The 115343-nt window shown below is 40.1% G+C and carries 101 protein-coding genes and 1 tRNA gene (2 of these 102 running past the window's edge); 26 read left to right on the top strand and 76 right to left on the bottom strand.

Features of this window, described 5'->3' with window-relative positions; genetic code table 11:
• The 9 genes from priA to B9A58_RS16390 all read right to left on the bottom strand — a co-directional run.
• On the bottom strand, positions 1 to 1466 hold the 5' portion of the coding sequence (gene priA / locus B9A58_RS16430) for a replication restart helicase PriA (RefSeq protein WP_084373952.1). It extends 1060 nt beyond the left edge of the window; only the first 1466 of its 2526 coding nucleotides appear in the window; the start codon lies at positions 1464 to 1466; the stop codon falls past the left edge of the window.
• Positions 1467 to 1483: 17 nt separating this feature from the next.
• Positions 1484 to 2779, bottom strand: coding sequence for a glutamate-1-semialdehyde 2,1-aminomutase (hemL, locus tag B9A58_RS16425; RefSeq protein ID WP_084373951.1), 1296 nt, complete (start codon positions 2777 to 2779; stop codon positions 1484 to 1486).
• Positions 2763 to 4592, bottom strand: a complete 1830-nt coding sequence (locus B9A58_RS16420; protein ID WP_139793941.1) for an ABC transporter substrate-binding protein — start codon at positions 4590 to 4592, stop codon at positions 2763 to 2765. Before B9A58_RS16420 ends, hemL begins: the two co-directional genes overlap by 17 nt.
• Positions 4593 to 4675: 83 nt before the next feature.
• Positions 4676 to 6097, bottom strand: coding sequence for a pyruvate kinase (pyk, locus tag B9A58_RS16415; protein ID WP_084373949.1), 1422 nt, complete (start codon positions 6095 to 6097; stop codon positions 4676 to 4678).
• 16 nt (positions 6098 to 6113) lie between these two features.
• Positions 6114 to 6554: an IPExxxVDY family protein gene (locus B9A58_RS16410; RefSeq protein ID WP_084373948.1), complete on the bottom strand. Its 441-nt coding sequence runs from the start codon at positions 6552 to 6554 to the stop codon at positions 6114 to 6116.
• Between the two features lie 160 nt (positions 6555 to 6714).
• Positions 6715 to 7437: a LytR/AlgR family response regulator transcription factor gene (locus B9A58_RS16405; RefSeq protein ID WP_084373947.1), complete on the bottom strand. Its 723-nt coding sequence runs from the start codon at positions 7435 to 7437 to the stop codon at positions 6715 to 6717.
• Positions 7424 to 8491 carry a sensor histidine kinase gene (locus tag B9A58_RS16400; RefSeq protein ID WP_084373946.1) on the bottom strand — a complete coding sequence of 356 codons (1068 nt, stop codon included), beginning with the start codon at positions 8489 to 8491 and terminating at the stop codon, positions 7424 to 7426. Before B9A58_RS16400 ends, B9A58_RS16405 begins: the two co-directional genes overlap by 14 nt.
• Before the next feature lie 113 nt (positions 8492 to 8604).
• On the bottom strand, positions 8605 to 9366 hold the full coding sequence (locus B9A58_RS16395) for a hypothetical protein (RefSeq protein ID WP_084373945.1): 762 nt from the start codon (positions 9364 to 9366) through the stop codon (positions 8605 to 8607).
• Complete coding sequence (locus tag B9A58_RS16390; protein ID WP_084373944.1) at positions 9359 to 9862, bottom strand: paraquat-inducible protein A; 504 nt, start codon at positions 9860 to 9862, stop codon at positions 9359 to 9361. Before B9A58_RS16390 ends, B9A58_RS16395 begins: the two co-directional genes overlap by 8 nt.
• Before the next feature lie 212 nt (positions 9863 to 10074).
• On the opposite strand from B9A58_RS16390, the gene B9A58_RS16385 reads away from it, so the two are divergent.
• Both B9A58_RS16385 and B9A58_RS16380 read left to right on the top strand, forming a co-directional pair.
• Positions 10075 to 11559: a dihydrolipoyl dehydrogenase family protein gene (locus tag B9A58_RS16385; protein WP_084373943.1), complete on the top strand. Its 1485-nt coding sequence runs from the start codon at positions 10075 to 10077 to the stop codon at positions 11557 to 11559.
• A 264-nt stretch (positions 11560 to 11823) separates the two neighbouring features.
• On the top strand, positions 11824 to 12246 hold the full coding sequence (locus tag B9A58_RS16380; RefSeq protein ID WP_084373942.1) for an OsmC family protein: 423 nt from the start codon (positions 11824 to 11826) through the stop codon (positions 12244 to 12246).
• A 211-nt stretch (positions 12247 to 12457) separates the two neighbouring features.
• Here the strand turns inward: B9A58_RS16380 and treF are convergent, their stop codons facing one another.
• The 5 genes from treF to B9A58_RS16355 form a co-directional block, all read right to left on the bottom strand.
• The gene (treF, locus tag B9A58_RS16375) at positions 12458 to 14068 is read right to left on the bottom strand and encodes an alpha,alpha-trehalase TreF (RefSeq protein WP_084373941.1); all 1611 of its coding nucleotides are present in this window, start codon (positions 14066 to 14068) and stop codon (positions 12458 to 12460) included.
• A gap of 162 nt (positions 14069 to 14230) precedes the next feature.
• Positions 14231 to 17191, bottom strand: coding sequence for a TonB-dependent receptor (locus tag B9A58_RS16370; RefSeq protein ID WP_221407871.1), 2961 nt, complete (start codon positions 17189 to 17191; stop codon positions 14231 to 14233).
• A 119-nt stretch (positions 17192 to 17310) separates the two neighbouring features.
• Positions 17311 to 18354, bottom strand: a complete 1044-nt coding sequence (locus B9A58_RS16365; RefSeq protein ID WP_084373940.1) for a FecR family protein — start codon at positions 18352 to 18354, stop codon at positions 17311 to 17313.
• Positions 18355 to 18465: 111 nt separating this feature from the next.
• Entirely contained in the window at positions 18466 to 19098 is a 633-nt protein-coding gene (locus tag B9A58_RS16360) for an RNA polymerase sigma factor (protein ID WP_084373939.1), read from the bottom strand.
• 168 nt (positions 19099 to 19266) lie between these two features.
• Complete coding sequence (locus tag B9A58_RS16355) at positions 19267 to 19944, bottom strand: SiaB family protein kinase (RefSeq protein WP_084373938.1); 678 nt, start codon at positions 19942 to 19944, stop codon at positions 19267 to 19269.
• A gap of 185 nt (positions 19945 to 20129) precedes the next feature.
• On the opposite strand from B9A58_RS16355, the gene B9A58_RS16350 reads away from it, so the two are divergent.
• A complete protein-coding gene (locus B9A58_RS16350) occupies positions 20130 to 21917 on the top strand; it encodes an ATP-binding protein (RefSeq protein ID WP_084373937.1) in 1788 nt (595 codons plus the stop codon).
• A 47-nt stretch (positions 21918 to 21964) separates the two neighbouring features.
• Here the strand turns inward: B9A58_RS16350 and B9A58_RS16345 are convergent, their stop codons facing one another.
• The 5 genes from B9A58_RS16345 to B9A58_RS16325 all read right to left on the bottom strand — a co-directional run bounded on the left by B9A58_RS16345 (position 21965) and on the right by B9A58_RS16325 (position 32270).
• Complete coding sequence (locus B9A58_RS16345) at positions 21965 to 23569, bottom strand: alpha-amylase family glycosyl hydrolase (protein WP_084373936.1); 1605 nt, start codon at positions 23567 to 23569, stop codon at positions 21965 to 21967.
• Positions 23570 to 23593: 24 nt separating this feature from the next.
• Positions 23594 to 26362: an alpha-amylase family glycosyl hydrolase gene (locus B9A58_RS16340; protein ID WP_084373935.1), complete on the bottom strand. Its 2769-nt coding sequence runs from the start codon at positions 26360 to 26362 to the stop codon at positions 23594 to 23596.
• A gap of 103 nt (positions 26363 to 26465) precedes the next feature.
• Positions 26466 to 27509, bottom strand: a complete 1044-nt coding sequence (locus B9A58_RS16335; protein WP_176214817.1) for a SusE domain-containing protein — start codon at positions 27507 to 27509, stop codon at positions 26466 to 26468.
• Between the two features lie 71 nt (positions 27510 to 27580).
• Positions 27581 to 29209 (bottom strand): RagB/SusD family nutrient uptake outer membrane protein, encoded by a 1629-nt coding sequence (locus B9A58_RS16330; protein ID WP_084373933.1) that lies wholly within the window; start codon positions 29207 to 29209, stop codon positions 27581 to 27583.
• Between the two features lie 22 nt (positions 29210 to 29231).
• Positions 29232 to 32270 carry a SusC/RagA family TonB-linked outer membrane protein gene (locus B9A58_RS16325; protein ID WP_084373932.1) on the bottom strand — a complete coding sequence of 1013 codons (3039 nt, stop codon included), beginning with the start codon at positions 32268 to 32270 and terminating at the stop codon, positions 29232 to 29234.
• 632 nt (positions 32271 to 32902) lie between these two features.
• Between B9A58_RS16325 and B9A58_RS16320 the strand changes: the two genes are divergently transcribed.
• The 7 genes from B9A58_RS16320 to B9A58_RS16290 all read left to right on the top strand — a co-directional run bounded on the left by B9A58_RS16320 (position 32903) and on the right by B9A58_RS16290 (position 42966).
• Positions 32903 to 33925 (top strand): LacI family DNA-binding transcriptional regulator, encoded by a 1023-nt coding sequence (locus B9A58_RS16320; RefSeq protein WP_084373931.1) that lies wholly within the window; start codon positions 32903 to 32905, stop codon positions 33923 to 33925.
• A 201-nt stretch (positions 33926 to 34126) separates the two neighbouring features.
• Positions 34127 to 36544 (top strand): glycoside hydrolase family 31 protein, encoded by a 2418-nt coding sequence (locus B9A58_RS16315; protein ID WP_084373930.1) that lies wholly within the window; start codon positions 34127 to 34129, stop codon positions 36542 to 36544.
• Between the two features lie 10 nt (positions 36545 to 36554).
• Complete coding sequence (locus tag B9A58_RS16310) at positions 36555 to 38558, top strand: glycoside hydrolase family 97 protein (RefSeq protein WP_084373929.1); 2004 nt, start codon at positions 36555 to 36557, stop codon at positions 38556 to 38558.
• The gene (locus tag B9A58_RS16305; RefSeq protein WP_084373928.1) at positions 38558 to 39919 is read left to right on the top strand and encodes an alpha-amylase family glycosyl hydrolase; all 1362 of its coding nucleotides are present in this window, start codon (positions 38558 to 38560) and stop codon (positions 39917 to 39919) included. The genes B9A58_RS16310 and B9A58_RS16305 overlap by 1 nt, the downstream gene beginning before the upstream one ends.
• A complete protein-coding gene (locus tag B9A58_RS16300) occupies positions 39919 to 41241 on the top strand; it encodes an MFS transporter (RefSeq protein ID WP_084373927.1) in 1323 nt (440 codons plus the stop codon). The genes B9A58_RS16305 and B9A58_RS16300 overlap by 1 nt, the downstream gene beginning before the upstream one ends.
• 180 nt (positions 41242 to 41421) lie before the next feature.
• The gene (locus tag B9A58_RS16295; RefSeq protein ID WP_084373926.1) at positions 41422 to 42333 is read left to right on the top strand and encodes a phosphate/phosphite/phosphonate ABC transporter substrate-binding protein; all 912 of its coding nucleotides are present in this window, start codon (positions 41422 to 41424) and stop codon (positions 42331 to 42333) included.
• A gap of 333 nt (positions 42334 to 42666) precedes the next feature.
• Positions 42667 to 42966: a hypothetical protein gene (locus B9A58_RS16290; protein ID WP_139793940.1), complete on the top strand. Its 300-nt coding sequence runs from the start codon at positions 42667 to 42669 to the stop codon at positions 42964 to 42966.
• Positions 42967 to 43073: 107 nt separating this feature from the next.
• On the opposite strand, the gene B9A58_RS16285 is transcribed toward B9A58_RS16290, so the two are convergent.
• From B9A58_RS16285 to B9A58_RS16225, 13 genes are all read right to left on the bottom strand, one after another.
• Positions 43074 to 44270 carry a hypothetical protein gene (locus B9A58_RS16285; protein ID WP_084373924.1) on the bottom strand — a complete coding sequence of 399 codons (1197 nt, stop codon included), beginning with the start codon at positions 44268 to 44270 and terminating at the stop codon, positions 43074 to 43076.
• 21 nt (positions 44271 to 44291) lie between these two features.
• The gene (locus B9A58_RS16280; RefSeq protein ID WP_084373923.1) at positions 44292 to 44699 is read right to left on the bottom strand and encodes a QcrA and Rieske domain-containing protein; all 408 of its coding nucleotides are present in this window, start codon (positions 44697 to 44699) and stop codon (positions 44292 to 44294) included.
• A 1-nt stretch (position 44700) separates the two neighbouring features.
• Complete coding sequence (locus B9A58_RS16275; RefSeq protein WP_084373922.1) at positions 44701 to 45915, bottom strand: di-heme oxidoredictase family protein; 1215 nt, start codon at positions 45913 to 45915, stop codon at positions 44701 to 44703.
• A 141-nt stretch (positions 45916 to 46056) separates the two neighbouring features.
• Positions 46057 to 47142: a DUF4097 family beta strand repeat-containing protein gene (locus B9A58_RS16270; RefSeq protein ID WP_176214816.1), complete on the bottom strand. Its 1086-nt coding sequence runs from the start codon at positions 47140 to 47142 to the stop codon at positions 46057 to 46059.
• 71 nt (positions 47143 to 47213) lie between these two features.
• Positions 47214 to 47567 (bottom strand): dihydroneopterin aldolase, encoded by a 354-nt coding sequence (gene folB / locus B9A58_RS16265; RefSeq protein WP_084373920.1) that lies wholly within the window; start codon positions 47565 to 47567, stop codon positions 47214 to 47216.
• A gap of 3 nt (positions 47568 to 47570) precedes the next feature.
• Positions 47571 to 48422, bottom strand: coding sequence for a DivIVA domain-containing protein (locus B9A58_RS16260; protein WP_084373919.1), 852 nt, complete (start codon positions 48420 to 48422; stop codon positions 47571 to 47573).
• Between the two features lie 185 nt (positions 48423 to 48607).
• On the bottom strand, positions 48608 to 49507 hold the full coding sequence (locus tag B9A58_RS16255; RefSeq protein ID WP_084373918.1) for a WD40 repeat domain-containing protein: 900 nt from the start codon (positions 49505 to 49507) through the stop codon (positions 48608 to 48610).
• 9 nt (positions 49508 to 49516) lie between these two features.
• The gene (locus B9A58_RS16250; protein ID WP_084373917.1) at positions 49517 to 49915 is read right to left on the bottom strand and encodes an HIT family protein; all 399 of its coding nucleotides are present in this window, start codon (positions 49913 to 49915) and stop codon (positions 49517 to 49519) included.
• 2 nt (positions 49916 to 49917) lie between these two features.
• Positions 49918 to 50391, bottom strand: coding sequence for a transcription elongation factor GreA (gene greA / locus B9A58_RS16245; RefSeq protein WP_084373916.1), 474 nt, complete (start codon positions 50389 to 50391; stop codon positions 49918 to 49920).
• A 136-nt stretch (positions 50392 to 50527) separates the two neighbouring features.
• On the bottom strand, positions 50528 to 52795 hold the full coding sequence (locus tag B9A58_RS16240; RefSeq protein WP_084373915.1) for an aconitate hydratase: 2268 nt from the start codon (positions 52793 to 52795) through the stop codon (positions 50528 to 50530).
• A 167-nt stretch (positions 52796 to 52962) separates the two neighbouring features.
• Positions 52963 to 54060: a redox-regulated ATPase YchF gene (gene ychF / locus B9A58_RS16235; RefSeq protein ID WP_084373914.1), complete on the bottom strand. Its 1098-nt coding sequence runs from the start codon at positions 54058 to 54060 to the stop codon at positions 52963 to 52965.
• Positions 54061 to 55164 carry an AI-2E family transporter gene (locus B9A58_RS16230; protein WP_139793939.1) on the bottom strand — a complete coding sequence of 368 codons (1104 nt, stop codon included), beginning with the start codon at positions 55162 to 55164 and terminating at the stop codon, positions 54061 to 54063.
• 67 nt (positions 55165 to 55231) lie between these two features.
• On the bottom strand, positions 55232 to 55588 hold the full coding sequence (locus B9A58_RS16225; RefSeq protein WP_084373913.1) for a DUF3276 family protein: 357 nt from the start codon (positions 55586 to 55588) through the stop codon (positions 55232 to 55234).
• A gap of 242 nt (positions 55589 to 55830) precedes the next feature.
• Here B9A58_RS16225 and B9A58_RS16220 point away from each other — a divergent pair, with 242 nt between their 5' ends.
• Both B9A58_RS16220 and B9A58_RS16215 read left to right on the top strand, forming a co-directional pair.
• Complete coding sequence (locus tag B9A58_RS16220) at positions 55831 to 56742, top strand: DUF58 domain-containing protein (protein WP_084373912.1); 912 nt, start codon at positions 55831 to 55833, stop codon at positions 56740 to 56742.
• 31 nt (positions 56743 to 56773) lie between these two features.
• A complete protein-coding gene (locus B9A58_RS16215; RefSeq protein ID WP_084373911.1) occupies positions 56774 to 57841 on the top strand; it encodes an AI-2E family transporter in 1068 nt (355 codons plus the stop codon).
• Here B9A58_RS16215 and B9A58_RS16210 read toward each other — a convergent pair whose 3' ends face one another.
• From B9A58_RS16210 to hutH, 4 genes are all read right to left on the bottom strand, one after another.
• Positions 57842 to 58318, bottom strand: coding sequence for a nuclear transport factor 2 family protein (locus tag B9A58_RS16210; protein ID WP_084373910.1), 477 nt, complete (start codon positions 58316 to 58318; stop codon positions 57842 to 57844).
• Between the two features lie 2 nt (positions 58319 to 58320).
• Positions 58321 to 59166: an SDR family oxidoreductase gene (locus B9A58_RS16205; protein ID WP_084373909.1), complete on the bottom strand. Its 846-nt coding sequence runs from the start codon at positions 59164 to 59166 to the stop codon at positions 58321 to 58323.
• A 127-nt stretch (positions 59167 to 59293) separates the two neighbouring features.
• On the bottom strand, positions 59294 to 60970 hold the full coding sequence (gene hutU, locus B9A58_RS16200; protein ID WP_084373908.1) for a urocanate hydratase: 1677 nt from the start codon (positions 60968 to 60970) through the stop codon (positions 59294 to 59296).
• Entirely contained in the window at positions 60948 to 62510 is a 1563-nt protein-coding gene (hutH, locus tag B9A58_RS16195; protein WP_084373907.1) for a histidine ammonia-lyase, read from the bottom strand. The genes hutU and hutH overlap by 23 nt, the downstream gene beginning before the upstream one ends.
• 189 nt (positions 62511 to 62699) lie before the next feature.
• On the opposite strand from hutH, the gene B9A58_RS16190 reads away from it, so the two are divergent.
• A complete protein-coding gene (locus B9A58_RS16190; protein ID WP_084373906.1) occupies positions 62700 to 63581 on the top strand; it encodes a LysR family transcriptional regulator in 882 nt (293 codons plus the stop codon).
• A gap of 236 nt (positions 63582 to 63817) precedes the next feature.
• On the opposite strand, the gene B9A58_RS16185 is transcribed toward B9A58_RS16190, so the two are convergent.
• From B9A58_RS16185 to B9A58_RS16160, 6 genes are all read right to left on the bottom strand, one after another.
• Complete coding sequence (locus B9A58_RS16185) at positions 63818 to 64270, bottom strand: hypothetical protein (RefSeq protein ID WP_084373905.1); 453 nt, start codon at positions 64268 to 64270, stop codon at positions 63818 to 63820.
• A complete protein-coding gene (locus B9A58_RS16180; RefSeq protein ID WP_084374023.1) occupies positions 64271 to 65752 on the bottom strand; it encodes a glycoside hydrolase family 30 protein in 1482 nt (493 codons plus the stop codon).
• 247 nt (positions 65753 to 65999) lie between these two features.
• Positions 66000 to 67268, bottom strand: coding sequence for an adenylosuccinate synthase (locus B9A58_RS16175; protein WP_084373904.1), 1269 nt, complete (start codon positions 67266 to 67268; stop codon positions 66000 to 66002).
• A 7-nt stretch (positions 67269 to 67275) separates the two neighbouring features.
• Entirely contained in the window at positions 67276 to 67617 is a 342-nt protein-coding gene (locus B9A58_RS16170) for an STAS domain-containing protein (protein ID WP_084373903.1), read from the bottom strand.
• A 14-nt stretch (positions 67618 to 67631) separates the two neighbouring features.
• Positions 67632 to 68102, bottom strand: a complete 471-nt coding sequence (locus B9A58_RS16165; RefSeq protein ID WP_245827096.1) for a Fur family transcriptional regulator — start codon at positions 68100 to 68102, stop codon at positions 67632 to 67634.
• A 60-nt stretch (positions 68103 to 68162) separates the two neighbouring features.
• On the bottom strand, positions 68163 to 70397 hold the full coding sequence (locus B9A58_RS16160; protein ID WP_084373902.1) for a RelA/SpoT family protein: 2235 nt from the start codon (positions 70395 to 70397) through the stop codon (positions 68163 to 68165).
• Positions 70398 to 70553: 156 nt separating this feature from the next.
• Here B9A58_RS16160 and B9A58_RS16155 point away from each other — a divergent pair.
• The 4 genes from B9A58_RS16155 (at position 70554) to clpX (ending at position 74318) form a co-directional block, all read left to right on the top strand.
• Positions 70554 to 70635 (top strand) — tRNA-Leu (locus B9A58_RS16155).
• Positions 70636 to 70717: 82 nt separating this feature from the next.
• Positions 70718 to 72037 (top strand): trigger factor, encoded by a 1320-nt coding sequence (gene tig / locus B9A58_RS16150; RefSeq protein WP_084373901.1) that lies wholly within the window; start codon positions 70718 to 70720, stop codon positions 72035 to 72037.
• A gap of 177 nt (positions 72038 to 72214) precedes the next feature.
• Positions 72215 to 72889 carry a ClpP family protease gene (locus B9A58_RS16145; RefSeq protein WP_084373900.1) on the top strand — a complete coding sequence of 225 codons (675 nt, stop codon included), beginning with the start codon at positions 72215 to 72217 and terminating at the stop codon, positions 72887 to 72889.
• Between the two features lie 196 nt (positions 72890 to 73085).
• Entirely contained in the window at positions 73086 to 74318 is a 1233-nt protein-coding gene (clpX, locus tag B9A58_RS16140; protein ID WP_084373899.1) for an ATP-dependent Clp protease ATP-binding subunit ClpX, read from the top strand.
• Between the two features lie 124 nt (positions 74319 to 74442).
• Here the strand turns inward: clpX and B9A58_RS16135 are convergent, their stop codons facing one another.
• The 11 genes from B9A58_RS16135 to B9A58_RS16085 all read right to left on the bottom strand — a co-directional run bounded on the left by B9A58_RS16135 (position 74443) and on the right by B9A58_RS16085 (position 81748).
• Entirely contained in the window at positions 74443 to 74793 is a 351-nt protein-coding gene (locus B9A58_RS16135) for a GNAT family N-acetyltransferase (protein ID WP_084373898.1), read from the bottom strand.
• Between the two features lie 101 nt (positions 74794 to 74894).
• Positions 74895 to 75368: a hypothetical protein gene (locus B9A58_RS16130; protein ID WP_084373897.1), complete on the bottom strand. Its 474-nt coding sequence runs from the start codon at positions 75366 to 75368 to the stop codon at positions 74895 to 74897.
• Positions 75369 to 75622: 254 nt separating this feature from the next.
• Positions 75623 to 76195, bottom strand: a complete 573-nt coding sequence (locus B9A58_RS16125) for a GIY-YIG nuclease family protein (RefSeq protein WP_084373896.1) — start codon at positions 76193 to 76195, stop codon at positions 75623 to 75625.
• A 500-nt stretch (positions 76196 to 76695) separates the two neighbouring features.
• Positions 76696 to 77103, bottom strand: coding sequence for an ester cyclase (locus B9A58_RS16120; RefSeq protein ID WP_084373895.1), 408 nt, complete (start codon positions 77101 to 77103; stop codon positions 76696 to 76698).
• 13 nt (positions 77104 to 77116) lie between these two features.
• Positions 77117 to 77422: a hypothetical protein gene (locus B9A58_RS16115; protein ID WP_139793937.1), complete on the bottom strand. Its 306-nt coding sequence runs from the start codon at positions 77420 to 77422 to the stop codon at positions 77117 to 77119.
• A 138-nt stretch (positions 77423 to 77560) separates the two neighbouring features.
• Entirely contained in the window at positions 77561 to 78157 is a 597-nt protein-coding gene (locus B9A58_RS16110) for a Crp/Fnr family transcriptional regulator (protein ID WP_084373893.1), read from the bottom strand.
• Positions 78158 to 78422: 265 nt separating this feature from the next.
• On the bottom strand, positions 78423 to 78704 hold the full coding sequence (locus B9A58_RS16105; RefSeq protein WP_221406467.1) for a helix-turn-helix domain-containing protein: 282 nt from the start codon (positions 78702 to 78704) through the stop codon (positions 78423 to 78425).
• Between the two features lie 3 nt (positions 78705 to 78707).
• The gene (locus B9A58_RS16100) at positions 78708 to 79049 is read right to left on the bottom strand and encodes a type II toxin-antitoxin system RelE/ParE family toxin (RefSeq protein ID WP_084373891.1); all 342 of its coding nucleotides are present in this window, start codon (positions 79047 to 79049) and stop codon (positions 78708 to 78710) included.
• A 446-nt stretch (positions 79050 to 79495) separates the two neighbouring features.
• On the bottom strand, positions 79496 to 79924 hold the full coding sequence (locus tag B9A58_RS16095; protein WP_084373890.1) for an energy transducer TonB: 429 nt from the start codon (positions 79922 to 79924) through the stop codon (positions 79496 to 79498).
• Between the two features lie 170 nt (positions 79925 to 80094).
• A complete protein-coding gene (locus B9A58_RS16090; RefSeq protein ID WP_084373889.1) occupies positions 80095 to 80850 on the bottom strand; it encodes a toxin-antitoxin system YwqK family antitoxin in 756 nt (251 codons plus the stop codon).
• Complete coding sequence (locus B9A58_RS16085) at positions 80819 to 81748, bottom strand: nucleotidyltransferase domain-containing protein (RefSeq protein WP_084374021.1); 930 nt, start codon at positions 81746 to 81748, stop codon at positions 80819 to 80821. The genes B9A58_RS16090 and B9A58_RS16085 overlap by 32 nt, the downstream gene beginning before the upstream one ends.
• 786 nt (positions 81749 to 82534) lie before the next feature.
• Here B9A58_RS16085 and B9A58_RS16080 point away from each other — a divergent pair.
• Positions 82535 to 82858: a PadR family transcriptional regulator gene (locus tag B9A58_RS16080; RefSeq protein WP_084373888.1), complete on the top strand. Its 324-nt coding sequence runs from the start codon at positions 82535 to 82537 to the stop codon at positions 82856 to 82858.
• A gap of 293 nt (positions 82859 to 83151) precedes the next feature.
• On the opposite strand, the gene B9A58_RS16075 is transcribed toward B9A58_RS16080, so the two are convergent.
• From B9A58_RS16075 to B9A58_RS16025, 11 genes are all read right to left on the bottom strand, one after another.
• Positions 83152 to 83652, bottom strand: coding sequence for a hypothetical protein (locus tag B9A58_RS16075; protein WP_139793936.1), 501 nt, complete (start codon positions 83650 to 83652; stop codon positions 83152 to 83154).
• 185 nt (positions 83653 to 83837) lie between these two features.
• Positions 83838 to 85544, bottom strand: a complete 1707-nt coding sequence (locus B9A58_RS16070; protein WP_084373886.1) for a serine hydrolase domain-containing protein — start codon at positions 85542 to 85544, stop codon at positions 83838 to 83840.
• 187 nt (positions 85545 to 85731) lie between these two features.
• Entirely contained in the window at positions 85732 to 86646 is a 915-nt protein-coding gene (locus B9A58_RS16065) for a hypothetical protein (protein WP_139793935.1), read from the bottom strand.
• A gap of 178 nt (positions 86647 to 86824) precedes the next feature.
• On the bottom strand, positions 86825 to 87124 hold the full coding sequence (locus tag B9A58_RS16060) for a helix-turn-helix domain-containing protein (RefSeq protein WP_139793934.1): 300 nt from the start codon (positions 87122 to 87124) through the stop codon (positions 86825 to 86827).
• Positions 87111 to 87458 (bottom strand): type II toxin-antitoxin system RelE/ParE family toxin, encoded by a 348-nt coding sequence (locus B9A58_RS16055; protein ID WP_084373883.1) that lies wholly within the window; start codon positions 87456 to 87458, stop codon positions 87111 to 87113. Before B9A58_RS16055 ends, B9A58_RS16060 begins: the two co-directional genes overlap by 14 nt.
• 286 nt (positions 87459 to 87744) lie before the next feature.
• A complete protein-coding gene (locus B9A58_RS16050; protein WP_084373882.1) occupies positions 87745 to 88500 on the bottom strand; it encodes a hypothetical protein in 756 nt (251 codons plus the stop codon).
• Positions 88501 to 88614: 114 nt separating this feature from the next.
• The gene (locus B9A58_RS16045) at positions 88615 to 89028 is read right to left on the bottom strand and encodes a DUF6691 family protein (protein WP_084373881.1); all 414 of its coding nucleotides are present in this window, start codon (positions 89026 to 89028) and stop codon (positions 88615 to 88617) included.
• A 3-nt stretch (positions 89029 to 89031) separates the two neighbouring features.
• Positions 89032 to 89604, bottom strand: coding sequence for a YeeE/YedE family protein (locus tag B9A58_RS16040; RefSeq protein WP_084373880.1), 573 nt, complete (start codon positions 89602 to 89604; stop codon positions 89032 to 89034).
• 24 nt (positions 89605 to 89628) lie between these two features.
• Positions 89629 to 89943: a rhodanese-like domain-containing protein gene (locus B9A58_RS16035; RefSeq protein WP_084373879.1), complete on the bottom strand. Its 315-nt coding sequence runs from the start codon at positions 89941 to 89943 to the stop codon at positions 89629 to 89631.
• A gap of 6 nt (positions 89944 to 89949) precedes the next feature.
• Positions 89950 to 91359: an MBL fold metallo-hydrolase gene (locus tag B9A58_RS16030; protein ID WP_084373878.1), complete on the bottom strand. Its 1410-nt coding sequence runs from the start codon at positions 91357 to 91359 to the stop codon at positions 89950 to 89952.
• A gap of 168 nt (positions 91360 to 91527) precedes the next feature.
• On the bottom strand, positions 91528 to 92547 hold the full coding sequence (locus B9A58_RS16025; RefSeq protein WP_084373877.1) for a homoserine O-acetyltransferase family protein: 1020 nt from the start codon (positions 92545 to 92547) through the stop codon (positions 91528 to 91530).
• Between the two features lie 118 nt (positions 92548 to 92665).
• Here B9A58_RS16025 and B9A58_RS16020 point away from each other — a divergent pair, with 118 nt between their 5' ends.
• On the top strand, positions 92666 to 93847 hold the full coding sequence (locus B9A58_RS16020) for an O-succinylhomoserine sulfhydrylase (RefSeq protein ID WP_084374020.1): 1182 nt from the start codon (positions 92666 to 92668) through the stop codon (positions 93845 to 93847).
• Between the two features lie 157 nt (positions 93848 to 94004).
• A complete protein-coding gene (locus B9A58_RS16015; RefSeq protein ID WP_084373876.1) occupies positions 94005 to 95363 on the top strand; it encodes a hypothetical protein in 1359 nt (452 codons plus the stop codon).
• A 6-nt stretch (positions 95364 to 95369) separates the two neighbouring features.
• Here the strand turns inward: B9A58_RS16015 and B9A58_RS16010 are convergent, their stop codons facing one another.
• Entirely contained in the window at positions 95370 to 96485 is a 1116-nt protein-coding gene (locus B9A58_RS16010; protein WP_245827095.1) for a fatty acid desaturase family protein, read from the bottom strand.
• A gap of 159 nt (positions 96486 to 96644) precedes the next feature.
• Here B9A58_RS16010 and B9A58_RS16005 point away from each other — a divergent pair, with 159 nt between their 5' ends.
• Entirely contained in the window at positions 96645 to 98078 is a 1434-nt protein-coding gene (locus B9A58_RS16005) for a sodium:solute symporter (RefSeq protein WP_084374018.1), read from the top strand.
• On the opposite strand, the gene B9A58_RS16000 is transcribed toward B9A58_RS16005, so the two are convergent.
• Both B9A58_RS16000 and mltG read right to left on the bottom strand, forming a co-directional pair.
• A complete protein-coding gene (locus B9A58_RS16000; protein ID WP_084373875.1) occupies positions 98073 to 98405 on the bottom strand; it encodes an MGMT family protein in 333 nt (110 codons plus the stop codon). The two genes, B9A58_RS16005 and B9A58_RS16000, sit on opposite strands and share 6 nt — an antisense overlap.
• 110 nt (positions 98406 to 98515) lie before the next feature.
• On the bottom strand, positions 98516 to 99553 hold the full coding sequence (gene mltG, locus B9A58_RS15995) for an endolytic transglycosylase MltG (RefSeq protein ID WP_084373874.1): 1038 nt from the start codon (positions 99551 to 99553) through the stop codon (positions 98516 to 98518).
• 127 nt (positions 99554 to 99680) lie between these two features.
• Between mltG and B9A58_RS15990 the strand changes: the two genes are divergently transcribed.
• From B9A58_RS15990 to B9A58_RS15980, 3 genes are all read left to right on the top strand, one after another.
• The gene (locus tag B9A58_RS15990; protein ID WP_084373873.1) at positions 99681 to 100307 is read left to right on the top strand and encodes an L-threonylcarbamoyladenylate synthase; all 627 of its coding nucleotides are present in this window, start codon (positions 99681 to 99683) and stop codon (positions 100305 to 100307) included.
• Positions 100304 to 100909, top strand: coding sequence for a WbqC family protein (locus tag B9A58_RS15985; RefSeq protein ID WP_084373872.1), 606 nt, complete (start codon positions 100304 to 100306; stop codon positions 100907 to 100909). The genes B9A58_RS15990 and B9A58_RS15985 overlap by 4 nt, the downstream gene beginning before the upstream one ends.
• 101 nt (positions 100910 to 101010) lie before the next feature.
• Positions 101011 to 103575 (top strand): ATP-dependent Clp protease ATP-binding subunit, encoded by a 2565-nt coding sequence (locus B9A58_RS15980; protein ID WP_084373871.1) that lies wholly within the window; start codon positions 101011 to 101013, stop codon positions 103573 to 103575.
• Positions 103576 to 103855: 280 nt separating this feature from the next.
• On the opposite strand, the gene B9A58_RS15975 is transcribed toward B9A58_RS15980, so the two are convergent.
• The 5 genes from B9A58_RS15975 to B9A58_RS15955 all read right to left on the bottom strand — a co-directional run bounded on the left by B9A58_RS15975 (position 103856) and on the right by B9A58_RS15955 (position 109258).
• Positions 103856 to 104515 (bottom strand): hypothetical protein, encoded by a 660-nt coding sequence (locus tag B9A58_RS15975; RefSeq protein ID WP_084373870.1) that lies wholly within the window; start codon positions 104513 to 104515, stop codon positions 103856 to 103858.
• A gap of 41 nt (positions 104516 to 104556) precedes the next feature.
• Complete coding sequence (locus B9A58_RS15970) at positions 104557 to 106623, bottom strand: hypothetical protein (RefSeq protein ID WP_084373869.1); 2067 nt, start codon at positions 106621 to 106623, stop codon at positions 104557 to 104559.
• A gap of 214 nt (positions 106624 to 106837) precedes the next feature.
• On the bottom strand, positions 106838 to 107584 hold the full coding sequence (fabG, locus tag B9A58_RS15965) for a 3-oxoacyl-[acyl-carrier-protein] reductase (protein ID WP_084374017.1): 747 nt from the start codon (positions 107582 to 107584) through the stop codon (positions 106838 to 106840).
• Between the two features lie 176 nt (positions 107585 to 107760).
• The gene (locus B9A58_RS15960) at positions 107761 to 108309 is read right to left on the bottom strand and encodes a carboxymuconolactone decarboxylase family protein (RefSeq protein ID WP_084373868.1); all 549 of its coding nucleotides are present in this window, start codon (positions 108307 to 108309) and stop codon (positions 107761 to 107763) included.
• A 76-nt stretch (positions 108310 to 108385) separates the two neighbouring features.
• Entirely contained in the window at positions 108386 to 109258 is an 873-nt protein-coding gene (locus B9A58_RS15955; protein ID WP_084373867.1) for a helix-turn-helix domain-containing protein, read from the bottom strand.
• Between the two features lie 196 nt (positions 109259 to 109454).
• Here B9A58_RS15955 and B9A58_RS15950 point away from each other — a divergent pair, with 196 nt between their 5' ends.
• Complete coding sequence (locus B9A58_RS15950) at positions 109455 to 109787, top strand: hypothetical protein (RefSeq protein ID WP_139793933.1); 333 nt, start codon at positions 109455 to 109457, stop codon at positions 109785 to 109787.
• A gap of 74 nt (positions 109788 to 109861) precedes the next feature.
• Complete coding sequence (locus B9A58_RS15945; protein WP_084373865.1) at positions 109862 to 111451, top strand: SulP family inorganic anion transporter; 1590 nt, start codon at positions 109862 to 109864, stop codon at positions 111449 to 111451.
• A 38-nt stretch (positions 111452 to 111489) separates the two neighbouring features.
• Here B9A58_RS15945 and B9A58_RS15940 read toward each other — a convergent pair whose 3' ends face one another.
• The 4 genes from B9A58_RS15940 to lysA form a co-directional block, all read right to left on the bottom strand.
• Positions 111490 to 112014, bottom strand: coding sequence for a DUF4442 domain-containing protein (locus B9A58_RS15940; RefSeq protein WP_084373864.1), 525 nt, complete (start codon positions 112012 to 112014; stop codon positions 111490 to 111492).
• A gap of 147 nt (positions 112015 to 112161) precedes the next feature.
• Positions 112162 to 113775, bottom strand: a complete 1614-nt coding sequence (locus B9A58_RS15935) for a sodium/sugar symporter (RefSeq protein WP_139793932.1) — start codon at positions 113773 to 113775, stop codon at positions 112162 to 112164.
• 1 nt (position 113776) lies between these two features.
• Positions 113777 to 114727 carry an aldose 1-epimerase gene (locus B9A58_RS15930; RefSeq protein ID WP_176214814.1) on the bottom strand — a complete coding sequence of 317 codons (951 nt, stop codon included), beginning with the start codon at positions 114725 to 114727 and terminating at the stop codon, positions 113777 to 113779.
• A 277-nt stretch (positions 114728 to 115004) separates the two neighbouring features.
• Positions 115005 to 115343, bottom strand: partial view of a diaminopimelate decarboxylase gene (lysA, locus tag B9A58_RS15925; protein WP_084373861.1) — the 3' portion only. 894 nt of this gene lie beyond the right edge of the window; 339 of the gene's 1233 nt are visible here — the last part of the coding sequence; its start codon lies off the right edge, out of view; its stop codon occupies positions 115005 to 115007.

Below are 115343 nucleotides of genomic sequence, written 5' to 3'. Positions count from 1 at the left end.
GCGCCAAACCTTTGCGGAAGCTCTACCAGTTCGTACTTGCCGTCGAGTGCATTTTGATAACTGTCCACTGACGGAGTAGCAGTACCCATAAGCACATTCGCTTGATGCAAATGCGACAACCAAATAGCAGCATCTCGCGCATGATATCTCGGCGCTGGTTCGTATTGCTTATATGAGGACTCGTGCTCTTCATCTATTAGGATTAGACTCAGGTTATCAAAAGGAAGAAATACAGAAGAACGAACGCCAGCAACCAAATTAATTTTTGCATTGTTTACTCCATTCCAAATCTCCACTCGCTCATTATCTGAATATTTTGAATGATAAACACCCAAGGCACTACCAAACACTTTGTGCAATCGAGATACGATTTGCGTGGTCAAAGCTATTTCTGGCAATAGATAGAGCACTTGCCCGCCATTTTCAAGTGCCTGCTGAATGAGGTTTATATAAATTTCGGTTTTGCCGCTACCAGTGACTCCATGAAGCAATACGGGTTTATTCTTTTGAAAAGCCAATAAAATCTCCTCCAAAGCCTTCTGCTGCTCTGATGACAAGGAATGATTTTTTTCCAGTTCACCATCAATTTCATCCAGTCTTGAAATGATTTTTTCCTTTTCAATGAAAATTTCATTTTTCACTAAGGTTTTCAAGGAAGATGCAGAGAGATCACCCGTTAGTAAACTTGACTTTAAAATGTCTCTTACTTTTGTCTCCCCTTCATCCATTCGTGTCAAACTCAAATACTTAAGTAAGATGGCTTGTTGCTTGGGTTTCTTTTCTAATTGCTCAAATAGGAGTTGCATAGCCGACTCGTCCTCCAAGAACTGCCCTGCTAGACCAATTGTTTTTACCGTTTTTGGTTTGAACTTATCTTTGACTTGCTCGAAGAGCAAAATACTCTCTTTCTGTAAAAGCGACTTTAGAACTGGATGAATCATTTTCACTCCCAAGAGCTCTGAAACCTGATCAAAACTCAGTCGATCGTTAGCTTTGAGTGCATTCAAAATGGCCAGCTCCTTTGCTGAATATTCCATTTCTGACCCCAACACTTCTGATTCAGGATTGAGTTGAATGAGAGATTCACTGGTCAATTTGAGGCCACTGGGCATGGCTGCATTGAGCACCTCCCCAATCGTACACATGTAGTACTGGGCCAACCAGGCAAAAAACTCCAGTTGAAAAGTGTTAACTACAGGTGCATGATCCAAACTATCGAGCACATACTTGGCCTCATATACTTTGGGCACTGTCTCATGAACCAGTTTGACAATGCCAGTTAAGATTTTCTTTTTCCCAAACTGGACGACAACCCTGCTACCTAACTCAATGTGCTCTTCAAGATCCCTGGGAATTCTATAAGTATAGGTTCCTGGCAAAGGAATAGGCAAAATCACATCTGCGAAATAGGTGACTCGCTCCTCAAAATTTTCGTCTAGTTCACTATTTAATTCTAGTTGAGACAATTACTTAGATTGGATAATCATCGTTTGTGGATTTCCTTCAAGGAATCATAGTTGGCCTGAATGATCAAGTCAGCTTCAATCTCATCAATGGCAGATGAAACAAACAAAGTTTCGAACTGAGAGGGTGCCAGATAGATTCCTTTCTCCAGCATGGCATTGAAATATTTACCAAACATATTCAAATCTGACTTTTTGGCTCCGTCAAAATCAATCACCTTCTCGTCTGTAAAAAACAAACTAAACATAGAACCAACAGCGTTTACTGTATACTTCAATCCTAACTTCAATATGTTGAGTTTGATTCCTTGCACAATATACTCTGTCATCGTTTCCAGGCGCGTGTAGATCTCTGTATTTTCATTCAAATACCTGAGCATAGCCAATCCTGCTGCCATAGCTACTGGATTACCAGAAAGTGTACCCGCTTGATAAACAGGGCCACTTGGAGACACCATATTCATAATATCTGCTCGCCCGCCATACGCACCCACAGGCATACCACCACCTATGATCTTGCCTAAGGTGGTCAAATCTGGTTTGACTCCGTAATATTGTTGTGCACCCGCTTTCGATATTCTAAAACCAGTCATTACCTCATCAAATATCAATACAATATCATTCTCATCACAAAGGGTACGCAGACCTTGTAAATACCCCGTTACAGGAGGGACGCAGCCCATGTTTCCACCAATGGGTTCAAGAATGATGGCGGCTATTTGATTAGGATTTTCCATCACCACTTCCTGTACCTTTTCCAGGTCATTGAACGGAACTGTAATCGTATCTTGAGCCGTACCCTTCGTCACTCCGGGACTATCTGGTTCGCCCATAGTAGCTGCTCCACTACCAGCTGCTATCAGGAACGAATCTCCATGACCATGATAGCATCCTTCAAATTTTATGATTTTATCCCTTTTAGTAAATCCTCTTGCCACGCGAATGGCTGACATGGTAGCCTCTGTTCCCGAATTTACCATTCTTACCTTTTCAATGCTCGGCATCATATTGGCGATCAAATCAGCCATCTCGATTTCGGCAACAGTAGGTGTCCCAAAGGACAGGGATTTTTTCACAGCGTCAATTACAGCTCTTTCGATTTGCATTTTCCCATGACCAAGAATCATAGGCCCCCATGAATTGATCAAATCAATATACTTATTTCCATCTACATCGTGCATATAGGCACCTTTAGCAGACTTCATAAAAATAGGCTCTCCTCCCACTGCCTTAAACGCTCGGACTGGAGAATTCACTCCCCCTGGTATGTGGCTTTGCGCTTGCTTAAAACTCCTGAGACTATTGGTTTTGTCCATCACTTCTTGGATTAACTACTTTTTGTTTTGAATTGGATAAGATTGTAATCGGAACGTACTGATTACTATTCCTAAAGTTGAATTCTGTGCCTTGCAATAACTGCCCCGTGACAAAGCCTACTTCTGGATTTCCTTTTTGAAAATAGTGCCCATACTGCTTCATCATATTGCCTAAGTAGTACATCATCTCATACCCAATGATCGCATTAAACGAAGGTTCTTTCTTATATGCGATCAAATAGTTCTTTCTAAATCTTTTGAAGGTTTCATTGGTAGGATCAACAAATTCCGGGTCAATAAAATAAATACCCAGCCGTTCCATTTCTTCCAGTGTAAGCGTGGGAAATTCTTTCCAATTACCCCTACCAATCAACCGTGTACTATCAGCTCTAATTGACAAAGCACTTATAAAGTTGGAAGCGAACAGGGCCTCTGAAGATGCAACATACACGTGCCCAATGCTATCTGGAGCCAATGTGAAAAATTCCTCATAGTACTCAATACTATCTTTTGTAATACTTGATTTTCTTTCCTTTATAAATCTTTCTTCTCCTGGCAGGATCATTGCCAGGACTGAGTCTACCTGATCTTCTGTATAGCCCACCTCATACTTTTCAGTAAGTAGATCATAAGCCTGACGAACAGTGGTATCTACCACACCAGCATTAACAAGGACTTCAAATCCAGCCTCTTGGATACGCTGACTGTAGGTGTAGGCATTTAGTGAATCTCTTTCGTTATTTTCATAGAAAATCATAGCGTACTTGTTTTTCACACTATCTATGGTCAATTGGGCAGCAGCTAATGCCTGCGTCTCAGTATCTGCTTTGAATAAAAAAGAGAAGGGATTATTTTGAATGGCATCAGAATTGGAAATCAGTGGATTGATCATATTAATCTGATTTTCAAAGCTAAAATTGTTTGCCACTTTAGATGGCCCTGGGAATAAGGGACCCACTATCAAATCCATGGATTTCATCTCAGGATTTGCAAAAATAGCTTCCGTGATCTCGCTATTTCTTTTCGTGTCATAAGGGAAAATATTGATGGATTCCCCATCCAAATTTATAGAATCTACAGCCATCAGCATGCCTGCGTATAATTCCATTACAAACTTATTGCGCTCGATTCTGGCTGTGTAGCTCAAATCCTCAAACATAAAAGGGAGTAGAACAGCAACATTGTAAGTGTCCTTCATTTGGCTTTCGCCAATTTCGGGCAAACCGTATTTCTCTTTGTCCAAATTGAATTGGTTTACCAGTCGATTGAGCAATTGAAAGTCACGCTCCGACATGGGCTGATCGTTAATCTTGTCAGCTACTATTCTCGCTAATATTTCATCATCTGGGTATAGATCGTTCAAAGCTTCTAAGACAGGCAGACTGTCTACTTTGATCAATTTTTGTTTCATCAACGCCTTGGATTCATCCAGGCCTGATTTTTTAGAATAGTAAACACCTTGAGCATAATTACTTTGAGCAAAGTAAATTTCGGCTAAATAATGCTGTACTTCCCTGATTTGCTTCCAATCACTATTTTCTTCATCCATCTGGAGCCACATCGCCTTTGCGTTGGTGGTATCTCCATTTTTGTACGCAGATAGACCATAGTAAAAAGCAGCATATTCTTGAAAAGCATGATCCTGATTATTTCCAGCTAATCGCCGGAAATAATCCATTGCAAATCTGTAGTTGCCTTCAGCAAAATACTGTTTAGCTTTTAAATAGTCTGACTGCTCGTTCTGAGCAATTGCCTGCGTGGCAAGCACCAAAAATAGCAGGCAAAAAAGGGCAAATTTCAATAGTCGTAACAAGCCGGTTTGATTTGAAAATGGATATCAATAAATGAGGCTTAAAACTATAAAATTTGGCTATCTGAATCTATGAATGTGGTAAATTATTTTACCACGTCCAGTTTCATCATGTTGGTTCGCTCCTGCCAGTGCAGTGGCATAGAGGCTGTATTGATGTAAACATCACCCGTCTCTACCAATCCTTTATTTTTCAATACTTGAAGTACATCATCAAAAGTTTCGTCTATTGGCTTGTGCTCGTCGTAGTAAAAGCCTTTGACACCCCATATCAAGTTGACCGTCTTCAGCAAGTGTTTGTCGCTTGTGAAGATGTAGATATCAGCTTCTGGCCTATTTTTAGCCAAACTGAAGGCTGTATAACCTGATTTCGTCATTCCAATGATGGCACGAGCGCCAACAGATTTACTCAACTGACAAGCAGATTTCACGAGCATGTCATTCTTTGCGGTAGCACTTTGGTTATCCTCCCAGAACTTATTAAAAATAACACTGGCTCGTTCTTCAACAGATGAAATACATTTCGCCATTGCCCTCACGGACTCCACAGGAAAACTTCCAGATGCTGACTCTGCAGAAAGCATGACTGTATCTGCACCGTCCAGGATAGAATTGGCGACATCATTAGCCTCTGCTCGTGTTGGGCGAGGATTGTCGATCATGCTTTCCAGCATTTGAGTGGCAATGATTACGGGCTTACCCAGCTTATTACATTTGCTTACAATTCTCTTTTGGATCATAGGTACGTCCTCCATGAGCACCTCTACACCCAAATCACCTCTAGCCACCATAATAGCATCTGTTGCCTCTATAATTTCGTCAATATCAGCTACTGCCTCAGGTTTTTCAATTTTGGCAATGATTTTAGCTTGCTTGCCTTTGCTATCAATAATTTCTCGGAGTTCTGTAATGTCTTTAGCATTTCTCACAAAAGACAGCGCTACCCATTGCACACCATGCTCTAGGCCAAATTCCAAGTCCTCTCTATCCTTTTCTGTCAGTGAAGGAGCCGAAATAGCTGTATTTGGAAGATTAATTCCTTTTCTAGATTTGAGCATCCCACCATAAACCACTTCTGTAGTCACCTCTTTACCGTCCGAAGAGAGCACTTTGAGCTGCAATTTGCCATCATCTACTAAAATCAAATCTCCAGGAACTACATCAGTAGCCAGTGGTTTGTACGTGGTACTTACCTTTTGGCTGGTGCCCATCACATCTTCTGTACTGATCACGAGCTGCTCACCAGGAATGATCTCGGCTTCGCCATTTTCCATTTGTCCAATTCGAATTTTCGGACCTTGGAGATCTTGCAGTGTGCAGATATTGGTACCAATCTCGTCATTGATTTCATTGATCATTTTGATTCGCTCTAAATGATCGTCGTGTGTACCATGGGAAAAATTGAGTCGAAAGACGTCTGCTCCAGCCTCAATCAATTGTATGATAACTTCTTTTTTCTCACTTGCCGGACCCAGTGTGGCAATGATTTTCGCCCGTTTCGATTGCATCAATATGTGTGTTTATTTAGAATAAAAAACTCTCTTTTTCTTTGATTTTTTTCACATCCAATTTTACGATGGAGTCAATCTTTTCAGATCGCCGCAACGCTGTGAAGAGTAATTCTAAATCGGAGGTTTCTTCAAACTCTTCTATCTTCAGTAAAAAATCAAAAGTTCCCAGAGACGGAACAAATAGTTTTTGGGTCATTGCAGTCTCAGTCAAAACCTTGTTAGCTAGAAGTGTAAAACGTCGAAAATCATTTTCAAAAACAAAGTTTGAAATGGTCAATTTCTCAGCATTTTTCAAATCCACTTCAAGATCTGACTCTTTCTTCAATCCAATGTCTAGTGCTCTATTGATAGCCCACGAAACTGTATAATCTTTGGATTGAGAAATAATACCTATCAGATGGAAATCATAGCTATAATCTGCTTTTAGTTTTAGCTTCTTCACTGATCGGCTCATTGAAGGTCAAAATTGAGAACATTTTCAATGAATTCAAACTTTCATTGCAACTATTAATACTAATTTGATCTTTTGTTAAGAATAGACGTTCTAATTGGCTTAATTAGTACAAATTGATTAACACCCTCTTTGAGATTAACTTTTCAAGAATTCAGGCAGATCAAAGCAACAAATCAGAAAGTCTCTGATGCACCTGATTTTTGTAGTATCTGCCAATGGGTATAATTGAATTACCAATCTCAATTTCGGTCGCACTATAGCCCTGAATCGCCTCAATGCTGACAATGAAAGATTTGTGAACTCTCATGAATTGATGACTTGCCAAATTTTCCTCCAGGTAATTCATTTTCAAGTAAGTCAGCACACTTCCTTTTTTGATGATGATTTTCACGTAGTCCTTTATACTCTCAATAAAAAGAATGTCAGAAAGCAACACCTTTTTCATTCGTTTATCCTCACGGACAAAGATATAATCACGTGCAAATGTTTGTGCCTCTTGGTCATTTAAGGGAACATTATCCTTACTCCAAGGTAGCTCCACTTTTCCAATTGCTTTCATGAACCTTTCAAAAGAAATGGGTTTAAGCAGATAATCTACAGCCGCCATCTCAAAACCCTCCAAAGCAAAGTCTCTATAGGCTGTAGTAAAAATAACAGCTGGAGGCCTGCTGAGTGACCTGATAAAATCCAGGCCAGAAATTTGAGGCATTTTAATATCTAAAAACATCAGGTCAATCCACTGAGTATTTATTAAATCAAAGGCCTCCACTGCATTTTCAGCTTTACCCACCAAATTCAAATGAACCAGCCTTTGAATATAGTTTTCAAGCACTTTGGCTGCTAGAGGCTCGTCATCTACTATGATACAATTAACTCTTTTCATCTAAGCCAATGGTTAATTTAACTTCGTATAAATCCGGAGCGTCTTTGATCTCTAATTCGTACCTATCAGGATATTCACCTTCCAGCCTTTTTCTTGTATTCGGCAATCCTATGCCTGAATGCTCTTGAGGTCTATGGCCTGAATTGTCTACACTGTTTTTGAGATTCAAAAACAGAACTCCGTCCTTAACGGTCAGTGTAAAGTGTACGAAACATTCTGCCATGCTATCGCCCGCGCCGTGTTTGAAGCAATTATCAACAAAAGGGAGTAAAATTAGCGGAGCGATACTTGCGTCTTCTATTTCTCCATCCGTATGAAATTGAAGCTCTAATCTTTCACTATATCTCAGGCGTTCTAAATTGATATAGTTCTCAATCAACTCAATTTCTTTTTTGAGCGATATTCGATCTACGTTGCACTCATACAGCATGTAACTGAGCAAATCTGATAATTCCAATAGCGCCTGAGCGGTCTTTGGCGATTGATCCAAAGACAAGGAATAAATATTATTGATGGTATTGAAAAGGAAATGCGGATGCACTTGTGCCTTGAGATACTTAAGTTCTGCTTCCAGCTTCTCTCGTTGCAACTGAGTCCGCATTTGGTAATCCTTGACCCAATGTGACATGAGGTATATGGCTGTAGCCAAGCCTACCACTGGATACACAAAAACCAAATTGCGAAAAGCCGTCCCAAAATCCCAAAGCAAGGCGCGATCAAAGTATAGCATACTGATTGGATAGGCAACGTAAATATCAGTCAATCGCCTAGCTAAGGCCGCGAAAACAATCAGAGCTAACAGCCAGATACAAAACTTTAGATACTGTTTATTTAGAAGAAATTTAGGGATTAAGTAAAATATGAGTAAGTAGACTAAAAGCATCTTGAGTGGCAAACTGATCAGCTCCACAAGCAACACAACGCCAAAATCCTCCCTGAAATATTCGACAATGAATATTTTGACTAGCAAATAGCCAACCCAAAATAGGACATGCCAAAACCATTCTTTTTTAAGTTCTTGCATAAAATTGAGATATAAAGATGACCAATTCATGTAAATGAAATTTTACAATTGGCCTCAATGACCAAATAAAGAAGATCATCGTTTGATTCAATGTGACAAACACCAAATTTCACAGCGAGTTACGCTAAAAATATCTATCTGTTTTAATAAGAAATCAACTCTGTTGAAGAAGACAACAAAGCCGTAAAAATATCTTCTGTATACATTTCTCTCAAATCCAATTTGCCTACTGGATTATGCAATGGAATAGTTTTTACTGGATTGAAATGATAGGTAGACACCCATACGCCAGTTTCTAATTTCACCCACTTATCCCAGCTAAACCTCATGCCACCAATGGGAATAATAGATACCCAAAGTTTCCAGCTTTTTGGCCTTCCATTTTCGTCTAAAATCCATAGGTACGAATCTCCGGGTGTAGAACCGCCAGAAGTGTAAGTGACTAAAAGTGTTTTTTTACCATGCCAGGTTACGATACTTCTTTCAGTGCCTGGATCAAAAATTTTACTGATTGGGTTCAACCAGAAGGAATCGTTACACCAATATCTCCATGCCCAATGACAAATTTCCTTTTTCTTTTCCTCCGCCAAACTGGAATCACCATTTACAATAAACCCTTTACGCTTATTGATATCCAACTGAACTCGATTCCCATCATAATCCACTTGTGTAAGATGTCTTTTTTTATCCCACACATACGTACGGTCGTCATATCCCCAACTGATTGCACCAGTATTTTGCCAAGCTTGATGATTGATGGATGCCATCATAGTACGTGCCAATTGATCTGCTTCCTCGGATTGCACACCCTCAGGTAAGCCCTCATCCATATATTCAAATAGCAAAAAGGCTGTCAAAAAAATTGCCAACAGCGTAATTCCCAGAATTTTGAGCCTTTTAAGCATCAGGCTCTGGCTTTTCTAACGTGGTCATTTGAATACCTAACAATGACAATAAGCAGTAGAAGGCAAAATAGTTGAACCCTTCTAACAGATTGGCTTCAATAGAACTATTCGACTGTGTAGATAAAAAGGCCATAAAAACGCCTACCACAAACACATCTGCCATAGACCACTTGCCTATGATGAATACAAAACGGTAGAGCTTTGCTTTGAGCGAGAATTTTTTGATTAGAAGAACTCCCAAAATGATAACACCTTTTGTAAGTGGAATAATCACGCTAAACAAGAAAATCAAAATAGCCACGAATTTGTTATTCGTATGGTAAAGGGTGTCTACAGTTTGTAAAATACTCTGTGTTTGCTCATAGAAAGTTGTCTTTCCAATGATGGGCAATTCAGCTGATATGACCACCTGCAAAATGGGTTTTGTAAGACCCGGGTACAACAGGCACAAAGACACTATTGTGAGGATTAATGCTGCAATATTTCTCTTAAGCATCGGGAGTTTATTTTGTATTTTTTGACATGTAGGTTAGGATGTAAAAAGTTCAGGTTATACAAGTATAATCATATTATGACAATTGTAGACTGGAATTAAAATAGAACCAGATTTATCAGATATAAGTGTCATTTTATTACTAATATTAATTTTTATTCTTAAATTTTATAAGACTCAATCAGCTACCCTAATTTAAAAACTAGATATTCAATATGGATAAGTACGATGTATGTGTAATAGGTGGCGGGCCAGCAGGGTATGCCGCAGCGATGAGAGCTGTAGATTTCAAGAAGAAGGTATTACTGATAGAAAAGAATAAAATAGGAGGAGCTGGTATTCACAATGGTGCACTTTCCAGCAAAACCTGGTGGGAGCTTTCCAGAGAGGCTTTTGCACTAAGAACTCACTGCAAATCCACCAATGTACCAACACCCAAGCACAACTTTCAAATCCTCAAGGAAGAGGTAAATAAAGCTGTCAACAAAAGACAGGAGCTTTTGGAGCATCACATGCACAACATCAACCTCAATGCTGGTGCCGATCTCTTTCATTTTCGCCAAGGCATTGCCAAAGTAGTAGGTGAAACTGTGGTTGTCGTTCGAACAGACGATGGTGAGTTTGAAATAGAAGCAGACAATATCATTTTGGCCACGGGTAGCAGACCGAGAAAATTAGATAATATTCCAATTGACGAAAACATTATTCTGACCAGTGATGGTATCGAAAACTTGAAGGAATTCCCTAAGAGTATGGTGATCGTTGGAGCAGGAGTGATTGGCTGTGAATTTGCTACGATTTTTTCAAATTTCGGTCAGACCAAAGTCCATATGATTGACAAAGGTGATCGTATTCTGCCTTTCGAAGATGAAGATATAGTAAGTGTGATAGAACAGAACTTAGAGAGCAAAGAAGTGCTGATTCATAGAAACTCCAGGTTGGTAGAAATGAAAGTGGAAAACGGGATGGTCGTCTATACACTGGAGTATGACAATGGGTCAAAAGAAATTTTCCATGTGGAGAAGGCGCTGGTTTCTGTAGGCCGTATTCCTAATTACGAAAATCTGCTCTCTGCTTCAGTCAAAATCAATATGGATAGTAGGGGAATTATAGATGATCTCACACAAACTTCAGTACCCAACATTTACGCTGTAGGCGATATCACAGCAGATATTGCATTGGTTAATGTGGGAGAATTAGAAGGAAGATATTCGATTGAAAAAATCTTCGGCAAGCCAGAAAAAGACTTGATTTATGAAAACATATCAACCATCATGTTTTTAGCCCCAGAAGTGGCTGGTGTGGGTTTGAACGAAATCAAAGCTAGAGAAGCAAATATCCCTCATAAAGTCGTGAGTCTAGACTACAGTTGTATATCTCGGGCAATAGCCATGCGAAATACAGAAGGATTTATAAAAGTGATTGTTTCTAATGACGAAGAAATGCGCGTATTGGGCATGAGAGTAGTGGGTGAACATGCTTCTAGTTCCATTGAAGCTGTGGCACTTCTCATTTCCATGAATAAAGGCATTGAAGAATTAGCTGAATTGATACACCCTCACCCTTCCATTATTGAAGGTATTCAGGAGTGTGTTCGTATGCTACTCAACAAGTCCATGCTGAAGCCTGGTGTACTTAGAGACGCCATGAGATGCACAAGCTACTCTGATGGAGAAATAAAAAATGTGGCCTTTGCTTAGAACCTACCATTAGGTAAAAGAAAGCAGTCTTCAAAGTTCTACTAATCCAGAGTTCGGCACATTGAGCTATGCGAAATGTTTTTCTACCAGTGGAGATGCTTCCATAATCGGGTGGGTGATAGACTCAGTCCTACAGTTTGTTTTGACATTTGAGCTAACCCCCATTTATTACCCAGTTTCTTCACTACGACTATTATTCGCTTCTGTCTGAACTTTACCTGCAACTGTTTGTTGTATCTTTAGGTAAAATCAAATCCACAAAATATGAGCACATACGCAGTAGCCATAACCAAAGAAGAACTTACCACCCAGCTCAACACGGACGGCCACATGGGATTGGTAGACGAGCCAGTAGAGATTGGAGGATTAGATAAAGGGCCTACCCCCTATGACTTGCTCTGTGGTGCCTTAGCCAGCTGCACTTCTATCACTCTTCGGCTTTACGCCAACCGCAAGGAATGGGATGTCTCAAGAATCAGAGTGGAAGTGAAATACGCCAAATCGTACAAAGAAGCGTGTGAAACTTGTGATGAAAAACCGCAAAAAGTAGACACTTTTGAACGAATCATCTCCCTGGAAGGCAATCTGGATAACGATCAAAAGAACAGAATGCTTCAGATTGCCAATAGCTGTCCAGTGCACCGTACACTCGAATCTGACATACTGGTTGAAACTAGACTAGATTAAAAAATCCTACCAAAGGCAGGGTTTAATAATACAGGTATATTAATAAGAGTTAAGTACTGTCTTTTTACTTCGCAAAGTAATTATGGCCTGATATTTCATATTAAAAAAAAAGTGACTCCCCCCAGAGTCACTTTTAAAATAAGCTCCCAACATTGAGCCATATTTTTGTTGGTACTATCTGTACTCATGTATTATTCTCAAAAGTCCTTGCTCAATTTTGCTCCAGTTCTGACTTCATTTTTAAATAGACACCATTAGTCCAGCCGAACCCATCCTGAAGCGGATATTCGCCCCCGCCACCTTCGAGCGTTAAGTCTTCCACATTGTATTTCTCCATCATTTTACCCGTCCGCTGATAGACTCTTTCGTTTAAACTCACCCAACGCTTTGCTATGGTATTTGCCAAAGAGTCTTTGTCGTAATTTTTCAAACCCCAAAAACTCATCCACTGAAGTGGTGGCCATCCATTAGGTGCATCCCATTGCTCTCCGGTATAGTTTAAGGTGGAGATCAAACCACCATCTTTCAGGAAATTCTGCTGAATAAAGTCAGATACCTTTTCTGCTTGACTAGCATCAGCTATTTCAAAACTCAAAGGAAAAACTCCAGCCAGTGAAGGATTAGAAGTGTGCGTTTTGAATTTAAAATTATAATCGATGAAATAGCCCAGCACTTCATCCCAACAGTAAAAATTCAATGCCTCTCTCCTAATTTGGGCCTTCCCTTCGTACTCGGCAGCCAACGCGTCCTGACCCGTCTGCTTATATCCTTTTGCAATAGTTTGCTCTAAATAATAGATTAAAGCATTCAGATCGACAGGAATAATATTTGTGGTTTCGATGGTTTTCAGCGTGTTTCCATCTGCAAACCATCTTGAGCTATAGTCCCAGCCAGATTCAGCTCCTGCTCGCAAATGTCTGAATACCAATGACTCTTCTCGACCAGATTCACGAGCCAGAAGCACGTCCTCTGCCAGGCTTTCTTCCCTAGGCCCATCAAAATTGTCCCAATATCGGTTCAGTACATATTTCGAATCTAATAGTACCACTCGCTGACTGGTAGCGTTTTGAACGGTTAAGCTGTCAGCACCTGTCATCCAAAAATCGTACTCCTTCTGCAAGTAAGGAAGGTATTCAACCCACACTGACTTTCCTTTAATGGATGCCAACAAGTTTATCATTAATGCAAAAAAAGGAGGTTGGGATCTTCCCAAAAAGTAGGTTCTGCTCCCATTGGGAATGAATCCAAATCGATCAATCATCTCAGCAAAATTTTTCACCATATCCTCTATGAGTTGATGTTCTCCTGACACTTCCAATCCCAACATGGTGAAATAAGAATCCCAATAATAGATTTCCCGAAACCTACCTCCTGGAACTACATAGGGATAAGGTAATTGTATTCTGGATCCAAAAACAGCACTGTCAGCTGGCCGTTTGAGTGTTCCCCAAAGTTTGTCTATATGGTCAATAAGTGATGCGGTATCCTGTTCTTCGTTATAAACTGGATGCTTATACGGCTGGTCAAAGTAAGTATTTACAAAGGTTTTTAAGTCAAAATTCGCGTTTCCCTTGTTTGCCATATAAGCCTTCATAATAGAATCAGGAGCCACTTTTGGCACACAATCCACGAAGGTCTTTCCATCGTCAAAAATACGACTTGTCTGCACTTCGTATAGCAAGCTCCCAAAGACCTTTGCTGGTGGGTGTGGCACTGATGCCTGGCTGGACTGAAAGGGTTCTACTGTCTGGTCAGTATCGCCGATCTGACAAGCATAACACACCAGCATAAGAATGAAGAACAAATATTTTTTATATATCATCTGATTGTTGCAATTTGAATTAGCTTAAGCGACCCCTGGTGCTTTTAAAAATTAGTGAGATAAGTCTGATAAATAAGCGGCAGGGCTGTTATACCCGCCACTTATTACTCAAATTACTCGCCAAAATTCTTATTAAAGGTTCTGTTGGACGGCATTGTTATTTTAGAAATTGATGGCCACAGAAAGTCTTACGGCTCTACCCAACACTGATCTGCCCATAAAGGTCTGCCCATCAACTGGAGCAACTCCATCTTGTCGGCCATCTGCTTCTGTCAACCCTATCGTATTGAAAAGATTCGACACATCCAGTGCAAATCTGAAATTGTCTACTACATAGGCTCCACCAAGGGCAACAGTACCAAAAGCAGGCAATTCGAAGGTATTGGCAATATCCTGATACTTCCTTCCGAAATGCGCATAATTGGCATATACATTCAGATTATCCGTGATGGAATAGTTCGGCCGGAGCGTAAAGTAATAATTAGATATTCTTCTAGCCAGATTGCCATTCAAGCTTGATTCTGATCCTTCATATCCTTTGTACTCAGGATTCTGAAGTGTACCATTGAAGTTGATTCCGAATTTTCCCCATTTCATAATTGCTTCCAGTTCAAGTCCGATATTTTGGACGTTAGCGAATTTCTTCTCAGAAACCCCTCCAGCGCGAATGTCCTGATACGCAATATTGTCCAGCTTCATATAAAATAGATTGGCAAACAATGCGATGTTTGGCGACGAGTATTTGAAACCAAGCTCAGTCTGATCGACAAAAGTGGGTTCAAGATCCGCCAATCCGGCAGAGCCAGCACCACTTTCTACTGCAGGCCCATAAAATGATTCTTCAATTGGAGTTCTGAACCCATGACTATGTCTCACATAAGACGCCATAACGTCGCTAAACTGGTAGTTTAACGCTACTGTATAAGACACTTCACTGATGTCGTAAGTCCAATAGGTGTAATCTCCCATAAGCACATTTACTCCATTGTCTGCATTGTTATTAGGCAGTATACCAATATCATTTCCCCAAGTACCATGGTCGCCCACACCAGCAAATTCCTGATTATCATACCTTAAACCTACGTTGGCAGTCAAATTATCCGAAATGCTATACTCAGCATCTGCGTAGACTGCATTGATTGTATTCTTGATCTGAGATTCTCGCTGTAACCAGGTAATGCCTGATATACCGTTGAATGTATAGGCTGTTCCTGTATTTGAATCTACCAGATTTACCAGTCTTGGATTGTCTGATGCACTCACCAAATAACTACTCCAGTTCCAGTTCTGATCAGATTTCCAATTGGAATAGTAATAACCCACATTTAGGTTCAATTCATTCAAATCAAAATTGAAAGACAAATTGTTAGCCACATTTCTCATCTGTTTTTTGATATTCCAATAGTCTGCTCTTTTCAATTCTGTGGCAGCGGGTAGCGCACTACCGTTGTCGTCGTAGGTAAAAACTGCATCCGTGGTAGGCACACCAAAACTGGTCGCGGTGGCATCTTGTGTGGAAACATCTCCCATCCAGTGCGCTGCAAAAATCGCGTTGTAATCCATGTCTATGTTGGTATTTTTGAATGCATTTTTTACTGAAATGTTATCAGTCAAATCAAATTCAAACACACCACCGACTGCATTGGAAGTTGGATGTACACCATCTTCCAAATCCGCCTCAAAAAAACCGCCACCCGACTGTGGAACTTTCAATTTGCTCAGGTTTCGTGAGGTGAAAGTACCATAGTTAGCATCAAAACCTTGATATTCCTTCGGTTTGCCTCCATCCATAACAAATGGGGTAGACTGATAAAAAATATTCCGATCATTTAGATTCTTATAATAGACGCGGGCATAACCTTTTTTGAATTGGTAAGTAAAATTGGCCTTAACCTGTCCGCCTTTATTGGCATCAAAGCCAGGACTTCTAATACCTTGATCTACGCGATAAAAACCCCCAACATTATAGAATAACTTGTTTTCTACAATTGCACCTCCCACGTTAAAGTCGGTTCGGAAGAGTCCGTAGTCTCCAACGGTAAGTTTGGTTATACCTTGTAATTCATTTTGGCCCGTTTTGGATGTGAAATTGATGATTCCGCCTGGTGCTCCACTAGCAAAAATGGATGCCGAGCCTCCTTTGACTGCTTCTATTCTATTAATCGTTAGATCCACACGTTGAAAATTATCGATATTGGCAAACTGCAATGCCCCATCTTCGAACACAGGTAATCCATCTTCCTGAATCTGCACATACTCATAAGCACCCGCTGAAGGAATACCTCTGGCAAACAGATTGTTTCCTACTTCTCCGCCTGACGTTTCTACTAGAAAGCCAGGTATCGCCTGCAATACATTCGCAGTACTTGGCGCTGCATACTCTCCAATGGTTTTGGAGTTCATCGTTGTGATTGCCACACTAGATGATAATTTAGACTTTGGATTGGAGGCACCTGTAATCACCACTTCTTCTAGGCCTAATAAATCATCTTTGAGTACGAAATTGATAGTGACTGGGCCGTCTGCTACATCCACTGTTTGTATTTGCGTGACAAACCCAACAAATGAAGCTTCCACCTGGTAGGTTCCAGATTCCAGATTGTCTATGACAAAGGAGCCAGAGATATCTGCAGAAGCACCTGTAGAGGTATCTTTAAGTTTCACACTGGCACCAATGAGTCCTGTCCCATAGCTGTCCTTTACCGTACCTGTGATACTCCCTCCTTCAAGAACTTCAATATGTGTCTGGTCCGCTTTACTGGCTTTTACTACACTGATGTTATTATTTACCTGCCTGAAATGTAAATTGGCCTGCTTGGACATCTCATATAATAGGTCTCCAACGCTGGTGTTTTGACGATTAAGGTTGATTTTAACCTTACGGCTGATCTCAGACTGATTGTAGGCAAATTCAAAATTAGATTGAGATTCTATTTCCCTGAAGGCTTCAGGTAAGGTAGAATTTTCAAAGTTCACAGATATGGTAGTTTCATAAACGTTCATTCTGTGCTGTGCATTCCCGCTACTGGCCACAACCAGAGTAAGTGTGAGACATTGCAAGAAAAATCCAATAAAAGCGTAAAAGCTGCTCATGATTAGTACATGCAGTATGTTTTTTTTCATAACTTTAAATGTTTAGTAATTAAATGATTAAGTATCTGCTTTGATATTTAAGAGTTTATAGAGCGGATATTGGCGTATCCGCTCTTTTTGTTTTTAACTGATTTTGTTCTCCATCTTTTCTATTTTTTGAACTTGATCTGAACTCGTTTGTCTTCTATTTCATAATCAAAATTTAGAGCAAAGCTCATACTCATAAGCATATTGCTAAGCGTCTCATTTTTATATTTAGTCGAAAATTGAATACCTTCTTTACCTGACCCTATCAGTTCGACATCCACATCAAACCAACGTTCTAATTTTTTCGTAATTGAAGGGAAATCATCCTGATCGAACACCAAAACTCCTTTAGTCCAAAGCCCCATATCTTCTGTCGCCATGGCAAGAACATCCACCTTGTTTTTGTCTTTGTCATGCACCAGCTTCTGACCAGGAACGAGAATATACGTTTCAAAATTTGTATTTGATCCCGGCACTTCTACTTTAAGTTTTCCAGTTTTAAGAGCTATTATGGTTGTCGCCTCATCCTCATGTGATTCAATATTAAATGACGTGCCTAGAACAGTAGCACTAATTCCTCCTACCCAGACTACAAATGGTCGCTGAGGATCCTTGTTCACTTCAAAAAAGGCTTCCCCTTGTAGTTCAACCTCTCGAAGGTCTGAACTAAATTTGCTTAAATAGCTGAGTGAGCTACCTGCATTCAGTGTGGCAGTAGACCCATCAGAAAAAGCCAACTTGGACTTTCTTCCGTAAGGATTTGTTTTTGAGGCAATATTTTCAGCAGTTACGTCACTTTTTTGATCTGGAGTGGTATAAAGAAAAACAAAGGTGGCTAGAATAAGCAGTGTGAGTGAAGCGGCTACCCGGGTTATCCATCGCCATTGGTCAGTTGGTATCTGATCAGGAGATAAAGCGGTTTTAGATTCATTTCCCTTCAATACTTTTTGCAAAACTTCATTAAACTCAGAATCTGAAGGCTCTGATGTTTCAAAGCTCATAACCAAAACCAATTCTTTGGCCTGCAAGAAGGCTTCCTTATTTGAAGGATGAGAGTGTAGCCACTCTTTCCAAAATAGATTCGACTCACTATCCGGTCCCTTTACCCACTTTACAAAAGCCTCGTTTTGTAAGAAGTATTCAATGTCGTAGTTGTCTTTGTTCATTTTCCTCTGTATTCATTTATAGAAGGAATGAAACATCAAAATGACATCAATATTTTTAAACTAATTTTAAAATTCTCTGAAATTGACCTCTAGACAAAGAAGATTGACTTTTTAAAAGAATTCCTTTAATTCTCCCAGTGCCTTATAAATGAGATTTCTTGCTGACTTCACATTTCTGAGATCCATTACTTCTGAGATATCAGTATATGACAATCCTTCATAATAAAAATGATAAACTGCCTCTCTTTGCCTAGAGGTCAGATGCGTCAGGGCTGCATTAAGTCGCTCCAGTTTTTCATCTGACAACTGGCGCTCTATCAGTTTTTGTTCGTGTGAAAAGACGAAAGAAAACTGATAACCCTCCACTTCATTCGACAACCGAATTGTCTTTCGCTTGCCTTTATAGTAGAGTACTTTCCTTCGTATTGACTTGAAGAGATAGCGCTTTATTGAATTAGTAGCGGACAGATTAGTTCTGGACTTTCTCAGCTCAATAAATAAGTCCTGAATAGCATCTTTAATCAATTCCCTGTCGTGGGTAAATTGACTGGCGTATTGATAGAGAACGTTGAAATATTTGCTATATATAAATATAAAGGCCGACTCATTGTAGTTCTTAAATTCTCTCCATATTTCACCATCAGACCTACTATCAAAAATACTCGACTCTTCCTGCCTGGAGCTTTCATTCAAAGAACCTCTTTTAGAGTTGGATCCATCGCTACGAAAATGTATGGAAGACATGCTGTCAATTTATTGCTAATATTCCTTTTATCAAAAATCGAAAAACATTTGCCTCAATCAACACTATGCAAAATAAAAGTGAACTCATGGGTCAGTAGATTTAACACTCATAAAAAAATCCAGCCCTGAAGCTAGATTTCAATGTTTTCACGCAGTAGTTTTCTAATCCTACACTCTGTTGATTTTAATTTGAAAGGTAAAATAAGAATACTCGCTATTTACTTTGTCAAACTTATAATTCAGCCTTTCTCCAGTTTTTCGGGCTAGCTGAATTAAGCCAAGACCAGCTGTACCTTTCTCAGAAAACTCACCATTGCTGAGCGTTTCTTTATAGAGCGTTCGTAAGCCATTCTTGTCTGTATTATTCACTTCTTCTATTTTATCCTTCAAATCATAGGTATGCTTTGTTGGAATAAAATTACCAGTGATGATGTTGTAATATTTTTCTTTGGCTATGACCGTAATCAATCCCGACTTAGCATCATGTTCGGAAATTTCGTCAAAGTGACCTTTGACCTCATCCATGTGATGGTACAGGTTGTGCACGCATTCAACTGCCGCGCTATAAAAGAGCTTTTGAACCTTCTTGTCAGATTCTGTCATATTGACCTTTCGGTCGAGCGTTTCAATAACAGAAGTCACTAAATCAAACGTGATAGCACCTTTGTACATGAGTAGTACATTCTCATTGTAAATTTTATTATACAAATCGAAGCTGTTTGCGTGAGTAGGTTCTGTCACAGATTCGCTCTTTTTCTTTACTTCTTCAGTCATGTTCTGTTGAGTAGATTTTTCTTCCTTCCATTCGTTGAAGGCCCCTAGCATTTCATTTGATTCCTTATCCATATAGCCGAAAACAGAATACTATGGTGTATTACACACTCAGCGTTAAATCTACAAAAATAATATGTTAAACTCCAATTATTTGAATTTTGACAAGATCTAAAGCAACTTTTGGGCAATATGCTAATGATTTTCAATAATTACCCGTCAATGACTTTTGCTCAAAACAGTTTGGCTATCTTTGGAGTGTGAGGGCAGTTAGCAGCATTTTCTTTACGATATTATACTTTTTTTTCACGACTGGCGTATCGGGATCAGACCAAACATGGGCTGAGGTACAAAAGAGAAAAAAGGGTGAGCTGACCATCTACTACCGCAGCACAGAGCCGTTTTTAATCACAGAAGCTGATGGTACATTGCGAGGGTTGGAATATGAAATGATGGTCGGATTCAAGTACTTCCTTTGGAATAAGTATGGCATTCGTATAAATCTCAATTGGCAATCAAAAGAAAGTTTTAAGTATGTATTTGGATTGATTAAAAACAACCCAAATGAAGGGGAATTCGGATTAGATATTATATCCAGAACCTTAAAAAGAGAAGAGGAAGTTGGTTTTTCTACTCCTTACTTTCCCGATATTCAAGTTCTAGTTTCTGACAAAACCATACCCACCATTAAGTCTATTCAAGAATTCAAGGAATCTTTTGAACAGTATACGGCTGTTTCTGTGGCAGAAACCACCTATGACCTGTACCTGAGAAATTTAAGAGCCAAATACAAAGTAGATTTTAATATCATATACAAGCAAACCAGCAATGAAATAGTACCAGGCATTCTAGAGCAACCCGGCCGATTTGGCTATATGGACTTGCCCAACTACCTCATCGCTTTGAACCAAAACCTTGCGATTAAACGCCAGCCCATTTTACCGATTAAGGGTATTGGCTTCAGTGTCATTTTCAAAAAAGGTAGTGATTGGGCTGAGCCCATAAACGAATACCTGGCTAGTCCAGAATACCAGATTTTAAGAAATAAAGGCATTCAAAAGTATTTGGGCAATGATGTTTATGATTTGATTGAAAGTATTTCTCAAGGAGAAAACGAGGAAATGGTTTTACTTCTGAAAGAAAAAGAACTGGTAGATAAAGAGCTGATGGAACGTTCCAAACAGATTCAAGAGCAAGAATATATTACCAATATGCTGATTGCTTGTGTGATTATTGTGTTCTTGATTGCTTATGCCTTGTACAACAGAAGTAAAATTAAATCCAAGGCGAACAAAATACTCACGGCTCATCGTTTGATGATAGAAAATCAAAATGAGCTACTAAGCAAAAGAAACAATGAATTGCTTGAGCTAGATGAAGAAAAAAACAACTTCATAAGTATCCTCTCGCATGATTTGCGTGCGCCTATCAATAACATTACGGCTTTGGCAGGACTACTGGCCATGGACGACAATCTTACAGAAAGTCAAGTAGGGTCTATCAATCATGTAGCTGCTGAATCCAGAAGACTAAACAAAATGGTGACTCGAATTCTAGATGTAGAGCGTATCGAGTCCAAATCGACAGAAGATTTTCGTGTAATTGACTTGACTGAAGTGATTGAGCGAGTAGTTAGCAACTACAAACAGCAAGCATTAGACAAAAAAATCACCTTGCATCTAGATGCTGAAGGTGTGCACAACGTAATGGGGCTTGAGCAATATCTTTTCCATGTGTTCGAAAACCTATTATCCAATGCTATAAAGTTCTCTCCTCTAGGTGAAGCTATATGGATTCGAGTAATTGAAAAGGATGGCTGCCACCTTATCAATTTCACAGACGGAGGCCCAGGAATGAGTGAAGAAGATCAGCAATTGATGTTCAAGAAATTTCAACGATTGAGTGCCAAACCAACTGCAGGTGAGCGCTCTACAGGGCTGGGATTATCTATTGTGGCCAAATATACGGAGCTGCTAGACGGCAAACTGACTTGGGAGTCTGCGCCCAATGAAGGCACTACTTTTACTGTAGCGCTAAAAGCGGTATAAAAAAGGGAATGCCCCCCGACATTCCCTGTAACCCAAAACTGTCTTTGTTATTTTTTGTAAACTACACTTGCACGAGCGGGTAGTTTGATGGTAGATGCTGTTCTTTCTACGCCTCCCTCTTGCCATACCAGTGTGGTGTATTTGTCCAGCAAAGCATTACTCAATTCAACAGGTTGATTGGTAAGATTATGAACCACACCTACAGATTCATCTTTATATGAACGGGTAAATGCAATTACACCAGACTTCTTATAATCCAGATTTTGAATATCTCCTAATGAGAATACCTCTTGCTTTTTGAGCGCAATCAGACGTTTGTAATGATTGATGATAGATTGATCATCAGACCATTGCTGTGCTACACTTGTCACGGACGTATCTGTCGAATAATCGGCCTCCATCCAAGAGGTTCTCATGGCATCAAACGAAACCTTATCCCAAAGCATGGGTTCACGTATGTTCTCATCTGGCTTCATGCCCAACATGCCGATTTCTTCACCATAGTAGATATATGGTGTACCTGGCAAGGTAAACAACAGTGATGCTGAAAGTTTTATTTTCGCCTGGTCACCTCCTAAAACTGAAGCCACTCTATTTTGATCATGGTTGCTCAAGAAACTCGCTTCCACAAACTCAGCATTGTACTTTTTGAACCAAGGCAAGGAAGTATTGATCACCTCAGCCAGATTGGCACTGGAATCTATCTCATAGCCATGACCAGCTATATTAGCCGCTACCACCTTTTCTTTATTGATTGACTCTAATATGCTAAAGGCTCTATCAAAATTGAACAATGATGTGAACCCTGCTGCGTAAGGGGATGCAGTGCCTGCATCTGCCCAGACCTCTCCAATCAGATACACATCAGGGTTTACTTTTTCCATTTCGGTTTTGAATTCCTTCCAAAAAGCGTGGCTGTCTATGGCTCGATCGTCAGGATAAATGTGCTTGGCAGCATCCAGTCGAAATCCATCCACTCCTATTTCTTCCAACCAGAATTTGCCAGCATTGTACATTTCAGTTCTTACAGCTGGATTGTCATAATTCAAATCAGGCATGCCACCATAGAAAAAACCATAGTAGTGTTCTTGAGTAGTATCACCAGCTACTGGGTGCCACTGACGTATGTTGTCTGAATCAAAAGAGGTTTCTTTTTTGGCTATTTGTTCGGCTATAGAATCCTTATTTGCCCAAACATAATAATCTCTATACTTGGCCTCTTTTCCAGTCATAGCGTCCTGAAACCAAGGGTGATCATATCCGCTGTGGTTGATTACAAAATCCATGATCACACTAATGTCTCTGGCATGGGCTGCGTCTATAAAGGCCTTGAAATCCTCCATAGTACCATAGTCAGGGTGTATGCCTGTATAATCTACCACATCGTACTTGTGATAACTTGGAGATGGCGACATGGGCATCAACCAAATGGCATCTATGCCTAGATCACTCAAATAATCCAGCTTGGAGGTCATTCCTGGGATATCTCCTATCCCATCTCCGTTGGAGTCTGCAAATGATTGCACGAAGATTTCGTAGAATACTTTTTTATTCCACTCAGGAGAAGATACTGATTCTTCTTTTGAAGTTTTTGTGCAAGACATGACCATGATCAAGTACAAAAATAATATTGATAGTTGTTGTAGTTTCATTTGCTATTGATTTGACTTCTGGGGTCAATTTTTAATAAACTTTTTTGTAATGATTTGATTACCTTGAGGTAATCTGAAGGTGTAAATACCTCTTGGCAGGGTGGTCACATTTAGACTCACTTCATCTGTAGGCTTTATACTTCCTTTCAAAACTTCTTGCCCTAAAATATTAGAAATTGTCCAGTCTTGATTGAACTGCCCAGGTGACAATTTAGTCAGGTTAATATTCAAATAATCAGCTGTTGGATTAGGATAAAAAATTAATTTTTCATTCAAATCTGACTGGCTCACGGAAGTTACAAGTCCCACTTCAGGGGTATGCAAGGCATGATCCGTATAGATATGAAATTCGCCAGGACTCAAGGTCAAATTAGCATTTGCATCTGTGATATTCACTTCACTTCCTGATATGAAATCATACCAAGTACCTGTGTGCTGAAAAGCCGGATCTATTGTTCCTTCGACCACGTCAAAATTGCCTACAATCACTACGCTTGTGTCTGAGTTGGACACATGAATCGTCTTGTGTACCCCATCAGGCGACCAAGAAAAATCACCTTTGGTAAACACATCATACTCATTCCTAAGTTTGATCAATTCCTTGTAGGTTAGATACAACTCTCGTCTAGAACTGTTTTCCAGGTATTCCCATTTTTCAGGCTTACGACCCGTTCTACCATTTTCGTCTATGGGAATATCATAGCCAAACTCGCCCCATTGCCAAAACATCTTCGGGCCTGGTACGGTAAAGAAAAATGCTGCTGATAGCTTCAGTCTTTGAATAGCTGTATTGAAATTTTTAATACTATAATCACCACTGGAGTTACCAAAATTAAGCATCTGATACATTTGCCTTTCCTCGTCGTGGCTTTCCATGTAGGAAATCAGATAGTTATTTGTCCAGCCTCTTTCTTCATAGTAGGCCCACTCAATAGATTTATCTTCTCCAAAACCCAGAGCAGCCTCATTATAGTCGTGATAACTATTTCCCCACAGCATCATACCATAGTCTGACAATTCCTTTTCCTCGTCATTATCTGCAAAGTGTTCTAGAATCACATAAGCATCTGGCGTATGTTCCCATATAGCATCTGCCATTCTTTTGAGTAAGGCTATTCTTGTCGGATCCATTTTCCCCCAGTTGCTCACACTTCCAGAATTATCCACTTGTGTGAATCCTTTAGAAAGATCAAATCTGTAACCATCAAAATGGAACTCATTCAACCAATAATGATTGATAGAATCCAACCAATTTTGTGTATAACTACTTTCGTGATTGATATCAGAAAATACATTATATGGATGTTTGGCTTCCTGATTGAACCACGGGTTTTCTGCTGTTGGTTTGAAGTCGTCAAAATCAAAATACATCTGTGCATAAGGTGATGGAATATCGTTCTGATTCATGACCATGTCCAGAATAACAGCCATACCCATGCCATGAGCAGCATCTATAAATTCTTTGAGATCGTTTTTAGTACCATAAGCTTTATCCACAGCAAACATGAAAGTAGGGTTATAACCCCAGCTATCATTGCCATTGAATTCCATAATCGGCATCAATTCTATCGTATTCACGCCCAAGTCTTTGATGTAACCTAAGGTATCAATCAAAGATTGATAATTCATATTCTCTTCACCAAGAAAATCTCTGACTAGTAATTCGTATACGATAAGATCCTCCTTTTCAGGCTTTTCAAAGTCATTATTCTCCCAGATGTATGGGGTCTGATTGGTCTGCAAGACGGATGCTCTGTTATGATACCAATCCAAATGAGCAGCTCCCTCTGGATAGGCCATAAGGCCAGGATAGGTTGATTCAGGAATCCACTGATCATCTGTATCTAATATTTTATCAGCGTGAGGATCAGCAATCCAAATTTCTTCATCAATCAAGTATTGATAGGCGTACGCTTCACCACTGGTGAGTCCAACTATTTCCAACCAAAAGTGCTCATCATCCTTAATCATCTGATAGGCAGGGTCAATTTCCCAATCTGTAAAATCACCAACTACATAAACAGATGATTTCATTGGCGCCAACAGGCTCAATGTCGCCATTGTTGGATCACTGTCATAGTTTATTCCATCAATGATTCCAGCTGGCCGCGATTGCTCTACTGTAGTTGAGCGAACAGTATAAGAAAAGCTGTCTTCTGCAGTATCCTCACCATTACTGGCTTCTACTGTCACTTCATGAATACCATCAGATGCAGCAAGTAGAGTATGATCCAATGTGATCGCATCGATTGCTGATGCCACTTCTACATTATCTACTTTCAGGCTAAGACTGCCAGCCTCAGAGGCTGCAATAGAAACACTTATAGATTCACTTGCATCAACCAATAAGGGAAATGAAGAAGGGCTGGTAAAACTTACCGCAAATTGATCCGAAAGCACGTCAAAACTATAATCTGGCGTTTGTCCATCGTCCCATGTTTGACCTTTGAGTAAAAGGCCTATTTCTTCTATTTCCTCAGCATCCAAACCAAAAAAATCTATGAGTGTCAATGTAATGGTATAAATATCTCCATTGTCTGCTGACCGAGTCATCAAAGCATCACTTTGTGCATCAGTCGCAGGGTTTACATTGGTAGGTGCATTGGTATCTGTGGCACCTTGCTCTATCCACGTCCACAACCATACATTGTCTGTATAGCCCGCAAGGTCAGTATCTGAAACATCTACAGTAATCGTGACCTCTTGATCAGCAACAGGGAATGTCGGATCTGTAGTGACTTGCGCAAAACTAAACGAGGATAAAAAAATAAGACAAAGTATGATTTTATTCATATGGTCAGTCCATTGAAGGTTGAAAATAAATAAGGCAAAACTGCCTGAAGAAGTGAAAAAAGCAGACTAGATGAAAAATCATCTAGTCTGCTTGATTTTTGAATTAATTTTCTATCAATTCATACTTTTCATTAACTAAATCAAGTCTAATGGTGTAGTTTCCAGCAGTAACTGGAATGTCACCTCCTCCCGCGTCTAATGTACCATCGGGCTCATCATCTCCATAGTTTACACCCCAATTGTCATTCGCTCTAAATTTGAGAAAACCATCTGTAAGGTCAGTAGTAATTTCCCATACCTGACGTTGACCATTGTAAGTCATGTCAGTATCTGGATCTGACCAGCCATTTGGCGTAGCGTCTCCGATAATTCCCCAATCATCAGTTTTTTCAAGTTCTATAGTAAGCGCACTCACATCGGCAGTTACTTTGTAAGTACCAGCCGCAATTGAGAAATCGCCTCCAGAAGGATCCAATGTCCCTACGAATTTGGCACCATCAGCTGTCAGAGCACCCCCCCAAGCATTGTCCCAATTAGCCTCGGGAGTCAATTTGAAAGAAGAGGAAGGGTTAGTACCTTCTACAATTCGTAGTATGCCTTCATACACACTGTTGAAACCATAAGAATACAACCTTCCAATATCACCTCCCGGATTCCATCCTTGATATGCGCCAGGCGCATAGATGATTGGATAGATCGTTTCATAAGGTGTGGCGGTAAAGTCTGTAACAGTAGAGTACACAGTATCTACGGCAGTATTGACTGCTGCTGTCACTCTACAATGTACCGTTGCACTAGATCCAAAAGGAAGTCCCAGACCTAAAAGTGCCACGTTCACATCATCCACCAAAGCCGAACCACTTGCACCCTGTGCTGTCAAGGCCACAGATTTATTTTCAAATGTGACATCAGTTGCTAGTTCAACAGCATAGGTAACTGAGGCATCAAACCCAAAATCCACCTCTTCCCAAGTAAATTCAATGGTTTCATTTCTATCAGCTAAAACAAACTCTAACCCTCCTACACCTGGACTTGTCAACACTGGTGCTACAGGGTCACTACTAATCGTAATTTTTTCTGCCTCCTCATCGCATGCGCCAAAGAGTACAGCTGTCGCGAGAAGGTATATATATGATAAATTTTTCATTTCTATATTTTTTAATTTAAGAGATAACCTCAATGAATGCCTGCTTGGAGCAGACATTCAAAGATTGCTTCTTATTGAGGGTAACCGTCATTTTGAACCAGATTAGGGTTCGCGTTCAGGTCATTGCTTGGAATAGGATACAGGTCTCTGTAACTATCTGTGGTAGCACCAGTCTGCACGTTTCCTTTCCATTCCCATATATAGCTGCCATTGGTAAACTGACCAAAACGAATCAAATCAGTTCTTCTGTGGCCTTCCCAATACAACTCTCGACCTCTTTCATCCAAAAGGAAATCCAATGTCAATTCGCTAGCTACTATGTTACCAGAAGCATCGCCATAGGCTCTTTCTCTCAAGTCATTTACGTAATTAACTGCTGTAGACAAACTTCCTCCACTGCCTCCTCTTACTACTGCTTCAGCATACATTAGATACGCATCACCTAATCTAAAGACAGGGAAATCCGTGCTCACAAATGTTGGGTGCGCATTAGGCGCAGGTCCTCCGTCAGAACTTATATTCTTGAATTTGGTTACACCCACACCTTCTGTGAAGGTACCAACATTGGTAATATCCCAAACCCAGCTACTTGGATCATAGTAGAACATGCCTCTTTGATCTGCGATAGTGCTAAATTCTGGATCTGCAGATGAGAAATCTCCAGCACTAGCATCAAATTTATCCGCTAGATCCTTGATGCCGCGAATACCACCCCAGCCACCATCGATTCCATTTAGCGGCATACCACCACCATTAGAAGCATGGAGCAAAAACGTCATCCCTCCATATTGCTGCGTGTTAGTACCATCAAATGCCAAAGGAAAAATAATTTCAGAACTCAAGTTATTATCTGCTCTAAATACGTTTTCGTAAGTAGGGTCAATGGAATATGAAGCCGCAATTACATTATTCAAATATGTCAGGGCATCAGTATTTCTCTCAGTCCCAGTATAAACTTCAGCATTCAAATACAATTTGGCCAATAGCATCCATGCCGCTCCTCTATCGGCTCTTGCATATTCGTTTGTCCCAGCTGCAGGAAGTGACATTTCCATGTCAAGCAATTCAGATTCTATATAATTAAAGAGATCTGCTCTTTCAATTTGCTGTGGGAAAAACGCACCAGGCAAGTCACTTTCTGTAATGAATGGGACATTTCCGAACATGTCAATTGCATGCCAGTAAGAAAATGCTCTAAGGAATCTCGCTTCGGCCTTGTAGGCTTCTAAATCAGAAGCAAAAGTACCAGAAGCACTTCCTAATGCATCGTCTGCATTTCTAATGAATTCATTCGCAATAGTGACTGTATAGAAAATCCTGGAATACAAGGCCGCAATAAATACGTCATTTGGTGACCAAGTTTGCCAGTGAAAATTCTTGATGGTAGCATCATCCCAGGCTATAATGGCCTCATCAGTAGATAGCTGCTGCAATCCCCAATACTGACGGAGATAGTTTCCAAAGTTTTCATCTATACCAGCAATGTCAGGGTTTCCTCCACCATCGCCGTCTTGGCCACTAATTGCATAACTAGCGTAAATCTTGGCCAATGCTTCTTTGTAAGCCAATTCATCTTTAAATACATTGTTAGAAGTAGCATCATTTGGATCTATTGGTTCTACATCCAAATCGCCCAGGCATGATGATAAAATCACAGTTGCCACGAGCATTATCAAATATGTTATATTAATCTTTTTCATGTTTTTCTCTTTTGAATGTCAATTAGAAATTAAGATTTATACCCAACATATATGTTCGTGGTCTTGGGTATATATTATTATCAATACCAACATTTGGCCCTAGTTTAGAACCACTGTTGATCTCTGGATCCAAGCCTGAATAATCAGTAATTACAAATGCATTCTGGACAGTAAATGATATTCTACCATTGAGCTGATCAGAGAATATTTTGTCAAAATTATATCCAACAGAGATATTATCCATTCTAAAGAAGGATGCGTCTTCCATATAAATGTCTGACCAATACTGTGCAGTTGTGAATTCGGTTTCTTCTACTGCTGTAAGAATATTAGCAGTATACCCTGCTTGATTATATAAATTTTGATACAGTGCTTTACTTGAAGCATTATTGTTGTACACATAATTGTTCAAATTCAATCTCCCTGAAAACGAGAAATCAAAACTCTTATATCTCACTTTTGATGAGATTCCAATCAAGTATTCAGGAGCTGGGTTATTCAAGTAATACTTATTCAGTTCATTACCGGATACCACTCCTCCTTCACCTGTTTTGTCTACGTACAATCCTTCTATCGGCATACCATCCTGACCATAGACTTGACTGAACAGATAAAATGTATTGACAGGATGTCCTACACTGTTTATTTGAACATTATTACCTACTCCACCATCTATCTCACCTGTATTGTATCCAGGATAGCTAGGATCGTCGATTTGAGTCAACTTAGTGATCTCATTGACATTGTACGTCAAATTTCCTGAAATTTCCCAGCTCAAATCTGGCGTAGAAATAATTCCGGCAGTCAAAGCCACTTCAACACCTTTGTTTTCCAATGATCCAACATTGGTGATAAGAAAGTTGGAGAAGTTAGATCCTGCAGCTATTGGAATTTCGTTGATCAAGTCTTCAGTTTCTCTTTTATATAAATCCACTGACCCTGAAAATCTTCCATTCAAGAAGCCAAAATCAAGTCCAATATTTTGAGTGGTTGTGGTCTCCCATTTGATGTTAGCATCATAAGGATTTGGTCTCTGAGTTGCATAGAAAGAGTTTCCAAATTGATAATATGCCCCTTGCTGACTACCTGTATAGGTAGGTATATATGGGTAAAATGATCTGTTGTCATCACCAATGTCCTGTTGACCAGTTTGACCCCATCCAGCTCTGATTTTTAATTCGCTTAAGAAATCTGCTCCATTTAAAAAGCCTTCCTCATTCAATTTCCAAGCCACTGCTACAGCAGGAAAAATACCTGATCTTGCGTCTTCTCCAAATCTTGAAGATCTGTCATTTCTGACAGTTGCAGTAACGAGGTACTTGTCCTTGAGCGTATAATTCATTCTCCCGAAAAATGACAGCAAGAAATACTCTCTTTTGTAAGAGACTGTATCTGCACCAGCATCTGTCTCGTCCCATGATTTATTAGAATCATTTCCTGAAACATGAAAATGCTGATAAGAATAACCTCCCGTCAAATCCACTTTATGATCTCCACCAAATGTCTTGTTATAATTAAGATAGAAGTCTAAAAGGTTATTTTTTCTAGTTTGCTCATAATGCTTAATATTTTGAGCAGGTTCACGCTCAGACCACGACGCCAATGGATTAACAACATCATCACCCTGTGAGTCATAGTAGTCCATACCCAAATTCAGCGTGGCCTTTAATGCAGGTAAAAATGGCATTCTATAGTCAAACTTACCACCTAAAATATATCTCTGAGCAGAAGATGTATTATCTCTGTAATTCAATTGAGCTACAGGATTGTGTGTGGCAATGTTAATAGGTGCCGCTTCTGGATCCATAACCAATGCTGGGTCATGATTGGTCCAGGCAAAGTAGCCGCCATATCTTGTGTTTCCATTCATAATCGGCTGAGTAGGATCGAAAGAAACTGCGGATCCGATGGCATCAGGGTTAGAAAAATTATTTTGAATGAAAGAACCCTTAGCATTGATATTCATGGTCAAATCACCATCCAACAATGTCGGAGAAGCTGACAAGGTGAAACTGGTTCGTTCCATATTGTTGTTTTTCAAAATACCATTCTGATTAGTATATCCCACAGAACCTCTCACTGGAACACCCTGAATATTTCCACCAACACTTACATTGTGATCAGTAGAAACCGCATTTTCATAAATAGCATCTTGCCAGTTCGTATTTTCTGATCCAAGATTGACCAAAGCATTATCATCCAAAAGATCGTTAGTAACTCTTTCATTAACAATAGCTCTATACTCATCTCCAGAATACACATCCAATGTCTTTACTGGTACTCCTACAGACACGTTGCCATTGTAGCTCACAGTCATTTTGCCCTGAGAACCTTGCTTGGTAGTAATCAAGATTACTCCATTAGAAGCTCTAGATCCATATATGGCAGTAGCAGAAGCATCCTTCAATACCGTAAAAGTTTCAATATCATTGGGATTGATAGTAGCTAATGGATTAGCCATTCCTGAGATTCCTCTGCTTTCTAGAGGCATGCCATCAATTACGATTAGCGGGTCATTGTTTGCCCTTAAAGAAGACCCCCCTCTAATTCGGATAGTCGATCCAGTACCTGCTGCTCCACCTTGTGAGGTAATCACTACGCCAGGAACCTTTCCTATAAGCAATTCCTGAGGAGTAGAAATAGCACCCTTATTGAAATCATCAGAGTCAACTGCAATAACAGAGCCTGTTACATCTCCACGATCCACTTCTCCATATCCGATCACAACGACCTCTCCTAGTTGAGAAACGTCATAACCTAAACTGACATCAATAATAGACTGTGTACCCACTTTGATTTCCTGTGTTTCAAAACCAACATAGGAAATAACCAAAACGGTATTTTCTTCAACTTGAAGGCTGTAATTCCCATCAATATCAGTAACAACACCATTAGAGGTGCCCTTTGCGATCACATTCACACCGGGGATGGCTTCACCGGATTCTGCATCTTTGATTGTTCCAGATACCATGCTTCCTTGTGCAAATGCACCAGAACTTGAGACGAGTAAGACACCCATTCCAAACAGCATGCTGAAAACTAACTGGTAATAGTTTTTCATAGTGTTTTAATTAATTACGAGTTTTGTTAATTGTACTTTTCTAAGATTTGCTTTCTGAACATCTCGTCCTCTTCGAAAAAAACATCTAATTCAAGCGCTAATAATTAATTAATGTTAACTTCTTGCAAAACCGTTTCATATGCTGCCGACTACCCAGTATAATAAGGAATTCATCAACTTTTCTTCGTTCTTGCATATTCAATAATAAACCTAAAAACATAGAATACAACTCATAATCACAGTTTTTTTCATGCCTTTTCGCATGCAAACGATTCCGCAAACGATTTCGGAAGACATTTTTTTTTCATTATTTATTTGTTATCCAAATCATAGCCCCATTTCAACTAAAACCGACAAAGCCAAACAAAAAACAAGCAACAAATTGTACTATTGTAATAATTAACCAAACTCAGTATCGTGTAGGTTGGATTCTAAACTTTAATCTAATCTTTAAGAAAAACGAATTAGTTTAGATTAGGTAATTGGGAATTGAAAGATTATACACTAGGTTTAACACCAGATGATTGTTTTAAGTGCCACAAGTTGGCCTTGATTAAACCTGAGTATTTCAAACTCCCGCAAAAAGTAGTTTAGATTAGCAGGGAATCATCACAAAAATAAAGCATTAGAGAATGAAAAGCAGTCAAGTTACGATTAAGGATCTGGCCAAAACATTGGGCATATCACCCTCTACAGTCTCTCGTGCCTTGAATGATCATCCTGACATTAGTCCTGAGACCAAGAAAGAAGTCAACGATCTAGCAAAAAAACTGAACTACGAGCCAAATGTAGTCGCCCAAAACTTGCGTAGCCAAAAGACCAACACGATTGGCGTAATCATCCCTGAGATCGTTCATTTCTTCTTTTCAACAGTGATTTCAGGTATTGAAGAGGTAGCATACAAAGCAGGGTACACGGTCATGTTTTGCCAAACCAGTGAATCCTATGAGCGTGAGGTAAAGGACACAAAAGCCTTGCTCAATCAGCGAATAGATGGCTTGATCGTATCCTTCTCAAAAGAAACGCAAAACTTTGAGCATTTTCAGGAGGTGTCTAAAAAAATCCCTCTGGTGCTATTCGATAGAGAGACAGATGAGCTCAACGTGAGTAAAATAGTAGTCGACGACTACGATGGCGCGGCCATGGCCACTCAACATCTGATTAACCAAAAAAGTGAACGTATCGCTCATCTGGCTGGCCCTGACAATTTAACGATCGGGGCTGAACGCAAGAGAGGTTATGAAGACACATTGAGAAAAAACAATATGAAAGTAAATCCTGACTACATCCTGCCTTGCTTTAAAGGCAATTTGGAAGAAGGATTTCATGCCATGCAACGACTCTTAGACCTTCCCACCCCTCCAGACGCAGTATTTTGCACAAATGATACTGCAGCCATGGGCGCAATGAAAGCAATCAAAGAAGCTGGATTAGAGATTCCAAAAGATATCGCCCTTGTTGGCTTCAGCAACTGGCAGTTTTCATCTTTGATCGAGCCTCAGCTGACTACTGTAGCCCAACCTGGTGTAGATATGGGGAGAGCCGCTGCCAAGCGACTGATTGCTGAACTCAAAGACAAAGAACTCAGAGAGCAACCTATACGACAAGTACTGAAAACAGACCTCATTATCAGAAAATCCTCCAAGCGCAGCTAATTTTTTCACTTTTCTCTGCAAACGATTGAAAAGGAGCAAAATCCCTCATAATAGCCCCAAATCAAATTTTACATTCATTTTAGTTCACTGTCACATTTGTAAATGACGCTTAAATGGGTCTAGCTTTAAAAGCTTTTTGAAACATTTCGTGTCCTCTTCGGAAAACATCTTTCATGCTCTTATAGAAGATATAATTGCTTTATGATTGTTGAAGAGAGAAAAAACATAACTGCCAACGGAACACTTGTTCGAGGGTCGTTATTATCTTATCAGCTGGACACTTACGGCTTCTATGGCCGTACCGAATCCGAAAATATATGCCTTGAAGTATATGAAGAAGGAATAGTCCGTGTTAGGATTTCCAAGAAGGAGAAATTTGAAAATTTCCATTACGCGCTGGATAACAACATCAGCCAAAAGTCTATAGACTTCTTAGAAAAAGAAGACAGCATCATTATCTCTACGGGAAAGGTAGAGGTATCCATTATGAAGGCTCCCTTCAGGATTGTGTTCAGAAATGAAAAAGGCGAAATCATAAATGAAGATGACGCTTCTTTTGGTACCTCTTGGATTGGGGAGCAAGTCACTACCTACAAAAAACTACAACCTAACGAAAAATTTATCGGGCTTGGCGAAAAAACTGGTCCGCTCAACAAGAAAGGTAGAGGCTACCAAAACTGGAATACTGATCATTTTGGCTATGGAAAGGAAACTGATCCACTCTACTGCTCTATTCCCTTCTATATAGGCATCCATAGTGGCATGTCTTATGGCATCTACCTCAACAATTCGTACAAATCACACTTCAATTTTGGTGCTTCAAACAATCGCTTCTCTAGTTTTTCAGCTGATGCTGGAGATATGGATTACTTCTTCATCCATCATGATTCAGTCAACGAAATTATAGGGGCATATAGTCGCATTACGGGAAAAATGAGCTTGCCTCCAAAATGGTCTCTTGGTTACCAGCAGTGTCGCTACAGCTACTACCCAGAGGCAGAAGTTCTTAATACAGCCCAAACCTTCCGAGACAAAGAAATCCCCGCGGATGTCATTGTACTGGACATCCATTACATGGAAAAGTACAAAATATTTACTTGGGACAAAGAAAGGTTTCCTTGCCCGGAAACCATGATTGAAAAGCTGAAAGCCCTTGGTTTCAAAGTAGTCGTCATGTGTGACCCTGGTATAAAAGTGGAAGAAGGCTACCATGCCTATGAAGATGGAATAAACAAAGACGTATTTATCAAATACCCTGATGGTAGCAACTATGAAGGAGAGGTTTGGCCAGGCTGGTGTCATTTTCCTGACTTTACTAAACCAGAAACCAGAGATTGGTGGACCAACCAGCTGAAGTCCTATAGTGACATTGGCATTGAAGGTTTTTGGAATGACATGAATGAAATTGCAACCTGGGGGCAGTCTTTACCTGAATTGATCGAGTTTGATTTTGATGGCGACAAAGGCTCCACTCGAAGTGCAAGAAATATCTACGGCCTGATGATGGCCAAAAGCACTTGGGAAGGTGCAAGAAAAAACTTAAAAGGAAAACGACCATTCAATTTAACCCGAGCAGGATTTGCAGGTATACAAAAGTATGCGGCCGTATGGACTGGCGACAATGTAGCCTCAGATGAGCACATGCTTCTTGGCATGCGTATGCTCAACAGCATGGGGCTGTCAGGCATACCATTTGCTGGATTTGATGCAGGAGGGTTTATCGGCAATGCTTCCGAAAATCTATTTGCAAGGTGGATTTCTATGGCCGCTTTTACACCATTCTTCAGGGGTCATTCCAATGTAAACACAAAGTCAAGTGAACCATGGACTCATGGAGAACATACTGAAGAGATTTCAAGAAATTATATCAGCCTGCGTTATCGATTGATGCCGTATGTTTATTCCATGTTCTTCGAAGCCAGCGAGAGCGGCACCCCTGTGAATCGTTCGCTAGCCATTGATTACACGCATGATGAGAATATCTACAATGAAGCGTATGAAAATGAATTTTTATTTGGCGATTCTATCCTGGTTACTCCTGTGTCTAGTGAAAAGGAAATAGAAAAAATATATTTCCCAGCAGGTGAATGGTATGATTTATTTACAGATACTAAATATATGGGGAATAAAGAAACCTTGGTTGAATGCCCAGTAGAAAAACTACCCGTATTTGCAAAATCTTCGTCAATCATCCCCGTGCAGTCTCAGGTGTACAGCCTTCAGGAAAAGCCTGCTGACCAGTTAGAGATACACCTATACAAAGGAAAGGAACCCTGCAGCTTTGTATATTATGAAGATGATGGCGATTCCTATGCATTCGAATCAGGTGAATTTTACAAACGAACCATCACTTACCAACCAAAAGGCAATCAGTTGGACTTCAGTAAATCACAGGGCACCTTTAAAAGCTGTTTCACTGAGGTAAAGTTGTATTTTCATGGCTTTGAAACTATTGAACTCAAATCAGTGGAGATTGAGCAGGAAGATTATCATTTCATTTCACCTCTTTCTAATTTCGACCCTATTGATAATTCGCGAAGAGAAGACTACAAAATCACAAACCTACCACACACTACATTCAAACTGAAAAACGAAGAGTTTTCAATAAATTGGAAATAAGAATCTCAATATGAAAAAAATATTACTATTTGTACTCGTCATCCACTTGATCGGCTGTGGACAAGATCAATCCAAACAATTACAAACAACCTTATCCTCTCCTGAGGACAAACTCTCTATGGAGTTTTATCTTGAAGAAGATGGCTCTGCAGGTTATTTGGTCAACTATGGTGAAAAAGCAATACTGGACAGCTCCAGACTTGGGTTTGAACTAGGAGCTGATGTAAGTCTAAGCAGTGGGTTCGAAATCGCAAAAACAAGCTCATCCTCTTTTGACGAAACCTGGGAACAGCCTTGGGGCGAACAACGACTCATTCGCAATAACTATAACGAACTGAAGGTAGAATTAGTCAATGCCAATCAAATCAAATTGAATGTCATCTTTCGATTATTTGATAATGGCATAGGGTTTAGATATGAATTTCCTGAACAGGAAAAACTGGGTGAGTTTGAAATCATGGATGAGCTAACAACTTTCAATATGGCTGCTGATCATGACGCTTGGTCTATTCCAGCTTATGCTGGCAATAGATATGAATATTTATATAAAAAAACACCACTATCGGAATTTGAAATGGTACACACGCCATTGACTATTGAGGCCAAAAATGGTTTGTTTTTTCACATGCATGAGGCAGCCCTCTATGACTACCCGAGTATGGTAGTCAAAAATATGGGTGGCACTAAACTCAAGTGTGATTTAGTGCCATACAGCAAAACCAATCCTGTAAAAGCGTATTTAAAAGCACCATTCAGCACACCATGGAGAACCATTCAAATCGGAGAGTCTCCAGGTGATCTAATCACTAACTACATGGTTTTGAACTTGAATGAGCCAAGCAAAATCGAAGATACCTCTTGGATCAAGCCTGGTAAATACATTGGTGTTTGGTGGGAAATGTTTATCAACTTAGGCACCTGGCATCAGGGACCAAAACATGCTGCCAACACAGAAAACGTCAAAAAATATATCGATTTTGCTTCTGCAAATGGCTTCTCTGGCGTCTTGGTAGAGGGCTGGAACTATGGCTGGGACGGCAACTGGATGGGTGGTGGTACCAAGTTCGAATTCTCGAAGCCTTACCCTGATTACGACGTTGAATTCCTCAGCAAATATGCCGCCGAAAAAGGGGTGTATATCATCGGCCATCACGAAACGGGTGCAGATACAGAAAATTATGATGAGCAGCTGGAAGAAGCTTACCAATTCCTAGAAGATCATGGCATGAAGGCAGTGAAAACCGGATATGTAGAAAATGGTGACACTTTGCCCAACGGCATTTACCATCACGGGCAGTACTTCGTTCAACATTTTCAGCGTGTGATAGAAATGGGTGCTAAGCACAAAACCATGATTGTGGCTCACGAGCCAATCAAAGACACTGGAAAAAGAAGAACCTGGCCAAACATGGTCTCTCGTGAAGGAGCCAAAGGACAAGAATACAATGCCATGGGTGGTAGCCCAACTGATCATGTTGTGACCATTCCATTTACCAGATCACTGTCAGGCCCATTCGACTATACGCCAGGTGTATTTGATATTAAAATCAAAACCAGCCCTGATCAGGTCAAAACCACTATTGGTAAAGAATTGGCACTATATACCATCATCTATGCACCCATGATGATGGCAAATGATCTACCTGAGAATTATGAAGGACATCCAGCCTTTGAGTACATCAAAGCAGTGCCAACAGATTGGGAAACGACCCAAGTAATTGATGGCAAGATTGGCGATTTCGTAACTATTGCTCGTCAAGAAAGAAATGCAGAGAACTGGTTTGTTGGAACAATCACTGACGAAAATCCGAGAGCCTTTAAACTGGCACTTGATTTCCTTGAGGAAGGTGTGACTTATCTGGCCACTATATATGCAGATGGAGATGATTGTCATTATGTAGAGAATCCTACTTCTTATCAAATCAATACAATGGAAGTAGATGCTTCTACTATTTTAGACATGAAACTTGCTGCTGGTGGTGGAGCAGCCATCAGCTTATATCCAAAGAACTAATGAAAAAAAATCAAGTAATATTAATTATCCTTCTGGCTTCCCTCAGCTTCATTTTTGCTTGTCAGCAGGCAGAGCAAAAAACGGCAGAACCCGCAGTCACATTTCCTGAGCGTGCGGCTGACATGACCGTTTATGAAGTAAATATTAGGCAATACACAACAGAGGGGACTATTAACGCGTTTGCCGAACATTTACCAAGATTGAAAGAGCTTGGTGTAGAAATGCTTTGGATCATGCCCGTGCAGCCCATTGGGATGGAAAAAAGAAAAGGATCACTAGGGAGCTATTATTCCATTTCTGATTACTCTGAAGTCAATCCTGAGTTTGGGACTTTGGATGATTTTAAAGCACTGGTGAACAAAGTACATGAATTGGGAATGGTGATCATTCTCGATTGGGTGCCAAACCATACGGCTTGGGATCACCCATGGATTCAGTCCAATCCTGAATATTATGCCAAAGACAGTTTAGGCAACATTACTTACGAGGCAGATTGGGAGGATATTGCTCTACTCGACCACACCAATGAAAGTACAAGAAAAAGTATGATCAAGGAAATGAAGTTTTGGATTACCGAAACTGATATTGATGGTTTCAGATGCGACCATGCCGCACATGAAATTCCACTCTACTTCTGGGAAGAGGCCAGAACAGCCTTAGACCCAATCAAAGATCTGTTTTGGCTGGCCGAATGGGATGAAGCCAGGCTTCACGCCAATTTTCATGCTTCTTACTCTTGGGAACTCCTGCACTTGACAGAGCACGTAGCCAAAGGCGAAAAAACAGCCCATGACATTAATGAATTCATCAATAAAGACTTAGCCCTTTATGGAAAAAATCCTTTTAGAATGACTATCACCACCAACCATGATGAAAACTCATGGGCAGGCACAGTCTTTGAAAGATATGGAGAAGGACATCAGGCTTTTGCCACTTTTATTTTCACGGCTTATGGTTTTCCTATGATCTATAGTGGTCAGGAAGTAGGTCTGGATAAGCGTTTACTTTTCTTCGAAAAAGATACAATCAATTGGGAAGACCCAAAGCTCCTTACCCCTTTCTATCAAAAATTGGTGCAGTTGAAAAAAGACAACCAAGCACTTTGGAATGGCGGCTTTGGCGGCATGCCCAAGCGAATCAATGCTGACGAATGGATTTATGCATTCAGTAGAGAGAAGCATGGCAATCGAGTGATTGGATTAATCAATATGTCAGACGAAAAACAGATATTCAATCTAACGGACGCATCTGCTGCAGGTGCTTATACAGATGCATTTAGCAACAAGTCGTTTACTTTAGCTACTGAGCAGCCACTCGAAATGGAGCCATGGCAGTATTTAATTTTTGAGAAAAATAATTGATGGAAAAACGACAATTAAGCTTTTGGGAAGTATGGAATCTGAGCTTTGGATTTCTGGGTATTCAGATGGGCTTTGCCCTGCAAAATGCCAATGCCAGTAGAATCCTGCAAATATTTGGAGCAGATGTGCATGAGCTTTCTTGGTTTTGGATTGTGGCTCCACTGATGGGCTTAATTGTGCAGCCTATTGTAGGCCACTATAGTGACAAGACCTGGACCAAAATGGGTCGTAGAAAGCCTTTCTTTTTAACAGGAGCTGTACTGGCCGCCATTGGTCTGATAGCCATGCCTAACGCTGGAGCGCTCACGGCCGTCTTTCCGGCCTTGTGGATTGGGGCTGGGATGTTGATGATTATGGATGCTTCGTTCAATATCGCCATGGAACCGTTTCGCGCACTTGTTGCAGACATGATGCCAGCTGATCAGCGAACTTTAGGATTTAGTGTTCAGACCATATTGATTGGTCTTGGCGCTGTGGTGGGCTCTTGGTTGCCCTATGTGCTTAGCAATTGGTTTGATGTATCAAACGAAGCAACAGCAGGAGAAGTACCTTACAATTTGATTCTTTCCTTTGTAATAGGCGCACTGACTTTAGTAGGGTGTATCATGATCACTATTCTAACTACTAAAGAATATTCGCCAGAAGAGTTGGCCAATTTTTCTGATGCAAATAAAGAAGCTCCTACAGAGGACAAAGGACTGCTCAATATTTTTACAGATTTCAAAAACATGCCCTTTACCATGAAGCAATTGAGCTGGGTTCAGTTCTTTTCTTGGTTTGGCCTGTTTGGTATGTGGGTGTATGCTACACCTGCCATAGCACACCATGTATATGGTTTGCCACTATCAGATCATTCCTCTAAAATGTATCAGGATGCTGGCGACTGGGTAGGCATCCTATTTGGTGTCTACAATGGTGTTTCAGCCATTTATGCCTTTTTCCTACCCGCCATTGCTAAAAAAGTAGGAAGAAAGGCCACGCATACTTATTCGCTCATCCTAGGTGGATGCGGCTTATTAAGTATCTACTTGATCCCAGATCCATCCTATCTAATATTTTCTATGACATTGATTGGCATCTCATGGGCTAGTATTTTAGCCATGCCCTATGCCATGTTGGTCGGATCAATTCCTGCACATAAGATGGGTGTATATATGGGCATTTTCAATTTTTTTATTGTGATACCACAAATCATCAATGCATTGATTGGTGGTCCATTAGTGAAGTATCTTTATGACGGAAATCCCGTATTTGCATTAGTCACCAGTGGTGTTGCTTTTATCATCGCAGGTTTGCTCAACCTAAAAGTCAAAGACAATTAATCAGGAAACTGATAGATTTTAGTGAATAGTAAAAAAGTCCCGATTGCTCGGGACTTTTTGCTTTTATAAGCACTTGGTACATGAGGCAATCGAGGTATAAAAAGTCATTTGCAAGACATTTCCGGCTAGAATTGAGTATATTTAGATAAGCCTCCTACGCTTTGATTTAACGCATTTGCCATGAGAAGACCCCAATCATCAATTCGATCCATTTGTGTCGCCTTGCTTATATTAATATATCCTGCCGTTTCTTTGGCTCAACAGGCACCTGACACACTGACTATTGGACTTGACAAATTTATGCCAGCTGACAAGTTCAAGCCCATTGCCGATTTCCTGAACGATCAGCTAGCTGTTTATGTGGAGTACGAAAATTTCAACTCCTTATTGGAATTGAGCGGTAACCAATCCAAATACGACCTCATTTACACCAATGCTTTCGGTTATGCTTATGCACAGGTTACTGAACTGCCTTTTCAATCTTATTTAGTTCGAGCAGATAAAGCAGGTACCACACTTACTTACAAGAGTTGTCTCATTGCCAATAAAAATTCAAATATCAAATCAACCAAATTCATAGCTGACAAGAGTAGTACAATTGATGTCTCGTTCACCTATCCTTCGTCTACGTCTGGACATATCATTCCTAGAATTTACCTTACTCAATTGATTGGCCAAAGCCTGGAAAGTGGATTCAAAAGTGTGAATTTCGAAACTGGTCACAAGGACGTAATACAAAAAATAAATGAGGGAAGCATAGCGCTAGGTGCATGCTCGTGTCAATGGATCAGGGAGGAAATTAAAGCAAACCCTAAACTCAAAAATACTATCAATGTACTCTGGGAATCTATTCCGATCCCACATGCAGTATGGGCTGCCAATCAAACTTCTGACCCAGCAGTTTTAGAGGGGCTTGATAAAGTACTAAACGATATGTTGAAAGTAAAAGAAATCAGGAACATTGTGGACTTGCCGAATTTAAGCCAATACAGTCCAGCTGCTGTAGATGGTTTCAATTACCTCATTAATCAACTCAAAAAAGACGACGAACTTGAGTTTTACCTCTATTACTATGAGTCGTTTTCTGAATAGAATTGATTTAGTGCAACTATAAAATTCTATACTTAAAAAAATCAGTCACATTTCAAGTACACCAATGGCAATCGTATAATCGTGTTTTATTGAAAAGGCAGGCTCTTTATTAACCCTGATTTCTTCTAGTGTCTGAGCTTTTATCACAACAGGGTTCAACAATTACCTTCTCTTCTGAAACAGAGTAAAAACAGGGCCAAAACACATTTCTAGCCATATCCGTATATTTACTGAGCATAATTTCAGGAATAATATAGAGCCTTAGATGGCCGTCCTGAAAGTAACTTGCATAAGTAATCAATCAAGTAAGTTAAACCCAAAAATAACTACACGATGAAAAAGCTAATATTTACACTCTGTGCTTTGTTTATGACTTGCGCGATGAGCCAAGCCCAAAGCAAAAACGATCTAAAAGGACCTAAAGCCAAGAACTATAAAGTGTGGCAAGACGACAGCCAATCAGTGACTGTATATACTGAAGCTAATCAAGCTTCTCTGAAAGGGCCAGAAGCAAAAAATCAAAAAGTATGGGCTGACTCTACAGCTGATACCAACAAAGTGACGATCAAAAGAGACACGAGAAAAAACAGTCTAAAAGGGCCAGCAGCCAAGAATTTCAAGCCTTGGAAATAAAATATAGGTGATGCTAAATCACCTCAAAGATCAATTTTCTTCTTATGCACATTGAGACTTGCTCTAGTACATCAAACGGGTGTTAAAGACAGGTCTCAATTTTTTTTCTAAAAATAGCTAGCAAAGCCAAACTGAAGGCCAGCTGTCTTTGAAACTGGATTTCCCAGAAAATCTCTTTCCCAATGTCTTCGATAGTTGAATCTCAGTAAGGTATTGCTCGAAAACCTTAAGCTCAATCCAGGCACGATCGCATAGATTTCATCATAGATTTTGGTGTCTGTTGATTCAAATTCATCCCTGTTGTAATCCACATACTCCAGTCGATTGATCAAGTTGAGCGTCACCCCTTTCCACCCCAACATATCTCGCTTGAGGATTGGATAAATCATATCCAAATGGGTACCTACTTGACTATTACCAAACTGCTGGCCATAGGCATCAGGAATGTCTATGGATACCCAAGCCGTCTCGCCTATTAATTTTAGATTGGCCAATTGAAAATTATAGTCCAAAGCAAACAAACTCACTCTTCGTTTGTCGTCTACAGGTTCTCCCTCTATTTCAAATTCATTATAAATACCCGTGTAACCAGACACACCAAACTCGCCCAATCTTGAAACATTAAATGCGATACGGCTGGAAAATGATGGCGTACCATTATTGTCCTCAGCAAACATTTCTTCTGACTTGCCCGCATTTAAAAAGGTTCTATTCTCAGTATTGGCTATGATGCCATCTTGTAGGCCATTGGTCACATATAACTCGTAGGTCAATTTATGTTTGCCAGCAGGAATTTTTCCATAGAAGCCCATGCCCATTTCTGACAGTGTCGCTGGGATAATATTCGTAGATACCAGTGGGCGATCAATGAACTCCCACTTTGGACTGTCATGGTTTTGATTGAAATATCCAATGGGAGGCAGTAATATCCCCATTCTGAACACAAAGGCAGGATGAATTTCAAAATCCAAGAGAGCCGTCTCCAGGGCTATTTCTTCTGTGCCATGTTCAAACTCTAATTCTGAAATAAACTTAATCCTTTCGTGCACGGCTGCAAATAGAAAGATGTTGAATCTCCTTAGCTCCATGCTGAATCCATCTGTCACACCATCAGTCGTAAAGTAATTGGTGTTGCCTTCTACATAGCCTCCTATAGAGGCAGAAGACGCTCCTCTTTGAGCTTCATAAATAAAAGGCCTATTAAAGATCGCTTCCAGATTGGTATAAGACGAATCCGCTTCCTGAGCCCATACTACGTTCAAGCCAAGAACGAATAGGATAATAAGTGATAATAATTTTTTCATGTCTGTGTGAAATGCCTAGAATCAGGCAATAAAAATGAACGTATCGTTTGTAGTTACTTTAAATTTCTTGAGATCTTCTTCTGCAGGGCCTGTCAGCACCTTGCCCTTGTTGGTAAATTCGCTGCCATGGCATGGACAGTGCAATTCCTGTCCGAATGGCGCTACTTCGCATTCCTTATGGGTACAAAGCATCAAAACCGCCGAGTAAGATTCATCTTCTTTCAGCAAATAAATGGGAGCTGGTAGTCTATCGTCCTTTACGACTACTGCACTTCTTTCTTCAAATTCAGATTTGGCTATCTTGATACTATTATTTTCGACCGAATATTGTGCATAATAGACCTTAGCACAAGAAGACAAAACACTTCCTCCTGCAATAGCACCTAAGCAAACCATTCCCGTTTTTTGAATAAACTTTCTTCTTTTCATTCTATAAGGATTCTAGAAATTGGATAACAAATGCACGATTCTCTTCAGATAGCTCTGAGAAATTAGCGGCAGACTGAGCAGCTTCACCTCCGTGCATGAAAATTGCGTCTTCAATACTCCGTGCCCTTCCATCATGTAATAAAAAGTAACTGCCGCCTTGGGCATCTTTAGATAATCCCAAGCCCCACAAGGCTGGGGTTTTCCATTCTGATGTAGTGGCCGTCCCTTCTGTATAACCATCGTCCAATGCAAATCCCATGTCATGCATCAATAGATCAGTATAAGGATGGAATGTCTGATTGGCTAAGGCAGCTACGGCATGATCACCTGTTTTCAATGTAGGCATGTGGCAAGAGGTACAGCCTATTTGATCAAACAATACTTCACCATTCACTACATTCGGATGTTTTATATTTCTTCTTACAGGTGGTTTGAGCGTACTTAGATAAAACACCACCTCATTGACCGTTCCAGCAGAAACTTCAGGATCCCCTACACTACCAATTGCAATATCAGAATCGTTGTAATTGATAGGATCTTCTAAATCAAAATCTGAGGTAATCCCCATATCCTGCTTGTATGCGCCTACCGTCTGCATTTTCAGATCAATCGCACCCGCCTTTTTTCCAAATCTTCCAATATATGAGGTGCCATTTGCGATATGAAAAGATCGTGGCTCAAAAAAATCAGGTGCTTCAATGTAATTGGGGACTCCAGATATTCCATCTCCATCTAAATCAGTAGGATCAGCATGTGCTAAAATATCTGCATCTGAAACAGCTTCAAGTAAACCAAGGCCTGTAACAGCTGGTGCCAAAAATGTAGTGACTCCCGTAGCATCTGAAGGTACAATCTCGGCTTCAAACCCTGGAATGGCTCTATTCTGTAATTGCGGCCCTCCCTGATCCAACATGTGATCGAAACTGCCACTAGTAAATTTTCCAAATCGTGTCAAACCAGATGAAGGGTGCCCCTTGCCGTCTCCAGGGTGACAAGAAACACAAGAGGAAGTCACAAAATATGGACCCAAGCCAGTCTCAGGTGTAAAAACCTCAGAAAATTTTTCGTCACCCGCCAAGAACACGCGCAATTGAGCCGCTGACAATCCTTCAATAGGCCCATCCAACACTTCATTGTTTGCTGGAGCACTAGGCATAATCTCTTCACAGCTCTGAAATACCGTCAAACAAAGTGACAGCAAGTAAATTCTTTTCATTTTAAGTATTCTAATAATATTTTAAAGCAAAGCTAGTTTATTTTTTAGATAAGTCTAAAAATATTATTAGAAATATCAATTAATACAAAAAAAGCCTCTTGCAGTTGCAAGAGGCTTTTTAGCAAATTTTTGTAGCGTATTTTAATCGTAAGACAAACTCACTGTGCCATCTGATGCATGTAAATCTACCAGCTTGCCTCCGCCATTGACTTGCCCTTCTACTATATGGTCTTTTGATGTGCCTGAGAAATTATCCAGTACAGTTCTAATCGCCTCTCCCCTTAATACCAAATCTAATCCCTGAGCGCCAGGCACGATAACTGCTATATTGCCATCAGAGGTTCGCAGCTCCAGACTTGACTCTAATCGTACAATGTTACCCTTGATCTCGCCATCTGACGTTCTCGCTTTTAAAGATCCTGTAAGATCTCTGAAGGAGATATCCCCATCAGAAGTATTGAGCGTCATGGCACCATTAGATTGGCCTAATCTCAGGTCTCCATCACTACTGGTTAATTTCAAATCGCCCACTATCCCTTCTGCATTTATATCACCATCACTAGTAACCAAATCCACTCGCCCTTGCACATCCTCTAACTCAACATCACCATCAGAAGTTCTTCCATCCACATGACCCTCAATGTTTCTCAATTCAATATCACCATCACTAGTGATTGATTCTACATTGCCAATTATTTGATTGATAAAAATGTCACCATCAGAGGTTCTAGCATATACATCTCCTGTCACCTTCATTATATCTATATCTCCATCACTTGTTTGCAATTTCTGATCTGCAATCAAGCCTTTCAGTTTAATATCTCCATCAGATGACTGCAAGTCACAAGCCGTTTGGATTGGCGTGTAAATTTCGAACGAAACATTTAGCCTATTTCTCCAGTCCCTCATGCGATATTGATATCGTTGTTTCACTGAAACATTGAGATAATCCTTTCCTGCTGATATATCTATGACAAATTCCTCCTCTAATTCCTTAGGAGAAATTTTAAGGACTTCATTGTTTCTTTCTACTATATAAAAAACTTCTATCTCCTTTTTATCAGATGGGTATACCTCTATATCCCCATCAGCTGTGCTGATGGTCAATCTTGGCGAACTTGATACCTGATAGACTTCATTGAACGAAAATTTTTTCTTCTGGGCATGGCTGCTTAGTGATAAGAGCATTACGCCCACAGCGAGAATTGCGAATTGAGTTTTTTTCATGACTTTATTTTTGTAGTAAATACAAACCAAAGACATGGTATCACCTCAGAAGTTGCATGACTAGCTAAAAATCATCTGGATTGGCTAATAGTGACTGATGCTCTATTACACACACCTTTAATGGGTGGATTATGCTTACTTACCGTAGCGGTCACTTGATCTACAGACGCAAACTGTTTTAGCAATTCTCTACACATAGAAGAAGCTAAAGTCTCAAGTAGTTTGGTAGAAACTGACATTATTGTAGACACAGTCAAATAGATTTCCTCGTAGTTGATCGTTTGATCCAGATCGTCATCAGTATAGCTGGTACGATTGACCAGCACTTCTACGTCCACAGTATACTTATTCCCTACTTTTCTTTCCTCCTCATAATACCCATGATGGGCAAAGAAGTCCAGTCCCTCCAGCCGTATTGTAGTCATTGATTAGTCTTCCAATTCATCGAAAAAAGATAGTCCTCCTTCTGCTATTGGCTCCTTTTTCACTTTTGGTTTAGCAACTGCTGGTGAAGGTGCTGTTCTTGCAATAGGATTTTCTTCGGAAATGTAATTTTTCTTGACAGTCGAATGGTCATTGGTCTCTGATCGGACCTCTTCCAGGTTGTCTTCCTGGGTTTGCTCCTTTCTGAGCTCCTCCCTCTTTATCTCATCCAGCTTAATGGATTCAATTTTTGAAACACTTTCATCAGAGTGGCTGCTCACACGTTCTGAAGTTTCACGAAGCAACTGCTTCACTTTCTTCACATGAGTTTCAATACCCGACTCTTGATATTTTACTTTCTCTACTTTACTCATCACATCGCCAGAAAGCATTTTGAGTTGAGAGATGATATTGTCTCTTTGGTTTTCAATGATGCGATAATTTTCTTCCAATTCCTTCACTTCACTCGTCATTTCTTCCATGACATCACGAGCTTCCATTTCTGCTCTTTCTATAATTGCTCTTGCCTTATTCTTAGCATCACTAATCATGGCATCTGCATTGATTTGGGCTTCTTTGAGGTGAAGAGCTGCTGTCTTATTCGCCTGATCCACCACGCTGGCGCCAGTATCCTCAGCCGTTTTTAATGTTTTAAAAAGTGTCGTTTCTACTTCACGTAGCTTCTGCACTTCCTTTTCTAATTTTTCTCTTTGCTGTTTGAGGTCTTTGTTTTCGTCCAGAAAACGCTCCCATTCGTGCGAAAGGGATAATAAAAATGCCGTAACCTCGTCTTTATCGAGTCCTCTAAAAGACTTCTCGAACGTCTTTTGCCTGATTTCTAATGGAGTAATCTTCATCTGTCTATAGATCTTTAAACACCAAAGGGATCAATTATGATTGAATCACCTTATCCGAAAGATGTTTGGTCCAAGCTATTTCGATTAGTAGTTTCTACACCTAACAATCTTAATATACTTATATTAATACGTACAAACTGGTAGTTTAATTACTTAAGTGGCGGCTTATAATGCAATTATAAACATTATTTCTTAATATCAATGCGCCAGACCCCTATAGAACGGTCATCACTACAAGAGATTAAAAAGTCCTTATACTCCAACCACAACAGTTTATTAACTGAAGTTAGGTGTCCTTGATGGCGGGCTTTGTCTATGACTTTGATCAATTTTCGCTGGGCATAATCCCAAATCTTGATCGTCTTATCCATACTGGCTGTTGCCAAGTATGCGCCATCTTTGCGTTCTACAATATCATTAATAGCATACATGTGCGCATTAATGGATTCACTCAACTTAAGCTGAGAGGTATCCCAAAACTTTAATCGTGCATCTCTACTTACGCTTATTAAGGTTTCGCCCTTCTCCAAAAGGGCAAATACTGAGTTATCATGCGCCTGAATCTTTTCTTGTAGTTCGAAATTGGGCAATTGATATTTCCGTATAAAGCTATCACTTGAAGCCACTAAGCAATTATTGTCTTTTGTGATCAAAATATCACGAATATTCTGATCACATACCTCCACCTCATGAAGCACCTTCAATTTGGGTAAGTCAATAACGACCAATTTTCCCTCACCTGTTCCTACAACCAACAAGTCTCCAACCACTTTCATGTCGAAAATAGCTGATTCGGTAAACTGCAATGACCCTACTTCCTTGTTAGAAAGCACGTCTATGAGATGAATACCTTCATAGTTCTGTGCGACAATAAGCAGGTGACGTTCTGGTACAAGGCATAGGCTGTACACTGAGGCTTGAACTTTGGCAATCAACCGCCCACTGTCTGCCTTATTCAGATCCCACTCTACGATGTTACCATCTCCACCTGCAGAATAAAACAGATGTGGCTCTACTCCTTTTTCAAGAGTGTAAACGGCATCAGCATGCCCCGTATAGGTTATGGTTTTTTCTATATGAACCATTTGGTCATTTTACAGCCGAATGGCTGATTTGATCTTTTTAGCTGTTTCGGCCAATTCCTCCTGAGAAGGTTTCAGTTTTGGACGAGCAAAATTTGCGTCGTCCATGGTATTCATAGGGATGAGGTGTACATGTGCGTGAGGTACTTCTAGCCCTAAAACAGATACGGCAATACGTTCACATGGAATGGCCGCTTGAATACCAAGCGCCACTTTCTTAGCGAATAGGTGTAAACCCGCTAAGGTAGTATCCTCCAAATCATAAATGTAATCCACATCTACCTTAGGGATAGCCAAACAATGGCCTTCCATCAAAGGATTGATGTCGAGAAATGCCAGGTATTCATCATTTTCAGCCACGATGTGTGCTGGTATTTCTCGACTAATAATTTTGCTGAATACGCTAGGCATGATCAGGCAAGTCCTATTTCTAGGATTTCAAATTCAACATTGCCAGCGGGAGCCTCTATTATTGCCGTCTCGCCTACTTTCTTACCTAACAGTCCTTTTCCAAATGGAGATTTGACAGATATTTTGGCAGCTTTCAAATCTGCTTCTTCCTCTGCTACTAAGGTGTACTTCACCTCCATGCCATTTTTCTTGTTTTTGATTTTCACTGTGGAGAGAATTGACGCTTTAGAGGTGTCTATTTGAGACTCGTCAATTACTCTAGCGTTTCCTACTACAACTTCCAATTTTGCAATTTTCAGTTCTAATAAGCCCTGCGCGTCTTTAGCCGCATCATACTCGGCATTTTCACTCAAATCGCCTTTGTCTCTTGCCTCCGCAATCTGCTTTGCGATATCAGTTCTTCCATGTGTTTGAAGGTGGTTCAATTCATCTTTTAATTTCTGAAGCCCTTCTGCTGTATAATATGATACACTCATGTTGTTTGATTTATAATAAAAAAGAACGGTCTCATTGCTGAAACCGTTGCTTGGTATTTTCTTAAATGTTTACTTAAAGATACGAGTTTTTAGGCATTCAGTTGGTCTAACTCACACCTAAATTTTACTACTCGCCTTACCCGTTATTTTGTCTTTTGATCAAATTCAATGCTGAACCGGCCTTAAACCACTCTATTTGACCTGCATTATAAGTATGATTTGTTTTGATAGTATCTTCAGAACCATCAGCATGCTTAGCTACAATTGTTAATGGTTTTCCCGGAGCAAAATCCTTCAAATCTACGAAGTCAAAAGTATCGTCTTCCTGAATTTTGTCATAATCCGCTTCATTCGCAAATGTCAATCCCAGCATCCCTTGTTTTTTCAAGTTGGTCTCGTGAATTCTTGCAAATGACTTAACCAGAACTGCTCTTACACCTAAGTGCCTTGGCTGCATGGCTGCGTGCTCTCTAGACGAGCCTTCCCCATAATTCTGATCTCCAACTACGATTGTAGGAATACCTGCTGCTTTGTATGCTCTTTGTGTAGCTGGTACAGCACCATGTTCGCCAGTCAATTGGCTTTTTACGTTATCTGTTTCGCCGTTGAAGGCATTTACTGCTCCAATCAAAGTGTTGTCGGCAATATTGTCCAAATGCCCTCTAAATCTTAACCATGGTCCTGCCATAGAAATGTGGTCAGTTGTGCATTTTCCTTGCGCTTTGATTAACAATTTGGCACCAGTAATATTTTCACCATCCCAAGGAGCAAACCCAGATAATAATTGCAATCTTTTCGAATCTTCAGCTACATTGATCTGAACACCAGAACCATCTTCCGCAGGCGCTTGATACCCCGGATCTTCTACATCAAATCCTTTGGTTGGTAATTCATCTCCCACTGGAGGATTTAATTTCACCTGCTCACCTTTGTCGTTTGTCAAAGTATCAGTAATTGGGTTAAACCCAAGATCACCAGAGATGGCAATTGCTGCAACCATTTCAGGAGAAGTTACAAAGGCATGTGTATTTGGGTTACCATCTGCTCTTTTAGCAAAGTTTCTATTGAAAGAGTGAACGATGGTGTTCTTTTCTTGTTTGTCAGCACCTGCTCTTGCCCACTGACCAATACATGGCCCACAAGCGTTAGTAAACACTTTGGTACCCATCTTCTCGAAAGTTTCTATGATACCATCTCTTTCAATTGTATATCTCACCTGCTCTGATCCTGGGTTGATTCCGAATTCAGCTTTAGGCTTAATACCATGCGCTACAGCTTGCTCTACAATAGAAGCCGCTCTGGACATGTCTTCGTAAGAAGAGTTGGTACAAGAACCTATCAATCCCCACTCAACTTTAGTTGGCCAATCATTGGCAGCTGCTTTTTCTCTCATCTCACTGATAGGCGTAGCCAAATCAGGGGTAAATGGTCCATTCACATGAGGAGCCAAAGTTGATAGATCAATTTCGATTACCTGATCAAAGTATTGCTCAGGATTGGCATAAACCTCGTCGTCACCTGTCAAATGCTCTTTGATACCATTTGCCAAATCAGCTACTTCAGCTCTCTCTGTAGCTCTTAAATATCTTTCCATGGATTCGTCGTATCCGAAGGTAGAAGTAGTAGCCCCTATCTCAGCACCCATGTTGCAAATCGTTCCTTTTCCTGTACATGAAAGGTTTTTAGCGCCTTCACCAAAGTATTCAACAATAGCTCCAGTACCACCTTTTACAGTCAGGATACCAGCTACTTTCAGGATTACATCTTTAGCAGAGGCCCATCCGCTCAATTCTCCAGTTAACTTGACACCAATCAACTTAGGGAATTTCAGTTCCCAAGCCATACCAGCCATTACGTCTACAGCGTCTGCTCCACCAACACCAACAGCTACCATACCCAATCCACCTGCATTTACTGTGTGAGAATCCGTTCCGATCATCATACCACCTGGGAAGGCATAGTTTTCTAACACCACTTGGTGGATAATACCAGCCCCTGGTTTCCAGAATCCTATCCCATACTTGTTTGATACAGAATCCAAGAAGTTGAATACTTCGTTAGACGAATTGATTGCGTTTTGCAAATCTTCAGTAGCTCCCACTTTTGCCTGAATCAAGTGATCACAGTGAACTGTAGTAGGCACGGCTACTTTAGCTTTACCCGCTTGCATAAACTGCAAAAGGGCCATCTGAGCAGTGGCATCCTGACATGCAATCCTGTCTGGAGCAAAATCAACATACGACTCTCCCCTTGTATAAGTCTCGCTAGGCTGACCTTCATACAGGTGAGAATACAATATTTTTTCTGCCAAAGTCAACGGCTTGCCCGTCAATTCTTTGGCTTTGTTGATTCTATCTCCCATTTGGGAATAGACTTTTTTAATCATGTCAAGATCAAATGCCATAATCGCTACTTTTAATTAGTTGAAATTTTGTTTTAAAAATTAAATCGGAGGGTCAAATGTTAATTTTTAAGGTTGCAAAAGTACGAAGTTTTGCCTGTATATCATACCTCAAGCCTTTAAAAATGAGGTATGACTTTAGTAAATGAGCGGAGATTTACTTCATTTATTTAGACATTAAACCTAAAGTGCATGACATCACCATCTTTCACTACGTATTCCTTACCCTCTATGGCCAGCTTGCCCGCTTCTTTACATCCAGCTTCTGATCCGTACTGCACATAGTCTGGAATCTTGATTACCTCAGCCTTAATAAAGCCCTTTTCAAAATCTGTATGAATCACACCTGCTGCTTGTGGTGCCTTCCATCCTTTTTGTATAGTCCATGCTCGTACCTCTGTAACGCCAGCTGTAAAATAAGTAATCAAATCAAGTAGCTCATAAGCTGCGCGGATTAATTTATCCAAACCAGACTCCTTCAACCCATACTCACCCAAGAACATTTCCTTTTCATCAGGTTCATCAAATTCAGCAATTTGAGATTCTATTGCGGCACTTACCATGACGACTTGTGCATTTTCGGCAGCAACTGCACGCTTCAATGCTTCTACATGTTCGTTGCCAGTTAGAATAGCTGATTCCTCTACATTAGCCACATATATGACTGGCTTAATTGTCAATAATTGCAATGGGCCAACAACTTCTTTGCGCTCCTTGGTCAATTCAAGTGCCCTTGCATTTTGACCAGACTCTAAAAGCGCTTTGTACTCTTTGAGAATTTCGACATAAACCTTGAGTTTTGCATCTCCTGATTTGGCCGCTTTTTCATTTTTTTGCAGCTGCTTGTCTATGGATTCTAAATCCTTGAGCTGTAGTTCTGTATCAATCACGTCCTTGTCAGCAACTGGATTTACATGACCGTCCACATGAACAATATTGTCGTCATTGAAACAACGTGTGACATGTACAATGGCATCTACTTCACGAATATTGGCCAGGAATTTATTTCCAAGCCCTTCTCCCTTGCTAGCGCCTTTGACCAGCCCAGCTATATCTACAAACTCAATTACAGTTGGTAGAACTTTTTGAGGATTCACTAACTTTTCTAAAACACCTAATCTTTCATCGGGCACAGTAATTACGCCAACGTTAGGTTCAATCGTACAGAAAGGAAAATTGGCAGCTTCTGCCTTTGCATTCGATAATGCATTAAAAAGGGTTGATTTACCTACGTTAGGCAAACCCACAATCCCACATTGCAATCCCATTTATATAATATTTTTTGAAACTTGAAAAATCCTATAGCTCTTGAATCCAGCTCTGATTTCTATTACAGATACTCGAATAATGGTGTATACTGGAATAGCGGCAATCATACCTGGAATACCTGCTAAACTTGCGGCCGCAAAGATAACAACAAAAATCTCTAAAGGATGTGCCTTGACACTTTTAGAAAAGATGAGCGGCTGCAGCAATACATTGTCAGTGGCTTGAACCACAGCAAAAACGGATACAATTTTTAATATCAGTATAACCGCCACCTGATCAAAGGCAAAATGCCCACTGGTACTGAGCCCAACTATTATTCCAAATGACGCTCCTAAAATAGGCCCCATATATGGAATCAAATTAGCTACAGCAGCAAATACTGCAATGGTCAAAGCATATTTAACCCCAAAAATTGAAAGTCCTAAACCAGCTATTGAAAAGATAGCCATCATTTGCAAAACAAGACCAATCAGGTAATTAGAAAGTAAATGTTCGATTTTATGAATGGCGGATATGAACAATTCAAAGTATTGGTTGGGTACAATGGCAATGAGACGCCTGCTTAATAAACCGTTCTCCAATAAAAGAAAAAAGGTGATAAAGGCAATAGCCAAGACACTCACAAAAAATCCTCCTGTAAAGGTCAGCAGGTTATTGATAATATTTCTAAAATTCAGGTTACTGACAAACTCAAAAACAGATGATCTAATGGTTTCCGTCAAACTATGCTCGTCTTCACTCACCAGTTGATACTCGATTAGAAAATTTTCAATTGCGACTATAGGTTGAGACAGGTTCGTATACACTTCGTCAAAACTTACTTTAGAGAGCACATTCACCTGTTCGACTATCAGGGGAATAAAAAGAAGCACAAATGAAAACACCACCCCTACGACAGCACAATATGAAACCAAAATTGCCAATATCCGAGGCATTCGCATTCTAAAAATATAGGCTCTATTGATCAGGTTGGTGAGTGGCCTCAGAATCGTAGCCAATACAATAGACACGCACAGGTAAATGAAGATATCGCTAAACAGCCAGGCACTAAAGACGAATAGTGCGACTATAGCTACAATAAAAACAAGCGTTCTTCTGATCATGGCCTAAAAATAGAAAAAGCTCAAGGAGTACCCAAGAGCTTTTAAGTTTCTTCTGGAAAGAATCAAGTTAATCCCATTTTAACTCGCTGTCATCGTTTGATGCTACGGCTTCGGGTTGATTCTCGGCATCTTCTTTTTCTCTGTCGAATTGTTCAAAATCAACTTCTGGCATCAATTCCTCTTTGACATGGTTGACTGTATCATTGAGCGCTTGAACGAACTTATTAAAATCTTCTTTATACAAGAATATTTTATGCTTCTCGTAAAAATAACCATCATCTTTATAGCGCCTTTTGCTCTCTGTAATGGTTAAATAGTAATCATTTGAACGTGTGGCTTTTACATCAAAAAAATAGGTTCTTTTCCCGGCCCTTACTCTCTCAGAAAATATTTCTGCTCTGTCGTTATCCTTATGATCTTCCACTTTTATCAGTATGTTTAAGTTGCTAGAATTTAGATTTTGATGATCAATTAAATTCTTTAAAAGCTTTAAATATAATGTTTTTTAATTCAGAAAAGCAAATCACTACTTATATTATGGATTCGTTTGAGCGCAGCTTAAAACCGGATTAAAAATTTCACCTTAAAAGCTGTTCTTAATTATAATATTGGCAACAATGGCGATCATATATAACTTGCGTACGTTGACCTCATAAACAAATTTTCGTGAAGCTAGATATAGACATCAACAAACTAAAAGAGTACGCCAATGTAGAATTGCTAGCCAGGCAGCTCGTGGAGGGCTTTATTACTGGCTTGCACAAATCTCCCTATCATGGATTTTCGGTGGAATTTGCAGAACATCGTCTATATAATTATGGTGAAAGTACCAGGCATATAGATTGGAAAGTATATGCCAAGACAGATAGGCTCTATACGAAACGCTATGAAGAGGAAACCAACTTGCGCTGCTACATTGTGCTGGATACCTCCTCTTCCATGTACTATCCCAAACCAGAACATGGCAAGATCAAATTCTCCATTTTAGCTGGAGCGGCCATTTCATTCTTGCTACAAAAACAAAGAGATGCAGTAGGCCTATTTACATTTAGTGATAAAATTGACTTCCAATCAGACACTAAGTCGACTTCCACTCATGTACACAACCTGCTCAATACCTATCAACAACTGTTTGAGAGACCTCCTGTTCAGCAAAAAACCAATGTAGCTCAAGTACTCCATGAAGTTGCAGAGAAAATTCCAAAGCGTTCATTGGTTGTGATTTTTTCTGATATGCTTCAACAAGAGACGGATCAGGAAGAAATTTTTTCAGCTTTGAATCACCTCAAGCACAACAAACACGAGGTCTTACTTTTCCATGTAAATGACAAAGAAACAGAACTTGATTTTGAATTTGAAGATCGACCTTACCGCTTTGAAGACTTAGAAACTGGACAAGTCGTCAAACTTACTCCAACGGAAATAAAAAAGGCCTACAAACAACAAATGGATGAAGCTTTTAAAAACCTATTTTTAAAATGTTCCCAATTAAAAATTGATTTTGTAGATGCAGATATCAAAGGCGGCTTTGATAAAATACTAAGCACCTACCTAACCAAAAGAGCCAAGATGGGTTAACTTAAATAACCAATTTTTCTATCTTTAATTCATGCAAAATTCCAACGAACTCAAACTAGCCAATGTCGCCTACTGGATGATCGTAATTGCCGGCACCATTGGTGTTTTGATGTACTTTCAGAACTTCCTAAAAGTGTTCTGCATTTCGTTTTTGATCTGGTACATCGTGAAAAAATTACGAGACTTGGTAAGCAAAATTAAAATTGGAAAATATAGCCTTCCCCAATGGCTGGTGACGATCATAAGTACAGTAGCTGTTTTTTTGGCGATCTATTCGATAGCCAAAATCATTGGTTCGAATTTTCAAAGTTTAGCTCAAAACTTTCCACAGTACAGCGACAATATATCCAAAGCACTGCTAGCACTAGGAAATGTGACAGGCGTTGAGAATCTCGATCAATCTTTTCTTTCTTTACTAGCTGAATACAAATCTAGCATTGTGGGCTACGCAGGATCCTTTGCAGGCATCGTGGGGCAATTTATTATTATCTTGATTTATGTCGTATTTCTATTGCTGGAAGAAACTCTATTTCAAGAAAAAATACAGAAAGTGCTGAATACAACCACTGCAGGTGGCAACATCTACAAAACTGTAAATGCAGTAGCCAATCTTTTTGATGATTACCTTTCTGTGAAAATATTTACCAGTTTCCTGACTGGGTTATTGAGTTACTTCGCTTTACTAATAATAGGTATTGAGTTGCCTGCCCTTTGGGCGTTTATTATTTTCCTATTCAATTTTATTCCTTCTGTTGGGTCGGTTGTTGCCACTTTATTTCCTGCCTTGTTTGGTCTGATCCAGTATGGGGAGGGTAGTGTTGCTCTTACCGTATTAATTGCTGTGGGTGCAATTCAAATCCTGGTAGGTAATGTATTAGATCCTCGCCTTATGGGTAGTCGATTGAATATCAGTCCATTGGTTGTTTTACTCAGTCTGACACTATGGGGATTTCTTTGGGGTGTGGTGGGTATGATTTTGTCTGTACCAATTACGGCCACGCTGATTATTATTTTTGGTCAGTTTGATAACACCCGACCACTGGCTATCTTACTTTCTAAAAATGGGGAAATACATTTTGGGAAGGATACAAGCGAATAACTACCTATTCTCGGTCATATATTTATCAAGCATTGAGGCGCATTGGGTTTGTACTTTTTTATGCAGGTAGTCAGTCCATCCCAGTAAAATACCTGGCAGACCAAGAGCCATTCTACTCCACTTATAGAAATCAAAATAATCACGATGCCCTACAATCAATCCATCTTTGAATTCAAATTTGGCATCAATAACATTATGTACTTTTCTGCCTGTTTTAGAAAATGGATACTTGGCTTCCCAGTCTACACCACCAAATTCGTTCTCTGACCAGGCATTTTTGAAGGCAATTTCAATGTCATTGTTGCCGCTCAACAACATCGCCCACATGGCACTGGCCTGATCATAATCCAAAACCCCAAAAGCAGGGTCTTCAAATTCCAAATCTTTGTGATAACAGGCCGTCATGGTTTTAGCATCCTTTTCGTTGAAGGCCGTGTAGAATTTCTCTATTAGAGCCACGTGTTCTTTTATAAGCATGATTAGATTTTTAATACTTTTTTAATGAAGCTGTCAACCTTTCTGGCAGGCACCAGACTCACTAAGTTATACTTTAAGAATTTATTCTTAATCACTACATTAGAAACTTTTGGACTTTTATTTATGAACGTTTTGAAAACTCGCCGAGCAAAATCATCTGAATCAATGGCTTCAGAAGCTTCTTTATTCACCAACTTAATAAACCTTTTGAGGATAGATTCATAAACCGTCCCTTTGACATCGTCAAAATTCACGTCTAGTTTGTCCCAGATAGGTGTTCGAATAGGCCCTGGATTGATAGTAACAGCGTCAATACCGTAAATCAACAGTTCACGTCTGAGTCCTTCTGTAAAACTATCCAGAGCAGCTTTGGAGCTACTATATGGAGTCATGAAAGGCATGGCTCTCTTACTGGCAATAGAACTCATATTGATGATTTTACCCGGAGTGCTTTCATAGTTTCTCTTTGCGCCAAGCAAAGGAAGAAAAGCTTGCGTAACAGCAATCAATCCGAAATAATTCACTTCATACTGCTTGCGATAAGCCTCTACATCAAGCAATTCAACAGCACCCGTCACGGCAATACCTGCATTGTTGATCAGGAGTTTCAATCCCTGTCCTTCTACTTGACTGGTTAGTTCTTCTGCAGCTTTCCTAATAGCTGATTCATTGGTGACATCAAAAAAGAGTGGTTGAAAACTCTCACCCAATGCTTCTGTTAGCCGATTAGCATCTTCTTGTTTTCTCACACTACCATAGACAGTATAACCTTCATCCACAAACTTTTTGGCACAAGCTGCACCAATGCCTGTAGAAGCACCCGTAATTAAGATATTGCCTTTCGTCATTTGTCTAAGATAACAAAAACGGCATTTAATTAAGATGATGAGCAAAAGCTCTACTTGTCCAAGGTTTGTCTCATTGGGCTAGGCAGAAGCCAGACTGACTTATTGACTTTTGAGGCGGCCTCTTTATTTATTTCCAGACATTCAAATCAAAGTCATCCGCAAACTTAGATGCTTTGTCATATCCTGCATCGTGATGGCGAAAGATGCCCATAGCTGGGTCATTGTGAAGCACACGCTTCAAGCATTTTTCTGCTCTTTCTGTACCATCAGCCAAAACCACCATACCCGCATGCTGCGAATACCCCATACCTACACCTCCACCATGATGGAAAGAAATCCAGGTCGCGCCACCTGTGGCATTCGACATCAGATTTAAAAGAGGCCAATCAGAAACAGCATCTGTACCATCTTTCATTCCCTCAGTTTCTCTATTGGGTGAAGCCACGGAACCACAGTCCAAATGATCACGTCCGATAACGATTGGTGCTTTGACCTTTCCAGTTTTCACCAAATCATTAAAAATCAATCCAGCTTTTTCTCTTTCGCCCATACCCAACCAACAAATCCTACAGGGTAAACCCTGAAAAGACACTTTCTTCTGTGCTTCTTGAAGCCAGTTGATCATGTGCTTGTTTTCTGGGAAGGCTTCAATCAGTGCCTGATCTGTCACATAAATATCCTCAGGATCTCCAGACAATGCTGCCCACCTGAAGGGTCCTTTGCCTTCACAGAACAAGGGCCTTACATACTCAGGCACAAATCCATTAAAATCAAACGCATTGGGCTCTCCACCCTGTCTGGCAAATTCTCTAATATTGTTTCCGTAGTCGAAAGTTTTACTTCCCTTCTTCTGCAAATCAAGCATCAGGCCAACGTGACGAGCCATGCTCTTCAGGGAAAGGTCTTTATATTTCACCTGATCTTTCTTTCTGAGATCGACTGCTTCTTCGAGCGACATGCCATTGGGCACATAGCCAAATACTGGATCATGAGCAGAGGTCTGATCAGTTAATACCTCTGGAACAATTCCATCAGCGATCAATTGCTCTAACATGTCACCAGCATCCGCCACCAAACCAACAGACAAATTTTCACCTTTAGCTTTAGCTTCCATGACCCAATCACGTGCTTCTTCGTAAGAATGCGTCATCCGGTCGATATATTTGGTATCCAGTCTTTTTTGGATTCTTGTTGGGTCTATATCTGCTCCTAAGAAAGTAGCTCCAGCCATGGTAGCAGCCAATGGCTGCGCACCGCCCATACCTCCAAGTCCGGCTGTCACTACCAGCTTCCCTTTGAGGCTTCCGCCAAAATGCTTTTCTCCGCAGGCAACAAACGTTTCATAAGTCCCCTGCAAAATGCCCTGTGAACCAATATAAATCCAGCTTCCGGCAGTCATCTGCCCATACATCATCAACCCTCTTTCTTTCAAAGATTGAAAGTGTTCCCAATTGGACCATGCCGGAACCAGATTAGAATTCGCAATCAATACCCGTGGTGCTTCAGCATGCGTACGTACAATACCCACTGGCTTACCAGACTGCACCAGCAAACTCTCATCATTCTCTAGTTTGAGCAATAGCTCAATGATCTTTTGAAGCGATTCTACATTTCTGGCCGCTTGTCCTGTACCGCCATATACCACCAACTCAGATGGATCTTCTGCCACTTCAGCGTCAAGGTTATTGAGGAGCATTCTTAGTGCAGACTCAGTCTGCCAAGACTTAGCATGTAATTGGCTTCCAGTTGGTGCTTTATAGTTAGGGTGTGAAGCGTACTGCTTAATAAATTCCGAATACCTCATGATTGTATAAGTTAATGTTGTGACGATCTGCAGCTTCGTTGGCTACTGATACAATTTCTTTATTTCTTATGATGTCTGTAGCAATTGCCATATCGTCTCCGAAAATTCGATCTTCTGTGGCGAAAGTAATTTGCTGACGTATGTGCGCGTGGACTTCTTCTAGGATGGCACTCGATTTCAGTGGTTTTCTAAAGTCAAACCCCTGAGCGGCACAGAACAGTTCAATACCCAAAATATTTTCCAAGTTGTCCAATATGGTATTGAGTTTGCGTCCGCCAATTGATCCCATGCTCACATGATCTTCTTGCCCTAAAGAAGTAGGCACGCTATCCGCACTCGACGGGAAACACAAGCCTTTGTTTTCACTTACTAAAGCTGCAGATGTGTATTGAGGAATCATAAAACCAGAGTTCAACCCTGTGTTGTTCATCAGCAAGGCTGGCAAACCTTCTACGTCTCCTTCGAGCATTAAATACACCCTGCGATCAGAGATATTGCCAATTTCGGCTGAAGCCAAAGATGCATAGTCAATCGGCATGGCCATGGGCTGACCATGAAAATTACCTCCACTGATGGTCTTATCTACACTACAAATGATCGGATTGTCCGTCACAGAGTTGATCTCAATGGTGAGTATTTCCTTTAGGTGCAACCAGGCATTTCTTGAAGCCCCATGTACTTGTGGCATACAACGCAAAGAATATGGGTCTTGAACTCTGCTGCAATTTTGGTGAGAATTGATAATCTCAGAACCAGTCACCAATTTCTCTAATCTATCAGCCACATAGATGGATCCTTTGTAGGGCCTGATTTGATGCAATTCGCTATCAAAAGGTTTCATAGAGCCTTTTAATGCTTCCAAGCTCATGGCTCCTATGATGTCTGCAGAATCAAGACAATTGCTCATTCGTACAAAACCTTTTAGAGCATAAGCTGCGATGAACTGGGTTCCATTAATCAAGGCCAAACCTTCCTTAGGCCCAAGATTGAGTGAGTCTTTGTTTTCACTTTGGAATAGTTCTCTAGTAGTAATCCATTGCTCATCCTTCCAGATTTTTCCCTCACCAATAAGTGGCAAAAACAAATGAGCCAAGGGTGCTAAGTCGCCTGATGCTCCTACCGAACCTTGCTGAGGTACATAAGGAATGAAATCTTGCTCAATGTGCCAGATGATTCTTTCTAATGTTTCCAAAGCCACACCCGAATAGCCTTTGGACAAGGCGTGTACTTTCAAAATCATCATCAACTTAGCGACATCAAGTGGGGTCTCAGCCCCAACACCTACACTGTGACTTCTTAGGATATTCTCTTGCAGTTTGCCTGCATCAGCTTTGTTGATGATGGTGGTGCACAAGGAACCGAATCCTGTATTGACACCATAAACAATTCTTTCTTGTTCTGTGATATCCAGAACGTTTTGCCTGCTGGCTAATATCTTTTGGGTGGCTTCTTCATTCAATACACCCTGTGTACGGCCTTCGGCAATATCGATGGCCACACCAGGGGTCAGATGATCGATTCCATAATTGAAAATCGGCATACTCTTGTTGTTTATCAAAATGGGTTGTTGTTTGAACACTCACACAAAGTTTGAAGAGGCTTCAAATGCCTAAGTCTGACCATTTGTGTCTTGCTCTTGATTGAAAAAGTCTTTGCTTTTCATTCAAGAACAATATTAAATGCTAATTTTGATACCTGAAAATACTTTGTAGATCAATGATTGATAACAATGAGTAATCAAATAGAATTCAGACACCTGCGCTATTTCATGATAGTGGCTCAGGAGTTGCATTTTCGAAAGGCATCAGAAAGGCTTTTTATTACTCAGCCTGGATTGAGTAGGCAGATCAAGCAATTGGAAGACGAATTGGGCGTGCAACTCTTTATCAGAAACAAACGCCAAGTGGAGCTCACGGATGCAGGACGCTATCTCTATGATGAAAGTTCGAATCTCTTGAATCAACTAGAGTCTATCAAACGCTCCATCAAACTCATTGATAAAGGTGAAGAAGGGGAATTGAATATCGGGTTTGTAGGCTCCGCCATGCAAGCAGTGATCCCTCATCTCCTTTTGAAGTTGAATGAACAATTTCCGAAAATCCATACCAGTCTAGAAGAGATGAGCAATGAAGACCAGATTTTCGCTATAGAACATAACAAATTGGATATTGGGTTTATTCGAGCTAAGCAGGCTCCTGAGGGTATAGCTTCTCGTCAGATCTTTAAGGACAATTTCTCCATTGTCTTGCCCAAGCACCACCACATCAATGAAGACAATTTCAAAGACTTAAGTCAGTTCGCTCAGGACAACTTCATTCTATTTTCCAGTGATTATAGTCGTACGTATTACAATAAAGTGATGAGCATTTTCGACGATCATGGCTTTGCCCCCAAAATCTCCCACAAGTCTGTGCATGCCAATACGATCTTCCGATTGGTAGAAAATGGACTCGGTATAGCTATCGTCCCCACTTCCTTGAAGCATGGCTTTGATCTTGATATCAAATTCATAGAACTAAAGAACGTCAAGCAGATTACTTATCTCTCCCTGATTTGGAAAGAGGGCACCACAAATGAATTGATTAAGAAGTTTGTGAGTTTGGTGGGATAAATTGCAGTCTGTGATGGTTTTGATCTTAGCCAGTCTGTACATGTAGCATCTCGACTACGCACAAATGGTGGGCTTACTTTCAGTAAAGTAAAGACTCAACGGGTAATACAAGCAGATAAGGGTTGCCGCACTTTGCCTGAAATTAGGGGTTGTTAATCAATCTACCATTCACAATTTGGGCATGCATCAGTCACTTGTACATGCCCACTAGTGTGAATAGTATGCTTTTTTGGTTTTTATTTGAGCCTAACGTAAATCTCTCTGATCACATGATCGATCCCGAGATCGTCTAATTTTTCTCTACCCTCCTGAACCAAGGTATCACCAGTTATCATCAACTCAAATTCAAAAGTATTGCCCTCCCATTGTCGTCCCGTGCAGTACGCCAAATTTTCTATGTAGTGGCCGTTTTCATACGTGTACGAGCCACTTCCAGCTGAGAATTTGGCTAAACTGTCCGTGCCCTTGTTCAGGTCATGCTGAAAGAACGCGAAGTAGTTTTGGTTGATCATTTTGATCCCTTTCATTCCTACTGTATAATCTGTAAACACAGTGTCTGCTCCAGTGATATTCTGAGCGGAAAGTAGCTGCCATGTGCCTTCAATAGGGCTTCGCTGATTAGAAGTACTTTTCTGCTCTGGTACGCAAGCACCAAGAGCACAGAAAAGTACAAAAACAAAACGTTTCATTTATTTCGTAATTAAGGTTTGCATGGCATGAGCAGGAATATCCAATTTCACCACCTGCCTATCTATAAATAGATTGTAGCTGATGGGGTCATCTCCTGGATTCATCACTACAGTGGCTAAGGTACCATCTACATTCAAAAAGGAAGTGCTTAATAACTGACTTCTGCTACTGGCTGTACTTACTCTGGCCGCATCAGGCTTGATGAACTTAGAAAAGTGGCCAATGTAATAATATGAAGGTGTATAAATCAATTCTCCAGTATTCGTATCTGCATGAATTGGCGCAAAACAATAATTGCCCACGTGATTTGGCCCACCTGTCTGATCCAACAGAATATTCCAATCCGTCCAACCTACTGTGCCTTGGTTGAAATCATTAATCATAGATCGCCCATAGCGCTCGGCATGTGGCCAGTGCTGATACTTTGCTTGGTCAAATCTTTCATTACATCCTTCAGTAAATAGTAGATTCTTGGTTGGATAACTTTCTTGTACATTGTCCAGATTATTGAAATTTGGCTCTGCCCCTGTCCAGGTTTCATACCAATGAAAACCAATGCCCCAGGCATATTTAGCAGCTTCAGGATCACCAAAAATGGTATTGGCTCTGTTGGCAATCAGATCACGGTTGTGATCCCACACCACAATTTTTTTATCGCCCAACCCTTCTTTTTTCATGATCGGCCCCAAGTGATCTCTTAAGAAATCCCTTTCGTCTTGAGCTGTATAAATACACGATTCCCAGGTTTGCGTGGCCATCGGCTCATTTTGGATGGTGATACCCCAAATCGGCATGCCTTCCTTTTCGTAGGCTTTGATGAACTTGGTGTAATAAGTAGCCCAGGCATCTCTATACTCAGGCAAGAGCTTACCCCCTTTGAGCATGTCCTTTTTCCCTTTCATAAAGGCAGGTGGACTCCAGGGAGACACATAAAGCAACAGCTCTCCTCCTGCTTGTGCTATCGCTCTTTTGATCATTGGGATACGATGCTCAAAATCTTTAGAGATGTCAAATGTTTTCAACTCCGTGTCATCTTCCTCAATGTAGGTATAGCTGCCGCTACTAAAATCACAGCTGTGGATATGTGTTCTGGTCAAAGAATAACCAATACCATCCTTCTCGTCGAAATAGGCGGCCATCAACTCCTCTTGTTTATCAGCAGGTAGTTTATCAAAGGTCTCGGCAGAGGCGTCTGTGATTGCACCACCTATTCCCATCAGTTTCTGATAGGTTTTCTTGGGGTTTACGAATATTGATATCTCACTTTCAATAGGCTGTTTGCCTTCAGCAAAAGTCGTCGTCTCTGTCTGAGTCAGTCTCAGATCTGAATTACTAGCTGTCGTATAAACGATCATTTGCTTGCCTGCCGTGGTGAAAGCAGGCTCAGTCAATGAAGCCTCCAAGGTCTCTGCTTTTTTCTCTGGCTGACAGCTCATCAGCCCTGCACTTATCAAGATGGCTGCGTATATCTTATTTCTCATGATTATGAATTCTTTGGTATAGGGAAACCAATCCCAATGATTAATCATCGAAAATAGAGTTTTTAGACCCCTCACAGGGACTAGCTTTATTTCAAAAGGGTTGGGTATATTTTACAAAAGGGAAATTTTGTTAGGTTTTGGACATTAAACCTATAAGGTTTTTAAAGCTTTGTAGGTTTAATCATACAAAAAAACCAGATGAGTTACCCCATCTGGTTTGTATTTTCTAGAACGAGACTGGTTCGTACTATTTCAACAAAGTCTGCTTTCTATCAGGCCCTACAGATACAATGTCGATCGGCAAGCCTACATGCTTTTCGATAAATTCTACATAAGATTTTAAAGAAGCAGGCAGATCATGGTAAGACGAAACCTCCGTTAAATCCTCTGACCAGCCTTCGAACGATTCGTACACTGGCGTCACAGTTTCTTCATTCAATTCGTAAGGCATTTGATCTGTAAGATTCCCATCAGCGTCTTTGTATGAAGTACACACCTGAATGGTGTCAAACCCAGAAAGTACGTCTGCTTTCATCATGTACAGACGCGTAGCACCATTGACCATGATGGCATACTTCAATGCTGGCAAATCCAACCACCCACATCTTCTTGGACGACCTGTAGTCGCACCAAACTCACCGCCATTTTTTCTAAGCAATTCGCCAGTTTCATCGTGTAATTCTGTAGGAAAAGGGCCACTGCCTACTCGCGTACAGTACGCTTTGAACACACCAAATACTTCGCCGATTTTGTTGACTGCTACGCCTAATCCAGTACATGCTGCTGCAGTAGTGGTATTAGAGCTGGTCACAAATGGGTAACTCCCAAAATCAATATCTAGCAAAGATCCTTGCGCACCTTCAGCCAATATTGACTGACCATCAGCCAATTTCTTATTCAAGTGATATTCACTGTCTATCAATTGGAATGTCTTCAAGAACGCTACACCTTCGAAGAAAGCAGCCTCGAGTTCATCCAATTCAAATAGGAAATCATATCTGGACAGAATATCCAAATGACGCTGCTTTAGTGCCCTATATTTGACATCAAAATCAGAATTCAGAATATCTCCTGCTCTCAACCCTACTCTGGAGATTTTATCTTCGTAAGTTGGGCCGATACCTTTTAGGGTAGAGCCAATCTTTTTGTCGCCTTTCGCATTTTCATACGCACCATCCAAGATTCTGTGAGTGGGCAGGATCAACTGCACTTTCTTGGAAATCAAAAGGCTGTTTTTATCGTAATTTTCGAATTGCTCTAAAGCCAGAATTTCTTTCTTGAAAATGGCTGGGTCGAGCACCACGCCATTGCCGATTACATTTTCAGCACCTTTATGAAAAATACCAGAAGGGATCTGGTGCAACACGTGTTTGGTATCACCAAATTTTAAAGTGTGGCCCGCATTGGGTCCTCCCTGGAATCTAGCAATTACATTATATTTTGGAGTGAGATAATCTACAATTTTACCTTTTCCTTCATCTCCCCATTGAAGTCCAAGCAATACATCTACAGACATGTGGTAATTATTTATTTAGTTCTTCTTTCGCTTCGGCTATACTATCCACAATCGTGAAAATTGCATTGAGTTTAGTGATCGCCAATAGTTTTTTAACATGTTCGGATGGGTTCACAATAACCACTTCACCACCTTTATTTCTAAACTTGGTCAGGATTGTGATTAAAACACCAATGCCACTACTGTTGATATATCTCACTTCAGAGATATCCACTGCGCATTTAATGATGTTGTTGCTTAATGTATCGTTTACAGCTTCAATAATCTCAGGACCGTTTTCCTCGCCAATGAGGTCGCCTTCGAAATTAATGAACACCAGGTCACCTTCGTGATTTATTTTGTAATTCATAGGGTGAGTATTATTTACTTTTTGTCAGTTTTTTCTTTTGCAAAGAAATACAACGAATGATGGGTAATGTCAATATCAAACATATCCTCAAGAGTTTGTTTGATATTTTGGATTCGCGGATCGCAAAACTCCAACACTTTCCCGCTTCCCGCCATCAATATGTGATCGTGCTGTCTGAAACCATAAGATTTCTCGTATTGAGCCAAATTCTGACCAAACTGATGTCTGGTAACCAAATTACATTCTACCAACAAATCCAGGGAGTTATACACAGTAGCCCGACTCACACGGTAGTTTTTGTTCTTCATACTGATGTATAAAGTCTCCACATCAAAATGTCCAGATTTGCTATAAATCTCCTCAAGAATCGCATAACGTTCAGGTGTCTTGCGTAAAGATTTGGATTCTAAAAACTCGGTAAAAATATTTTTTACCTCATCGTAAATCTTGGTCTTAGGATCGATATGATGTTTGATTTCGCTCACTACTTGAACTTTCTAAAGCACGGTTGTTTTTCCGCGGGCAAATATAGCCTATTAAAGATATTATTTATCATATAAGTCAAAGCGACTCACACTTTCTATTCCTTCTACATTTTTCAACTTATCCAGCATGGTATTTAGGTGACTTGTATCATCCACATACACAGAAATATTGCCTTCAAAAATACCATGATCTGTATCTATTGTCAATGATCGCATATTCACTTTCAAATCTGTAGATATGATGGAAGTAATATCATTCACCATACCTATTCGATCCGTACCTATCACTTTTATTCCCGCCAAGAAAGCGATCTGCTGCTGAGAGGTCCATTTAGCTTTGATGATGCGGTAACCATAATTGGACATCAACTCTGTGGCATTCGGGCAAGAAGTTCTATGAATCTTAATTCCTTCGCTCACGGTCACAAATCCAAAAACGTCATCTCCTGGGATAGGTTTACAGCAATTGGCAAATTTATAATCTACCACATCCATATCCTCTCCTATAAGGAGCATGTCTGCCGTACCAGTATTGTGCACTTGCTTGATGGTCTTCTTGACATCCTCAGCACTTTCCCACTTGCCTCGTTTTGGCTTCTTGGGAGTTTCCTTCTTGATCTCACTGATCTTCTTGATGTCTTTGGAGTCTATTTTCTCTGTACCTACTGCATAGAAGAAATCCAATGGGCTTTTTGCTCCAAAATAGGCCACCAACCTATTGATGGTCTCATTATTAAGCGAAAGCTTGATCTGCTTGAGTTTTCGAATCACAATCTGTTTTCCCTCAAAGGCCGCCTTTTTCTTTTCTTCTTTCAAAAAGTCTTTGATGCCAGACTTAGCCTTAGAACTCACTACAAATCGTAGCCAATCTTCCTTTGGCTTCTGTTTGGAAGAGGTGAGGATTTCTACCTGGTCACCATTTTTAAGCTTGGTGTTAATTGGTACCAGTTTATGATTGATCTTGGCACCAATGCATCCTGCCCCTACCTCTGAATGTACATCAAAGGCAAAATCCAAAGCTGTGGATCCATTTGGCAAAGTGATCAGTCGACCCATTGGGGTAAACGCATAGACCTCCTCCAAAAATAGATTTGATCTGAAATCATCTACAAATTCAATGGCTGAGATGTCATTCTGCTCCAGAGATTCACGTACGCGGTTGATCCATGTATCCAGTGCAGATTCGTTTTCTTTTGCAGACCCATCCTTGTATTTCCAGTGTGCTGCATAGCCTTTCTCAGCAATGTCATCCATACGTCGCGTACGAATTTGCACTTCTACCCATTGGCCTTTTTTGGTCATCACAGTCGTATGCAATGATTCATAACCATTGGCTTTTGGGATACTTACCCAATCTCTTAATCTATCAGGGTTAGGCTGATAGAAGTCAGTAACAATAGAATATACATGCCAACAGGCCGCTTTTTCTTTTTCTATATCTGTATCTATAATGATCCGAATAGCAAACAAATCAAAGACCTCTTCAAATGGGATGTCTTGTTTCTTCATCTTTTGGGCTATCGAATAAATTGACTTGGTTCGTCCTTTTACCTCCACAGCATAACCCTGATCATTGATTGACTTTTGAATTGGGCGGATGAAATTTCTAATAAACTTATTACGATCGTCTCTAGACTCCTCAATTTTCTCTGCAATGGCATTATAGTCATCAGCTTCTCTATATTTCATAGAGAGATCTTCCAACTCCGTCTTGATCGCATAAAGTCCAAGACGGTGCGCCAGTGGTGCATATAGGTAGAAAGTTTCAGAAGCAATCTTCAACTGCTTATGACGTGGCATACTTTCTAGCGTACGCATGTTGTGCAAACGATCAGCCAGTTTGATAAGAATCACACGCGTATCACTCGACAAAGTGAGCAGCATTTTACGAAAGTTCTCTGCTTGCTCAGATACACTTTCTCCAGGCACTCCAGATATCTTGGTGAGCCCGTCAATGATCCGCATGATCTTAGGGCCAAATTCACGGTCAATATCCTCCAGTTCCCAATCTGTGTCTTCGACTACATCATGAAGCAGTGCAGAAATGATAGAAGTAGTACCTAGTCCTATTTCGTTGACACAGATATCCGCCACTTCCAATGGATGATAAATATAAGGCTCTCCCGATTTTCTGCGCATGCCCTTATGCGCTTCCACGGAAATATAGAACGCCTTCTTTATTTCCTTGGCATCATTATCTTTTAGAAAGGGTTTGGCATGACGGAGCAGCTTTCGATAGCGACGAATGATCTCCTTCTTCTCTTCCTCTTCGTCAATCATCACTGTTGTATCCATCCTTTGATCCAGGTTTCATGGTAAATAAATCACTAAGCAAATTTAATCTCAAACAGCCTCATTTTCGCGATTGAAAAAAACAAAAAAATATTTTCGGTCACCTATTGTCAAATTGAATTATCTCTTTAGCTTTGCACTTCCAAAAATTTCACGCATGCGGATGTGGCGAAATTGGTAGACGCACTAGACTTAGGATCTAGCGCCGCGAGGCATGGGGGTTCGAGTCCCTCCATCCGCACAAACAAACACCCTCTTTCTTGTGAATATTCAGGAAAGAGGGTTTTTAATTTTTTGAATTCATACCATAAAAGATCACAATCTTGGACGTTCAATTAGATCAAATTTCGAAAACAGAGGCTCTTATTAAAATTAATTTAAAGGAGGCTGATTATCAACCCAAAGTTGAAGAAAAACTAAAGGAGTACAGCAAAAAAGCTCAGATCAAGGGGTTCCGTCCTGGAAAGGTTCCTCACAGTCTGGTCAACAAAATGTATGGCAAGTCTATCCTTGTAGATGAGATCAACCATATGGTGTCTCATAAGGTGATGGATTACATCAAAGAGAATGATATCCAAATCTTGGGAGACCCATTGCCAAACGCTGAAAAGGCGGCCAACATGGATTGGGAAAACAGTAAGGACTTCGACTTTGAATACGAAATCGGGATCGTGCCAGAATTCGACCTGAAAGTTGACAGCAAAATAAAAGTGGATACTTTCTCTATCAAGATCGAGGATAAATTGATCGCAGAAACGGTCTCCAACCTACAAAAGCAGTTTGGAGAAACAACCAACCCAGACGTTTCTGAAGATGGCGATTCACTATATGGTAAAATCGTGATTGAAGGCGATGATGAAAATGCAGCAGGCACACTACTTGACTTCGACCATGTAGAGAAAAAAGTGCAAAAGGAAATGATCGGCAAGAAGGCAGGCGACGTGATTGAGTTTGATCCAGCCAAAGCCATCAAAAATGAAGATCAGAGAAATGCATTCCTAGCTACAAATCAAGGTTTGACTGGCAAAGTCAAGTTCGAAGTCAAGAAAGTAAACAGAACTGCCCCAGCAGAAATAAACCAAGAGCTATTCGACAAGACATTTGGTAAAGATGCTGTAAAGACAGTGGAAGAGTTTAAAGAGAAGATCAAAGTTTCGATAAGCGAAAACTATGTGAAAGAAACTGAAGGATACACTGAACTCAAAATCAGAGACAAGTTCATCGAGAAAACGAAGATGGAATTGCCTGACACGTTCTTAAAGAAATGGTTGGAAGTATCTAACAAGAACAATTTGACTAAAGAGCAAATTGATCAAGACTATCCTTTGTACGCCAATGACTTGAAATGGTCATTGATCAAAAACAAAATCTCAAAGGATAGTGAAATCAAAGTGGAGCACGAAGAAGTAGTAGAAGAGGCAAAAAACATGATCAGAGTACAATTTGGCTCTATGGGTATGTCCGACGCTATGGAGCAAAACATTGATTCATTTGCTGACAATTACTTGAAGGGTGAAGAAGGTCAGAACTATATGAAATTGAACGAAAAAGTATTCAATGACAAAGTGATGGCTTACATCAGAGCAAACATCTCGATCAAGGCCAAAGAGGTGACTGCTGACGAATACAGAGAAAAAGCATAAAGACCATAACTTGTTTCATGAAAACCTGTCTGGCTTCATATTTTGCCTGACAGGTTTTTCTTTTAATAGGTGCATTGAATTCATAAACTTTTACCTTCGTGTGCCGTCTTTATGCAAAGCCCTTTGTATTATGGACTTTTTTAGTTTTTTTGTACCTACATATAACACCTATTAGCAATGGATAAAAAAGAATTCAGAGATTTCGCCGTAAAAGGCAAAAACATAAATGGAAACACTTTTGACCAGTATACTGGTCATATCGAAAATATGACTCGTGCGGTCATTGAAGAACGTCCAACCAACTTCCGTGAGATTGACGTATTTTCAAGACTCATCATGGACAGAATCATCTTCTTAGGCATGGGTGTAGATGACAATATTGCCAACATCATCACAGCGCAGTTGTTGTTCTTGGAATCTGTTGACGCTAAGAAGGATATCTTACTTTATGTGAATAGCCCAGGCGGTTCTGTATATGCAGGACTTGGCATCTACGACACCATGAACTATGTAAATCCTGACGTAAACACGATCTGTACAGGATTGGCGGCTTCTATGGGCGCGGTATTGCTAGCGGGAGGAGCAGCTGGCAAAAGAGCAGCACTGCCTCACTCAAGAATCATGATTCACCAGCCCATGGCAGGTATGCAAGGACAGGCTTCTGACATGGAAATTTCATTGAAGCAAACGCTTTCTGTAAAGAAAGACCTCTATGACATCCTGGCTAAACACAGCGGCAAAACTTACGATCAGATTGAAAAAGATTCTGACCGTGACTATTGGATGAAAGCTTCTGAAGCCAAGAAATATGGCTTAATCGATGAAGTACTAGAACGAAAAGCTGACGATTAATCGTTATCTTTGAAAAATTTATTGAACAAATGACCTTTTGGGTCATTTGTTGTTAATAAGAAATAGTCAATGGTTGTTGGGGATATTTACATATTACCAGCGACCATTGACCTAATAACTTTTGAAACGAAGGAGCGCGACAAATTCTAAACGCTATAGAATAATGGTCTCAATCATTCACTAAATCACGAGAAAAATGGCTCAAGTAACCTGTTCATTTTGCGGAAGGAATAAGAAAGATGTTGATTTGATGATTTCAGGGATACATGCTCACATCTGTGACAAATGTATCGCACAAGCCAATCAGATTTTGAGTGAGGAGTCGAACACCAAAACTAATTTGGATACACCCAACTTCAACCTCATCAAGCCTGTAGAAATGAAAGAACACCTCGACCAATTTGTAATTGGTCAGGACGAGGCTAAGCGGGTAATTTCTGTAGCCGTGTACAACCACTACAAGAGGCTCTCCCAGCCAGCAGACGACGATGAGGTGACGATTGAAAAATCAAATATTGTAATGGTGGGAGAAACTGGCACAGGCAAGACCTACCTGGCCCGATCACTCGCTAAAATTCTCCAAGTGCCTTTCTGTATTGCGGATGCGACTGTACTCACAGAAGCTGGGTATGTAGGTGAAGATGTGGAAAGTATCTTGACCAGACTACTACAAGCAGCTGACTACGACGTAGAAGCGGCTGAGCGCGGCATTGTTTATATTGATGAGTTAGATAAGATATCTCGCAAGTCGGACAACCCATCAATCACTAGAGATGTAAGTGGTGAAGGTGTGCAACAAGCCCTGTTGAAGCTTTTGGAAGGTACGTCAGTGAACGTGCCTCCTCAAGGTGGACGTAAGCATCCAGATCAGAAGATGATTTCTGTAAACACAGAAAATATTCTATTTATCTGTGGTGGGGCCTTTGATGGCATCACTAGAAATATTGCCAATCGCCTGAATACTCGACCACTAGGATTCAACAATAAAAAAACGGATACTTACGGGGAAGTAAACAAAGACAACCTGCTACAATACATTACTGCAATGGATTTGAAGAGCTTTGGGTTGATTCCAGAGCTGATTGGTCGTCTACCTGTATTGACACACCTGAATCCGCTTGATGGCAAGGCACTTCGTCAGATTTTGACTGAGCCTAAGAATGCCTTAGTGAAGCAGTACACGAAACTTTTCACCATGGAAGGGATCGAAGTAGAATTCAAAAAAGGTGCTTTGGAATACGTGGTAGATAAAGCTTTGGAATTCAAGCTGGGTGCTCGTGGCTTACGCTCAATTTGCGAGGCGATCATCAATGATGCCATGTTTGAACTCCCTTCTCAAAATGAAGTGAAGAAGCTAGTCATCACCAAAGCGTACGCAGAGGAGAAATTCGAAAAATCTAAGTTGAATAAACTGAGAGTGGCGGGATAATTCGATCCGTCATTGCCCGACGTAAGTTTGGGCAATCCCTTGCGGACTTGCAGTCTGCTTCTCAGACAAACAATTCCTACTATTTAAAATATCAATGCCCAGTAAAACTGGGCATTTTTTGTTTTCAGGATGGGATGTAATCGTTTCTGAAAATGACCATCATCTTATGATCATAATAGGAGTTATCAAGTTTTAGGAAGTTCATTTGACAGCCGTATTCTTCAAATCCTATCTTTTTATAGAGCTTTTCAGCATTTTCATTATTTGCGATTACGTCGATCTCTACTTGTTCAATTTCATTTATTTTGAACGCTTCATCTAAGGTAGATTTTATAATATCTTGACCAATGCCCTTCCCTTGATAATCAGGATTTACATATACCTGAATGATGATCCCTCTGTGGTTTATTTTCTTTCTATCGTATCTTTTAAATCCTGATATACCCACCAATTGACTCTGATAAAATGCGCCAATTACAAAATTGCTAGCGTCCGATTACTCGATATAGGGTTGGAAGAATAGTTGCGCTTTGTTTTTTTCATCTTCATAATTGGAAGTGAAATTTGCTGGGTATGTCACAGACTGTTATGATCTTTTTTTGTCTGCGAATTGATCTCTTTTGAAAGTTCTTCGAAATTTTCAAACTCAGAATAAATGAGGATTTTACCAATGCCGTTCCATCGTTTAGTAGTTGATATAGTCCGATCTTCAAGTACAATATCTCCATTGTCCTGTTGAGTTACTATCATTTTACTCCAATGTATATATTGAACCGTTTTACCGATATGAGACTCGATTCGGTTAGGGAGAGTTATGATTTTGTAGTTAAGCTGCTTCTCAAACCCCATCTTAAATATGTAAATAAGTATGGCGAAGATGAAAGTTCCAAATCCAAGTAGAGAGGATATTGATTGAGGAGTTGATGTATTGCTATCAATCCAAATAAAAAGAAATACCAATAATCCTCCTAGAGTTAATTGTTGCACGAATTTTAAGAAGTATTTCTTTCGCAGAGAGTCTTTTTTATTGGTGTTGATGCGGTAGGTCATTTCGAAAGTTGATCATAACGCTCAGCTATCGGGCGTATGTCCGCAGCTAGTGAATAGCACGAATCTAGTGAAATCTGCCGAAGCTCACAACGGTTCCAAATCGCACTGCGTTCTGAAAGTCTAAAAATCCTGCGAGCAGAAGATAGTAGAAAGCACTGCCGTTTCCCAGTGGCAGATATCACGGTCGAGTTGCACTGAAACCAGCCAGAATGCACTAAGACATATGCCCGATCAGCGTCTGTTACCTGCCGATTCTACAGTTTGATTTCAGCCTCAGTTCGGCAGATGCTTCTAAGTTGATCCAGTTCAGTTGCTAACGGGTTAAGATGCTTCGATCTTGCATCAAGATCCAATATTGGGCTAAAGTGTTTAATGATCTTGAGTTCAAAATCTCTCAAGAGTTTGTAGTTCATTCGATTCAAGTCCTTCCAGTAGCCAACTTTGAGGTTCTTGATCATCCACGTTGTTAAGCGTTCATCACCAGAGGGCTCGAATATGTAATTGTTAATTGCACGCCTGTCAGAAGTTCCATTTCTCGATCTTGCAGTAAGTTTCAGTTCGGATTTTAAAACAGCACCAATTGACCTTCTTAGGGTTGAACTACCCGTTCGCCCCGTTCTGAAGTGGTTACCCAAATCTCTGGCCCTTAAGCTGTCTTTTGCAATTCCGACATAAATTATCTGGTTAGATTTTCCAAAGTTGTTCATGTTAGAACCGGCTAAAAGAGAGAATGCGTAGATGCCCGGTTCGTTCGGGTAATCAGTGATTTCAGGAAAAGGCTTTGACGTTTGTTCAATTGATCTTACTATTTGGCTTATCTCCGTCATGCAGTCATTGGCAGGTAACAATTGTGTAAAGTGCACCGTGCACTTTATCCGCACTGCAACAATACCAGTAATTGTTTGAAAAAATTATTTGATTTTTCTAAAAAAGCGCTGTTCCTCAAGGATAGAGCATTTTCAAATGATATCAAATGGACTGACTAAAATCAGCTGCCTATGAATGTGAAGGTTTCTCCGCTGTGCTACGAAATGACAGAAGGCAGTAGAAGGCCGAAGGGGATTGCCGCGTCGCTTCTTTGCCTATCGGCAAAGCATGCTGCTCGCATTGACGAGTGAAGGTGAGGGTCGGAGCAGTCAAAACCAAATGTGCTAAAATGTGCAGTGGGTTTTTCTACGCTACAGCATGAAATCTACGCCCAACTATCATCCGTAAGCTGGACTTTTAAAGCTTCTAATAATGTATCTTATCGCACCAGCCTTTGCAAATAGCTCAGTTAGTGCAGCAGTCAGGCTTATGGATGATAGTGTTTGTTGTATAACATTAATCATTTAGCTGGAACTGCTCCAATTTGAGTTAGTATTCCTAGTAAATCCACGCAAATCCAATGCTCAGATAAACGATCATTCTCAATACGAAATATAGTAATCGCACCTACTGCTATTGACTTATTTGATGCTGGAATTCCCTGAAACTCTCCATTGTGAGTTCCAGTTATATTCACTCTACAAGCGATCTTGTTTCCATCAACAATAACATCCTCGATTGAATGATTGAAATCTGAAAAACCAGCATAAATGCCCTGGGCTGGGCCTTGAAATTGTTCAACATTAAGCGGAGTAGGAATGCCAGGAAAGTGAAAAGTCATTTCATCATTGAAGACTTCTTTCATCTGGGAATAGTCCCCTTTTAAGGCGTCCATTTTTCTATAGTATTCTTCTATTAATTTTTTCATATTGATTTTAAGTTTAGACTTCGTTTTTTTTCAATTTGACCATTAAATAAACACATGCAAGAAGAAAGAGTATCTGCATGAGAAAAAGTGGAAGAGGAACATTCATTTCTGAAATAAATATGTGTCTACTGGTGTTTAGTACGATTAGGACAAAACCTATAACATAAGCGATCAGAACTTCAGGAAATTCCCGAACATAAAATGTTATGACACCAATGGATACGTACAATATCGCGACTACAGTAGCCATTTCAGCTGCCGCCATAATACCCCGCTCCGTTAAATCAGGAAATGATTGTGATACAATCTGATCTGACATAATAAAAATCCCTATGCCCTGGAGCACAAGCAAGATGCTATTATCGTAAAAATTGTCTTTTGATTCATGATTTCAATATTTGATGATTCACAAATCAATGTGTTTATGAGACCAAATGCCTTAACATTTGTTAAGAAGCTATTTTGCTTCTTTCATTGCTTGTTTTCTAATCCGGCTAAGGGATTCCGGTGCGATTCCAATGTAGGCGGCTATTTCGTAATTAGGTACTCTTTGAATGATTAAAGGATAATCTTTCATCACACGGATATACTTTTCAAGGGCCGTTTCGGATTTATCCTTATCAGCATTTTCCATTTCCTTAAGGAAAGCACTTTGCGTTTTTCTTAGAAAAAATCGCTCAAAAGGCGGAACGTTTTGCATGATGAAATCGAAATCAGACTTGGAAATGCTCATCAAGTCCGTATCTTCTAAGGTCAACCAGTAGGTTTGAGAGGGTCTCTGATTTAAAAAGCTATCCAAATCGCCCACCCACCAATCTTCAAAAGCAAAATGGTTAATGGATTTTTTTCCATTTTGAAGAATTCGATAATTGCTAACACACCCCTTCATCACGTAACTAGTAAAACGACAGACCTCCCCCTCTCTTCCTATGAAATTATTCTTTGAATATCGTTTAATAGTAAACTTAGAATGAATGACATCAATTTCTTCTTGGCTAATGTTTGGGATTTCGCGAATAGTCTTCTCAAATGATGGTGGTTCTTGTGCAATCATGTTATGTTATACAACGTCCGCATCTGGCGATGTACCCTCATAGTTTGATTAAGACAGAAAGATAGCCGAATCGCGACAAACTGCAAAAGCTTGTTTAGCCATTAGCCTAGATTTAGACTGCCAAGGAAAGCACGAATGCGATCGGTATTCTAGAGATTTTTTCTTCTCAATAGGCCAATTCGCAGAATTGGCGGGCTCTCCAAAACCGCCGCCCTTTCGTCTAGCACCAAACGCGCATGATTTTATACACCATGTTGTGATTTCGTTATTTCGCCGTTACTTCGATTGATAGGTTTAGAGCATTTGCCACAAGCGTTAGATTTGATATTCGAATGTCTTCGCCGTTTTCGATTCTTGAAATGTATGGGCGCTGTTTTCCAATAAGTTCCGCTAGTTGATTCTGGCTTAGATTCAGTTCCTTTCTTCTGTTCTTTATTATCTCTCCAAAATAATATGAGAAAGCTTCTTCTCTAAATTCCTCTCGTTGTTCCGTACCTCTCTTGCCGTAACGTTCGTTCAAAAGATCCTTTGCGTTTATTGCTTTCATTATTCAATTGTTTTGGTTCAAATAATCTTCAAGAATGCGTTCAGCCTGTTTAATTGCTTTTGTATAATCTTTGGTTGATTTTTTTAGAAATCCACAAAGGCAAACGGCTTTTTTACATTCATTGAAATTCAAGTGATCGATAGCAAAAATTACAACTCTATATTCGCTTCCAGCCTTTATTCGGAGTTCATAGAACTTACTTGATTCGAGTTTCTTTATGAAATTTGAATGAACGACTCTTACTTCGCCAATTACTTCAATTAGCTGGAAAAATTTATCAACTACTCGTTGATCTTGGCTGTCAATAAATTCTAGACAATTAGTTGTAATGTCGATTTCTCTCACATTACAAATGTAACGAATTCGTTACATAAATTGTTCGATTTTGGGGATTTTTCTCTTTACAAGACATGAATCACAACGCCTGTGTAGGACGATGTGCCCTCACAGTTTGATTAAAGCAGAAAGATAGCCGATCCGCGCACAACCACAAAAGTCTGTTTAGCCATTAGCCTAGATTTGGACTGCTGCGGAACCTACGAATGCGTTATCGGTATTCTAGAGATTCCGCGTGGAGCGGTGGTGCTGATTCTGGCATTGATTCGAAAAGCTCGCAAAGGCATTCGTGCCTACACCTTGTTATAGAGCTTATTCCCCGTTTCTCTGTTTATTGATTTCTTTCTTCTCAGCAGAACGCTCAGATTTCCAGAATTGTCTTTTTAAATATTTTCTAAGGTGTTTAGCCTACTCTGAAGTTGAAGAGAGATGTCCTTTTTGTTTATGAGCCATCGTTAAAGGTCGAAATGTATTATTACGGGTAGTGTGATAAGGCTTGGTACAGGCTTGTTAACACATAAACTTGGAGTCCAGTTGGAGTTGGAAATAATTTCAAGTACTTGATTTGCTGCATCCGTTCCTTCGATGTTTTTTAATGTCCTCATACCGATTATTTTACCTTCGACGGTAACAACAAATGCTACTAATACTTTACTTTCCGTTATGTCAGTTTGCTTAGTAGATATATTTAATTGTTTTGAGATTGTTCTGAAGAGAGCTGGCATTCCATCACTTGGTTCTGCAAGTTGATCTGGTGCGTTATAAGTTACCGTATTAGTAAGAGAATCAAGTTTGGGAACACAAGTTGATTCGCTCTGCCCGTTAGATTCATGGGAGCCAATAAAGGTGAGAATAAAAATGAAAGTCAAAATTCTGCTCATCATGCTCTATAACGATCAGCTATGATGAGTGGGGATTAGATAGCACTAACCTCTCGTCTCGCACATAGCCACGCCTTGATTTAAATTTAAAACTTGTGGCGGACTTTCCAATCCCCATCAAAATCTCCAGACCGATAAAACCCCATTCATTCATAGCATTTGTTACCTCTCGTTTATTCTACTATTTCTACAGTAAATTTTGAAGTATCTGTCTCAATGTTATTGCCCTCAATGAGATAAGCCACAGCTTCAAATTCATAGATTCCAATTTCAGGGAATACTTTGTTCCAACGAGTTACAAGAGAGTCAGAGTGAATATAGATTGTGTCTTTGGATTCTTGGCCGTAAATCACAAAATGTTGTTCAACTTGGATTTGGTCAACTCCCGAGGGAGCAGGTGTTAGCCAAGCCTGTTCGATTTCCTCGTTCCGAGTTCCCCTGATTGAATCATAGAATTTAGTCAAGAAAAGTCTTCCTCTTTTGCTAGTTAAATTACCTTCTAAATCATAGTTTCGTTGATACATAATTTTACCAACTAAGTCACGGTAATTATACTCTTTCAAATGAGTTGAATAAGGTGCAATGAACCATTTTCCTTCGATTTGTATTGCGGTTGAATCTTGATATCCATCATAGAAAACAAGTTCTTCGCCATACGGATATCCACCAACGTAATAGGCGTCAGACCTTACAATACCAGATGGATAATATTGCTTGTAATATCCGTTGAGAGTGTCATTTGCATAGTTAGCAATCGAACGAATGTTGCCTAATGAGTCAAATGAATGAAATTCGCCATTTTTCGTTCCCCCAAACACTGGTCCTTTGAGTCGAAGGGTGTTATTCTTATCAAATACAAAAAGTGTATCTGACTCGATTACTTCTCTGAATTCTCGTTCAACTGGTTGACAAGAAATAATAAAGGTCAATATGGCAAGAGTTGGAACTATTCGCATTTATGAGAGGTAACGAGTTAGCTAAGAAACGTGGGGAATTCGAAGTACGTTTCTCCCCATGTTTTCTTAGGTTTTGTTGTGCCTTCGTGCTTTTTATTTCTGTTTTCCAAACTTCAGTTAATGTTTGTCTGAATAGGTTATCGAGTTTTTCCGTTTCGGGCTTAATATCCTGGCCGTAGTTTTTTACAACTTCATTGAAGTGTTTAATATGAGATTCAACGAAATCATTAATCATTTGAATTCGAGGTTCTTTGTCGAGTTCTTCACCTGATTTTTTACGGTCTAGTAGGTTGTCTATTTCTTTTCTTAAGTCTTGGTCTTCAATCTGTGTGTCAACCATTTTTTGAAATTCCATAGGTGCCATCGTTCCATTTGATTCAATCCATTTACATGCAAGAATTGGTCGAAGTACATAAAAGTATTTTTTTACTCGCACCAAGTCAGTTTGCAGATAGTCACGGTAATTGCCTTCCGCCATATGTAAATAATGGTGCGTGCAAGACCTTGGATTAAAGTATTCTGTAGTCAATTCTCTCATTTGTTCAGCAGTCGAAAACTGCTCTAAGTAAATCAAAGGACTTCTTAGCCACTCAAGTAGTGGTGGATTCGATTTTCGAAATAGTTTTAAGGTTTTCCGAAGTTCCCAACCTGCAAAGTCTAGATCATTGGGCAGCATGACTTCCATATTGTCTCGCTTGTCATCAATTGACAAATACCATTCAGGTCTATGAACGTAAATAAATCTTACATCCCAGTCACTGTCAGTAGAGGCAAACCCCCAAGCCCGGCTTCCAGACTCAACGGCATAAAGGATTTTTATGTCCTTTTCACTTTCAAGTCGTTTTAGTTCTCTTTTAATGTGTTCAGTCAAATGTTTGTGGTTTTTTGCATGAGGCACAACAATTGTGTAAAGTGCACAGTGCACTTTATCCGCACTGCAACAATGCCAGTAATTGTTTGAAAAAAATATTCGATTTTTCTAAAAAAGCGCTGTTCCTCAAGGATAGAGCATTTTCAAATGATATCAAATGGACTTGACTAAAATCAGCTACCTATAAATGAGGAGATTTCTTCGCTGCGCCACGAAATGACAAAACGCAGAAGAAGTCCGCAAGAGATGGCTGCGTCGCCTCTTTGCCTATCGGCAAAGCATGCTTCTCGCAATGACGTGAGCGAGTGAAAGTACTAGAAGTTCATACGAGAATCAAACTTAAGTACGTCATTGCGAGGCGGGCAATTCGATGGTAATCGAATGGACAACGTGGCAATCTTAATATTTTATTAAGGACACTTTTTCACTTCTTTGTCTTTGCTTATCAGCAAAGCATGCTTCTCGCAATGACGAGTGAGGGTGAGGGTCGGAGCAGTCAATGCCAAAATCAAATTTAGATTCGTCATTGCCTGCCTGTCGATTTATTAGCTACAGATGTTTTTTATAAGGAATCTAACTTAAGATGTCATTTCGACGAAGGAGAAATCTTATTACTGCTTAATAAGAAAATTAAGATTTCTCACTACCGTTCGAAATGACAAAGAAGTATTATCGATCCCATGATTCAATTCAGATAATAATCTGCCCCTCCTCGTCAAGACCAAACGAAACCTTTTACCAACCTCTCTCGTCTTGTGTTTTAGTTGTTTTACAAATAGGTAAATAATGAAATACGCATTGGGTGAATTTGAAGAGATAGTGTTGTTGCTGGTGGCCGCGCAGCACGAAGAGGCTTATGGCCTGTCCATCACCAAGGCCATAGAAGAAAAGCTCGAAAGATCCGTAACCTTGAGCAGCGTGCACACTGCTCTTTACAGACTAGAGGAAAAGGGTTATGTCCGATCTCAAATTGGTGGCAGCAGCACCGCTCGTGGCGGCAGAAGAAAAAGGCTGTTCACCATAACAGCCACAGGCAAATCAGCTTTGCAGGAATCCAGAGCTTCTAGAAACCTGCTCTGGAATATGATCCCAAACTTTGTCATAGAATGAAGACCGGTCATAAATCCTCACCTCCTAAGTGGGCAGATCGCTTTTTCAACTGGTACTGTCGGAATGATCTGGCCGAATCCATACTCGGCGATGTGCCCTCATAGTTTGGTTAAGACAGAAAGATAGCCGAATCGCGACAAACTGCAAAAGTACGTTTAGCCATTAGCCCAAAGTTAGACCGCCAAGGAAACCACGAATGCGATCGGTATTCTAGAGATTCCGCGAGGAGCGATGGTGCTGATTCTGGCATTGATTCGGAAGGCTGGAAAGGCATTCGTGCCTACACCATGTTATCATTTTTTTTCTTTTTGGAACAGAATACGTCTCTCTGTTAACTTCAATCTGTCCTCTTCAATATATGGTTTATTCACAAATTGTACTTTCAAGAGTAGTTCATCACTGCTATCAAAATAACTTCTAGTAAATGATAGACTATCTATCATATGATAGGGATAACCAGTTTTCCGGAATTGAGTTGAAAATGCCATATACTTTATGGTGTTATGGTAAGCCGAGTCCTGCTTCTTCTTGAACAGCATTTTCTTGATTACTTTTTTTGTATTTGGCATCTTAACAGGGTTCCAAATTCCTCCGTTCTTAAGAACAATGCTTGCAGTGTCTAAGGTTGAATGAAGTGAGTCTTTGTAATTTTTAAGTTCCTGAAATGCTGGGTGCCCTTTCAGTTCAAGAATTGTCATGTAACTAGAAAACTGTATAACAAGTTGCTGTTTCCATTCTGTAGTTAAAGCTCCTGAGCTTATAATTTGTTCTGTTGAATCTGCTTGCTGGGCCAAAGAACTTAGGTTTAACAAAAGACAGAGTGGCAGAATTATAATTAGTATTAATTTCATTAACAATAAATGATAACGACCAGCTAAAATGAGTATGCGCCACAGTCGCAAGAAGCATCAAAGTTTCTGGTTTGCAATGTCTTTTTAGATAACTCAGTTCGCATATTCATTTTTAGCATTTGTTAGGCTTATTTTTCGGTTAATATTACGGCTGGCAAAATGTAATTATTCAGAATCTCAAATGGCCTTTCCATCTCTGGAAATAGATTATAGTTACCACTTGTAAAAGTTACTGTCATGTCTAATTCCGGAATTATTATCAAGAATTGACCTCCATTACCCCATGCTTCTATCGTACTGATTTGAATACCGCCAACATTTCGATTCATCAACCTCCATAAATACCCATAATCAGAATCTCTTGGATAGCTACACTTTATATGTGACTTAGTTGACTTTTCTATCCATGACTCTGCAATTAGCTGTTCACCATTCCATTTTCCTTTGTTTAGTACCAACAGTCCAAATTTGGTGAAATCAATTGGTCGTAAGTAAAAATTACCAGCCAGATAACCTCTCCATTTAGGAGAGGTTAACATTTGAAACTTATTAATACCCATTGGTAATAGTATTTCCTTATAAACAAAAAGTGGAAGGTAGGTGTCGGCTGATTGCTCAATAACCCCTGTCAACAGATTGCTACCACCTGAGGAGTACTCGAATTCTTTGCCAGGTTCATGCTTCATGGGTAAATGAAGCTTATAACCTACCCAATCATTGTTGTCCCATTGCATTTTATCTTCATCTTCCAACTCTATCCCGGTGCTCATCGTCAATGCATGATGAATAGTGATTTTATTCTTCTGGGGGTCATCAATTTCATATTCAGGGTAATAGTCCAAAATAGAATTCTCAACTTCTAATTCACTGTTTTGCATCATAGACTTACCCACAGCGAGCGCTGCTATCGATTTAAAAGCAGACCTTGTATCATGAAGATATTCTCTGTCATATCCATGAAAGTATTCTTCAAGGACAAGTTTTTGATCCTTTGTAATTATGACACTATGAATATGTTCCAAATTCCCCCTATTTGCTTCATCCATAAATTCTAAAAGTGACATATTAATGCCAACCTTGTCCAAAGAAGCTGTCTGCATCAAACCATCAGGTGACACAGGGATTTTGTACTCATACTTATCGTTTATAGGTCTTGGAAAATAGCCTTCTAATTCATCTCCTTTAAGTTTAGTGAGTTGTATTTTTCGATTGCCACCCGCATTACCATACTCAAGCGAGATGTTCTTGTTTTCAGTTTCATAAGATGCAGCTAATCCGAAGCGGCTATTTGTTATTTCGAAATCAATGTTAGTACCATCAATCAAGACTTCTTTGATAGTGAAATGCAATTTCCTGTTTTCCTTATTACTTTGAATGTTAGCCTGCACAACTCCCGGAGAGTCTTTATAAAACTCCAGATAAACTATGTAGTCTGTGTCAATAATTTCAGGTTTATACATTTTGGACACCCACTTATCCTTAACTTTTTCAAAAGTTAGACTTTGAGCCCATAGGTCATTAGTTATAATGCCTTTAAGAGTTTGGGAGTTCTCAGGTAGAATCGCATCAAAACGAAGACCTGAGGAGCCTTTAAATTCTAACGTTTGACTATTTAGAACCAATGGGTAAAGTTTTTTTTCTCCATCGTAAAAAAGAATAGCCTCAGTAGGTAGCTCAGCTGGAAAGACAACAATCGAATCGTATTTTGACTCAGTTTGAAAGAGCAAACCCGACCATACTCCGATTAACTCATCTGTGTTAAAAGATTCACTTTTCTCTGTGCATGAGAATATTACGAGTGACGCTAACCAAAGAGGTGTATATTTTAAATTCATTTTTTTAGCACTGGAATTAAGCCTAACGACCAGCTATGATGAGTGGGGATTATAAAGCACTAACCTCTCGTATCGCACATAGCCACGCCTTGATTTAAATTTAATACTTGTGGCGGACTTTCCAATCCCCACGAAAATATCCTGACTGATGAAACCCCATTCATTCATAGCACATGTTAGGCAATGTTTATTTATACACGTTTTTGACGGCTTTTTCAGCCTCTTCGTTAAAAAGTGCTTCATTCTGAAGTATTGTCAGAATATTCTTAATGCGTTCGCCAGTTGATTGAGAATTTCTAATGAATTCGAGTTCATCTTCATCATAGAATTTAAAAAGGTCATGCTCGAAATCTTCTATTGATTTTGGTTGAGTAATCAGTTCGGAAACGAATCTCATGAATTCATTATCTCTTATTTTTTTCTTGTGAAGATCGACTTTTTCTATGTCATCCTTGTGAATCTCCATTTGTCTACCGATGAACCATTGGTAGAATTCATTTACATGTTCGTGATATTCTTTTACCAACGACATTAAATCAATATCGTCTTCAAAAGATGATATATACTCTTTGGATTTAGATTTCCAACCTGAAAATTTGTTTAAATCAGCTACGCCCATTCTGATCGTCATTTCAAAATCTGGAGCATCTTTCTTATATACCAGTCGAGACGATAATCCGGGCATTTGATAATGTTGAAGGTACTGCCGAAGATCTTTAATAAATACAGAAAGCGGATGATTTTTAAATCTGATATCGATTTGAACTTGGTAGTCAGGAAATAAATCATTGTTACCATACAATTCTCTATAGTGATTTCGTGTATGATCTACAAGTGATAGAGAAGATGCAATGTAGTTGTGTAAGAATCTAGTTATTTCAATCTGATAGGCGTGAAGAAGATGTCTCTTTTCTTGCCCCATCAAAGCAAGTGATATTCTTGGTGTATTGTGAATAGTTAAGTGATGATGTAGTTCATCATAATTCTTATTGAATATACTTAGAGATACGCCAAAATGCCTGATTCGTTCAAGTCGCTTATGTTCCGACATCTGTTCGAGCTCCCGAATCAGTTCAATATAGTTTAATCCAAAGTTCGTCATCCAATATTGCCTAACGTCCAGCTATGATGAGTGGGGATTAGAAAGCACTAACCTCTCGTCTCGCACATAGCCACACCTTGATTTAAATTTAAGACTTGTGGCGTACTTTCCAATCCCCACGAAAATATCCTGACCGATGAAACCCCATTCATTCATAGCATCTGTTGGGCTTTCGTGTTTATACTTCTACGTTGAGCTTCAAGTGTCCTCCCAAACCTTCTCTGATTATTCGCATGAGGGTTGATAGACGAATATCGCTTGCGTTGTTCTCAATTCTCGAAATGTACGTCTTAGTTGTTCCACACTTTTGAGCCAGTTGTTCTTGGGTCATGCCTTGGTTCTTACGCAATTCTTGAAGCATAATTCCCAACCGAAAAGCCTCAAAACCTTCTTCAAAGGCTTCTCTCGATTCAGTTCCTCGATCACCATACTCAGAGTTCAGGTGATCGTCAAAATCAATAATTTTAGTTTTGCTCATCGTAATACTGTTTTTGTAGCTTTTCAGCCAGTTTAATCTCGTTCTTCGGTGTTTTCTGGCTCTTCTTTTGAAAACCGTTCAACACCACAACCAATTTACCCTTGTCAAAAAAGCAGAAAATTCGGTAGATGTTCGTGCCCGAAATCATCCGCATTTCATACAAAGTTGTGCCCGTAATGTTCTTGAGGTATTTTGTAGGGACACGTTCAACGGTTTTAATCAACTTAATTGTCCAGTTTATCCGTTCCTTGATCTTGGGTGTTTGTGCGTTGTAAAACTCCCAAAAGTGCTCTCCAAAGATTATTACCTTTCTGACATCACTACTTTCGTTCATACGAACAAAGTTAGCTAATTAGGTAACATGATACAAAGGGAAAAGGTTTCGGTAAGTGCATTTTTTTCGATCCGAGCATGAAGTCCAACATTTGTGTAAAGTGCACCGTGCACTTTATCCGCACTGCAACAGTACTTGTAATTGTTTGAAAAATTATTTGATTTTTCCAAAAAAAAAGCACTGTTTCTCAAGGATAGAGCATTTTTGAGTGAGATCAAATGGACTGACTAAAATCAGCTGCCTATGAATGTGAAGGTTTCTCCTGACGTCGAAATTACACAAAAAGTTAATTCTTTAGCGGGTACTTCTGATTCAGATACTTTCTGAGGAAAATGGTGGTGGCATATTCGTCTAGCAACACTTGGTTGTAATCACCCGCTTCGTTTTTCTTGAGTAGATACTCCCATCCGCTTTCATTAGCAAATTTGATATACTTCGCTATGATGAAGTCATGGGATAGTTCATCATTGGGCCCAACATAGCCCAGATCAAGAAAAATCTGTCCAAGAATTTGGTACACTTCAGCTTTATTCGCCTGATCCCAGATCAAATTGATGGTACGCCCGCGAAACTTTTCGGAAATAATTCTCAGCTTGATTACATTAGAATAAAACACCTTATCCAGGGTAGTTAGCTCTGTATTCGTATTGCTTTGCGACTCCTGACAGGTAGCTAGGTTTCCTTTCAACTGATCACGCTCACCTTCAAGTTGTGCTACTTCCTCTGCTTTTACTTTTCCTTGCACCAGTGCTGCCTGAAGGGTTACTATTTTTTGATCTAGGTCTGTGCCATCTGGCCAGTTGGCCACTTGGCTGCCCAGCCGATCCACGACATTTTCTGTTTGGCAACTAAAATCAATTTGCTTGTAGGTGAAAATTACGGCTGAAACCACTTCCAGAATCAAACCTGCAAAAAGTGCATTCAGGTGCTTAGGCTGAATGGATTTGATCACTCCAGTAATGCCCAAAAAAGTCAAAATTGCAGTTATAGAAAAGATGCCTATGAAAATATAAAAGACAATGTTCAGTTGGTCGGTTGCCATGATCAGTACAAAAGGTTGATTGAAAGTTCCCTAAAGATAGTAGGAAAGCTGAATATCGCTATCACATATACACGCACTTGACTGGGCACTAACTCAAAAAGGTAAAGGATCGAATCAGTGAGGCAAGTACTTCCTCAGCACTCCATAAAGAAAAGTGCCGAACATGGCGCTGGCTATGATCAAAACAAATACTGTAGCCCCATTACCCAATAGTATGAACATAGGGCCTGGACAGGCTCCCGTCATGGCCCAGCCCAAACCAAAAAAGGTTCCTCCAAGCAAATAACGCCAGAAGACCTTGTCTTTGGCGTTGAATTTTATAGATGTGCCCTTGATAGACTTGATATCAAAGCCTTGGATACTTTGCGTGATTACCATACCTAAAACTACGGCCGAACCAATGATTCCATACATGTGAAAGGATTGGAAGTTGAACATTTCATAAATGCGGTACCAGGAGATCACTTCCGACTTGGTAAGCACAATACCGAATACTATTCCTACCAATAAATATTTTGCAGCTTTCATAAATTACAAAGTCAAAAGATGAGGTAAAATGAGGTGTGTCATAATCAATCCACCTATAAAAAACCCAATGACGGCAATAAGGGAAGGGATTTGCATGTTGCTCAAACCGCTGATGGCATGCCCTGAAGTGCAGCCACCTGCATAGCGCGTCCCAAAGCCTACCAAAACACCACCTACCACCAACATCAAGGCATACTTTGGTGTGGCAAGCGCCTCCCAAGAGAAAATAGACTCTGGCAAGTAAGATGAACCAGGGTTCTCAATTCCCATGGATTTTAATTGCGCCACAGTGGCGTCCGAAATTCCAACTACGGAAGAGTCACTTAGATATTCCTTAGCAATAAACCCTCCTATCAGTCCGCCTAGTACAAAGGTCAGATTCCAAAGTTGGCCCTTCCAATCAAATCTAAAAAAGTCATTTACCTTGCCAGCTCCTGCGATACTGCAGAGTGTCCTTAGATTACCTGACACACCAAACTCCTTCCCAAAGTACAGCAACAAAAACATCACCAATGAAATCATTGGGCCTGCGACATACCACGCCCAGGGTTGCCTTATCCATTCAACCAAATCCATCCCTTCTTTATATTTTAATGAAGATTAATATTCTAAATTCTGGGTCCATCCCAAGATACCGCCTTCGAGGTTATAGAGTTGGCCAGTAAATCCCATTTGTGCCATCAAACCACAAGCTTGTCCGCTGCGATTACCACTTCGGCAATAGACATAGTAGTTTTTGGACTTGTCCAGGCCTTCCAATTTGCTTTTGAAGTCTGGCTGGAAAATATCCATCAGCTCACAGCCTGCAATGAATCCACCATCGTATTCTTCTTGCGTCCTTACATCCAGCAACACGCCATTGTCATCAGCCTCAAACTTTTCTGCAAAATCTATTTCATCAATGTTTTGATACATCTCGTTTTATTTTAAAGTTGACGGACATACATAGTCCGTGGTTTTTATTCCTGTTGTACTGATCCCTTTGAAGCCCTGCTCTACATTCACCAAATCATGAATGCCTCTTGATTTCAATATGGAAGAAGCAATTACTGAACGATATCCTCCTGCACAGTACACATAATATTTATGATTAGCATCCACCTCAGCCATGTGGGTATTAATAAAGTCCAAAGGAAAAGTAACTGACTGATCAACATGCTCTGCTTGAAATTCGCCTGGCTTTCTCACATCAAGAACATCCAACTCTCCTTGATTCATTCTATTCTCAAATTCCTGTGGTGTAATGGATTCTAAATTATCTACTTCTTTGTCTGCAGCTGCCCAAGCCTCAAACCCACCTTTCAAATAGCCCAAAGTATTATCATAACCCACTCTAGACAAACGGGTCACTACTTCTTCTTCCCTGCCTTCGTCGGCTAAAAAAATAATGGGTTGCTTCAAGTCCGTGATCAACGCGCCTACCCAAGGTGCAAAACTTCCATCTATTCCAATGAAAATGGAATTTGGGATGTGCCCCTTTACAAATTCGTTCTGGTGTCGTGTGTCGAGCACCAACGCTCCTTCATGATTAGCCATGGCTTCGAAAGTTTCTACATCCAATGGCACTGTGCCTGTCTCCATTACCTTGTCAATACTTTCATAGCCAGATTTATTCATCATGGCATTTTTTGCAAAGTATTGTGGTGGAGGCATGATACCTTCAGTGACCTCTTTGATAAACTCCACTCTGGTCATGTCTACTCTCAAGGCGTAATTGGTTTTTTTCTGATTGGCTAATGTATCCCAAGTCTCAGACGACATGTGTTTGCCACAAGCAGAACCTGCTCCATGTGCTGGATAAACCACCACATCATCAGGCAAAGTCATGATTTTGTTTCGAAGACTATCAAACAAATGACCAGCTAAATCCTCTTCAGTCAAATCTGACTTAACAGCCAAATCAGGTCTGCCTACATCACCTATAAACAAGGTGTCTCCAGAGAAAATCGCTTGCTCTTTTCCTTCTTCGTCAATCAATAAAAAGGTACTGCTTTCCATGGTATGACCAGGCGTGTGCAACAATTTGATTTTGATTTTACCTATTTCGAAAATTTCTCCATCAGTTCCAATATGACTATCAAATGCTGTAGTAGCCGTCGGGCCAAAAACAATTTTGGCTCCTGTCTTTTTTGCTAGATCTACATGACCAGAGACAAAATCCGCGTGAAAGTGTGTTTCAAAAATGTATTTGATGGTTGCACCATTTTCCTTGGCCTTTTCTACATACGAATCCACTTCTCTCAACGGGTCGATAATGACCGCTTCATTTTCACTTTGTATGTAATAGGCGCCTTGTGCGAGACAACCAGTATATATCTGTTCTATTTTCATTGCCAATACTAATTTGGGTTTCTTGTTGCAAATGTACGCCAGTCACAATGATTGGTTTGTAACTTTTGTCACACGAAGATAAGATGAAAAGGGAAAGATTAACAATCCACATAACCCTAACAGGGTTTCCAACCCTGTTAGGGTTGCACTAAAAGAATTATTGGGATTTTACGAAATAAACCCACCAATCAACTCATTGATCTTCTCTGTCTCTGTCAAGAACCCGTCATGACCAAATAATGATTCGATCTCTCTGTACTGTACATTAGCCAAATGATCGGCTACTCTGCGTTGCTCTTGGATAGGGAATAATAAATCTGAGGTAATACCTATTTGTAAAATTGGAATTCTGATACCTTCCAATACTTCAATGAGCGTACCTCGCCCCCTGCTGAGATCATGACTATCCAGGGCTTTGGTCAAGCTCCACAATAGGAACCCGCTAAATCCACGATTGGCCAATTTAGACCCTTGATAGCGGATGTAAGAATCTGCTTTGAAGTCGTCTACTTTGGATTCGTCGTCGTTCTGTGTCTTTTCGAATATTTCATGATTACGATAAGAAAGCATGCCTATGGCTCGTGAAGCTGCCACTCCAGCCGCTCCAGCCTCGGGATCATTATCTCTCCAAGTAGGGTCAGCTTCTATGGCCAATCTTTGCGCTGCGTGCACAGATACTCTCCATGGCGATTCTTTAGGAGCTGTAGCCACCAGGATCAATTTTTCAAAAGTATCTGGCTCTTGTACCGCCCATTCATAAGTTTGAAATCCACCCATCGAGCCTCCTAGACCTATGGCAATTTTTTCAATCCCCAAATGATCACGAAGTAGTTTATGTGCTTCCACCATATCACGAATGGTAATCAATGGGAAGGTGCTGTGATAGGCTTGACCCGTTTCTGGATTGACAGACATTGGGCTACTGGTACCATAGGGTGATCCCAAGATATTGGCACAAACAATAAAGTGCTTGTCTGGATTGATTGCAGAGTCTTTTTCAAACAACCCTTTCCACCAATCCATAGCTTCCGAATTCGCCGTCAGGGCATGAAAAACCCACACCACATTGTTTTTGTCAGCATTGAGCTGACCAAAAGTGTGATAGGCAATTTCGAGCTTGGGCAATACACCTCCTCTTTCCAAATGGAAAGGCTCATTATGCTCGTATGTTAGGGCTTTCTGATTCATCGAAAATTTGAAGGCGCAAACCTAATAAATGTACCATAATAGTTCACGGTTAGAATCCATTTTAGATATGAACTTCACATATTTGCAAAAAACTGTTAGAATTATTGAAGGGCTTTCTATGAAAAAGTACAAACATTTCGAAACCAATGCCATCAGAACCCAAATCAAAACAACACATGAGAAGGAACACGCTTCACCTATGTACCTCACGTCGAGTTTTGTGTTTGACGATGCGGAAGAAATGCGAGCCACTTTTGCAGAAGAAATAGACCGCAATACCTACAGCAGATTCACCAACCCTAATACCACAGAATTCATAGACAAGATGTGTGCGCTAGAAGGGGCAGAAGCAGGCTATGCTACAGCCACAGGCATGGCAGCCGTTTTTTCTACGTTTGCTACCCTATTGAATGCAGGAGATCATTTACTCTCTTGTCGATCTATTTTTGGATCTTCTCACTCGGTCATCACCAAATTCCTGCCTAAGTACAAAATAGAGAGTACCTATCTGGATTTGGATGATACTGACAACTGGCAGGAAAAGGTTCAGCCGAATTCTAAAGTGCTTTTTATAGAAACCCCAACCAATCCTGGCATTGAACTGATTGATTTGGAGTTTGCTGGGGCTTTCGCCAAAAAGAATAATCTGATCCTCATTGTAGACAATTGCTTTGCTACACCCTATTTGCAACAACCTGTCGAATATGGTGCAGATTTGGTGATTCACTCTGCCACTAAATATCTGGATGGGCAAGGACGTGTGATGGGCGGAATGATTGTGGGCCGAGCTGACTTGATTAAAGAAATTTATACGTTCAGCCGAAGTACTGGACCAGCCCTTTCCCCCTTCAACGCCTGGGTACTCTCTAAAAGTTTAGAGACACTCGCCGTTCGTATGGAAAAACATGGGGAAAATGCTTTGAAATTAGCCGAATGGCTAGAGGCCAACGAACATGTGGAATGGGTACGTTACCCGTTCTTACCGTCTCACCCACAGCACGAAATTGCTAAGAAGCAAATGAGAAGTGGTGGTGGTATGGTTTGCTTTGGTATCAAAGGAGGTGTAGAAAGAGGTAGACAGTTTCTTAACAGCATTGAGATGTGCAGCCTGACGGCCAACCTTGGTGATACCCGTACAATTGTGACTCATCCAGCGTCTACTACACATGCACGACTGACGGACGAAGAAAGGGCAGCCACTGGTATTGCTCCTAATCTGATCAGGATTTCAGCTGGACTAGAGCACATTGAAGATATTATTGCTGATTTGGAGCAGGCATTTGGACGGTCTTCTGACTGATTGCAAGGCATCAATCCTCAACCTCCTTCTCCAGGAAGGAGTTTTTGTGTATTTTAATGTTATCACACATTAATTCAGCTTTGATTTAATGTTTAGTCACCAAATAGACATTAAAAAAGTAGCACTTCTACTAAATTTAGACAAACCAAAAATCTAAATGAGCGACAAGACCAAAGACCAGATCAGTGATTGGCTGAATAAACTCGAACGGGAAAGTTGGCAACTGGAGTTGCTGGTATCTGCTTTCACCATATTTTTATTAATCCAAGCCACTATTTCATTTGATGATTTTATTACTGATCTGGAATACCAGTACAGTTTTCGATCGGGCGCGCTGAGCATGCTTTATTTGTTTATAGGGCTACTTTTCAAATCCCTTCAGGCACTCACCATTTGTCTGATTACACATCTCATGCTCAGAGGCTTTTGGATTGGCACTATTGGTCTTCGCTCAGTACAGTCCAAAATTAATTTTACCGATCTCAAATACAACGAATTTTTTACTGAAAAATTAAAGAAGAACGTCATCAGCCTGGATCAATTAGTCATCAAGCTTGATGAGATATGCAGTGTCATTTTTGCCTTTGCTTTTTTAGTAATATCCATTTTATTGGCTTTTGGTATGTACTTGCTCTTTTTTGGACTAATCGCCGTGGTACTCAACCTTGTTGCTGATCTAACTCCAGAGTGGCTTGATCCTGCCATAACAGTGACAGCGCTTATCGTATTTCCTGTTGTCCTTTTGACAGGTTTGATCTATATGATCGATTATTTAACGCTTGGATTCTTCAAGAAAATAAAGTGGTTTGCAAGAGTATATTACCCCTTTTATAAGCTCTATAACTTCATCACACTATCTGTATTGAGCAGGAGTATCTACTACTATATGATCAGTAAGTTCTCAAAAAAGAGAATTCGATGGATCTACGCATTGGCAGGGTGTCTGTTGTTTTTTACTTTGATTTTTAAATTCGACCAACATCAGTATTATCCAGAAAAACTCAATGACCTGGCTATTTCTGCTAATTATTATGACGATCAGAGACCGTTGGATGATTATGTGAATCAGGCGAGCATCCCCTCGGACTATATAGACAAACCTTATTTCAGGGTATTTTTAAGATATGATGCGGTAGACAACCCTCGTATTAGTGAATTTTGTGAGGGCTTTACTCCAATTAAAGATGATGGTCTCAATTGGAGATTTAAGACCACATTTGAAAATGGTAATTTGAATATTGGCAACCAGCGCTATGATGACGAAGACTTTGAGCAACTCCTTAGCTGTCTGAGTGCCATTTATCAACTTTCCGTTAATGATTCAGTGTATGATGACTTGACCTATCGTTTTTACACGCACCCTGCTAAGCATCAGAAGGGCATCATTACAAACATCCCTACAGATAATTTCCTCAAGGGGGAAAATGTCCTGAAGATTGAAAAAATCCAACTGGACTCAGCCAAAACACCACAACATGAATGGTTTGCTACCATTCCTTTTTGGTATGAAAAATAGGGTAATTTAGGCTTTGGTCAATTGACTGTCTGGAGTACCAAGCCACTTGAGCATTTTGGTATGCTCACTCATGGTCTCAAAGAAACCCTTTTTCGCGTGATATGGGATGTCGAACTCAGCTGCCGTCGCCTTTACAATAGGTGCAAGATTCACATAGTGTACATGACATATATGTGGAAACAAATGATGTTCTACCTGAAAATTCAAACCTCCACCATACCAGGTCACCAATTTACTTCCGTTGGCAAAATTGACAGAAGTGTATAGCTGGTGCACAAAACGAGAATACTTCATTTTGCCATTTTCGTCAGGCTCAGGATACTCTACTTCAGGCAGCAAGTGTGCTGGCTGAAAGATCACGCCCACACCCAATCCGGCCGCCAAGTGCATGATGAAATAACCTAAGAAAATCTCACCTCCTGAATACGAAGTGAACAACACTGGAATACCAATCACCCATGAGAAATAGACGATTTTAGTTATGATCAAAATGGCGTATTCTTTCGCCACACTGCTTACATTTTTGTGCAGAATGCCTTCTTTATTATATCTTGTTATTTTGGCAAAATCCTTGATAGTCACCCAGAAAAAGGTCCCAAGAGAGTAGAAAAACCAAACATACAAGTATTGGTATTTATGTACTTTTTTTAGTGGTGTAGCTGGAGAGAATCTAAGAATAGCTTTAGGTTCAATGTCTTCGTCGTGGTCTTCAATATTGGTGTAGGTATGGTGTTTCACATTGTGTTGAATCTTCCAATTCATAGCATTGGCACCTACCAGGTTGAGCGTGTAACCCATCAGATTATTCACCCATTTGTGCTTGGAATAAGAACCATGATTGCCATCATGCATGATTCCAAGACCAATGCCTGCCATGCCGAGACCCATCAAAATAGCCAAGCCTAAAGCCATCCACCAAACAGGTTCGAAATAAATAATAGCAGCAAAAGGTGCAAAAAACAAAGTCAGCATGAAAACCGTCTTGAAGTACATTTCTCCATTCCCGTATTTTGAGATGCCCTTGGTCTTAAAGTATTCGTTCACCCTTCCATTCAACACCTTCGCAAATTCCTTACAATGTGGATCTTCATTATTGAAATATATATTAGTTACTTCTGCCATTGTATGCTCAATTCTATCTTTTTTCTCCTTTAGGTTATGCCACTCCGGCAAACCAACTCGCAATTTAATTCAATAAACTGAAGATCGTCTGAAATGCATGCATTACTTCCTATGACAAGAATCAGTATGTTTGTCTCCATAAAAATCAAAAGCTTGCCCATGAGTCCACTATTGGTGTTTTCTGTCATTGCTGGATATTTCATCCTCCTGATGACCATTGCTCATTTTACTTCTAAAAATTCAGACGCTGAATCATTTTTCACAGCTAATAGACAGTCGCCTTGGTATTTGGTTGCCTTCGGCATGATTGGTGCTTCCCTCTCTGGAGTCACTTTTATCTCGGTACCTGGAGAGGTGGGCAACAGCCATTGGGCTTACTTCCAAATGGTGATCGGCTATCTTTTGGGCTATTGGGTAATCGCCACTGTACTACTCCCCTTGTACTACAAAATGAACTTGGTGTCCATCTATCAATATTTGGATTCCAGGTTCGGACGAAATGCCTATAAAACCGGGGCTTTCTTCTTTTTGGTCTCTAGAGTTATTGGAGCTTCCTTCCGATTGTTTTTAGTAGCAACAGTACTTCAAATCGCATTTTTTGACGCATTCAATATTCCATTTTCAGTTTCAGTTTTTGTTACCATTGCTTTGATTTGGTTGTATACCTTCAAAGGAGGAATTAAAACTATTGTTTGGACAGACACATTGCAGACCTTGTTTATGCTACTGGCTGTGGGCATTAGTATTAGCATCATTGGCAATCAGCTTAATCTCTCTTTTGATGGATTGATTCAAGTCATACAATCAAGTGATTTATCTGACACGTTCGTTTGGAAGTGGCAGGCACCTAGAAACTTCTTCAAACAGTTTTTTGCTGGTGCATTTATTGCGATTGTTATGACTGGGCTGGATCAGGATATGATGCAGAAGAATTTGACTTGCCGATCTTTGAAAGATGCTCAGAAGAATGTGTTTTGGTTTAGTGTCATTTTGATTTTTGCCAATCTGCTATTCCTTTCACTAGGTGTTCTCCTTTATCATTTTGTTTCAGTCAATCAAATTGATTTGACACAGACAACAGACGCTCTTTTCCCATATTTGGCCATGAACCATTTTGGTGTTTTAGGTGGTGTTGTATTTCTTTTAGGTGTGACAGCAGCCGCTTATTCTAGTGCCGATTCCGCACTAACTGCACTCACTACGTCCTTCTATATTGATTTCTTAGATAAGGACCCAAGCAAAAGTGACAGTAAAAAGCGAATGATGGTTCACTTTGGCTTTTCTGCTCTGATCTTTCTTGTGATCCTAATTTTTCAAGCCATCAATGACGACAGTGTCATCAACTCAGTATTTAGAGTAGCGGGCTATACTTATGGCCCTTTGCTTGGGCTGTATGCTTTTGGGCTATTCACCAAGAAGCAGGTGAAAGATCAGTGGGTTCCTTTGGTTTGCATAGCAGCCCCAATTTTCACTTATTTGATCAATGAAAATTCGGTGGAATGGCTTCGCGGTTACAAATTCGGGTTTGAATTGTTACTACTGAATGGTTTATTAACTTTTGTTGGCCTATGGGGACTGACTAAAAAATCATAATTCCAGCTCCACAGCCGGATCCCAGAAGTGCTCTTTGAAGTTTTGGATTTTGTCCTTGACAACAGTCAAACCTTCAGCTTCCAACATTTCCTGCATGGCATTTGGGGTTGCAAAATGCATCTTACCAGTTAAAAGACCTTGACTATTCACCACACGGTGGGCTGGCACATCTGACTGACCATGAGCGGCATTCATGGCCCAACCTACCATTCTGGCGCTGAGGCCTGAGCCCAGGTATTTTCCAATCGCGCCATAGTTGGTTACTCTACCTTTCGGAATGAGTTTAACCACTTCGTAGACGTCATTGAAAAAGGAGTGTTCTTTCATACTATTAACATTTTATGTCTTTTCGACAAGATGAGAAATCTTTACATTCTATCATCCGCAGACAAGATTTTTCACATTCGTTCGAAATGACAACAACAATCAAATAGTGCTTACTTATAAATCCCAGCCTTATTCATTGCTCTTTGAAATTTCTCAGCATTGCGATTATGGTCAATCAGATTAGTAGCAAAGTTGTGTCTTCCCGAAAAATCTTCTTTAGCACACATGTACAAATACTTGTGTTTGTCATAATTCAAAACGGCATCCAATGAATTGATATGAGGCATGTTGATAGGCCCGGGAGGCAGGCCAGCATTTATATAAGTATTGTAAGGAGAATCGATTGTTTTGTGCTTGTTCAAAACCCGACGAATCTCAAAATCCCTACTTGCAAATACCAAGGTCGGATCAGCCATCAATGGAATGCCTCTGCGTATCCTATTGTAATAAAGTCCAGCCACCACTTTTAACTCATCACTTTGAATAGTTTCGGCCTGCACTATGGAAGCCAATACAGAAACCTCTTTAGGGGTAAGTCCCATCTCCTTTGCTTTCGCTAAACGTTCCGCATGCCAAAATTTGTCATACTCTTTTTTGAGCCTGCTCAACAAGTTGTCTGGCGTGGTGTTCCACCACATTTTGTAGGTATTTGGAATAAACATTCCTATAAAATTCAAACTATCAAACCCCAGTGATTGTTGAATGGAATCATTGAGAATAAGATTCGCCAATTGCTCCTCTGTGATTTCAAGATTTCTGGTAAGCTTCTCTGGCAAATCAGACAGCAATCGAGCATTGTTAAATGTGACATTGACCTCCGTCTGATCTCCCGATCTGAGCATTCTGATTACTTGTACGTTGGTCATCCCTGGCTCTATAAGGTACAACCCTGGCTTGACAAGCTTATCATAGTCCATCATTTTAGACAAGAAGCTAAACGACACCAGGTCATTCACATATCTGCCATTATACAATTGATTTTGCACTTCTTTGAAAGTTGATCCTGTACGAATCATGAGAGGTTTTGGGTCTTGTTCCACCAAAAAATTGGGAGAATAGATCATTTGCCAGAAGTAAAAACCAAAAGAGGAAAGCATCATGGAAAAAGCCACGATTGCAGAACCCATTACTATTTTCTTTTTATCCATTGGCGGCAAAAGTAATAGAAGTCAACAATTATGTCGGAAGACTGAAGTCAGAAGTTTTTTTCAATCTCTGGACTTCCGACTTCGGGCCTCATTCTCATACAATTGTTTTAATTTTAGCCTCGAAATCATGGAGACAGCTTTTATAAAACTCTACGAGGAAAACCCTGATCCTCAAAAAATAAGTACCATTGTCAAGACATTGGAAAATGGAGGTGTGATCATTTATCCTACGGATACAGTCTATGGCATGGGTTGCAGTATTTTTAACACCAAAGCCATAGATAAAATCAGAAGACTAAAGCAGATGAAAGGAAAAACAAATTTTTCTTTCATCTGTTATGATCTGAGCCACATTTCGGAATACACCAAGTCACTTCCCAACCCTGTATTCAAATTGATGAAAAAGGCCTTGCCTGGCCCATTTACTTTCATATTGAATGCCAGTAATAAAGTACCAAAGCTTTTAAATGCTTCTAAGAAAACAGTTGGTATCCGCGTGCCCAATAACAATATACCAAGAGAGATTGTTCGGATGTTGGGTAACCCAATCATCACCACTTCCATTCACGACGATGATGATATCTTGGAATATTCAACAGATCCAGAACTGATTTATGAAAAGTACGACGGGTTGGTGGATATTGTGATTGATGGAGGCTATGGAGAGGTAGTAGCCAGTACCGTGGTTGATTGCACTTCTGACGAACCTGAATTGATAAGAGAAGGCCTTGGTGACTTGAGTGAATATCTATGAGAACGTTGATAGAGAGTCAGTACTTTCCATGTCTGGAATATTTTAGCGTGATCAAAAATCGAAAGGAAGTTTGGATTGAAACCAAAGAGCATTTTGTCAAACAGACTTACCGAAATCGCTGCTACATTTTGGATGCGAATCGAGTGCTCCCTCTAGCCATTCCAATGATTGGTGGAAATAAAAATATTCCCATGGACGAAATTAAAATAGACTATGGACAAAAATGGCTTAATAATCATTGGCGAGCTATTATTTCGGCCTACAACAAATCACCATTTTTTGAATATTATGAGCCCTATCTCCATAAAATTTTATACAAAAAGCATGAGACACTTCTAGGGCTAAACAATGAAGTGCTGACATTCTGTCTCAAAGTCCTCAATATTGACACCGAGATAAAATACACATCCACCTATGAAAAAGGGCCATTCGACGAAACGGAAGACATTCGTTCGGTAATCCACCCGAAATCAGATTATATTTGCAGAGAGTATTTCACCCCTATCCCGTATCAACAACTGTTTGGTAGCAAATTTGCTACTAACCTCAGCATTCTGGATTTGCTCAGCTGTGTTGGGCCAGATGCGGACAAATACTTGTAAATTCTAAAGTCGGGAAACGATTCAATTAATTATTTCGTTTTTGGGTTAATGTTTAGATTTTAGAAGATTAAAATTTATTTTTACTACACACAAAGTAGCGTATGGAAGCAAAGTTTTCAAATAGGGTAAAGGAAGTCATTTCGCTGAGCAGAGAAGAAGCGTTGAGACTGGGTCATGATTATATCGGAACTGAGCATCTGATATTGGGGATGATCCGTGAAGGAGAAGGAGTCGCTGTGAGCTTATTAAAAAAGCTTGGCGTGTCTTTGGACGAACTCAGAGCTTCAATAGAAAAAGCTACTAAAGGTTCGGCCACGAACAATGTGAAGAACTTAGCCAATATTCCGCTGACCCGTCAATCAGAAAAGGTTTTAAAAATCACCTACCTAGAAGCTAAAATTTTCAAGAGTCACTTGATTGGCACTGAGCATTTGTTGCTTTCTATTTTGAGAGATGAAGATAATATAGGCACTCAGATTCTTGACAAATTTGATGTAGCCTACGACGTAGTAAAGGAGCTACTCGAATACCAAACGGAGCACCCTATGGGATCATCCGATACTGACGAGCCTGATGAAGATTCTTCCCGACTCTTTGGATCAGGCAGTGGCGCAGGTGGCGGATCATCATCTAGCAAAGAATCCGCCAAAGGAGGAGACAAGTCAAGAACGCCTGTGTTGGACAATTTTGGCCGTGACTTAACCAAAATGGCAGAGGAGGATGCGTTGGATCCTATCGTAGGTCGAGACAAAGAAATAGAGCGTGTGGCTCAAGTCCTCAGCAGAAGAAAGAAAAACAATCCAATTCTGATTGGTGAACCAGGTGTAGGTAAAACTGCTATCGCAGAAGGCTTGGCCCTTCGTATCATTCAGAAGAAAGTATCTCGTGTGCTATTTGGCAAAAGAGTGGTCACACTTGACCTAGCCTCTTTGGTTGCAGGTACAAAATATAGAGGTCAGTTCGAAGAAAGAATGAAAGCAGTCATGAACGAGATTGAAAAATCTCCTGAAGTGATCCTTTTCATTGACGAATTGCACACGATTGTAGGGGCTGGAGGAGCTTCTGGCTCTTTGGATGCTTCCAATATGTTTAAGCCAGCCTTAGCCCGTGGAGAAATCCAATGTATCGGAGCCACAACTCTGGATGAATACAGACAATACATAGAAAAAGATGGCGCCTTGGCTCGTAGATTCCAGATTGTGATGGTAGATGCCACCACAGTGGATGAGACCAAACAAATCCTCAATAATATCAAAGACAAGTACGAAAGCCATCACAATGTGAACTACACAGAAGAGGCCATTGATGCTTGTGTGAATTTATCTGACCGTTACATCAGCGACAGGTTTTTACCAGACAAGGCCATAGACGTGATGGATGAGGCTGGATCTAGGGTTCATATCAACAATATTTATGTACCTGATGAAATTGTAAGTCTTGAAGAGTCAATTGAAGACATCAAGGTGCAAAAGAATCAGGTAGTGAAAAGCCAGAAATATGAAGAAGCTGCACAGCTTCGTGACAAAGAGAAGAAGCTCATCGAGCAGTTGGAAACAGCTAAAGCGAAATGGGAAGAAGAGACTAAATCTCAGCGATTCACTGTAGATGAAGACAGTGTGGCGGAAGTAATCGCCATGATGACTGGTGTACCTGCCAAGCGTGTCGCTCAGAAAGAGAGCAACAAATTGCTGGGCATGAAAGATGATCTCAAGAAAAAGATCATTGGTCAGGACGAAGTGATCGACAAGCTTGCAAAAGCGATCCAAAGAACCAGAGTAGGTTTGAAAGATCCGAAGAAGCCGATTGGTTCATTTGTATTCTTAGGCCCTACTGGTGTAGGTAAAACTGAATTGGCGAAAGTACTTTCTCAGTACCTATTTGATAAAGATGATGCCCTTGTAAGAATCGACATGAGTGAGTATATGGAGAAATTCTCTGTATCGAGACTTGTGGGAGCACCTCCAGGGTACGTAGGGTACGAAGAAGGTGGTCAGCTGACTGAGAAGGTTAGAAGAAAGCCTTATAGTGTGGTACTATTGGATGAAATCGAAAAAGCTCACCCAGATGTATTCAACATCTTGTTGCAGGTGCTTGACGATGGTATCTTGACTGATGGTTTGGGACGAAAAGTAGATTTCAGAAATACGATCATAATTATGACTTCGAATATTGGCGTACGCGATCTGAAAGATTTTGGTGCTGGTATCGGTTTCATGAACAAGAACAAACAAAACAACTTGGATGAAGTGATGAAATCAACCATCCAAAGTGCCTTGAAGAAGACTTTCAGTCCTGAGTTCTTGAACAGACTGGATGATGTGATTACTTTCAATTCTCTGGAAAGAGAGCATATCCACAAAATCATTGATATCACTTTGGACAAATTGCTGGAGCGAATCATCGACTTGGGATACAACATTGAATTGACGGATAAAGCCAAAGACTTCTTATCGGAAAAGGGCTATGACTCTCAATATGGTGCAAGACCACTCAATAGAGCCATCCAAAAATATTTGGAAGATCCTATTGCAGAAGAAATCCTAAAAGGCGAAGTAGCTGAAGGAGAAACTTTAGTAGCGGATCACAAAGCCAAAGACGAGGTCTTAACCATCACGGTAAAGAAGAAAAAATCTCCTTCTAAGAAGGAGAAGAAAGAAGAGGAATAAATAATACTCTACCTTCATAAAAGAGCGCGGGATTGTGAATCCTGCGCTCTTTTTTTGTTCACTCACTTAATGACGTTAAGATCTCTCCTGTCGTCGAGATGACACATTATATTGATGTTCGAACTTTTATTGTCATTTCGAACGAATCGACCAACAGGGAGGTGAAGTGAGAAATCCTATTGAAATACGATGCAGAATCGCTTGACTATGGATTATTGTTTCTCACATGACTTACAATGGCGAGAAATGTTACTGTATAACTGGTATTTAACTGAGTATTTTAACCGCTTACCGTAAATACATATTGAAAATCTTGTTTTAGCTGATCGTCTTCCAATTTGATCATTAATGAATCCTTTGGAATTTCCCACCACCACGGTTCTAGCAAAACCTTCATTCGAGTGGTCGAGTCCATTGGTTCAATATATTTCAGGAAATCTTCTGTTTTCAAATAAGCAATTTCAGCCCACAGTCCAGTAAGACCTTGCTCAACTTCTCCGGTTGCATCATAATACGGGCTGATTTTGAGAACAAACTCAAAAATATTGAAGTTCAAGTTTTCTGTATTAGCCTTCTTTAATGAATTAAAAAATGGATATCCTGCAAAATTCCAAAAGCGTTCATCAAACCTAAAAGTATCCATTTGCTTCCTTTCTAAATTCAGATATTTGTCAAATTCAACATTAATGGAATTGAGAAGTTTATCATTATTCGTTTGATTCAATTCAATCAGTAATGAATAGAGTCTGTTGAATGTTGTATCTGTCAATACATTTTCAACTTCAACTTGTTCTCTTTTTTCAATCTTTTTTGTATCCGTCTCAATTAATTCAGATGGAAGCTCGGCTGGCTGTTCTTCTTTACCAATTTGCGTTGATTTTTCACCACTACTTTTTGGATCGCAGTTTAAAAAAAGTACACTGAAGGTAAAGATTAACAATTTACTATTTCATCTCAATTTATCTCATTAACAAGTTTAAATTAATACCCCCCATTATACTTCCGAGTAAACCACTCGATTGATACCAAAGTCAGGAGAATAAACAAAATCCATTTGAGGTGGATGATGGGGAAGATGTCTTCCTGAGAATGGATAATGCCTTTGAGCTGGAAGTTGTTGATGTCAGCTGAAGGTGTTTGCATGTCAGCGTAGAACTTACCTTCTGTATTGTAGGCCAGCTGGCGGAGCAAGTTGAAGTCAGCCACTTGATCTAGCTCTTCCAGTTGGAGTTCTTTCACAGAGAATTTGCCATAGACCGTTTCTTTTTTACCATTGAGGGTGACTTTTGCCTGATAATTGTAAAGCCCTGGTTCGAAATTGGAAGCCTCTAGTCTGGAATAGGCCGAGCTTGGCGTGAAGTTGTATTCTTTGATAAAATCATCTGCATTAGACACGACCACCTGCACTTGTTCGCCATAGACTCGCTCATAGATCTGATTATATATTTCGGCGTGGAACTTCACAGTCTGATTTTCAAAATAAGTATTGCTCTCTGGATAGAATTTAAACTTCCTTTTATCCACCTTGGTACTCAGATATTGAATCATCTTGAGAAACAAATCATCAAAAGAATCCGAAGCGTCTGTGGTTGCAAACTCTTGCATGCGCCATTTCCAAATGCCATCCGCCAGAAGATAGGCGGACTTTTGGCCGTTCTGCTCCATTAGATACAATAGAGGCTTGTCCGTCTGGATACTTCCTACTCTTTGATACATAAGCACCTTAGCATTGGCTGGCACAGTTGCTTCACCATAAGGCACGCTCACTGGTGGAAAACTACTGAAGTTTTCTCGTGCATCTTCCCTCAAGGAGAACAAATCGAAATCATCATTCAAGGCACCAAAAACCATATCTCGTTTGGCTCCCTTCTGACTGAATGTGAATAATTCTTCTGTTCTGCTGGCCATCAGGATATTAGATCTACTTCCAAAGATCAGCAAACATGGTACCCCTGCTTCTCTTTGTCTTTGCACAGTTTCATTGGCAAGTTTATATCTACTGTAGGCCTGATGAGAAATAACCAAATCGTATTTATCTTCCTTCAATTCATTGATTCCAGGAATATAAGTGGTCAATTCATAGTTTTGATTCTTTTCTATTACAGCCGCCAAAGTTTTGATATCTGGATGTGGTGTGGGCGCTACCAAAAGGATTTTCTGTTTGCCATCTACTACATCCACAAAGATCCTTCTGAAATTATTGGATGCCACGGACTCCCCTGTCATCACTTTCAATCTCAGATCCAACTGCTGCATGCCACTCTCACCTGCATCCACTTCTAGCTCCACACGGGTAAGTCCCTCATTGCTATTCAACTTTACACTTTGCGATGCGAGTACTTTCCCATTGCCTCTGACTTCTAGCAGAGTTTCCTTGCCTGCAAACCCATGATTGACCAGCTCAGCCACTACTGGAAACTTATTGCCTTGATAGGCAATCTTGTTGTACAATACATTTTGCAATACCAAATCCTGTTTTTGCAGTGTATCCCCCACTCCAATCGCATACACAGGATAGTTGTAGGGAAAAAAAGCGGGAGATGTGCCTTGGTTGTATTTACCATCAGAGATCAAATAAACACCTCCAAGATTTTTGCCCTCATAGCTCGACTGAACATCCCGTAGCCAGCGATCCAAATTTGTGATTTTCTGGTCAAATGAGATTTGACTTATATCGGCAGGCTTACCGTCAAGTGTATGAACGAACACCTCATAATTTTTGGCCTCTAGTTTGGTTTTCAGTTCACTTACATCCGCCACCAATTTTTGCTGTACGGCAGTATCCAATCCCTGAATCATTGACGTGGAATTGTCCATGGCAATGACAAAAGAAGGCCGTTCTACTTCATTGACCATTTGATTGAGCAATGGATTAAGTAGCAAAATCAACAATACAAAAATCAGTAGAAATCTCAATCCATTCAGCAGCCAGTTGGTTGCACGATTCCAAGGCGCTTTTTTGGTGTAAACCAAATAGGAAATGCCTGCAGCCAAAAGCAAGCAAAGCGGCACATACCAAATGGGTTGTTCAAAGGTTATTTCTGGCAAAATATCAGCTTATGATGGAAAGTGATTGTACGAAAAAATGAAGATAATGATTGGGAGGGGAAAAGAAAAGGGGGTTGGCTTTATTAAATATATTCCATCGTCATAGCCCTGTTTATCAGGGCTATCTCATGCGGCTTGCAGGTAACAGAAGCAGCGCTTGAAACAGTCGGATCACCCGGACTATCGCCGGGTGATCCGACTGCAAAAAATTCTATTAAGTCAACATGGCACCATCCACCTGGATCACCTGACCCGAAATGTATGTCGACTGGTCTCCACCTAAAAATACACAGCAGTCTGCCACTTCCTCAGGCTGCCCACCACGCTTCATTGGGATGGCATCTCTCCAGCCTTGTACCGTCTTCTCGTCCAAAGCATCAGTCATATCTGTTTCGATAAACCCTGGAGCCACAGCATTACATCTGATATTTCTAGACCCAAGTTCTAAAGCCACAGATTTGGTAAAACCAATAATACCCGCTTTGGATGCAGCATAGTTGGCTTGTCCTGCATTTCCTTTTACTCCTACTACGGACGTGATGTTGATAATTGATCCAGCTTTCTGCTTCATGAAAGTACGAGTAGCTGCCTTCACGGTATTGAAACAAGACTTCAGGTTCACGTTGATCACGTCATCCCACATTTCTACTGTCATTCTCATCAATAGGTTGTCCTTAGTGATCCCGGCATTATTGATCAATACATCCAAGCTCCCAAAATCAGTTACCACGTTGTTGATCAGCTCCTCAGCTGCAGCATAGTCTGAAGCATCCGAACGGTATCCTTTGGCTTTTACACCTTTGGCCTCCAATTCTTTTTCTAATGCCTCACCTTTTTCTACACTAGACAAGTAAGTGAATGCAACATTAGCGCCTTGTTCGGCATATTTCATCGCTATGGCACGTCCGATACCTTTAGAAGCACCTGTCACCAAAGCTGTTTTTCCTTGTAATAAACCCATGTTTGATTTGATTTCTATCTCGTTAGATTTTCTTAAAGCCTCAAAAGTAATCGCTTTCGCTAAATGTGCCTTATTCACTTGAGAAATATTGGTTGTCAAACCCTCCTATCAGTGAAAACAAAAATCCCACAAGCCTAAACCTGTGGGATGTCTCACTACTCAACTCACCTTATTTTTTACAAAGTAGCTGCTTCAAGTTCCTGAACTGCTGGGAAGTCTACAGGAATCTGTGTTGATCCATGCAAGAAATTGCTAATCGTCTTGTCCCCAATAAGTAAAACCGTATCTACCAAATTTTCCTTCGTGTATCCAACACTGAAAAAAGCATCAATGGCCGATTGTTCTGGCTTGCTTCTATTGACAACAGCACTTTTTACATATTTGGCCAACGCGTCCAATTTCGAATCAAACGATACTTCTCCACTTCTAATTTCAAGAATCTCGTCATCAGAAAAACCATTCATTTTTCCAATTGCAGTATGAGCGGCCTTACAGTAATTACAATTATTTACTTCGCTCACTACCAGATTTACTACTTCTTTTTCCTTTCCTGACAAAGAGGTCTTTCTCCCTGACAAAGTCAGATAATCAGCTAATGCATTTTCTGAGTGCGTGTATGTGGCATATAAGTTTGGAACAAAACCAACCTTATTTTTCAAGTCATCAAAAATCGCTTGATTGTTTGCTGATACTTCTTCTCTTGCGGGCACTTCAAAGCTTTCCATTTTTTAGTTTGTTTATGATTTAAAATTTTAATTTCTAAACCTATAAACTGGATATGCTCTACATGGTAATAGGTGATTATTCCTGAATGATTGTCGATTCTTCCCGATCTGCTGTTTTCTGCTTTTTATATTCAACAGGCGTCTGAGTCATACATTTTTTAAACAATTTATTGAAAACGGATACGTCATCAAACCCCAAATCATAAGCAATCTCCTTGGCACTCTTATTTGTTTTCACCAATTGTCTTTTGGCCTCAATGACAATTCTTTCATGAATGATCTGCAGAGGAGATTTACTTCCATGAAGCTTAAACACATTAGACAAAGTTTTAGGTGACTTGTGCATCAAATCAGCATAATCAGATACTTGTTTCAACGACTTGTAATGTTCATCTACCAAAACATTAAACTTTCGGATCATCTCTGAATTTTCGTTGGCCACAGCTACACCTAACGTTTGCTCACGTGCCAGACGCGTGCATTTGATAATGAGCCGTTTCAACAGCATCTGAAGCATCTCTCCTTGAATATTGTCCCTCGTTTGAAACTCATCTTGAAATACCTGAATCAGAGACCCCAAGCTCGATTTTGTCTTCTCGTCTAATGTGATGATTGGCAAATCTCTTGACCCCATGAACAAAAGCCCATTGCAAGACACTTCATGATCATGATCCTTGATACAATAGAATTCACGATTAAATGAAACCACTGTAAGCTGAGGCAATGGACGTTGAAACTCAATGCTATGTAAATAAGTGACGGCAGTTATCTCATTCGAACCAAGTGATATGAGTGAATCATCCACCTTAAATCTTACGACCTCAGCTCCTTGGTTCCAAATGATATGAATCAAACCTTTGGCCATACTGGAATCTTCGACAATCAAACCTACATTATCAGTTAACCTAAGCAGTGCATTTAATTTGATGTCCTTATAATCGAAATACATTGTTCTGATATTTCCTTACATAACACATCTTTTGAAAATTGGTTCTTTCCTAAGAGCATTCACGAAAAATTCACATTTTCAATTGGCCTTCACTTACCTCAACTTTAGACCAAATGAAACCTTTTGCTTGTTTATAAGTAAAAAAAGCAGGATTTTAGCATTTGATTCTCAGAGTCAGCTATTAGAGAAAGTGAAAATGGACCGAAAAAAAAATACAGCTCATACGATTAACGCGCTGATCATGCTACTGATGATCACATTCGTATTTTCTGCCGTTTTCCCGGACTACTCTGAAGAACGACAGACGGTAAACATGGAAGAAGCCGATATGGACGGTGAAGAATCCAACGAAGAAAAAAAGGAAACTACTGAGCAAAAAGAAAAATTCCAACAGGATTTTGCACACATTAATAACCTTTTATTTGAATCCCTAGACAGGCGTAATCATTTGTCAAATGTATTGCTGCTTCAAGAACTTTGTCTACCAGTAATCACTCCTCCTCCTGATCAATTGACTTCGGACTGTTAAGGTCTGCTTGTTATCCCTAAGCTTTTTAAGTCAATTTTTCAATCAGACTCAATGAGTCTATTCTTTTACGCATCATGAAGAAATCAGGAAATCATGGATTTTTCGATCACTTGGGTAGTGATCTGCCGGCCAGTTTGGTCGTATTTTTAGTAGCGGTTCCACTTTGTTTGGGAATTGCACTGGCGTCTGGAGCGCCATTGTTTTCAGGCATTATTGCAGGTATAGTCGGCGGTATAGTTGTAGCCCTGATCAGTAAATCACAACTCGGCGTGAGTGGGCCTGCAGCAGGACTTGCAGTCATTGTACTCACAGCCATTGGAGACATGGGTAGCTTCGAAAACTTCCTTGCCGCAGTTGTCATTGCTGGCATTTTCCAAGTACTACTTGGTGTTTTCAAAACAGGTGTCTTTGCATATTATCTCCCTTCCTCCGTCATCAAGGGCATGTTATCAGGTATTGGTGTCATTATTATTTTGAAGCAAATTCCTCACTCCTTTGGATATGATGCCGATCCTGAAGGCGACATGGACTTTATCCAGTCAGATGGACACAACACATTTTCTGAGCTCTTTTATGCTTGGGAAAACATCACACCTGGCGCCATGGTGATCAGTATCATTGGATTAGCCATTCTTATTTTGTGGGAGCAGCCATTCATTAAAAAATTCAGTTTTACCAAAATTTTAAATGGTCCACTGTTGGCAGTAGCTACTGGGGTAGGGTTGAATCTCTTGTTTGAAGGAAATGAGTACTTTTCATTGCATGGTGATCACGTAGTCAGTATTCCTGTCCATGACAATTTAAGTGATTTCTTTGGTCAATTCACCTCACCCAATTTTGCTGTATTGGCCAATAAGAAAACATATATTGTCGCTCTAACCATAGCAGTTATTGCCAGTATCGAAACTCTACTGAGTGTGGAGGCTGCTGACAAAATGGATCCTGAAAGGCGCATCACACCAACCAATAGAGAACTAATTGCTCAAGGAATTGGAAATTCAATTTCTGGTTTGATTGGTGGTTTGCCTGTGACGCAAGTTATTGTAAGAACTTCTGCCAATGTGCAGTCTGGAGGTAAGACCAGAGCTTCAGCATTTTTCCATGGTGTGATGCTTTTAGTCTGTGTGATGGCCATTCCTCATGTGCTTAATTTGATCCCCTTAGCGAGTTTGGCAGCTGTGCTTCTGGTAGTTGGATATAAATTGGTTAAGCCTTCTATTTTCAAGGCCATGTATAAAACTGGACATTCACAGTTCTACTCCTACATAGTGACTATTGTAGCCATAGTACTTACAGATTTGCTTACTGGCATAGGACTTGGACTAGCCGTGGCTATGGTGTTCATTCTTTGGAACAACTTCAAGACGCCTTATCACTTTGATCCAAATGAGATCAAAGAAGGCGAACCTATTAAAATAGATTTATCTGAAGATGTCAGCTTTTTGAACAAAGCTGGTTTCATTAAAACATTTGGACTCATACCTGAAAATTCACATGTTATCATTGATGCCACACGCAATAAAGACATTCATTGGGATGTATTGGAAGTGATTGATGATTTTAAAATCAATGCAAAATCCAAGGGAATCAAGCTAGAGTTGATTGGGTTTAAAAATGAAAACCCTGACAACGTAGTAGAAGAACTTGAGTCAGTAGTGAAATAAAAATATAGCCCCAATGGCATTGATCCATTGGGGCTATATCATATTTTTCCAGCCAGTTTTTTAACCCTTCTTTTTTCCTTATAATGTTCCTTTGTGGATATATAAAGTACCTTTTCTACTTCTGCATAAACCTTCCCTTCTGAGTCCACCAAATCTACTTTTAGTACGTAATCCTTTTCTCTCAGTTCTTGGATTTCAGATTTGATTTGGCTGATAAATTCCTTTGTGATTAAAAACTCAGCAAACAGCGTTGTATTTCCTGGTCGTCTGAAACGTATAGAAGCACGCTTATCCCAAACCACATAGTGCTTCCCTAATATATTGATCAGCTGCACCATGTAAATACCATCTACACAGCTGTATATAGAGCCGCCATAGATCGTGCCCACATAATTTCTAGTCTTATAATTGAGTGGCAATTTGATCTTAGTGTAGTGAAAGTCATCACTCGCTTCAATCATTCGGGCTCCTGTTCTACGAAACCCAGGAAAGAGGTTAAACATCAATTTGAATACTCTTCCTCTCCCAAAAATATCACCTAAGCGATGCGCTAGTTTTTCCATGCTTGAATAAATTCTAATTTAGAACTATTTATACGAACGTTAGAAAAAATTGTCTAATAAAATTTTTACAGTTACTCTCAGCAACAAAAAAGCCCCTCAGAAAAAATCCTGAGAGGCTTCACCAATCCATTTCTTTTTAGTTCCCAATTACCAGAACATGGCATAAAGCACTGCGGTAATTATACAAATCGCAAATGCTGCAATATTGAAGGTTGGGCTGGTTTTGAACAAGCCCCCACTCAAATCAATGCCCTTGTCATCGTCCGCTCCTTTGTTCTCCATTTGGCTAATGATAGCAATTACCACCATAGTACCCAGGGCCGTCAATCCCATTTGATTCATGAAAGGAATACCCGGTACGAATTTGAAAGCAATGGCAATTGGTACAGATAGTATGGCGCCCCAGATAGCTGCTTTATTGGTTGTCTTCTTCCAAAATAGACCCAGTATAAATACAGCCAAAATACCTGGACTTACAATTCCTGTATATTCTTGAATGAATTGGAAAGCCTGATCTATTCCTCCCAATAATGGAGCCATGATACAAGCGATCACTAAAGCCGCTCCAGCAGTCAATCTACCTGTAGACACCAACTGCTTTTCAGAAGCATTTTTGTTGATGTATTGCTTATAGATATCCATTGTGAAGATGGTAGAGGTAGAGTTCAACATAGAAGCCAGTGAAGACACCACAGCCGCAGTCAAGGCGGCAAACGCTACGCCCTTCAGCCCTACAGGCAACAATTGCAACAACCAGGGATACGCCTTGTCTGACGCTCCTGCTCCAGGCAAGTTCAGTTGTCCAGCTTCACCCAATCTAGCCATGATTTCAGGATCGTTGACCATTACATAAGCTGCAATTCCTGGGATTACTACAATAAAAGGAATGATTAATTTCAAACCAGCGGCTAGTGCGATCCCTTTCTGAGATTCTTCTAATGACTTGGCCGCTAGTGTTCTTTGGATAATGTACTGGTTGAATCCCCAGTAGTAGATATTGGCTACCCACATACCACCTACTAGTACCCAGATCCCTGGTAGATTTTTGAATTCAGGATTGGATTCGTCCAAAATCATGTGGAAACTATCTGGTGCAGCAGCAAGCAAATGATTAAAACCAGCAATAACGCCCTGACCATCTGAAACTACATCCAGTGCCAAATACGTAGTGACCAATCCTCCAAGCACCAAGAATACCACTTGGATCACATCTGTCCAGGCTACTGCAGATAGGCCGCCATACAGCGAATACGCAGCTGCGAAAAGTCCTAATCCAATCACGCCATACATCATTGGGATACCCATGATGGTTTCGAGCGCCAGAGACCCCAGATACAACACAGAACTCAAGTTGACAAATACATATAATGCAATCCAGAATACTGCCAGAATGGTTTTAAGATTGGTACTGAATCTTTTTTCGACAAACTCAGGAATGGTATACAGGCCTTTTTCGATAAATATTGGAAGAAAATATTTTCCTACTATAATCAAAGTAATAGCTGCCATCCATTCGTAAGAAGCTATGGCTAATCCAAGAGCAAAACCTGAACCAGACATGCCTATAAATTGCTCAGCAGATATATTGGCGGCAATCAAAGAGGCACCTATCGCCCACCATGGAAGGGACTTTCCTGCCAAAAAGTAATCTTCAGCATTTTTTTCATGTCCCTTTTTATCTCGCGACACGAATAAACCCACACCAAGAATGACTGCGCAGTAGGCAGCAAAAATGATAAAATCTAAGGTTGAAAAATTCATATTAGTTATTTAGTAGTTTGTATTTGATGCCAAATGTCATTGACACCACTTGTTTTGGTTCTAATTTGATAAGCCCCTCTTCTGTATTGAATGCATTAGGAGGACATGTCACTGGCTCTATCGCTATACTTCGTCTAGAAGGAGGTGTATAGATTTGAAAATATTTGTATTCGTTTTTAGCGCTTTCCTGCCAAATCTTAAGTGCTATACGATTATTTCTATCCTCTAATAGGATAGAAAAATTTTCTTCTCCGTTCACTCGAAAACAATCGTCCAACGTGTCCTGATCAATAGCTCTTGATTGCTCAAAGCCATGTTGTCCGTTAAGTTTATTTCCAAAATTCGAACTCAAGCGATAGGCCGATCCCATTTGCATGTGCACTTTGTTCAAATCTTCGAATTTGAAATAAGGATGCCAGCCATCTCCCATAGGGATAGATGTATCTGACAAATTTTCTATTTGGGTATTAATGGAAATGCCCTCTGTACTGAAGGTGTATGTTAACTTCAACGAGTAATCAAAAGGGTAGCCCTGATCTTTTCCTTTATAGTCATATCCCAATTTCAGAACTGCACGAGTATCAGTCTCTTCCTGATCTAAAATCCCAAAAGGCTGATTGTGTAATAAGGCGTGCAAATTATTATTTGCACCTACCTCATTGATTGGTAGTTGATACCGTTTTCCATTAAACTCATAAACCCCATCTGGAATTCTATTAGGAAACGGTGATAATTTTGAACCCTTGAAGGCGGTATCATGGTCATTAATGATTTCTGCCTCTGAGCGATAACCGTCGATTACTGATATCAATTGATCTTTTTCATTTTTGACCACCAGATCATTGAGTCCTGCACCAAAATCGGGGAGCACTTCCAAATATTCCTCAGTCAAGCCATTAATCAATCGCACAGCATTATACTTTCCTAATTGATGTTTCAGAATTTTAAACACAACGCAATATTTGCCAATTCACCCCGGCAATGGGATTAGATATATTTCAAATTGGGGGGAGATTTATTTCAATTGTTCTGGGGGGATGGCTAAACTCATGAAAATTGAGCTTATTTCAAAATTGAAGCTAAAATTTGAACACATTCCAACCTAAAAAAACGATACGTCTACTCCTACCCTATTAGACTAACAGGTAAGATAAAGGATTATTTTATTAAATGTATTTATTACGTTTAATAAAATAATCCTTTCCTATCAGATCGTATGAGAGAAAAAACTAGTCAATTACAATTTGGTTTCTTACCAAATCCTCATAACTGTCGCGCTTTCTAACGAGATGAGCTTCACCTCCTACTATAAATACCTCTGCTGGCCTAAATCTAGAGTTGTAATTAGACGCCATGCTGTACCCATAAGCACCAGCACTTTTGAGCACAACCAAATCGCCCTCTTGGGTCTCTGGAAGCATTCTGTCAACGGCAAAGTTGTCGATCTCGCAGATGTTTCCGACTACTGTGTATTTCTGCTGTGATCCATTAGGTTTAGATGCATTTACTATCTCGTGATAAGCGCCATACATCATCGGGCGAATGAGTTGGTTAAAACCACTGTCTAC

Source organism: Reichenbachiella faecimaris, from assembly GCF_900176375.1.
GTDB classification, from domain to species: domain Bacteria; phylum Bacteroidota; class Bacteroidia; order Cytophagales; family Cyclobacteriaceae; genus Reichenbachiella; species Reichenbachiella faecimaris.
The sequence above is the reverse complement of the archived record's forward strand: the minus strand, read 5'-3'. Positions and strand labels throughout refer to the sequence as shown.

What these genes read in the sequence shown, in the direction of transcription:
- B9A58_RS16260 (WP_084373919.1), bottom strand. Translation starts at nt 48,422, where the DNA reads ATGAAGATTACTCCATTAGAAATCAGGCAAAAGACGTTCGAGAAGTCT.
- B9A58_RS16065 (WP_139793935.1), bottom strand. Translation starts at nt 86,646, where the DNA reads ATGACGAACTTTGGATTAAACTATATTGAACTGATTCGGGAGCTCGAA.
- B9A58_RS16345 (WP_084373936.1), bottom strand. Translation starts at nt 23,569, where the DNA reads ATGAAACTACAACAACTATCAATATTATTTTTGTACTTGATCATGGTC.
- B9A58_RS16070 (WP_084373886.1), bottom strand. Translation starts at nt 85,544, where the DNA reads ATGAATTTAAAATATACACCTCTTTGGTTAGCGTCACTCGTAATATTC.
- clpX (WP_084373899.1), top strand. Translation starts at nt 73,086, where the DNA reads ATGGCTCAAGTAACCTGTTCATTTTGCGGAAGGAATAAGAAAGATGTT.
- folB (WP_084373920.1), bottom strand. Translation starts at nt 47,567, where the DNA reads ATGACTACAATACGGCTGGAGGGACTGGACTTCTTTGCCCATCATGGG.
- B9A58_RS16185 (WP_084373905.1), bottom strand. Translation starts at nt 64,270, where the DNA reads ATGAAACGTTTTGTTTTTGTACTTTTCTGTGCTCTTGGTGCTTGCGTA.
- B9A58_RS16370 (WP_221407871.1), bottom strand. Translation starts at nt 17,191, where the DNA reads ATGAAAAAAAACATACTGCATGTACTAATCATGAGCAGCTTTTACGCT.
- B9A58_RS16180 (WP_084374023.1), bottom strand. Translation starts at nt 65,752, where the DNA reads ATGAGAAATAAGATATACGCAGCCATCTTGATAAGTGCAGGGCTGATG.
- B9A58_RS16040 (WP_084373880.1), bottom strand. Translation starts at nt 89,604, where the DNA reads ATGGATTTGGTTGAATGGATAAGGCAACCCTGGGCGTGGTATGTCGCA.
- fabG (WP_084374017.1), bottom strand. Translation starts at nt 107,584, where the DNA reads ATGGGTTTATTACAAGGAAAAACAGCTTTGGTGACAGGTGCTTCTAAA.
- B9A58_RS16335 (WP_176214817.1), bottom strand. Translation starts at nt 27,509, where the DNA reads ATGAAAAATTTATCATATATATACCTTCTCGCGACAGCTGTACTCTTT.
- B9A58_RS16020 (WP_084374020.1), top strand. Translation starts at nt 92,666, where the DNA reads ATGAAAAAGTACAAACATTTCGAAACCAATGCCATCAGAACCCAAATC.
- ychF (WP_084373914.1), bottom strand. Translation starts at nt 54,060, where the DNA reads ATGGGATTGCAATGTGGGATTGTGGGTTTGCCTAACGTAGGTAAATCA.
- B9A58_RS16300 (WP_084373927.1), top strand. Translation starts at nt 39,919, where the DNA reads ATGGAAAAACGACAATTAAGCTTTTGGGAAGTATGGAATCTGAGCTTT.
- B9A58_RS16240 (WP_084373915.1), bottom strand. Translation starts at nt 52,795, where the DNA reads ATGGCATTTGATCTTGACATGATTAAAAAAGTCTATTCCCAAATGGGA.
- B9A58_RS16190 (WP_084373906.1), top strand. Translation starts at nt 62,700, where the DNA reads ATGAGTAATCAAATAGAATTCAGACACCTGCGCTATTTCATGATAGTG.
- B9A58_RS15980 (WP_084373871.1), top strand. Translation starts at nt 101,011, where the DNA reads ATGGAAGCAAAGTTTTCAAATAGGGTAAAGGAAGTCATTTCGCTGAGC.
- hutU (WP_084373908.1), bottom strand. Translation starts at nt 60,970, where the DNA reads ATGAGGTATTCGGAATTTATTAAGCAGTACGCTTCACACCCTAACTAT.
- B9A58_RS16280 (WP_084373923.1), bottom strand. Translation starts at nt 44,699, where the DNA reads ATGAAAAGAAGAAAGTTTATTCAAAAAACGGGAATGGTTTGCTTAGGT.
- B9A58_RS16365 (WP_084373940.1), bottom strand. Translation starts at nt 18,354, where the DNA reads ATGAACAAAGACAACTACGACATTGAATACTTCTTACAAAACGAGGCT.
- B9A58_RS16110 (WP_084373893.1), bottom strand. Translation starts at nt 78,157, where the DNA reads ATGATTGCACAAGAACCACCATCATTTGAGAAGACTATTCGCGAAATC.
- B9A58_RS16340 (WP_084373935.1), bottom strand. Translation starts at nt 26,362, where the DNA reads ATGAATAAAATCATACTTTGTCTTATTTTTTTATCCTCGTTTAGTTTT.
- B9A58_RS16405 (WP_084373947.1), bottom strand. Translation starts at nt 7,437, where the DNA reads ATGAAAAGAGTTAATTGTATCATAGTAGATGACGAGCCTCTAGCAGCC.
- B9A58_RS15945 (WP_084373865.1), top strand. Translation starts at nt 109,862, where the DNA reads ATGAAGAAATCAGGAAATCATGGATTTTTCGATCACTTGGGTAGTGAT.
- B9A58_RS16095 (WP_084373890.1), bottom strand. Translation starts at nt 79,924, where the DNA reads ATGATGAGCAGAATTTTGACTTTCATTTTTATTCTCACCTTTATTGGC.
- B9A58_RS16050 (WP_084373882.1), bottom strand. Translation starts at nt 88,500, where the DNA reads ATGGCAACCGACCAACTGAACATTGTCTTTTATATTTTCATAGGCATC.
- hutH (WP_084373907.1), bottom strand. Translation starts at nt 62,510, where the DNA reads ATGCCGATTTTCAATTATGGAATCGATCATCTGACCCCTGGTGTGGCC.
- B9A58_RS15960 (WP_084373868.1), bottom strand. Translation starts at nt 108,309, where the DNA reads ATGGAAAGCTTTGAAGTGCCCGCAAGAGAAGAAGTATCAGCAAACAAT.
- B9A58_RS16205 (WP_084373909.1), bottom strand. Translation starts at nt 59,166, where the DNA reads ATGACGAAAGGCAATATCTTAATTACGGGTGCTTCTACAGGCATTGGT.
- B9A58_RS16320 (WP_084373931.1), top strand. Translation starts at nt 32,903, where the DNA reads ATGAAAAGCAGTCAAGTTACGATTAAGGATCTGGCCAAAACATTGGGC.
- B9A58_RS16015 (WP_084373876.1), top strand. Translation starts at nt 94,005, where the DNA reads ATGAGCGACAAGACCAAAGACCAGATCAGTGATTGGCTGAATAAACTC.
- mltG (WP_084373874.1), bottom strand. Translation starts at nt 99,553, where the DNA reads ATGGATAAAAAGAAAATAGTAATGGGTTCTGCAATCGTGGCTTTTTCC.
- B9A58_RS16400 (WP_084373946.1), bottom strand. Translation starts at nt 8,491, where the DNA reads ATGAATTGGTCATCTTTATATCTCAATTTTATGCAAGAACTTAAAAAA.
- B9A58_RS15940 (WP_084373864.1), bottom strand. Translation starts at nt 112,014, where the DNA reads ATGGAAAAACTAGCGCATCGCTTAGGTGATATTTTTGGGAGAGGAAGA.
- B9A58_RS16210 (WP_084373910.1), bottom strand. Translation starts at nt 58,318, where the DNA reads ATGCTTATAAAAGAACACGTGGCTCTAATAGAGAAATTCTACACGGCC.
- B9A58_RS16410 (WP_084373948.1), bottom strand. Translation starts at nt 6,554, where the DNA reads ATGAGCCGATCAGTGAAGAAGCTAAAACTAAAAGCAGATTATAGCTAT.
- B9A58_RS16305 (WP_084373928.1), top strand. Translation starts at nt 38,558, where the DNA reads ATGAAAAAAAATCAAGTAATATTAATTATCCTTCTGGCTTCCCTCAGC.
- B9A58_RS16310 (WP_084373929.1), top strand. Translation starts at nt 36,555, where the DNA reads ATGAAAAAAATATTACTATTTGTACTCGTCATCCACTTGATCGGCTGT.
- treF (WP_084373941.1), bottom strand. Translation starts at nt 14,068, where the DNA reads ATGATATATAAAAAATATTTGTTCTTCATTCTTATGCTGGTGTGTTAT.
- B9A58_RS16030 (WP_084373878.1), bottom strand. Translation starts at nt 91,359, where the DNA reads ATGAAAATAGAACAGATATATACTGGTTGTCTCGCACAAGGCGCCTAT.
- B9A58_RS16380 (WP_084373942.1), top strand. Translation starts at nt 11,824, where the DNA reads ATGAGCACATACGCAGTAGCCATAACCAAAGAAGAACTTACCACCCAG.
- B9A58_RS16145 (WP_084373900.1), top strand. Translation starts at nt 72,215, where the DNA reads ATGGATAAAAAAGAATTCAGAGATTTCGCCGTAAAAGGCAAAAACATA.
- B9A58_RS16025 (WP_084373877.1), bottom strand. Translation starts at nt 92,547, where the DNA reads ATGAATCAGAAAGCCCTAACATACGAGCATAATGAGCCTTTCCATTTG.
- B9A58_RS16355 (WP_084373938.1), bottom strand. Translation starts at nt 19,944, where the DNA reads ATGGATAAGGAATCAAATGAAATGCTAGGGGCCTTCAACGAATGGAAG.
- B9A58_RS16035 (WP_084373879.1), bottom strand. Translation starts at nt 89,943, where the DNA reads ATGTATCAAAACATTGATGAAATAGATTTTGCAGAAAAGTTTGAGGCT.
- B9A58_RS16175 (WP_084373904.1), bottom strand. Translation starts at nt 67,268, where the DNA reads ATGTCTGTAGATGTATTGCTTGGACTTCAATGGGGAGATGAAGGAAAA.
- B9A58_RS16395 (WP_084373945.1), bottom strand. Translation starts at nt 9,366, where the DNA reads ATGCTTAAAAGGCTCAAAATTCTGGGAATTACGCTGTTGGCAATTTTT.
- B9A58_RS16315 (WP_084373930.1), top strand. Translation starts at nt 34,127, where the DNA reads ATGATTGTTGAAGAGAGAAAAAACATAACTGCCAACGGAACACTTGTT.
- B9A58_RS15955 (WP_084373867.1), bottom strand. Translation starts at nt 109,258, where the DNA reads ATGTATTTCGATTATAAGGACATCAAATTAAATGCACTGCTTAGGTTA.
- B9A58_RS16160 (WP_084373902.1), bottom strand. Translation starts at nt 70,397, where the DNA reads ATGGATACAACAGTGATGATTGACGAAGAGGAAGAGAAGAAGGAGATC.
- B9A58_RS15985 (WP_084373872.1), top strand. Translation starts at nt 100,304, where the DNA reads ATGAGAACGTTGATAGAGAGTCAGTACTTTCCATGTCTGGAATATTTT.
- B9A58_RS16285 (WP_084373924.1), bottom strand. Translation starts at nt 44,270, where the DNA reads ATGAAAAAATTATTATCACTTATTATCCTATTCGTTCTTGGCTTGAAC.
- B9A58_RS16115 (WP_139793937.1), bottom strand. Translation starts at nt 77,422, where the DNA reads ATGTCAGATCAGATTGTATCACAATCATTTCCTGATTTAACGGAGCGG.
- B9A58_RS16275 (WP_084373922.1), bottom strand. Translation starts at nt 45,915, where the DNA reads ATGAAAAGAATTTACTTGCTGTCACTTTGTTTGACGGTATTTCAGAGC.
- B9A58_RS16120 (WP_084373895.1), bottom strand. Translation starts at nt 77,103, where the DNA reads ATGAAAAAATTAATAGAAGAATACTATAGAAAAATGGACGCCTTAAAA.
- B9A58_RS16170 (WP_084373903.1), bottom strand. Translation starts at nt 67,617, where the DNA reads ATGAATTACAAAATAAATCACGAAGGTGACCTGGTGTTCATTAATTTC.
- B9A58_RS15990 (WP_084373873.1), top strand. Translation starts at nt 99,681, where the DNA reads ATGGAGACAGCTTTTATAAAACTCTACGAGGAAAACCCTGATCCTCAA.
- hemL (WP_084373951.1), bottom strand. Translation starts at nt 2,779, where the DNA reads ATGGACAAAACCAATAGTCTCAGGAGTTTTAAGCAAGCGCAAAGCCAC.
- B9A58_RS16385 (WP_084373943.1), top strand. Translation starts at nt 10,075, where the DNA reads ATGGATAAGTACGATGTATGTGTAATAGGTGGCGGGCCAGCAGGGTAT.
- B9A58_RS16215 (WP_084373911.1), top strand. Translation starts at nt 56,774, where the DNA reads ATGCAAAATTCCAACGAACTCAAACTAGCCAATGTCGCCTACTGGATG.
- B9A58_RS16045 (WP_084373881.1), bottom strand. Translation starts at nt 89,028, where the DNA reads ATGAAAGCTGCAAAATATTTATTGGTAGGAATAGTATTCGGTATTGTG.
- B9A58_RS16055 (WP_084373883.1), bottom strand. Translation starts at nt 87,458, where the DNA reads ATGAACGAAAGTAGTGATGTCAGAAAGGTAATAATCTTTGGAGAGCAC.
- B9A58_RS16330 (WP_084373933.1), bottom strand. Translation starts at nt 29,209, where the DNA reads ATGAAAAAGATTAATATAACATATTTGATAATGCTCGTGGCAACTGTG.
- B9A58_RS16390 (WP_084373944.1), bottom strand. Translation starts at nt 9,862, where the DNA reads ATGCTTAAGAGAAATATTGCAGCATTAATCCTCACAATAGTGTCTTTG.
- B9A58_RS16010 (WP_245827095.1), bottom strand. Translation starts at nt 96,485, where the DNA reads ATGGCAGAAGTAACTAATATATATTTCAATAATGAAGATCCACATTGT.
- B9A58_RS16125 (WP_084373896.1), bottom strand. Translation starts at nt 76,195, where the DNA reads ATGACGGAGATAAGCCAAATAGTAAGATCAATTGAACAAACGTCAAAG.
- B9A58_RS16230 (WP_139793939.1), bottom strand. Translation starts at nt 55,164, where the DNA reads ATGATCAGAAGAACGCTTGTTTTTATTGTAGCTATAGTCGCACTATTC.
- B9A58_RS16290 (WP_139793940.1), top strand. Translation starts at nt 42,667, where the DNA reads ATGAAAAAGCTAATATTTACACTCTGTGCTTTGTTTATGACTTGCGCG.
- B9A58_RS16005 (WP_084374018.1), top strand. Translation starts at nt 96,645, where the DNA reads ATGAGTCCACTATTGGTGTTTTCTGTCATTGCTGGATATTTCATCCTC.
- B9A58_RS16270 (WP_176214816.1), bottom strand. Translation starts at nt 47,142, where the DNA reads ATGAAAAAAACTCAATTCGCAATTCTCGCTGTGGGCGTAATGCTCTTA.
- B9A58_RS16130 (WP_084373897.1), bottom strand. Translation starts at nt 75,368, where the DNA reads ATGACCTACCGCATCAACACCAATAAAAAAGACTCTCTGCGAAAGAAA.
- B9A58_RS16255 (WP_084373918.1), bottom strand. Translation starts at nt 49,507, where the DNA reads ATGGTTCATATAGAAAAAACCATAACCTATACGGGGCATGCTGATGCC.
- pyk (WP_084373949.1), bottom strand. Translation starts at nt 6,097, where the DNA reads ATGCAATCGAAACGGGCGAAAATCATTGCCACACTGGGTCCGGCAAGT.
- B9A58_RS15950 (WP_139793933.1), top strand. Translation starts at nt 109,455, where the DNA reads ATGGACCGAAAAAAAAATACAGCTCATACGATTAACGCGCTGATCATG.
- B9A58_RS16250 (WP_084373917.1), bottom strand. Translation starts at nt 49,915, where the DNA reads ATGCCTAGCGTATTCAGCAAAATTATTAGTCGAGAAATACCAGCACAC.
- B9A58_RS16105 (WP_221406467.1), bottom strand. Translation starts at nt 78,704, where the DNA reads ATGAAAGCAATAAACGCAAAGGATCTTTTGAACGAACGTTACGGCAAG.
- B9A58_RS15935 (WP_139793932.1), bottom strand. Translation starts at nt 113,775, where the DNA reads ATGAATTTTTCAACCTTAGATTTTATCATTTTTGCTGCCTACTGCGCA.
- B9A58_RS16360 (WP_084373939.1), bottom strand. Translation starts at nt 19,098, where the DNA reads ATGTCTTCCATACATTTTCGTAGCGATGGATCCAACTCTAAAAGAGGT.
- greA (WP_084373916.1), bottom strand. Translation starts at nt 50,391, where the DNA reads ATGAGTGTATCATATTATACAGCAGAAGGGCTTCAGAAATTAAAAGAT.
- B9A58_RS16000 (WP_084373875.1), bottom strand. Translation starts at nt 98,405, where the DNA reads ATGAAAGAACACTCCTTTTTCAATGACGTCTACGAAGTGGTTAAACTC.
- B9A58_RS16295 (WP_084373926.1), top strand. Translation starts at nt 41,422, where the DNA reads ATGAGAAGACCCCAATCATCAATTCGATCCATTTGTGTCGCCTTGCTT.
- B9A58_RS16060 (WP_139793934.1), bottom strand. Translation starts at nt 87,124, where the DNA reads ATGAGCAAAACTAAAATTATTGATTTTGACGATCACCTGAACTCTGAG.
- B9A58_RS16325 (WP_084373932.1), bottom strand. Translation starts at nt 32,270, where the DNA reads ATGAAAAACTATTACCAGTTAGTTTTCAGCATGCTGTTTGGAATGGGT.
- B9A58_RS16080 (WP_084373888.1), top strand. Translation starts at nt 82,535, where the DNA reads ATGAAATACGCATTGGGTGAATTTGAAGAGATAGTGTTGTTGCTGGTG.